This window comes from Paraglaciecola arctica BSs20135, from assembly GCF_000314995.1.
In the GTDB taxonomy this organism is placed as follows: Bacteria; Pseudomonadota; Gammaproteobacteria; order Enterobacterales; family Alteromonadaceae; genus Paraglaciecola; species Paraglaciecola arctica.
This window is the reverse complement of sequence record NZ_BAEO01000015.1, coordinates 57,672-173,014: the sequence shown is the minus strand read 5'-3', so window position 1 is coordinate 173,014 and position 115,343 is coordinate 57,672. Positions and strand designations below refer to the sequence as shown.

General features: G+C 40.5%; 100 protein-coding genes, 5 tRNA genes and 1 pseudogene (1 of these 106 only partly in view). 57 read left to right on the top strand and 49 right to left on the bottom strand.

The annotated features are described in order from the left end of the window. Positions 1–262 precede the first annotated feature (262 nt). Positions 263–469 carry a cold-shock protein gene (locus GARC_RS06650; protein WP_007618104.1) on the top strand — a complete coding sequence of 69 codons (207 nt, stop codon included), beginning with the start codon at positions 263–265 and terminating at the stop codon, positions 467–469. Positions 470–653: 184 nt separating this feature from the next. Here the strand turns inward: GARC_RS06650 and lpxH are convergent, their stop codons facing one another. Then, positions 654–1,397 (bottom strand): UDP-2,3-diacylglucosamine diphosphatase, encoded by a 744-nt coding sequence (lpxH, locus tag GARC_RS06645; RefSeq protein WP_007618099.1) that lies wholly within the window; start codon positions 1,395–1,397, stop codon positions 654–656. Positions 1,398–1,494: 97 nt separating this feature from the next. Beyond that, on the bottom strand, positions 1,495–1,989 hold the full coding sequence (locus GARC_RS06640; RefSeq protein WP_007618096.1) for a peptidylprolyl isomerase: 495 nt from the start codon (positions 1,987–1,989) through the stop codon (positions 1,495–1,497). Between the two features lie 160 nt (positions 1,990–2,149). On the opposite strand from GARC_RS06640, the gene cysS reads away from it, so the two are divergent. Then, positions 2,150–3,529, top strand: a complete 1,380-nt coding sequence (cysS, locus tag GARC_RS06635; RefSeq protein WP_007618095.1) for a cysteine--tRNA ligase — start codon at positions 2,150–2,152, stop codon at positions 3,527–3,529. A gap of 49 nt (positions 3,530–3,578) precedes the next feature. Here cysS and GARC_RS06630 read toward each other — a convergent pair whose 3' ends face one another. Next, positions 3,579–4,166 (bottom strand): hypothetical protein, encoded by a 588-nt coding sequence (locus GARC_RS06630; RefSeq protein WP_153810878.1) that lies wholly within the window; start codon positions 4,164–4,166, stop codon positions 3,579–3,581. A 331-nt stretch (positions 4,167–4,497) separates the two neighbouring features. On the opposite strand from GARC_RS06630, the gene GARC_RS06625 reads away from it, so the two are divergent. Further along, positions 4,498–4,959, top strand: a complete 462-nt coding sequence (locus GARC_RS06625) for a hypothetical protein (RefSeq protein ID WP_007618083.1) — start codon at positions 4,498–4,500, stop codon at positions 4,957–4,959. Positions 4,960–5,047: 88 nt separating this feature from the next. Here the strand turns inward: GARC_RS06625 and GARC_RS06620 are convergent, their stop codons facing one another. The 4 genes from GARC_RS06620 to gloB form a co-directional block, all read right to left on the bottom strand. Next, positions 5,048–5,506 (bottom strand): methyltransferase family protein, encoded by a 459-nt coding sequence (locus GARC_RS06620; protein ID WP_007618079.1) that lies wholly within the window; start codon positions 5,504–5,506, stop codon positions 5,048–5,050. Positions 5,507–5,519: 13 nt separating this feature from the next. Further along, the gene (locus tag GARC_RS06615; protein ID WP_007618078.1) at positions 5,520–6,527 is read right to left on the bottom strand and encodes an ion transporter; all 1,008 of its coding nucleotides are present in this window, start codon (positions 6,525–6,527) and stop codon (positions 5,520–5,522) included. Between the two features lie 24 nt (positions 6,528–6,551). Further along, positions 6,552–8,222, bottom strand: a complete 1,671-nt coding sequence (locus GARC_RS06610) for a LysM peptidoglycan-binding domain-containing protein (RefSeq protein WP_039988929.1) — start codon at positions 8,220–8,222, stop codon at positions 6,552–6,554. 93 nt (positions 8,223–8,315) lie between these two features. After that, positions 8,316–9,086: a hydroxyacylglutathione hydrolase gene (gene gloB, locus GARC_RS06605; RefSeq protein ID WP_007618076.1), complete on the bottom strand. Its 771-nt coding sequence runs from the start codon at positions 9,084–9,086 to the stop codon at positions 8,316–8,318. Between the two features lie 64 nt (positions 9,087–9,150). On the opposite strand from gloB, the gene GARC_RS06600 reads away from it, so the two are divergent. After that, the gene (locus GARC_RS06600; protein ID WP_007618075.1) at positions 9,151–9,918 is read left to right on the top strand and encodes a methyltransferase domain-containing protein; all 768 of its coding nucleotides are present in this window, start codon (positions 9,151–9,153) and stop codon (positions 9,916–9,918) included. 178 nt (positions 9,919–10,096) lie between these two features. Here the strand turns inward: GARC_RS06600 and metG are convergent, their stop codons facing one another. Continuing rightward, positions 10,097–12,127 (bottom strand): methionine--tRNA ligase, encoded by a 2,031-nt coding sequence (gene metG, locus GARC_RS06595; RefSeq protein ID WP_007618074.1) that lies wholly within the window; start codon positions 12,125–12,127, stop codon positions 10,097–10,099. A 343-nt stretch (positions 12,128–12,470) separates the two neighbouring features. On the opposite strand from metG, the gene dcd reads away from it, so the two are divergent. Together dcd and GARC_RS06585 are read left to right on the top strand one after the other, a co-directional pair. Beyond that, positions 12,471–13,061, top strand: a complete 591-nt coding sequence (dcd, locus tag GARC_RS06590) for a dCTP deaminase (protein WP_007618072.1) — start codon at positions 12,471–12,473, stop codon at positions 13,059–13,061. 56 nt (positions 13,062–13,117) lie between these two features. Then, entirely contained in the window at positions 13,118–13,738 is a 621-nt protein-coding gene (locus tag GARC_RS06585) for a flavin reductase family protein (RefSeq protein ID WP_007618070.1), read from the top strand. Between the two features lie 94 nt (positions 13,739–13,832). On the opposite strand, the gene GARC_RS06580 is transcribed toward GARC_RS06585, so the two are convergent. Beyond that, positions 13,833–14,732, bottom strand: coding sequence for an AraC family transcriptional regulator (locus GARC_RS06580; RefSeq protein WP_007618068.1), 900 nt, complete (start codon positions 14,730–14,732; stop codon positions 13,833–13,835). A 109-nt stretch (positions 14,733–14,841) separates the two neighbouring features. On the opposite strand from GARC_RS06580, the gene GARC_RS06575 reads away from it, so the two are divergent. Then, on the top strand, positions 14,842–15,309 hold the full coding sequence (locus GARC_RS06575; RefSeq protein ID WP_007618067.1) for a YHS domain-containing (seleno)protein: 468 nt from the start codon (positions 14,842–14,844) through the stop codon (positions 15,307–15,309). Between the two features lie 174 nt (positions 15,310–15,483). Beyond that, positions 15,484–15,560 (top strand) — tRNA-Pro (locus GARC_RS06570). 357 nt (positions 15,561–15,917) lie between these two features. Here the strand turns inward: GARC_RS06570 and GARC_RS06565 are convergent. Next, positions 15,918–16,886, bottom strand: a complete 969-nt coding sequence (locus tag GARC_RS06565) for a GlxA family transcriptional regulator (RefSeq protein WP_007618066.1) — start codon at positions 16,884–16,886, stop codon at positions 15,918–15,920. Positions 16,887–17,021: 135 nt separating this feature from the next. Between GARC_RS06565 and GARC_RS06560 the strand changes: the two genes are divergently transcribed. The 9 genes from GARC_RS06560 (at position 17,022) to yegD (ending at position 30,108) form a co-directional block, all read left to right on the top strand. Then, the gene (locus GARC_RS06560; protein ID WP_007618065.1) at positions 17,022–18,176 is read left to right on the top strand and encodes an acyl-CoA dehydrogenase family protein; all 1,155 of its coding nucleotides are present in this window, start codon (positions 17,022–17,024) and stop codon (positions 18,174–18,176) included. Between the two features lie 77 nt (positions 18,177–18,253). Beyond that, entirely contained in the window at positions 18,254–19,216 is a 963-nt protein-coding gene (locus GARC_RS06555) for an NAD(P)H-dependent flavin oxidoreductase (protein WP_007618063.1), read from the top strand. Positions 19,217–19,275: 59 nt separating this feature from the next. Beyond that, positions 19,276–20,889, top strand: coding sequence for an acyl-CoA carboxylase subunit beta (locus GARC_RS06550; RefSeq protein ID WP_007618061.1), 1,614 nt, complete (start codon positions 19,276–19,278; stop codon positions 20,887–20,889). Between the two features lie 82 nt (positions 20,890–20,971). Further along, positions 20,972–21,784 carry an enoyl-CoA hydratase/isomerase family protein gene (locus GARC_RS06545; protein WP_007618058.1) on the top strand — a complete coding sequence of 271 codons (813 nt, stop codon included), beginning with the start codon at positions 20,972–20,974 and terminating at the stop codon, positions 21,782–21,784. 74 nt (positions 21,785–21,858) lie between these two features. Beyond that, complete coding sequence (locus tag GARC_RS06540) at positions 21,859–23,838, top strand: acetyl/propionyl/methylcrotonyl-CoA carboxylase subunit alpha (RefSeq protein WP_007618056.1); 1,980 nt, start codon at positions 21,859–21,861, stop codon at positions 23,836–23,838. An 11-nt stretch (positions 23,839–23,849) separates the two neighbouring features. Then, positions 23,850–25,643 carry an acyclic terpene utilization AtuA family protein gene (locus GARC_RS06535; protein ID WP_007618055.1) on the top strand — a complete coding sequence of 598 codons (1,794 nt, stop codon included), beginning with the start codon at positions 23,850–23,852 and terminating at the stop codon, positions 25,641–25,643. Between the two features lie 82 nt (positions 25,644–25,725). Further along, entirely contained in the window at positions 25,726–26,598 is an 873-nt protein-coding gene (locus GARC_RS06530) for an SDR family oxidoreductase (protein ID WP_007618054.1), read from the top strand. A 120-nt stretch (positions 26,599–26,718) separates the two neighbouring features. Next, positions 26,719–28,314, top strand: coding sequence for a class I adenylate-forming enzyme family protein (locus GARC_RS06525; protein WP_007618053.1), 1,596 nt, complete (start codon positions 26,719–26,721; stop codon positions 28,312–28,314). 336 nt (positions 28,315–28,650) lie between these two features. Next, entirely contained in the window at positions 28,651–30,108 is a 1,458-nt protein-coding gene (yegD, locus tag GARC_RS06520; protein WP_007618052.1) for a molecular chaperone, read from the top strand. Between the two features lie 194 nt (positions 30,109–30,302). Here yegD and fadE read toward each other — a convergent pair whose 3' ends face one another. The 4 genes from fadE to purM form a co-directional block, all read right to left on the bottom strand. Beyond that, complete coding sequence (gene fadE, locus GARC_RS06515) at positions 30,303–32,774, bottom strand: acyl-CoA dehydrogenase FadE (protein ID WP_007618051.1); 2,472 nt, start codon at positions 32,772–32,774, stop codon at positions 30,303–30,305. A gap of 177 nt (positions 32,775–32,951) precedes the next feature. Next, positions 32,952–33,689 (bottom strand): DUF3108 domain-containing protein, encoded by a 738-nt coding sequence (locus tag GARC_RS06510; protein WP_007618050.1) that lies wholly within the window; start codon positions 33,687–33,689, stop codon positions 32,952–32,954. Continuing rightward, positions 33,682–34,329, bottom strand: coding sequence for a phosphoribosylglycinamide formyltransferase (gene purN / locus GARC_RS06505; protein WP_007618049.1), 648 nt, complete (start codon positions 34,327–34,329; stop codon positions 33,682–33,684). Before purN ends, GARC_RS06510 begins: the two co-directional genes overlap by 8 nt. Next, positions 34,330–35,367 (bottom strand): phosphoribosylformylglycinamidine cyclo-ligase, encoded by a 1,038-nt coding sequence (purM, locus tag GARC_RS06500; RefSeq protein WP_007618048.1) that lies wholly within the window; start codon positions 35,365–35,367, stop codon positions 34,330–34,332. It abuts the gene before it with no gap. Positions 35,368–35,598: 231 nt separating this feature from the next. Here purM and GARC_RS06495 point away from each other — a divergent pair, with 231 nt between their 5' ends. Both GARC_RS06495 and hda read left to right on the top strand, forming a co-directional pair. Next, entirely contained in the window at positions 35,599–36,714 is a 1,116-nt protein-coding gene (locus GARC_RS06495) for a DUF2066 domain-containing protein (protein ID WP_007618047.1), read from the top strand. Beyond that, positions 36,702–37,421, top strand: a complete 720-nt coding sequence (hda, locus tag GARC_RS06490; protein ID WP_007618046.1) for a DnaA regulatory inactivator Hda — start codon at positions 36,702–36,704, stop codon at positions 37,419–37,421. Before GARC_RS06495 ends, hda begins: the two co-directional genes overlap by 13 nt. Here hda and GARC_RS06485 read toward each other — a convergent pair. The 3 genes from GARC_RS06485 to arsC are packed head-to-tail and all read right to left on the bottom strand — an operon-like array spanning position 37,418 to position 38,814. Continuing rightward, positions 37,418–37,849, bottom strand: a complete 432-nt coding sequence (locus GARC_RS06485) for a DUF2069 domain-containing protein (RefSeq protein WP_007618045.1) — start codon at positions 37,847–37,849, stop codon at positions 37,418–37,420. The genes hda and GARC_RS06485 overlap by 4 nt on opposite strands. Before the next feature lie 21 nt (positions 37,850–37,870). Then, positions 37,871–38,464 (bottom strand): NAD(P)H:quinone oxidoreductase, encoded by a 594-nt coding sequence (wrbA, locus tag GARC_RS06480; protein WP_007618044.1) that lies wholly within the window; start codon positions 38,462–38,464, stop codon positions 37,871–37,873. Next, on the bottom strand, positions 38,461–38,814 hold the full coding sequence (gene arsC, locus GARC_RS06475) for an arsenate reductase (glutaredoxin) (protein WP_007618043.1): 354 nt from the start codon (positions 38,812–38,814) through the stop codon (positions 38,461–38,463). The genes wrbA and arsC overlap by 4 nt, the downstream gene beginning before the upstream one ends. Before the next feature lie 88 nt (positions 38,815–38,902). Here arsC and GARC_RS06470 point away from each other — a divergent pair, with 88 nt between their 5' ends. Further along, positions 38,903–39,370, top strand: a complete 468-nt coding sequence (locus GARC_RS06470; RefSeq protein WP_007618041.1) for a TlpA family protein disulfide reductase — start codon at positions 38,903–38,905, stop codon at positions 39,368–39,370. Here the strand turns inward: GARC_RS06470 and bepA are convergent. Further along, positions 39,356–40,750: a beta-barrel assembly-enhancing protease gene (gene bepA, locus GARC_RS06465; protein WP_456095257.1), complete on the bottom strand. Its 1,395-nt coding sequence runs from the start codon at positions 40,748–40,750 to the stop codon at positions 39,356–39,358. The genes GARC_RS06470 and bepA overlap by 15 nt on opposite strands. Before the next feature lie 170 nt (positions 40,751–40,920). Continuing rightward, positions 40,921–41,496 (bottom strand): hypothetical protein, encoded by a 576-nt coding sequence (locus tag GARC_RS06460; RefSeq protein ID WP_007618038.1) that lies wholly within the window; start codon positions 41,494–41,496, stop codon positions 40,921–40,923. A gap of 149 nt (positions 41,497–41,645) precedes the next feature. Here GARC_RS06460 and GARC_RS06455 point away from each other — a divergent pair, with 149 nt between their 5' ends. Then, positions 41,646–42,713: an AI-2E family transporter gene (locus GARC_RS06455; protein WP_007618035.1), complete on the top strand. Its 1,068-nt coding sequence runs from the start codon at positions 41,646–41,648 to the stop codon at positions 42,711–42,713. A 53-nt stretch (positions 42,714–42,766) separates the two neighbouring features. Here the strand turns inward: GARC_RS06455 and bcp are convergent, their stop codons facing one another. Together bcp and GARC_RS06445 are read right to left on the bottom strand one after the other, a co-directional pair. Continuing rightward, positions 42,767–43,231: a thioredoxin-dependent thiol peroxidase gene (gene bcp, locus GARC_RS06450; RefSeq protein ID WP_007618033.1), complete on the bottom strand. Its 465-nt coding sequence runs from the start codon at positions 43,229–43,231 to the stop codon at positions 42,767–42,769. A 19-nt stretch (positions 43,232–43,250) separates the two neighbouring features. Continuing rightward, a complete protein-coding gene (locus GARC_RS06445; protein WP_007618032.1) occupies positions 43,251–43,829 on the bottom strand; it encodes a glycine cleavage system protein R in 579 nt (192 codons plus the stop codon). Positions 43,830–43,942: 113 nt separating this feature from the next. On the opposite strand from GARC_RS06445, the gene dapA reads away from it, so the two are divergent. The 3 genes from dapA (at position 43,943) to GARC_RS06430 (ending at position 47,159) form a co-directional block, all read left to right on the top strand. Next, complete coding sequence (gene dapA, locus GARC_RS06440; RefSeq protein ID WP_007618030.1) at positions 43,943–44,824, top strand: 4-hydroxy-tetrahydrodipicolinate synthase; 882 nt, start codon at positions 43,943–43,945, stop codon at positions 44,822–44,824. Positions 44,825–44,833: 9 nt separating this feature from the next. Then, complete coding sequence (gene bamC, locus GARC_RS06435) at positions 44,834–45,955, top strand: outer membrane protein assembly factor BamC (RefSeq protein WP_007618027.1); 1,122 nt, start codon at positions 44,834–44,836, stop codon at positions 45,953–45,955. A gap of 100 nt (positions 45,956–46,055) precedes the next feature. Further along, positions 46,056–47,159, top strand: coding sequence for a phosphoribosylaminoimidazolesuccinocarboxamide synthase (locus GARC_RS06430; RefSeq protein WP_007618025.1), 1,104 nt, complete (start codon positions 46,056–46,058; stop codon positions 47,157–47,159). 80 nt (positions 47,160–47,239) lie between these two features. Here the strand turns inward: GARC_RS06430 and yfaE are convergent, their stop codons facing one another. The 3 genes from yfaE to nrdA form a co-directional block, all read right to left on the bottom strand. After that, a complete protein-coding gene (yfaE, locus tag GARC_RS06425) occupies positions 47,240–47,506 on the bottom strand; it encodes a class I ribonucleotide reductase maintenance protein YfaE (RefSeq protein WP_007618023.1) in 267 nt (88 codons plus the stop codon). 19 nt (positions 47,507–47,525) lie between these two features. Beyond that, positions 47,526–48,656: a class Ia ribonucleoside-diphosphate reductase subunit beta gene (gene nrdB / locus GARC_RS06420; RefSeq protein WP_007618021.1), complete on the bottom strand. Its 1,131-nt coding sequence runs from the start codon at positions 48,654–48,656 to the stop codon at positions 47,526–47,528. A gap of 64 nt (positions 48,657–48,720) precedes the next feature. Next, positions 48,721–51,036 carry a class 1a ribonucleoside-diphosphate reductase subunit alpha gene (nrdA, locus tag GARC_RS06415; RefSeq protein ID WP_039988920.1) on the bottom strand — a complete coding sequence of 772 codons (2,316 nt, stop codon included), beginning with the start codon at positions 51,034–51,036 and terminating at the stop codon, positions 48,721–48,723. A gap of 198 nt (positions 51,037–51,234) precedes the next feature. Between nrdA and GARC_RS27555 the strand changes: the two genes are divergently transcribed. Next, complete coding sequence (locus tag GARC_RS27555) at positions 51,235–51,360, top strand: hypothetical protein (RefSeq protein ID WP_007618016.1); 126 nt, start codon at positions 51,235–51,237, stop codon at positions 51,358–51,360. A gap of 247 nt (positions 51,361–51,607) precedes the next feature. Here the strand turns inward: GARC_RS27555 and ubiG are convergent, their stop codons facing one another. Then, positions 51,608–52,324: a bifunctional 2-polyprenyl-6-hydroxyphenol methylase/3-demethylubiquinol 3-O-methyltransferase UbiG gene (gene ubiG, locus GARC_RS06410; RefSeq protein WP_007618014.1), complete on the bottom strand. Its 717-nt coding sequence runs from the start codon at positions 52,322–52,324 to the stop codon at positions 51,608–51,610. Positions 52,325–52,610: 286 nt separating this feature from the next. Here ubiG and gyrA point away from each other — a divergent pair, with 286 nt between their 5' ends. From gyrA to pyrF, 9 genes are all read left to right on the top strand, one after another. Next, positions 52,611–55,310 carry a DNA topoisomerase (ATP-hydrolyzing) subunit A gene (gyrA, locus tag GARC_RS06405; protein ID WP_007618012.1) on the top strand — a complete coding sequence of 900 codons (2,700 nt, stop codon included), beginning with the start codon at positions 52,611–52,613 and terminating at the stop codon, positions 55,308–55,310. 116 nt (positions 55,311–55,426) lie between these two features. After that, positions 55,427–56,512, top strand: coding sequence for a 3-phosphoserine/phosphohydroxythreonine transaminase (gene serC, locus GARC_RS06400; protein ID WP_007618010.1), 1,086 nt, complete (start codon positions 55,427–55,429; stop codon positions 56,510–56,512). Further along, a complete protein-coding gene (gene aroA, locus GARC_RS06395) occupies positions 56,512–57,792 on the top strand; it encodes a 3-phosphoshikimate 1-carboxyvinyltransferase (protein WP_007618009.1) in 1,281 nt (426 codons plus the stop codon). Before serC ends, aroA begins: the two co-directional genes overlap by 1 nt. Before the next feature lie 158 nt (positions 57,793–57,950). After that, the gene (gene cmk, locus GARC_RS06390) at positions 57,951–58,649 is read left to right on the top strand and encodes a (d)CMP kinase (protein WP_007618008.1); all 699 of its coding nucleotides are present in this window, start codon (positions 57,951–57,953) and stop codon (positions 58,647–58,649) included. A gap of 101 nt (positions 58,650–58,750) precedes the next feature. Continuing rightward, positions 58,751–60,421, top strand: a complete 1,671-nt coding sequence (gene rpsA, locus GARC_RS06385) for a 30S ribosomal protein S1 (protein WP_007618007.1) — start codon at positions 58,751–58,753, stop codon at positions 60,419–60,421. Positions 60,422–60,537: 116 nt separating this feature from the next. Further along, a complete protein-coding gene (ihfB, locus tag GARC_RS06380; RefSeq protein WP_007618006.1) occupies positions 60,538–60,828 on the top strand; it encodes an integration host factor subunit beta in 291 nt (96 codons plus the stop codon). A gap of 172 nt (positions 60,829–61,000) precedes the next feature. Further along, a complete protein-coding gene (locus tag GARC_RS06375; RefSeq protein ID WP_007618005.1) occupies positions 61,001–61,273 on the top strand; it encodes a LapA family protein in 273 nt (90 codons plus the stop codon). Next, a complete protein-coding gene (gene lapB / locus GARC_RS06370; protein WP_039988917.1) occupies positions 61,273–62,442 on the top strand; it encodes a lipopolysaccharide assembly protein LapB in 1,170 nt (389 codons plus the stop codon). Before GARC_RS06375 ends, lapB begins: the two co-directional genes overlap by 1 nt. Continuing rightward, positions 62,432–63,169: an orotidine-5'-phosphate decarboxylase gene (gene pyrF / locus GARC_RS06365; RefSeq protein ID WP_007618003.1), complete on the top strand. Its 738-nt coding sequence runs from the start codon at positions 62,432–62,434 to the stop codon at positions 63,167–63,169. Before lapB ends, pyrF begins: the two co-directional genes overlap by 11 nt. Positions 63,170–63,182: 13 nt before the next feature. Here the strand turns inward: pyrF and ald are convergent, their stop codons facing one another. After that, on the bottom strand, positions 63,183–64,316 hold the full coding sequence (gene ald, locus GARC_RS06360; RefSeq protein ID WP_007618001.1) for an alanine dehydrogenase: 1,134 nt from the start codon (positions 64,314–64,316) through the stop codon (positions 63,183–63,185). A 126-nt stretch (positions 64,317–64,442) separates the two neighbouring features. Here ald and lrp point away from each other — a divergent pair, with 126 nt between their 5' ends. The 7 genes and pseudogenes from lrp to GARC_RS26255 form a co-directional block, all read left to right on the top strand. Continuing rightward, complete coding sequence (gene lrp / locus GARC_RS06355; protein WP_007617999.1) at positions 64,443–64,928, top strand: leucine-responsive transcriptional regulator Lrp; 486 nt, start codon at positions 64,443–64,445, stop codon at positions 64,926–64,928. A gap of 112 nt (positions 64,929–65,040) precedes the next feature. Next, positions 65,041–67,452: a DNA translocase FtsK gene (locus GARC_RS27660; protein WP_007617998.1), complete on the top strand. Its 2,412-nt coding sequence runs from the start codon at positions 65,041–65,043 to the stop codon at positions 67,450–67,452. A gap of 21 nt (positions 67,453–67,473) precedes the next feature. Next, complete coding sequence (gene lolA, locus GARC_RS06345) at positions 67,474–68,103, top strand: outer membrane lipoprotein chaperone LolA (protein ID WP_007617996.1); 630 nt, start codon at positions 67,474–67,476, stop codon at positions 68,101–68,103. A 2-nt stretch (positions 68,104–68,105) separates the two neighbouring features. Next, positions 68,106–69,461 carry a replication-associated recombination protein A gene (locus GARC_RS06340; RefSeq protein ID WP_007617994.1) on the top strand — a complete coding sequence of 452 codons (1,356 nt, stop codon included), beginning with the start codon at positions 68,106–68,108 and terminating at the stop codon, positions 69,459–69,461. A gap of 1 nt (position 69,462) precedes the next feature. Then, positions 69,463–69,843, top strand: a complete 381-nt coding sequence (gene crcB / locus GARC_RS06335) for a fluoride efflux transporter CrcB (RefSeq protein WP_007617989.1) — start codon at positions 69,463–69,465, stop codon at positions 69,841–69,843. Between the two features lie 10 nt (positions 69,844–69,853). Further along, positions 69,854–71,143 carry a serine--tRNA ligase gene (gene serS / locus GARC_RS06330; protein ID WP_007617988.1) on the top strand — a complete coding sequence of 430 codons (1,290 nt, stop codon included), beginning with the start codon at positions 69,854–69,856 and terminating at the stop codon, positions 71,141–71,143. 1,061 nt (positions 71,144–72,204) lie between these two features. Then, positions 72,205–72,531, top strand: a pseudogene (locus GARC_RS26255) (group II intron maturase-specific domain-containing protein); the annotation flags it as partial. A 65-nt stretch (positions 72,532–72,596) separates the two neighbouring features. Here the strand turns inward: GARC_RS26255 and GARC_RS06320 are convergent. The 10 genes from GARC_RS06320 to GARC_RS06275 form a co-directional block, all read right to left on the bottom strand. Further along, on the bottom strand, positions 72,597–73,703 hold the full coding sequence (locus GARC_RS06320) for an HNH endonuclease (RefSeq protein ID WP_153810877.1): 1,107 nt from the start codon (positions 73,701–73,703) through the stop codon (positions 72,597–72,599). A 661-nt stretch (positions 73,704–74,364) separates the two neighbouring features. Next, the gene (locus GARC_RS06315) at positions 74,365–74,664 is read right to left on the bottom strand and encodes a helix-turn-helix domain-containing protein (RefSeq protein ID WP_007617970.1); all 300 of its coding nucleotides are present in this window, start codon (positions 74,662–74,664) and stop codon (positions 74,365–74,367) included. Then, positions 74,657–74,971 (bottom strand): hypothetical protein, encoded by a 315-nt coding sequence (locus GARC_RS06310; protein WP_007617969.1) that lies wholly within the window; start codon positions 74,969–74,971, stop codon positions 74,657–74,659. Before GARC_RS06310 ends, GARC_RS06315 begins: the two co-directional genes overlap by 8 nt. 424 nt (positions 74,972–75,395) lie before the next feature. After that, positions 75,396–75,710: a type II toxin-antitoxin system RelE/ParE family toxin gene (locus tag GARC_RS27690; protein WP_039988913.1), complete on the bottom strand. Its 315-nt coding sequence runs from the start codon at positions 75,708–75,710 to the stop codon at positions 75,396–75,398. Between the two features lie 27 nt (positions 75,711–75,737). Further along, positions 75,738–75,971 carry a hypothetical protein gene (locus tag GARC_RS26920; RefSeq protein WP_007617968.1) on the bottom strand — a complete coding sequence of 78 codons (234 nt, stop codon included), beginning with the start codon at positions 75,969–75,971 and terminating at the stop codon, positions 75,738–75,740. 187 nt (positions 75,972–76,158) lie between these two features. Then, positions 76,159–76,497: a TusE/DsrC/DsvC family sulfur relay protein gene (locus tag GARC_RS06295; RefSeq protein ID WP_007617965.1), complete on the bottom strand. Its 339-nt coding sequence runs from the start codon at positions 76,495–76,497 to the stop codon at positions 76,159–76,161. Between the two features lie 6 nt (positions 76,498–76,503). Beyond that, positions 76,504–76,788 (bottom strand): sulfurtransferase complex subunit TusB, encoded by a 285-nt coding sequence (tusB, locus tag GARC_RS06290; RefSeq protein WP_007617963.1) that lies wholly within the window; start codon positions 76,786–76,788, stop codon positions 76,504–76,506. Then, the gene (gene tusC, locus GARC_RS06285) at positions 76,788–77,156 is read right to left on the bottom strand and encodes a sulfurtransferase complex subunit TusC (protein WP_007617961.1); all 369 of its coding nucleotides are present in this window, start codon (positions 77,154–77,156) and stop codon (positions 76,788–76,790) included. The genes tusB and tusC overlap by 1 nt, the downstream gene beginning before the upstream one ends. Continuing rightward, a complete protein-coding gene (tusD, locus tag GARC_RS06280) occupies positions 77,153–77,542 on the bottom strand; it encodes a sulfurtransferase complex subunit TusD (RefSeq protein ID WP_007617959.1) in 390 nt (129 codons plus the stop codon). The genes tusC and tusD overlap by 4 nt, the downstream gene beginning before the upstream one ends. Positions 77,543–77,613: 71 nt before the next feature. Continuing rightward, complete coding sequence (locus GARC_RS06275; RefSeq protein WP_007617958.1) at positions 77,614–78,282, bottom strand: Bax inhibitor-1/YccA family protein; 669 nt, start codon at positions 78,280–78,282, stop codon at positions 77,614–77,616. A gap of 270 nt (positions 78,283–78,552) precedes the next feature. On the opposite strand from GARC_RS06275, the gene GARC_RS06270 reads away from it, so the two are divergent. Continuing rightward, positions 78,553–78,644 (top strand) — tRNA-Ser (locus GARC_RS06270). A gap of 217 nt (positions 78,645–78,861) precedes the next feature. Here the strand turns inward: GARC_RS06270 and GARC_RS26690 are convergent. Further along, positions 78,862–79,113, bottom strand: a complete 252-nt coding sequence (locus GARC_RS26690; protein WP_153810876.1) for a hypothetical protein — start codon at positions 79,111–79,113, stop codon at positions 78,862–78,864. Positions 79,114–79,512: 399 nt separating this feature from the next. On the opposite strand from GARC_RS26690, the gene uvrY reads away from it, so the two are divergent. The 7 genes from uvrY to GARC_RS06230 all read left to right on the top strand — a co-directional run bounded on the left by uvrY (position 79,513) and on the right by GARC_RS06230 (position 88,331). Further along, entirely contained in the window at positions 79,513–80,157 is a 645-nt protein-coding gene (gene uvrY, locus GARC_RS06260; RefSeq protein WP_007617956.1) for a UvrY/SirA/GacA family response regulator transcription factor, read from the top strand. 14 nt (positions 80,158–80,171) lie between these two features. Continuing rightward, a complete protein-coding gene (gene uvrC / locus GARC_RS06255) occupies positions 80,172–82,004 on the top strand; it encodes an excinuclease ABC subunit UvrC (RefSeq protein WP_039988909.1) in 1,833 nt (610 codons plus the stop codon). A 91-nt stretch (positions 82,005–82,095) separates the two neighbouring features. Continuing rightward, complete coding sequence (gene pgsA / locus GARC_RS06250; protein ID WP_007617953.1) at positions 82,096–82,659, top strand: CDP-diacylglycerol--glycerol-3-phosphate 3-phosphatidyltransferase; 564 nt, start codon at positions 82,096–82,098, stop codon at positions 82,657–82,659. Between the two features lie 191 nt (positions 82,660–82,850). Then, positions 82,851–82,925, top strand: a tRNA-Gly gene (locus tag GARC_RS06245). A 66-nt stretch (positions 82,926–82,991) separates the two neighbouring features. Further along, positions 82,992–83,065, top strand: a tRNA-Cys gene (locus GARC_RS06240). 47 nt (positions 83,066–83,112) lie between these two features. Then, positions 83,113–83,199 (top strand) — tRNA-Leu (locus GARC_RS06235). A gap of 1,310 nt (positions 83,200–84,509) precedes the next feature. Then, a complete protein-coding gene (locus GARC_RS06230; protein ID WP_007617951.1) occupies positions 84,510–88,331 on the top strand; it encodes an SIR2 family protein in 3,822 nt (1,273 codons plus the stop codon). Between the two features lie 357 nt (positions 88,332–88,688). Here the strand turns inward: GARC_RS06230 and GARC_RS06225 are convergent, their stop codons facing one another. From GARC_RS06225 to GARC_RS06205, 4 genes are all read right to left on the bottom strand, one after another. Further along, positions 88,689–90,011, bottom strand: coding sequence for a spinster family MFS transporter (locus GARC_RS06225; RefSeq protein WP_007617950.1), 1,323 nt, complete (start codon positions 90,009–90,011; stop codon positions 88,689–88,691). Between the two features lie 853 nt (positions 90,012–90,864). Beyond that, positions 90,865–91,638, bottom strand: a complete 774-nt coding sequence (locus GARC_RS06220) for a hypothetical protein (RefSeq protein ID WP_007617949.1) — start codon at positions 91,636–91,638, stop codon at positions 90,865–90,867. Between the two features lie 427 nt (positions 91,639–92,065). Next, positions 92,066–93,234, bottom strand: a protein-coding gene (locus tag GARC_RS06215; RefSeq protein WP_085948779.1) for an IS3 family transposase whose coding sequence is annotated in 2 segments (ribosomal slippage) — positions 92,066–92,985 and positions 92,985–93,234 — 1,170 coding nt in all. Because the reading frame shifts where the segments join, the coding sequence is not laid out codon by codon here. A 140-nt stretch (positions 93,235–93,374) separates the two neighbouring features. Further along, complete coding sequence (locus GARC_RS06205) at positions 93,375–94,340, bottom strand: AraC family transcriptional regulator (RefSeq protein WP_007617941.1); 966 nt, start codon at positions 94,338–94,340, stop codon at positions 93,375–93,377. Positions 94,341–94,769: 429 nt separating this feature from the next. Here GARC_RS06205 and GARC_RS06200 point away from each other — a divergent pair, with 429 nt between their 5' ends. From GARC_RS06200 to GARC_RS06185, 5 genes are all read left to right on the top strand, one after another. Further along, positions 94,770–96,179, top strand: coding sequence for an FAD-binding oxidoreductase (locus GARC_RS06200; protein ID WP_007617940.1), 1,410 nt, complete (start codon positions 94,770–94,772; stop codon positions 96,177–96,179). A 263-nt stretch (positions 96,180–96,442) separates the two neighbouring features. Beyond that, entirely contained in the window at positions 96,443–97,018 is a 576-nt protein-coding gene (locus GARC_RS06195; protein WP_007617938.1) for a YdeI/OmpD-associated family protein, read from the top strand. A gap of 75 nt (positions 97,019–97,093) precedes the next feature. Then, complete coding sequence (locus GARC_RS06190) at positions 97,094–97,843, top strand: DNA alkylation repair protein (protein WP_007617936.1); 750 nt, start codon at positions 97,094–97,096, stop codon at positions 97,841–97,843. A 35-nt stretch (positions 97,844–97,878) separates the two neighbouring features. Further along, the gene (locus GARC_RS26245; protein ID WP_081587512.1) at positions 97,879–98,007 is read left to right on the top strand and encodes a type II toxin-antitoxin system ParD family antitoxin; all 129 of its coding nucleotides are present in this window, start codon (positions 97,879–97,881) and stop codon (positions 98,005–98,007) included. A 421-nt stretch (positions 98,008–98,428) separates the two neighbouring features. Continuing rightward, entirely contained in the window at positions 98,429–99,841 is a 1,413-nt protein-coding gene (locus GARC_RS06185) for a serine hydrolase (RefSeq protein ID WP_153810875.1), read from the top strand. Positions 99,842–99,988: 147 nt separating this feature from the next. Here GARC_RS06185 and GARC_RS06180 read toward each other — a convergent pair whose 3' ends face one another. Further along, positions 99,989–103,159: a M1 family aminopeptidase gene (locus tag GARC_RS06180; RefSeq protein ID WP_007617932.1), complete on the bottom strand. Its 3,171-nt coding sequence runs from the start codon at positions 103,157–103,159 to the stop codon at positions 99,989–99,991. Then, positions 103,146–104,015 (bottom strand): ABC transporter ATP-binding protein, encoded by an 870-nt coding sequence (locus GARC_RS06175; protein WP_007617930.1) that lies wholly within the window; start codon positions 104,013–104,015, stop codon positions 103,146–103,148. The genes GARC_RS06180 and GARC_RS06175 overlap by 14 nt, the downstream gene beginning before the upstream one ends. Positions 104,016–104,237: 222 nt before the next feature. Between GARC_RS06175 and GARC_RS06170 the strand changes: the two genes are divergently transcribed. Beyond that, positions 104,238–105,749, top strand: a complete 1,512-nt coding sequence (locus GARC_RS06170; RefSeq protein ID WP_007617928.1) for a sensor histidine kinase — start codon at positions 104,238–104,240, stop codon at positions 105,747–105,749. Next, positions 105,734–106,420, top strand: coding sequence for a LytR/AlgR family response regulator transcription factor (locus GARC_RS06165; RefSeq protein ID WP_007617926.1), 687 nt, complete (start codon positions 105,734–105,736; stop codon positions 106,418–106,420). Before GARC_RS06170 ends, GARC_RS06165 begins: the two co-directional genes overlap by 16 nt. 270 nt (positions 106,421–106,690) lie before the next feature. On the opposite strand, the gene GARC_RS06160 is transcribed toward GARC_RS06165, so the two are convergent. After that, complete coding sequence (locus GARC_RS06160; protein ID WP_226989072.1) at positions 106,691–107,449, bottom strand: hypothetical protein; 759 nt, start codon at positions 107,447–107,449, stop codon at positions 106,691–106,693. 523 nt (positions 107,450–107,972) lie between these two features. Then, positions 107,973–109,526, bottom strand: a complete 1,554-nt coding sequence (locus GARC_RS06155) for an esterase-like activity of phytase family protein (protein WP_007617923.1) — start codon at positions 109,524–109,526, stop codon at positions 107,973–107,975. 189 nt (positions 109,527–109,715) lie between these two features. Here GARC_RS06155 and GARC_RS06150 point away from each other — a divergent pair, with 189 nt between their 5' ends. Next, positions 109,716–110,195, top strand: a complete 480-nt coding sequence (locus tag GARC_RS06150) for a hypothetical protein (RefSeq protein WP_007617921.1) — start codon at positions 109,716–109,718, stop codon at positions 110,193–110,195. Positions 110,196–110,363: 168 nt separating this feature from the next. Here GARC_RS06150 and GARC_RS06145 read toward each other — a convergent pair whose 3' ends face one another. The 4 genes from GARC_RS06145 to GARC_RS06130 all read right to left on the bottom strand — a co-directional run. Beyond that, a complete protein-coding gene (locus GARC_RS06145; protein ID WP_007617919.1) occupies positions 110,364–110,822 on the bottom strand; it encodes a CopD family protein in 459 nt (152 codons plus the stop codon). Between the two features lie 189 nt (positions 110,823–111,011). Next, positions 111,012–112,646: a cation:proton antiporter domain-containing protein gene (locus GARC_RS06140; RefSeq protein ID WP_007617917.1), complete on the bottom strand. Its 1,635-nt coding sequence runs from the start codon at positions 112,644–112,646 to the stop codon at positions 111,012–111,014. Positions 112,647–112,801: 155 nt separating this feature from the next. Continuing rightward, positions 112,802–114,928: a methyl-accepting chemotaxis protein gene (locus GARC_RS06135; protein WP_226989071.1), complete on the bottom strand. Its 2,127-nt coding sequence runs from the start codon at positions 114,926–114,928 to the stop codon at positions 112,802–112,804. Positions 114,929–115,239: 311 nt separating this feature from the next. Beyond that, positions 115,240–115,343, bottom strand: the end of a protein-coding gene (locus GARC_RS06130) for a TonB-dependent receptor (protein WP_007617913.1). The gene runs 2,251 nt beyond the window's last position; 104 of the gene's 2,355 nt are visible here — the last part of the coding sequence; its start codon lies off the right edge, out of view; the stop codon is at positions 115,240–115,242.

Here is a 115,343-nt window from a genome sequence, read left to right as displayed (position 1 = left end):
TTTGTAGTCGATAACTTAAGATTACACATGTAATCTTAAGTGGCAAGTTTTTATTTTGAATTTAAAGAAATTTTAAAGCCTCTAAATATAAAGATCAGAGGCTTCATTTTCACTGAATCAGATATTTAGTCGATAAAATAAAAATTATTCCGACATTTTGTAACTAAGCTGTTAGACTATGTCACGTAATTCAATATCTACTTGCGTAATGGTGATAGCGCAAGTGGAATTAAACTATTTCACTACAAGAAGAGAGTTCAAAATGAGTAAAGGTACAGTAAAGTGGTTCAATGCAGATAAAGGTTTCGGTTTTATAGCTCCAGAAGACGGAAGCAAAGACTTATTTGTTCACCATTCAGAAATTCAAGCTGGTGGCGGTTACGCTACTTTGACTGACGGCCAAGCTGTTGAGTTTGAAGTTGGCGAAGGTCAAAAAGGCCCATGCGCAAATAAAGTAGTTCCTTTATAAGAACCACTGATAAACTAGCGATTTAGGCTTGTAGTTTGAGCCGGGTCTTAACAAACAATTTGTTAAGACCCTCGCTATTTGATTTTCAATCCTCGTTCGTTATCTTCGTTACCAATTCAAGCCAAGTAATTACACTTTTTAATAGTCCTGCTATATATTTAAATTATTGCTGTTTTTACAGATCCTAAAACTTCATTGACGTCAGATCGATACTATCTTTCGATACTTTGAGTACGCTACCTTGTTCATACCAATCTCCAAGCACAATACGTTGGGCTGATTGATCATTTATAACGAGTTTATGAATAGCAGGCCTATGTGTGTGTCCATGAATAAGCCTTTTTACTGCAAATTTTTGCATGTAGCTTGTCACTTCTTCTGGTGATACATCCATAATCTCTTGTCTGAGCTTTGATTGTTTTTGTTTGCTGGTCGCGCGACCTTTTATAGCAAGCTTTCGCCGTATTGATAAAGGTAAACTCAACATGATCCTAGGCCACCACCAACTGCGAGCCTTTTTACGAAAAGCTTGGTAGTCAATGTCTTTGGTGCAAAGTTCATCACCATGCATTATTAGGGTTGGTTCGCCGTATAAATCTATTACTACTTGCTCTGGTAATATTTCAAAACCAGCTTGTTTAGCAAAACGTTGGCGGATCAAAAAGTCTCGATTACCATGAATAAAATAGACAGGCACGCCAGATTGTTTTAAAACATTGAATGCCTTAGCAATATTTAAGGTAAAGCTGTTTTTGTCATCGTCGCCAATCCATACCTCAAATAGATCTCCTAATACATATAATGCATCGGCTTGAGGTGCTTGTTCACGTAAAAAAGCATATAAACATTGATTAATATCGTCTCTGTCAGCAGATAAATGGAGATCGGAGATAAAATAAGTAAAAGGGAGTTGTGGGGTCAGAGTCATTGATTAATCAGATTCAAAAAATTAAAACGTTAAAGCAGTAGTGGGGTAAGTACAGTAAGTGGGGTAAAATCAATGACTCTGACCCCACTGAACCGTATTATTCGACTATTTCAGCCTTTTGAATAACAACATCTTCCACTGGCACATCTTGATGATAGCCAGAATTACCTGTCGCTACAGCTCTAATTTTTTCAACCACATCCATACCTTCAGATACTTCAGCAAATACGCAGTAGCCCCAGCCATCACCGCTTTCGCTGCGGAAATTTAAGAAACTATTGTCACCCACATTAATAAAAAATTGGGCTGTTGCTGAATGAGGTTCGTTGGTACGCGCCATAGCTACTGTGCCAAGATTATTGGCTAAACCATTGTTCGCTTCGTTTTGGATTGTCGCTTTGCTTTCTTTTTGTTCCATGCCCGGTTCAAATCCGCCACCTTGGATCATAAAACCATCAATCACTCGGTGAAAAATAGTGTTGTCGTAAAAGCCTTCTTTTACGTAATCCAAAAAATTAGCAACTGTAATTGGGGCTTTGTCGGCAAACAACGTTAGGGTGATAACGCCATAATTTGTATGGATTTTAACCATGAAATAGATCCTTAATTTAGCAAGATAAAAATAATATCCACATTCTAGCCTAAAACCTAAGTTTTTTTAAGGCTTTAACAACGATTGGCAGATGCAGCATAGGTTTCTCAGTGTTAGAATCGCGTTTTTAGATATTCACTCATCAGAGGATTTTGATTCAATGTTACATATATACAACACTTTAACCCGTCAGAAAGAGCAATTTAAACCATTGCAAGCAGGTAAGGTGGGTTTGTATGTGTGCGGCATTACTGTGTATGACGTTTGTCATGTTGGCCATGCGCGCACCTATTTGAGTTTTGATCTGATGGTACGTTACATGCGCTCTCGTGGACTCGAAGTGAAATATGTACGTAATATTACAGATGTAGACGATAAAATTATCTCAAGGGCAAATGAGCAAGGTTTAACGCCAGAGCAGTTTACCGAGAAAACCATAGGGAGAATGCACGAAGATTTTGCTGCTATTGGTTTGTTAGAGCCTGATGTTGAACCTCGGGTTACTACACATATGCCTGAAATTATTAACGTGATCCAACGTCTTATTGATAAAGGCTACGCCTATCAAGCACCAAGTGGTGATGTGTTATTTGAAGTTAATACCTATGCCGAATATGGCAAGTTAGGCCGACAAGACTTAGAACAGCTTAATTCTGGCGCACGGGTTGAAGTGGTTGATGAAAAGCGTGACCCATTAGATTTTGTACTTTGGAAATCAGTTAAGCCAGGCGAACCTTTCTGGGAGTCTCCTTGGGGTAATGGTCGCCCTGGTTGGCACATTGAATGTTCTGCCATGAACCATAAACATTTAGGTGAACATTTTGATATTCATGGTGGTGGTTCAGATTTGATTTTCCCTCATCACGAAAATGAAGTGGCGCAATCCTGCTGTGCATTTGACACCCCTTATGTAAATTATTGGGTGCACACAGGTATGGTACAAGTGAACCAAGAAAAAATGTCTAAGTCCTTAGGCAACTTTTTTACGTTGCGAGATGTTTTAGATGTATACGATGCCGAAACCGTACGTTATTTCTTAATGTCTGCGCAGTACCGCAGCCAGTTAAGTTATTCAGATAGTTTTATTCAGCAAGCTCGTTCAGGGTTGGAACGTTTATACACTTCTTTACGTGATGTTACGCCAAATATGAACGTGGATATTGCCATGGGTGATTATCAAACACGTTTTAATCATGCTATGGATGATGACTTTAATACCCCTGAAGCCTTTGCTGTCTTATTTGATTTAGCCAAAGAAATCAATAAGTCGACCGGCCAACAGGCTGCAGATTTAGCCGGTGTGATGATAAAGCTGGCAGATATTTTAGGTATATTACAACAAGCACCGAATGAGTTTTTACAAAGTGCAGCAGGTGGTGAACAAGATGATGTGGCACAAATAGAAGGACTCATTAAAGCCCGTAACGATGCTCGTGCTAGCAAAGACTGGGCCGCAGCTGATTCTGCACGTGATGCTTTAAATGCTTTAAATATAGTGCTTGAAGACAATGAGAATGGCACAACTTGGAGGCGTGGATAAAAACATCAGCTGTTTGAGTTTTGACTCTATGGCAAAAATTGAATTAGTGCTAATTGTGGAAATTGCTCCCGGTAATTTGTGCATTTAGCACTTTTAGAGTTGATACACTCTGTACTATCGCTATTGTACATATAAAAACGACTGCCAGATTGTGATCCCACCCAAATTGTGACAGTGCCAAAAGTGGTTCGGCCTTACTGCCTCCCCAAAATATCCAATGCCGCAAATCAAAAAATGTAGGCAACAAAGAATAAGTAACTAAATCGTAATAAAGAAAGGCAAAGGGTGTGCAGATAATCAGCATGAATTTGTTATTCTTAAATATCATTAAAAAACACAAAGCTAACACTGATAATAGCCAATTTAAACCGCTGCCCATTAATGATACTAAGCCTATTTCTTTTTCGTTTAACGATACCGAAGAAACTCGGACTACTGGTTTAAACAATATATTTTGAGCTAGGTAGTCACGGCTGTTTTCGATCCGCAAATTGGGACGTGGGGGAACAAACATTGTTTGGGCTATAGCACCTTTAGGCCATTCAGCTTGTTTAGAGCTGTCGAATTTAGGATAAATTTGCCAGCCCGGCCAAACTATTATACGAGCATTCTTTTTTCCTAATAATTGACCTGTCATTGCGTGCCCAAATTCATGGGTAACTACTGATAAGGGCAAAACTATGCATATCAGTAGAGTCGCTACCAATAATTTATATAGAGGGGGCATATTCTAATCTATTCACGTGCGACTAGATTTATAGACTAAGTGGCCGTCATTAGGTTCACTTACACATTTGTTGCGTATTTTATTGCGCATCTTGTCGCACATCTTATTGCACATTTGTTGCACATTTCACTAAATGAATATTTGCTAGACTAGTTAAGCTTAATTGATTGCCTGAGGTTAATGGAGGGGGACGATCATCATTGAGTATTTATTTACTTTTTAAATTTAAAAGGAAAAACTTATGGTTGATTCAATTGGCAGCGCAAGCTTCCGCCCGCCACCACCTCCATCAGGCGTAGGCAGTCAGTCTAGCCTAACGGATGATCAAACTGCTCTTATAGAAGAAACATTATCGGGTTACGATGCCGACAATTTAACTGAAAGCGATGCTGCCAGTATTGTTGAAGCTTTTGCCGATGCCGGTATTGCTCCTAGTTCTGCGTTTGCCGATAAGCTGGCTGAAGTTGGTTTCGATGCGCAAGAAATTGGTGGTTTAGCAGGAGCTGATCGTGCTGGAGCTGGTCAGCCACCACCACCGCCAAGTAGTTCAGGTAGTTTAGATTTGACCGATGCCGTTGATTATCTTGAAACTTTGTTTGAAGAAAAAGAATACAGTGCAACGGATAATTCTACTATTGCAGCTCAGTTAGCCGAGCGTTTTGGGCTATCTGAAGGTGAGTCGTTGATTAATATTACTGTTTAGTCCTGTTTTGTTTGTTATAAAAAGGCAACGAGAGGTGTTCCCTTGTTGCCTTTTTTTTATGCCTATTCTAATAAAATAAACAATTAAGCTATATCCAGCGCCTAACTTGCTTCTTGTACTGCAGATACTCTTCACCAAAAATACCTTCGATAATACGTTCTTCAGGTTTTATTTGAAATTGTGTGATGTAAAAAATAAAACAGGGTAGGGCAATAAAACCATAATAATTACCAAATTTAAAAATAGCTGCGATTATTATAAGCTGCATACCGAGATACATAGGGTTTCTGGTTAGGCGATAAATACCACCGGATACCAAACATCTGGCTTTATGGGGGCTTTTAGGATCAATAGTCGTTTTGGCTTTTCGAAACTCCCAGATCCCCGCTAAAGACACCAATACGCCGGCGACAACAAGATACCAATGTAGCCCAAATAATATGGATGGAAAGGCCAGTAAAGGTAAATAGTGACTGCATCCATAAACCAAAATAATAGTAAGTAACAATATTATGGGTGGGTGGATTTTCAGTTCAAGCGCTTTCATCGGCAGGTGTTTCCTAGGGGGCTTGTTGGCTTGCTAATGAATCTTTCCAACGTTGCTGTGATACATGTTGTTTAATTAGCTCTAAACACTCGTTAACGATCAATAATACTTCTTGATCAAGCATATGGTCTTCACTAGTAAAACGCCCTAAACCATGCTCAACAAAATCATCAATTTTTTCAGGGGTGATGTCTTTTAAAAGGTTAATAATCGATTGTGTGACGATATCGGTGACCGATTGCTCTAAGGTTTTTTCTATAGTGCTACCCAAGATTGGTAATAGTTTTAAGGTGGACACCTGTGAATTACTTCTTACCGCTTTACCTACACTTTTGTGCACATGACTACGTACCGATTCACCATGTTCGTTGTGTTCGATTGATTCTCCAATATGCACCATTACCGACGATATCCATTGAGTTAAGATCGGCAAACGTGTGGCTATGACTTGTTGGCTGATATCTTCTATTAATGGTGAACCAGCAGCGATATCCTTTTGCGCATCAGACAACACTTTAACAACAATACGATCACTGAGTTCTTCAACAAACACATCGTAGTAAAATATGATAAATCGATACACAGCTGTGTTGCGCAAATCGATAATTTGGTATTTTTGGAGTCGATAAAAAATTGAAAAAATCCGCAAAAACCGGAATATTCTTGCTCCGCCTAAAGGAATACAACCGATTAAATCGTACCAATGAATAAAGGGAAAAAAGTACCAGCGAACATAAGTCTTGCGCACTAACGCTGCCACCCAACGGACACAAAACTCAGAAAGAAAAATAACCACAAAAGCTAAATCATAAAGCACAAAATTTTCATGGATAGGCGCATACCCTGTGACTAGGTCTGGAGAGATGGACGCCAATATGGACTTAAAATCTTGGGTCGAAAATAAGCCATCAAATAATAGCCAAATTAAATTGATGATGAGCAAAGCAAGCATCAACAGATCGACTATTATCCATGGCCCTTCGTGGCTCGCTTTAAGTTTGGAATAACTGAAGTTAAGCATTATTAAAACAGCCGTTTGTGTATATTAAGTGCGGGTTACATCAACAAAAATTTTCAATTTCTGCCCGGGCTGCAAGTATTTTTTTAGCTTACTTTGATTCCATTTTTGTAAATCACTGACTTTAACATTAAATTTTCCGGCGATACGGGCAAGTGAATCTCCATTGCGAACAGTGTAGGTTAACGAGCGCATCACCGCATCTTCACGTTGCCCTTTGGTTACGTTCTCCACCCAAATCACTAACGTTTTACCTGGGCGCAGCATATCTGTTGGGGCCATGCCATTCCATTTCGCCAGTTTACGTAAATTGACTTTGTATTCTCGACTTAGATCCCAAAAGGTATCGCCACTTTTCACCAAGTGCTTGAGTTTGTATGAGCCACTTTTCTTGGACTGAGTTTTAGCTAAGCGCTGATCTTGTGACAAGGAATATGAATCTAAAGATTTTAACGCTACCGGAATAACCAGATGTTCACCGGCAATAATAACGTTACTTTTTAGCTCATTAACTTGGCTTATGATATCTGTGGTGGTGTGATATTGCTTGGCTAGTTTTAATAAACTATCACCACTTTTAACTTGATGTCTGACCCAATTTAAGCGATCTGAGCTATCTGTTTTTGCCAGTTCATCAGTAAAGTTTTCAACTCTATCTATGGGTAACAATAAATGATGGGGCCCATTGGGATCAGTGGCCCAGCGATTGTATCCGGGATTAAGTGCATGTAACTCTTTCACCGTAAGTCCGGCCATGTCCGCTGCTAAGGCCAAATCAATTTGTGAACCCACCAAAACTTCTTCAGTCAATGGGATGTTATCAATTACGGGCCAGTCAAAACTATACTTGTCACTGTTAGCTAAAATGTCGGCTAAAGCTAGCAATTTAGGTACGTATGCCCGAGTTTCTTTGGGTAAATCTAAGTTCCAAAAATCAGTGGGTTTACCTGCTTTTTTGTTTTTCCGAATGGATCTCTGTACCCGACCTTCACCACTGTTATAAGCGGCTAAGGCATGTAACCAATTTCCATCAAACATTTCCACTAAATAATTTAAGTAGTCGATCGCACCTTGGGTGGATGCCATCACATCTCGACGGCCGTCGTACCACCACGTTTGTTTCATACCAAAACGTTTACCGGTAGAGGGAATAAACTGCCACATGCCAGCTGCGCGACCATGGGAATAAGCAAAGGGGTCGAAAGCACTTTCAACTATAGGCAATAACACTAGTTCCATTGGCACATCTTGTTGTTCAATTTTTTCGACTATTAAGTGTAAAAAAGGTTTAGCCCTTAAAGCGACACGTTTCATATAGCTGGGATGTTTGAGGTACCAGTTACGCTGCGCTGCAATACGTTTGTTATCTTCAAATGAAAATCTAAGCTGACTACGCACTCGTTGCCAAACATCTTTAATTTCAACCTCAGCAGCTGCCTCGGCTATTTCTTCAGGTACTTCAACGGCCACTTCAACTGGTTCAACTGGGTGAGTAATAGGTATGGTGCCTGATTGAGCCGACTCACAATCAAAGTGGTCTTCTGCTTGTTCTTTAGAATGCTCACAGGAGACTACAATTTGCTCAGCGATTTGGTGTTCTTGTTCAAGTTGACTTGCTTGATCATCACTTTGTGTTGTTGCATTACAAGCAGACAAAGTGCCAATTAAGACTAGAGATAGGAGAGTATATGAACGCAATGTTTTTCCTTTTTATTATTATCTACTTTAATTTGTTTTTTATCTTATTAACAGGTGACATATAAACGTTGCCTTAAATGCCTATTTTACCCACTAAAAATTATCTTTCCAACTTCTTAACGAAGCAAAAGTTTCTTGTTTTGATGTTAACCTTGTTCCTAAATTCTGGCTTACATTGGTTACTAGCTCTGGACTATCACAACGTAAAAAAGGATTCACCGCCAACTCTTTCTGAATACTTGATGGCAGAGTAGGGGTGTTTTTTTTCCGTTGTTGCATGGCCCAATTTTTATATGCCATTAATGCTTGATTATTTGGTTCTACGGCCTCTGCAAATGCAATATTCGCCATTGTGTATTCGTGGGTACAATAGACAGCAGTATCAGCTGGAAGTGCCGTTAACTTGGCTAAAGAATCAAACATTTGCTGGGGTGTGCCTTCAAATAAGCGCCCACAACCCGCTGAAAATAAAGTATCACCACAAAACAAACCTGTATCACCATAATAAGCAATATGATCTAAAGTATGTCCTGGCACTTCTAAAACTGAAAATTTAACGCCTAGACTAGCTAGTTCTACATTATCACCTTGGGATAGGCGAACAGTAATTTGTTTTATTTCTTTATTTTGGGGACCGTACACAGGAATATTGGGAAAGGCTGCTAACAGTGCGTCTATACCACCTGTGTGATCCCAATGATGATGAGTAATGAGAATTGCTGATAATGTTAGCTGATTATTTTGGCAATAAGTTATAACAGGTGCTGCATCGCCAGGATCTACCACAACACAATGAGTTTGGTTATGTAGACACCAAATATAATTATCATTAAATGCCTTGATGGGGAAAACGCTTACAGACATATTGTGTCTCCTTTCATTAATATTAGGATTAACAGTTTCATACTTTTAGAGTACCATAAATTCTATGAGACCAGCGCTAATCAAAAATCATCCAACCAAACCAGAGTTATGGCAAGATCTTCCTTTAGGTGATGAGCTAAAAAGTTTAATTGAAAGGGAAATAGCTGAAGTTAGCCGTAAATTTTTTGGTTATCATTTAGTTCGTTTAGGGCATTTAAGTAGCCAAATTGAACTCAATTCGTGTCCGATAAAGCATCAAATAAATATTACATCCAATAACCAAACTTATACGAGTTTAGTTGCGATGTCTGATGATTTGCCTGTGAGTGAAAACAGTGTTGATGCATTCCTGTTGGCTCACGAACTCGACTTTGCCAAAGATCCTCATCAAATTTTAAGAGAAGTAGACAGAACAATTATGCCCAATGGCTATGTGGTCATTACTGGTTTTAATCCCCTTAGCTTATGTGGGGTATTTAAATATTTACCCTTCAACAAAGGCAGTGTATTACATGACGCACGCTTTTTTAGCTGCGCTAGGGTAAAAGACTGGTTGCAGTTATTAGGTTTCGAAATAGTTGATGTTAAACACTTATTGTTTAATGAATTATTTTTACAAAGAAAACTTAGAGCTTCCTCAAAATGGAACCAATGGTGTCACCAAAACCTATCTATGTTGACTTCTATGTACGTGATTGTTGCCAGAAAGCGAGAAATTCCCTTGTCGTTAATCAAACCCAAATGGAAAGCTAAAACTAAATTTTCAGCGGTAGGCGCCAGTGTTAGAAGTGGCGTGATGCAAGTTGAGGCCCCATGGAAAACAGAGAAATAAAAGATTTTTACCACAGAGAACACAGAGCGCTTCGCTACACAGAGGAATAAATAAATTTTCTTTTCTCTGTGCCCTCCTTTTCCTCTGTGGTTAATCTTCTTTTAGCTTTTAGAGCCCCAGCCTTAAAAGAATTTGCACCACAGTGAAGTGGTGCACAAGCTTTATGTTTTGAGAGATATTATTTAACCTTCATACCCGGTTGTGCGCCTTCGTGAGGCTGCAATATCCAAAGGTCTTCGCCACCTGGTCCTGCGGCCAACACCATGCCTTCTGACATACCAAAACGCATTTTACGGGGCGCTAAGTTAGCCACCATTACCGTAAGTTTGCCTTCAAGATCTTCTGGCGAATAGGCAGATTTGATCCCCGCAAAAACTTGGCGGGTTTCGCCGCCTAAATCCAATTCTAAACGTAATAATTTATCGGCTTTTTCTACATGTTCTGCTTTAGCAATACGCGCAATACGCAAATCAATTTTTGCAAAATCTTCAAAGCTGATCGTTTCAGCTATTGGATCTTTTGCTAATGGACTATTGGGGTCCAAGGTTACAGTAGGTTCTAAGTTTTCTTTTGAATCTTCAACCATAGCGTTCACTTTATCCATATCGACTCTTTGCATTAGGGCTTTAAATTTGTTGATAGGGTGATCAGTTAATACACTTTGTGAACTTTCCCAGCTTAGTTCGTCGTTTAGGAATGCTTCAGACTGACTCGCCAAAATCGGCACCACAGGTTTTAAATACACCACTAAAATACGGAATAAGTTAATACCTAACGAACATACATCATGAGTAAATTGCTGTTTGCTTTCGTCTTTAATTGTCACCCACGGAGCGTTGCTATCAATAAACTGGTTAGCTTTGTCGGCTAAGGCCATGATTTCACGAATTGCTTTGTGGTACTGACGTTTTTCAAAGGCCTCGGCGATGCTCCCTTGCGCTTGATGAAATTCTGCGACTAGCTCTGGTTCAAGCACATTGCTGGATAACTTTCCGTCAAATCGTTTGGTGATAAAGCTCGCACAGCGGCTGGCTATGTTCACCACTTTACCCACTAAATCAGAATTCACTTTTTGTGCAAAGTCTTCAAAGTTAAGATCAATATCCGAAACAGCATCACTGAGCTTAGAGGCAAAGTAATAACGTAAATATTCAGGGTTAAGGTGATCTAAGTAGGTGCGCCCTTTAATAAAGGTGCCTTTTGATTTAGACATTTTGGCACCGTTAACAGTGACAAAACCATGAACATTAACACCTGTAGGTTTTCTAAATCCTGCGCCCTCAAGCATAGCTGGCCAGAATAAACAGTGAAAATAGGTGATGTCTTTACCAATAAAATGGTAAAGCTCAGCATCGGAGTCTTTGTCCCAATACTCGTCAAAGCTTAAACCTTTGGTTTTATCGCAGAGGTTTTTAAAGCTGGCCATATAACCTACAGGCGCATCTACCCATACATAAAAGAATTTGCCCGGCGCATTCGGAATTTCAAAACCAAAATAAGGAGCATCACGGCTGATATCCCATTGATGCATGCCTTCTTCAAACCATTCTTTCAGTTTGTTAGCAATCTCTGGTTGCACAGCGCCGCTTTGTAACCAGTCTTGCAACATATCTTGAAACTGCGGCAAGTCGAAAAAATAATGCTCTGAATCACGTAATACTGGCTCTGCACCTGATACCACAGAGCGTGGTTTTTTTAATTCAGTTGGGTCATAGGTAGCACTACACACATCACAGCTGTCACCATTCTGATCTTCTGCGCCACATTTTGGACAAGTGCCTTGTACAAAACGGTCCGGTAAAAACATTTCTTTTTCAGGATCGTACAACTGACTAATGATACGTTTACTAATATAACCGGCTTCATCTAAACGGTTATACACCAGCTCGCATAGTTCTTTGTTTTCATCTGAGTGGGTGACATGGTAGTTGTCATATTCCACCCCAAAATCTAATAGATCTTGATGATGTTCATCACGAGTTTGTGCCACCATTTGTTCAGGTGTAATACCTAGTTGTTGTGCTTTAAGCATAACAGGCGTGCCATGGGCATCGTCGGCACAAACGCTATAACAGCTATGGCCGCGCATTCGTTGAAATCTTGTCCAGATATCGGTTTGAATATGCTCCAAAAGATGGCCTAAATGAATAGAGCCATTGGCATAGGGAAGGGCACTGGTAACAAGAATTTTGCGAGTTTTTTGCGGCATGATCACTAATGTTTAACTGAATTGAAAAAAAGGCCGCAAATAGTAGCGAAAATACGCCCTAATTGCATTACGAAATTCAGTTTCTGTTAAACAAATTAAGGCAGCGCTATTTGTGGTAACTCAGAAAACTCCCTTTTATATTGATATCCACCTTTATGGCAACAACTAAAAAACCGACAAGAGTGACAACTAAAGCGCCTGTTAGGTCAGAAGTATCGACAATTAGTCAGACAAACGGCAAAATATATTATTTATACATAGTGCAAATAGCGTAAGCTCTGGGCACAAAAGTCATAAGGCCAATCGGCCTTAATCAAAACCAGTAATAAACGAGCTAATTTTTATGCGATTGTGCGACAAAGACATTTACCAACATCTGTTAGATGGCAAAATAAAAATATCCCCACAGCCAGAATACGAAGAAATAAGTGGTGTCACAGTGGATATTAGACTCGGTAATAAATTCCGAGTATTTGAAGACCATCATGCGCCCTATATAGACCTAAGCGGCCCCAAGGCCGAAGTGCAAGCTGCATTAAATACTGTAATGAGCGATGAAATTATTATTGCCGACGACAAGTCCTTTTTCTTACATCCCGGTGAATTAGCTTTAGCCGTGACACTAGAATCTGTAACCTTACCGGCTAACATAGTGGGTTGGTTAGATGGACGTTCTTCGTTAGCAAGGCTGGGTTTAATGGTGCACGTTACTGCTCACAGAATCGATCCCGGCTGGTCAGGTAATATAGTATTAGAATTTTTCAACAGCGGTAAATTACCACTCGCCCTTAAACCTGGCATGAAGATCGGCGCAATTAGTTTTGAGTTGTTATCAGATTTCGCTGAAAAACCTTACAATTCCAGAGTTGATGCAAAATACAAAGATCAGTCAGGTGCCACAGCTAGTCGTATTAGCGCTGATGACAAATCTTAAGTTGCGCAACTGTAAATGGAAAACTTTAGATCTTAATTTTTTAATAGGAACCACTAGTGCCAGATAATTCGCATTTTTATCAACCCAAGGATGGTCATCAATTACCTCATGACCCTTTTAACGCCATTATTGCCCCGCGACCAATAGGTTGGATATCAACCAAAAGTGCAACAGGGCAGGTTAATCTGGCCCCTTACAGTTTTTTTAACGCCTTTAACTACCATCCCCCCATCATTGGTTTTTCTAGTATTGGCTACAAAGACAGTGTGAAAAATGCAGCTGACACTGGTGAGTTTTGCTGGAATCTTGTTACCCGCTCGCTTGTTGATCTAATGAATCAAACTAGTGCAGCTGTAGATCCGAGTATTGACGAATTTGAACTGGCTGGCCTTGCTAAAGGGCAATCAAAAATAATAGATGTACCCTATGTGGCGCTGAGTCCTGTAGTGATGGAATGTAAAACGTCTCAAGTGATCCAATTACAAACCGCTAAAGGGGATACTTGCCAAACGTGGATGGTATTTGGCGAAGTAGTAGGAGTACACATAGCCAAGTCAGCCATAAAAGAAGGCATTTACGATACAGCTGCGATGCACCCCGTTATGCGCGGTGGCGGACCAGGGGATTATTTCTCTGTTGATGAGCTGCAAAAATTTGAATTGCAGCGGCCAAAGTAGGCTAGAAGTCTTATTAATCGTCTGTTGCTATTAAAAGCAGGAAGTAAAAGATGGGGCTGGAGCCAGTCCCATTAGTGCGGCGGATAAAACATGCTTAAGTCAGGACTTTTGCATCTGTTCTAACACTACCCGGGCTCACTCCTAAAATTCGCTTAAACGCCTTAGAAAATGAAGATTCGTTGTCGTAACCCACAGCTAAGGCCGTTTCTAGAGTTGTATTCTTTTCATCAGCCAACATTCTATAAGCGATAGACATGCGCCACTGGGTCACGTAGTCCATGGGTGTTTGTTTTAACACTGATTTAAACAAGTTACTAAAACCCGCTCGGGATAAAAAAACCATTTCTGCCATTGCATCCACTGTCCAATTTTTGGCAGGGCTGCCATGAATTGCTTGCACAACCGGAGCTAGTTTAGGGTTTAACAAGGCTGCTATTATACCTTTATCTGCAGGCAAACTTTGTCTAAGTACAATGGCTAATAACGCTTCTGCAATTTTATTCATGACCAATTCGGCCCCCGGTTTGCCCGAAAGTGACTCCTGCAATAGCGCAGCGATAAGAAAGGGCAAACTACTATTCGAGCTGTTTAGGGATGTTTTTTTAAGTAGCACTATATTTGGTAAAAACTCGGTTATGTTACTAAACAGCGGATGTTTGTGGGCAAAGTAGCCACATATCAGTCCTGTTCCACCTTCGAGTTTGCCTTCACGAAAATCAAGAGATAGACCAGTATTAACATTTTGACTGAAAGTGTTGTCGTTGCTAATACAGTGCTTTATGTCTCTAGGAAATAGCATCATGTCTCCTTCTTCAAGGTTATGTATTTGAGGATCATCACCCACAGTTAAATAACACTCACCGTGGCTAACTATATGAAAATTCATATAATGCAAACCAGAGGTATCTAAGGCCCAACTTCCGCAGTATTGACCGTTATGAAAAATTTCTGAAGAAACCTTAAAGGTAGAAAATAACTGATTTAACACATCCATATACGATTAGACATAAACCTTATTGCTTGAGATATAGGCAGCTTATCAGATATTGCCTAATATTTGCTGTACCTAAGTAAGGCAACATTTATAAACACGGGAATAAATCATGAAAAAATTATTTAACCTCAAAACATTGTTCGCAGTCGCAGCCATTAGTATGTCTTCATTTTCATTCGCTGGATTTGATACAGAAACAGACAAAAACAGTGTTATTTTGGCAGGCCATGATGCGGTCGCTTATTTTTCTGAAAATAAAGCAGTATTGGGAAGTGCGCAATACACTGCAGTTTACAACGATGCCATATACCGTTTTAGCTCAGCAGAAAATAGAGATGTTTTTGCTGCTACACCTACTAAGTATGCACCCGCATATGGTGGATTTTGTGCCTACGGCGCCACCTTTGGTAAAAAATTCGAGATTGATGGTAAAGCCTTTGAAGTTGTGGATGGGGTGTTATACGTAAACAAAAACCTATCTGTTAAAGAAGCTTGGAGTGAAAGTATTCCTAAACACATTAGTCAAGCCAATGACGAATGGCCTGTGATTGAATTTAAAGACGGCAGCACCTTGTAAGTAAGATTAGGTTAATCTGTTTATGCAGTCTCGTGAAAACGGGGCTTTTATTATTTTTGATTAAATAAGGTGCCAGAAAAGGCAGGAATTTGTCTAACAATTAAGCAAACGCCCATTTAGCAACTATTATCCGTTGCAAACAAAAAAAAATTCCGTAAACTGCCCAGCTTCGGTCGGTGTGTAGCGCAGCTTGGTAGCGCACTTCGCTGGGGGTGAAGGGGTCGTAGGTTCGAATCCTATCACACCGACCAATTAATTCTCTTCTCTAGTATTTTCAATTTTTAGTCATTCCTTGTATCAAACGTATCCTCGACATCGCTAGATTAAAGCAATTTGGTAGCGGCCGTCATTGGCTGGGGGTGAAGGGGTCGTAGGTTCGGGTCCTATCACACCGACCAATTAATTTATTACCCTCTATTTCTAGACTCATCATCTTTAGACTACCGTAATTTGGTAGCGGCTGTCATTGGCTGGGGATGAAGGGGCGTAGGTTCGGATCCTATCACACCGACCAATTAATTTTCTTCTCAGTACTGCTCTAATATTTTTACTTTGTGTTCATTTCTTGTATTCATAATATCCTTGGCAATGCTTATTTAATCGCAAACTCAATACAAACGGTGATTTTTCCGCCAGGCAGATGCATTCATTCCATATGTTCGCTTGAACAATCGGTTGAAATGCCCGGCATCTTGGTAGCCTACCGACCATGAAATTTCTTCCACACTCTTATCACTATGCTTAAGGTACTCTTTGCCTTGCTCAATTCTCAACTGCTGTATGTAGGCGAGTGGTGTTTCTGAGGTGGCATCTTTAAAGCGTCGTTTAAAAGTGCGGGTACTCATATTAGCCTTGCTCGCAAGTTCTTCGATGGTTATAGGTTTCATAAAATGAATTTCTAACCATTGTTGTACTGATAAAATCTTATCGTCTTGGTGGTAGGTTTGATGACCCATGGATGTGAATTCACCTAGATCGCTGCGTCGAAAATCAACTAAAAATGCATGTTCTACTGCCTCTCCTACCTCTGGGCTAGATAGCCGCGAGAGTAAATAAACTATAATCTCCAATGCCGCGTTCATGCCTGCCGAGCAGTATATTTCACCTGCCGCAGTAATAAAGCGATCTGGACGTACATCGATTTTCGGATAGGCTTGCGCAAAATGGGCTTGTTTATGCCAATGAGTGGTACTTATTCTGTCATCTAATAACCCGGCCTCCGCTAAAAAGTAGCCGCCAGTAGCTGCGGCCATAATTGGCTTACCTTGTTTATGCCATTCTCTAAGACGAGGGTATAAGGGACGTTGCTGCACAAGTAAATCATTCATATCTCCCCAAACACTGTGCAGGATAACTAAATCAGTATCTTGAATGTCATCTAAGGAACAATCAGGTGTCACCGCCAAACCGCTAAATGTAGACGTAGGTTTACCATCTAAAGTTACTAACGAAATGTTAATGGGCTCGCCCAATAAACGTTCTTGTAAGGTAGACGCAAACGCAAAAACATCGTGGGTGAGGCCAATACTTAGCCCAAGGGTATTTTCACAAGCGTAGATCGTAACGTGCTTCAACATAAGTCACCTTGTTGTATTTTAGAGGGATTATTTACAAAAATGGCCCGAATAGCCAGTTAATTGTCCTAAGTCACGGTGTTAACATTTTCTTTACACTTTAATATATTGATAGTGATACTAATTCTGGAGATAACAATGCAATTAACGCCTGAGCATGATGCGCTGAGAAAGACAGTTAGAGATTTTGTAAATAAGGAAATGGATCCCTTTATTGATGAGTGGGAGGCTGCTGGTAAGGCTCCTTTACATGCGTTATTCAAAAAGATGGGTGACTTAGGGCTATTAGGTATTCATAAACCAGAAGCCTTTGGTGGTGCTGGATTAGATTATAGCTATAACCTGGTGTTTGCAGAGGAACTTGGGCGGGCTTATGGTGGTTCGTTACCCATGGCAATTGGTGTGCAAACTGATATGGCCACACCAGCCTTGGCGCGCTTCGGTAGCGACGAATTGAAACGTGAGTTTCTAACACCTGCTATTGCTGGAGACATGGTTGCCTGTATTGGTGTTAGTGAGCCGGGCGCAGGCTCTGATGTGGCAGGTTTAAAAACCACGGCAAAAAGTGACGGCGATGATTATCTTATAAACGGCACTAAAATGTGGATCACCAATGCTACCCAAGGTGATTGGGTTTGTTTGTTGGCCAATACCAGTGAGGGTAATGTGCATGCTAATAAGTCACTCATTATTGTGCCATTAGATACGCCTGGTATTGAGGTATCTAAACCGTTGAACAAACTGGGCATGCGAGCCAGTGATACAGGTCAAATTTTCTTCGATAATGTGCGTGTGCCCAAACGATATCGCGTTGGCGAAGAAAATCGTGGTTTTACCATGCAGATGATGCAATTCCAAGAAGAGCGGATGTATGCAGCCGCTTGTGCTCTGCAGGGTATGGAGAGGGTCATTCAAGACACCATCGCTTGGTGTCGCGAACGTCACACTTTTGGTCAGCCAGTGTTAGATAACCAAGTAGTACATTTTCGCCTTGCTGAGTTACAAACCGAAGTAGAGGCCCTTCGCGCGCTAACATGGAAGGCATGTCATCAACATGTGAGTGGCGAAGATGCAACTTATCTAGCGTCTATGGCTAAACTCAAATCCGGGCGACTTTGGCGGGAAGTCACTGACGCGTGTATGCAGTACTGGGGTGGTATGGGATTCATGTGGGATAACTCTGTTTCCAGAGCCTATCGTGATACCAGGATTTTATCGATTGCCGGTGGCAGTGACGAAATGATGTTGGGCATTATAGCCAAGCATATGGACATATTTCCAAAGCGTAGATAACTACAACTGATCTGGGTAACTTGACGTGTCATGTTTATCCAATGTGAACCTAAATAGCAGTGTAAAGGGCAATCTAAATGGCTATTCCAGCATTATTTAAAAACAAGTTAAGTTTACCGGTCATTTGCGCCCCTATGTTTTTAGTGTCGACTCCAACTTTGGTGATCAGTGCTTGTAAAAATGGCATTGTGGGTTCGTTTCCCACCTTTAATGCTCGCACTCAAGACGTACTCGACAGCTGGATCACGGAAATTTCCACAGAATTAGAGACATTTGCGAAGTTAAACCCCGATAAGCCAACGGCACCCTTTGCGGTTAATCTTGTTGTTCATCCGTCTAATACTCGTTTGCACAATGACCGCGCTGTTGTGAAGAAACATCAAGTACTCTTTGTGATCACCAGTCAAGGTAATCCAGCCGAAGTGGTTGAAGAAGTTCACCAGTGGGGCGGCATTGTGTTTCATGACGTCATTCGGGCCGAACATGCAAAAAAAGCCATCGAGGCAGGTGTTGACGGCATCATTATTGTTACCGCAGGTGCCGGCGGACATGCCGGTGAGATTAATCCCTTTGCCTTGGTCAGGGAGATACGCGAGTTTTGGGATGGGCCGTTAGCTTTAGCCGGTGCTATTAACGATGGCTACGGCGTGCGCGCTGCTGAAATTTTAGGGGCTGATTTTAGCTATATGGGTACAAGATTTATTGCTACCGAAGAAGCAGAAGTGGAAGCTGATTATAAATCAATGTTGGTGACCTCTGAAATCAAAGATCTAGTCTATACCGACACATTTACAGGTGTGAAATGTAATTTTCTCAAACCGTCAATCGCCCGTGCTGGGGTTGATTTAAAAAGCTATCAAGCCAAAACACTTGTTGATCTTGACCTAGGAGAAAGCAATGCATGGAAAGATTTTTGGAGTGCAGGGCATGGTGTGTCCGGTATCAAAGATGTATTGCCTATGACTGAGTTGGTTCAACAACTAAAAAACCAATATCAAGAGGCTGTCCACAAGCCAGCCTTTAGCAATAACGGTTCATGAATTGCGTAAAAACGGTAGCAATTAAGCTCCTTCATTAACAACAAATACGGGTTGAAAACATGGCAATCATCCATTCCAAGCTTGATACACAATCAACACAATACAAGCAAAATGCCACCGTAATGCTCGACGCGGTAGAAGAGGTGCGTGGCATCGAAAAGCGTGTCATTCACATGGCACAAGAAAAAGCACCGCGATACATCAAGCGTGGTTTAATTCCGCCTAGAGAGCGCTTGAACCTTTTATTAGATCCCGGCGCGCCATTTCTTGAGTTGTCGACATTGTGTGGCTACATGCAAGAAGGCGATACCGACGGCTCAGCCGCTGGTGGTGGTGTCATTGTTGGTATTGGTTATGTTTCCGGTACCTGCTGCATGATATTGGTAGATGACTATCTTACCAAAGGCGGCAGTATCACCCAGCTTGGCAGTTTTAAACGTCAGCGAATGTACAATATTGCATTGCAAAATAAGTTACCCGTTTTAGCCCTCGCGCAAAGTGGTGGCGGCGATTTAACCTCCTTGGGTGATTGGTTTGGTTTTTCTGGTGCAGGTTTTGCCTTGCAGGCAAAGTTGTCTGCTGCCGGTATTCCACAAATTACCGTGGTGCATGGAAGTGCAACAGCCGGAGGGGCCTATCAACCAGGTCTGTCAGATTATGTAGTGATGATCCGAAAGCAATCAACTGTGTATCTAGCGGGTCCGCCCTTGCTGAAAGCTGCTACCGGTGAAATTGCCACAGACGAAGATATTGGCGGTGCAGAAATGCACAGTTCAGTGTCAGGTGTGGCAGATTATCAAGCTGAAAATGACGCCGATGGTATTCGGGTTGCCCGCGAAATTGTGCGTAGTTTAGGTTGGAATAAAAACATCATCTCGCCTGCTAAAAAAGCATATAAGGCACCTATGTATGATCCTGACGAAATGCTCGGCATCGTACCTAAAGATGCAAAAACACCCTACGATGTGCGCGAAGTTATAGCCAGAATTGCCGACGATTCTAATTTCCTAGATTTTAAAGCCGACTATGACATAGGTACGGTTTGTGGCCATCTAGAAGTGTGCGGTATGCCTTGTGGTGTGATTGGAAATAATGGACCTATTACCGCTCAAGGGGCTGCTAAAGCCGCTCAATTTATACAATTGTGTCAACAATCTGGTTCTCCTATCGTATTTCTGCACAACACAACAGGCTTTCTGGTGGGAACCGAATCTGAGCGTGCGGGTATCATTAAACATGGCGCAAAACTTATTCAAGCGGTCACCAATACCAGCGTCCCAAAAATAAGTATTGTTTTAGGGGGCTCTTTTGGTGCCGGCAATTATGCCATGGCGGGGCGGGGCATCGATCCCCGCTTTATGTTTGCCTGGCCACGTTCGGTTGTGTCAGTTATGGGGCCAGCTCAAGCGGGCAGTGTGTTAAGAACCGTGGCTAAAGCCAAAATGGCCAGAAGTGGCAATATTGATGAAGACAGGCTCGATGCATTAGAAAAAGGCACAGTCGATGTTATTGAAGCTAAATCTCGTGCTTTAGCTAATTCTGCCCGTTTGTGGGATGACGGGATGATAGACCCCCGCGATACCCGAAAAATTTTGGCGTATACCTTGGGGATTTGCCGAGAGGGTGATAAGCGTACGGTAAATTCCAGCACTTTCGGGGTGGCTCGCTTCTAATAATTGATTTTACTCTAAGCCTCTACGCTTGAGTATTTTCTACGAGATTTGCTTTAGATGTAACTTAAAGAGATAAAGAAATATGTTGATTTCAAAACAGCAAGAGTACCAAGAGATAGTGGTGACCTCTGATAAGGGCGTGTTAACTATCACCTTAAACCGTCCCCATAAAAAGAATGCCATGAATTTAGCCTTGGTGAACGAAGTGACAAGTGTTTTTACAAGCATTGCCGATGACAACCAAATTCGAGCAGTAATTATTCGCGGCAGTGACGGAAATTTTTGCGCTGGAGGCGATATTTCTGACATGCATAAAGATGCGGCAAATGAAGAACAACGGCACAAAACAGTGTGGGAATTCAATCGAAGTTTTGGACGTATGATTACCCTAGTGAACCATGCACCGCAAGTAGTTGTTACTGTACTTGAAGGTGCGGTACTTGGAGGCGGATTTGGTTTGGCGTGCATTTCTGATGTGGCTATTGCGGATAAAAATGCTCTTTTTTCAATGCCTGAAACTGGTTTGGGTGTTATTCCCGCACAAATCGCCCCTTTTGTTGTTGCTCGCATAGGGTTAACCCATGCCCGTCGTTTGGCGCTTTTAGGTGAACGAATTAATGGTGAAGAAGCAAAGGCATTAGGTATTGTTCATTTTGTCAGTCTTACACCAGAAGCAATGCAAGCACAGCTAGATAAGGTCATTAAACATATTAGACGCTGTGCGCCTAAAGCTAATGCCGCTACAAAAGCGTTGATGTTGAAGGTAGGTCAGATTGATCTCGAATCACTGTTAGATGAGGCCGCAGATACCTTTACCCAATCATTGACCAACGAAGAAGGTAAAGAAGGTACACAAGCCTTTTTGCAAAAAAGAAAACCCAATTGGTGTGAGTGATTGATGTCATATATTACTTTCAACAGCCCAGTGATTTTGAGTGGGTCAATAACGAGTGAATCAATAACGAGTCGATGATGAAAACACTGAATAAAATACTGATTGCGAACCGTGGTGAAATTGCCGTAAGGGTGATCCAAACAGCTAGACGATTGGGTTATCGAACAGTAGCGATATATAGCCAAGCCGATAGTCAGGCTCGCCATGTGCTTGAAGCAGACCAAGCGGTGTGTGTTGGGGCGGCTAGTGTCGGGGATTCCTACCTAGTTGCAGAAAAAATTATTGCTGCGGCAATAAAAACTGGCGCCGATGCGATCCATCCAGGCTATGGCTTTTTGTCAGAAAATGCCTCATTTTCCCGTGCTTGCGAAGAAGCCTGTATTACCTTTATTGGCCCAAATGCTGATGCCATTGAGCTTATGGGGAGTAAGAGGCTATCCAAAGTGGCCATGTTAGCCGCGGGTGTTCCCTGTATTCCAGGTTACCAGGGAGAGGACCAAAGTGATCAGGTACTTATCGAACAAGCACAGCAGATTGGCTTTCCCCTTATGGTCAAAGCATCGGCCGGTGGCGGTGGACGAGGTATGCGGCTGGTTTGGAATGAATCAGAGCTGGCCGGTCATATTAAAACCGCGCGCTCTGAAGCACAAAACGCCTTTGGAAGTGGTGAGTTAATTTTAGAACGGGCAGTAATAGAACCCCGTCATATCGAGATCCAAGTGTTTGCTGACGCCTTTGGAAACACCGTACACCTAGGCGAACGAGATTGCTCTATACAACGCCGACATCAAAAGGTGGTGGAAGAGGCGCCATCGCCTTTTGTGGATGATGAATTGCGGCAACGTATGGGCAATGCTGCGGTTGAAGCCGCGAAGGCCTGTCATTACAAAGGTGCAGGTACGGTCGAGTTTTTAGTTGATAAAGATAAGAACTTTTATTTCCTAGAAATGAATACACGTTTACAAGTTGAACACCCTGTGACCGAATTGGTGATTGGGCAAGACCTTGTGGCATGGCAATTATTAGTGGCAGCAGGTGAACCTCTGCCATTAAAGCAAGAAGAGGTTGTCATAACTGGACATGCGATAGAAGTACGTCTTTATGCCGAAGATCCGCGTAATGCCTTTATGCCCCAGACCGGTGAAGTTTTATTGTGGCAAACAACCGAGCACCGCCAAGGTATTCGAATTGATCACGGGATCAACACCGGAGACGTGGTGAGCCCTCATTATGACCCAATGTTAGCAAAAATTATTGCATACGCAGACAACCGTTTGAACGCAGCGCGGTGCCTTGCCAGCGCTACTCAAGACACCCAACTGTTAGGTGTTAATACCAATAAACTATTTCTACAAAATGTGTTGAGGCACCCAGTTTTTTTAGCGGGTGAGGCAACTACCGCTTTTATCGAACAACATTTCGGTGATGACGACAGTGTGTGCCGTGATACTGCCACAGTAAGCACATTAGCCCGTGCCGCCGTACTTTATTATCAGCACGAACTGGCAGGGGGATCTACGTGGCGTAGTGCTGCGGGAGAGGCCTATAACTTTAAGCTAGATTTTAATAGCCAGACTTACGACATACATCTTACAAAGCAAGAAAACCACTATTGGGTGTCTACAGATAGCGGCGCAACCGAATTAGACGTCATTTCCCATCTTGAAAATCAATGTGTGGTTATTGAACAGGGCATACGTGAACCTTGTCACTATGTATTACAACAAAATGTACTGTTTCTAGATGATGGTACTGGACACTATAGATTTGAGAATATCACCCACAAACCCGCTGTGGTAAATGGCACCGAAGGTAGCGGTGACGTTAAGGCTGTTATGGACGGCGTGATTGTCGATGTGTTGGTGCAGGATAATGACGAAGTTGAGGTGGGGCAAATTTTAGTGGTAATGGAAGCCATGAAGATGGAGCACCAAATGAAAGCGGCGGTAAAGGGACGAGTGGAATTTGTTGGCGTGGCAATAGGCCAGCAAGTTAAATCCAAACAACTACTGGTCACTATCGCATCTGATCAAGTGGAAGATTTAAAAAAATAACGAAGGTTTTTATGACAGATAAAACAGTAAGAATTGGCGGAGCCTCGGCATTTTACGGCGACAGTCAACTATCAGCTCGACAATTAGTTGATGGCGGTGAGATTGATTACCTTATTTTTGATTATTTAGCTGAAGTGACCATGGCAATATTGTCACAGGCTCGAGCAAGAAACGATAACTATGGCTACGCTGTTGATTTTGTCACTGTCGCTATGAAGGATGTTTTACAAGACTGCGCTAAAAAAGGTATCAAAGTGATTGCCAATGCTGGTGGCATGAATGTGCCTAGTTGTATTGCGGCACTTAAACAACTTTGTAGTGAATTAGATATAAACCTAAATATTGCGGGTGTTTATGGCGACGATTTATCTGCTAGGCGCAGTGAGTTATCCGATTGCGATTTATCAGAAACTCAGACCAAACAGCCCTTGCCTAAACGCCTTGCCAGTATCAATGCCTATTTAGGTGCACAGCCCATTGCTGACGCCTTAGCCGCTGGTGCGGATATAGTTGTTACAGGTCGCATCGTGGATAGTGCGCTGACTATCGCGCCATTAATACATGAGTTTTCTTGGAGCCAAAATGACTATGACAAGTTAGCCCAAGGTGCGCTGGCGGGTCATGTACTGGAATGTGGTGCACAGTGCACAGGAGGCAACTTTACAGATTGGCATTTAGTCCCAGATTTTTCAAATATGAGTTACCCCATTGCAGAAGTAAGCAGTAACGGTGATTTTGATATTTGTATTCCACCAAATACTGGCGGCATGGTAAGTACCGCGACTGTAGGCGAGCAAGTTTTATATGAAATTGGTGATCCGGCTAATTATCTATTGCCCGACGTTGCCTGCGACTTTAGTAATATTGAGCTCAAACAAGTGGCGAAAAATCGCGTACGTGTTTCTGGAGCCAAAGGGCGAGCCCCGGGCAATCAATATAAAGTCTGTGCCACTTATGTGGATGGCTACAAACTAATGAGCTCTTTCTTTATGGGGGGAGAGCGTTGTGTTGAAAAAGGCCAAGCTAACGTCGATGCACTCATAAAACGCACTGAACGAGCGTTTGCCGAAAAAGGCTGGCCTAGTTATCGCGATACTAATTTAGAAATCATTGGTTCAGAGGCGACTTACGGGCCACATGCAAAAGCCCAAAATACTCGCGAAGTGATGGTTAAATTTGGCTTGCATCACGACTCTAAAGAAGCATTACAATTTACTTCCCAAGAAATTGCTTACCTTGCCACATCTGCCGCTCCCGGCATGTGCGGTTTTGGTGCTGGTCGCCCCAAACCACAACCATTAATACGTGTTCATTCGGCATTGATAGACAAGTCCTTAGTGCCTGTAATTGTGCAGCTAAACAATGATCCAATTATTGAAAAGTGTTATTTGAGCCCTGAACACTCAGAACGAGCTTTGGCAAGTTCGTACTCCGCGCAGCGTACAAAAAATGACAGGTTAACGGAAGATGAAATGGCAACCGTGCCCTTATCAAAACTGGTGTACGCACGTAGTGGTGACAAAGGTAATAATGTGAACATTGGCATTATTTCACGTGAGGCCAAATTTTTACCGGTTCTTTACCATCAGGTAACAGCAAAAGCGGTGCAAGACTATTTCTCTCATCAGGTTGAAGGTGAGGTAGAGCGTTTTAATGTGCCTGGAATTGATGGTTTTAACTTCCTGATGACCGAAGCGTTAGGCGGAGGCGGAACGGCATCTCTCAGAATAGATTCTCAAGGAAAAGCAGCGGCGCAGATGTTGTTATCGATGCAAGTTAACGTACCCAAAAGTTGGGGTGTATGACGCCATTTCCCTATGATCCGAGCTGTATTATGTTGGTCAGTTTAGACAAAAAATCACGTTCATTTTGAAAGGAGGTACAACTATGGGTTATCAATCTAGCCTTGCGGCGAAAAGCTTCAGTGGCAAAACTATCGTCATTACTGGTGGAGGCAGCGGCATTGGGCGCTGCACCGCTCACGAATTAGCATCTCTTGGTGCCACAGTGTTGTTGTTAGGACGGACAGTTGAAAAACTTCGTAAAACGGCACAAGAAATAACCGATGATGGTGGTGAAGCACAATACTACGGGATAGACATCCGCGACGAAGAAAAAGTGACTGAAACCATTGGACAAATTCTTGAAAAAAACACTCGTATTCACGGTCTTGTTAATGTGGCAGGAGGTCAGTTTCGTGCACCTCTAGAAGCCATTAGTAAGAAAGGTTTTGAAACGGTTGTGCAAACCAATTTAGTTGGCGGCTTTTTAATGGCCAGAGAAATGTTTAAACAACATTTCAAAACCCATGGCGGCAGTATTGTCAACATTACCGCTGACAACAAAAATGGCATGCCCGGTATGGGGCACTCTGGTGCTGCTCGAGCGGGTGTCGAAAACCTGACCAAAACGGCTGCATGGGAATGGGGGCGGCATGGTGTGCGGGTTAATACCGTTGCTCCAGGTTGGGTGGCATCTTCAGGGCTTGATACCTATCCAGATGAAATGAAAGTGGCTTTGCGCAATCTGAAATATGCTGTGCCATTAGGCCGTATTGCCTGTGAGGCAGAAATATCCTCTGTTATATGTTTTTTAATGAGCGATGGTGCAAATTTTATTAGCGGACAATCTATTTGGGTAGATGGTGGCTCAAACATGGGCTCGGCCCCTGCGCTATTCCCTTTAACCAATCAGAAGCCAAGTAATAGTGACACATGGGACGGTTTCCACCGTTCTGAATTACCCGAGGTATTGCGTTAAAAAAACAACATTAAAGTTGCCAGTAGACATTCTATGAGTGATGTTGTTGAGTTCGACTTAGCACGGCAATTACCTATAAAAACTATATAAAACGGTATGTTATCGCCTAAGGATCTGAAGATGAGAGATAAAGCGCTGGAAAAAAATCTGATTGAACGTGTCGCAATGGGAGACTTATTGAGGCGACGCAGCCGAGACAGTGCTGGTAAAACCGCACTAGTCGACTTTCCTAAAGGAGGGCGCCGCGAGACAACCTATGGCGAGTTAAATAACCGCGTTAACCAGCTCGCGTACGGTCTTACCTCAAAGGGCCTAAAACAAGGCGATAAACTTTCTTTAATTTCGACTAACCAACGAGATATGGTGGTGGTTTATTTTGCATGCTACAAGCTTGGCGTGATCGTAGTTCCCATTAATTTTATGCAAAATATCGATGACATTCGTTATAACTTTGAGCACAGCGAGTCTGTGGCCATCGTATATGAAGATATATTTAACGACATTGTTTTATCGCTTTGTAGCAATAGCGATAACATCATGCTCACTGCGCAAATAGGCAAAGAAAAAGGCCAAGCCAACTATGCACTAGATGAATTAATTGTGCATCAAAACACAACTGAGGTTGAAGATCGTATTATTGTCGATCGTGATACCGCTCATATGATTTATACGTCGGGTACAACCTCAAGGCCGAAGGCTGTGGAATCTTCCCACTTAACCTTGATGATGTCCGCACTGGCTGGTGTTATCGAATTGGATATCAATAAACAAAGTCGCATGATGGTAGTGTTACCGCTGTTTCACTGTGCAGCCTTATCTATTTTACACCCAACCCTATTACGAGGTGGCTGTGCTGTATTACATGCCGCATTCGAACCTAGCTTAATTATTAACAGTATTGAACAAGAACAAATTGAAACCGCGGTATTACTTCCTATGATGTGGAATGCTTTATTGGCTACCCCTGATATCGAAAAACGTGATTTCAGAAAGTTTAAAACGGGCGTTTACGCCATGGCTGCGATGAATCGCCAAAGTTTAGATAAAGTACGCCAGGCCTTTGGCTGTGTTATGCATTTAGGCAGTGGGCAAACAGAATTTGCCCCATTGGCCTGCATGTATCGCGATAATACCCTGACTGAATTTGCTGAAGGTAATTACTGGGGAGTCCCTGTTTGTACTGCGGAACAAGCTATTCTGGACGAATTTGGCAATGAACTTCCGAATGGAGAAGTCGGTGAAATAGTTTGGCGAGGGCCGCAAGTGATGAGTGGCTATTATAAAAATCCTGAGGCTTCCGATGAAGCCGTTCGATTTGGTTGGCACCATACTGGTGATCTAGGTTTAATTGATAACCAAGGGCAATTACTGTTTATTGATCGCATAAAAGATACCATTAAGTCCGGTGGCGAAAATGTATCATCCCAGAAAGTTGAGCAGATCTTAGAATCCCTCGAGGGCGTAGAGCGAGCAGCGGCATTTGGTATAAGCCATCCTCACTGGGGCGAAGCTGTTTGTGTATGTATGATAATCCAATCGGGGGCTGAAATGGATAAGGCAGAAATAGAATTGCACTGCAAAGCTCACCTAGGCAAGTTCGAAGTGCCTAAGGCTATTTTTTTCTGTGATTCACTGCCGGTGACGGGAACGGGGAAAGTACGCAAAGTAGAATTACGGGATCAATATCGCGATATATTTGCAAAAGAGGAAAGTTAGATATATCCCGAAGAAGCCGGTTGGGCACAATCCAATAAAACAACCGGCTTCTGATACAAATTTGGTAGATGCTAGCTTTAACTGCGCTATCGTTACTTGTTAGGTTAAGTAAATATTAGGGTATGTAGGGACCTGTTTTATAAGAGCTTTTATATTTTCACTCTTAGAAAATAACACTTCTGTAGAGCTACATATCTGTGGTGATACCAATACATTTAATTTAGATAACTCTCTTTGAGTTTGAAATTGTTGAATTCATTTCAAATGTCTCGTTGACGCCATCTGTTAAATGGGCTAAAACGCTCAACTTTTTAATTGCCACAAGGGTGAGTTCTTATGTTTGCAGGATTAGATTTCGGTACATCCAATTGTTCGATCGGCATAATAGATAATAATGAAACTGTACTCATTCCATTGGAAGACGGTGAAACTAGGCTGTCTTCTTGTATCTTTTTAGAGCACGGCGTGATCCAAGCTGAAGAGGTTTCAGAGTTAGAGTTATCTAAGCGAGTTCGTGCACAAAAGACTGCTCAATCACAACGCATTAATAATGGTGATAAGTCAAAAGATGTACGTATTTTAAGTGATGAGGAACTGGTTAGTGTGTTTCGTAAACAAATACGCAAAGAAAATCGTGAAGACGCTAAAACCAGCCAAAAATCACAAAGTGTAATGCAAGCCTTGCAATCCAACCGCGAGGTTATCTTCGGTAAAGAAGCCGAATTAGCTCATATTGCTGATCCTGAAAACGGTTTTTTCATTAAGTCACCCAAATCCTTTCTTGGGGCTAATATTTCTGCCGCCCAGCAACTAGTGTTTTCAACTGTAGTTGAAAAAATGTTGTCTTTTATTAAACAAGAAAGTGAATATGTAAAGGGAATTGAGTTAGACCAAGTTGTCATTGGCCGACCTGTTAATTTTCATGGCCTACAAGGAAATGATGGCAACAAACAAGCCTTACAAATCATCGACAAAGCCGCCAAAAAAGTGGGGTTTAAAGATGTTGAGTTTTTAATGGAGCCTGTAGCCGCAGCCTACCATTATGAAACACAACTGACGAAAGATAGAGTGGTGCTTATTCTCGATTTGGGAGGAGGTACCACCGATTGTTCCATGCTAAAACTAGGGCCTAGTTATATTCATTCTGACACTAGAGAAACTGGCATATTAAGTTATTCGGGTAAAAGGGTAGGGGGTATTGATCTTGATAACAAATTGGCCCTAATGACAATAATGCCTCACTTTGGTAAAAACGCCATGTTAAACAACGGCCTACCTGTGCCGATTACTTTATTTAGCCAAGCGGTCAATATTAATGATGTTAGGGCACAGCAGGACTTTAGTGCTAATAGAACAGGCATTGAACTAGCAAGGTTCTGCAGCATGTGCGAAGACAAACGACTCGAAAGATTAAGAACACTAAGAGATCGCAAACTAGGACTCAGACTCAACCAAAGTGCTGAAATGGCGAAAATCCAACTATCAGGTAACGAAAATATCAGTTTACCACTTCATTATATTGAAAATGATCTGTTGGTACCTATCAGCCGAGTAGCATTGAGCGATGCCATCAAGGATGAATTAAGGCAATTTGAAGTACTTATTAACGAATGTGTACAACTAGCGGGCACCCAACCCGACAGCATATTTGTTACCGGAGGCACCGCGGTTTCACCGGTCATTCAAACTTGGATAAACTCAATATTTCCAGATGTTGAAGTAGTGATAGGTAATCATTTTGGTAGTGTGACATCAGGGTTAGTAACACATGCGCAGCGGGTGTTTAGGGGGTAACTATTCTTCGATTGCCCCTGTAATAAAATGTGATTATCCGCGCTCTGTGCTGCAAAACCAGTTTTTTATGAGCTTGTTTTTTTAATTTAAGAATGTTTATTATGACCAAATTGCTAATTTGGTTGTTTAATTATCCTGGTATTTCATCTTACTTCTAAAAAAAAGCCCTGATTAACAGGGCTTTAAGATAGGGCTTAAACAGTTTTGGTGGCTCGTGGTTTTCTTTTGGGTTTTGGTTTTTCTATTTCAACCGTTTGTACCAATTCACTATGTTTGAAGTCATCAACATTGATAGTGCGTAATCGCCCTTTCTCTGTTTCTCTAAGCAAACTAGCTTGTTCTTCGGTAATCACTTGCAATTCCAGACCTCTATCCGCCACCTTATCTAACTCGGTAAAAGGTAGATATTCTTTAGCTGCCTTACATACCTTATTATAAATAGGTTCTGCGGCTACTACGTTTTCAAGGGTTTGCTCTAAATCACCCATCAAGTTACCTGGCACGCGAGATAAATATTGTCCCGCACCTAAGCGATTACGGGCTTCATTCGGAGTCTGTAACAGTGTGGCAATGTCATGCTCTAATTGATCAGAGGGACGCTTATATTTTTTCCCAAAAGGCATGATAATTAATTTAAGTGCTTTACCCATTATCTTAGAAGGGAAGTTGTCGAATAACTCCTCCAATGCAATTTCTAGTTTGTGTAAACTGTCTTGCATAGCCCAGTGCACTAAAGGTAAATCGTCAGCTTTGCGTCCTTCATCATCAAAACGTTTCAATACACATGAGGTGAGGTATAGATAGCTCAATATGTCACCTAAACGCGCCGAAATACGTTCACGGCGTTTTAATTCACCACCTAAGACTGCCATGGCAACATCAGATAAAAAGGCCATATTAGAACTATAACGCTGCATTGAACGATAATAACCTGAGGTTTCGTCATCAAAAGGTGCTTTAGTCAATTGAGCTCCCGTTAGAGAAAACCATAAACTGCGGAATAAGTTACTGATTGCAAAACCAATATGTCCAAATACTGCTTCATCAAATTGCTCTAAACTTTCGTCTGCATCAGGATTGTTGGCTGCTAGTAATTCTTTTAATACATAAGGATGGCAGCGCATGGCGCCTTGCCCGTATATCATCATATTACGGGTTAGAATGTTGGCGCCTTCAACTGTAATTGCAATAGGTGCACCTTGATAGGCACGGCCTAAATAGTTATTGGCTCCAAGCATAATGCCTTTGCCACCATGTACATCCATGGAGTCATTAATTACCTGACGCATTTTTTCTGTTAAATGATATTTACAGATAGCGGATATAACCGAAGGTTTCTCACCTAAATCTATGCCTTTAGTTGAAAAGGAAGTGACTGCGTCCATCAAGTAAGCATTTCCACCTATACGGCCTAACATCTCTTCAATGCCTTCCATTTTACCTATAGGCATTTTAAATTGACGACGAATACGCGCGTAAGCGCCAGTCGCAAGAGCAATACTCTTGGCTCCACCTGCTGAGTTTGATGGTAAGGTAATAACTCGACCCACAGATAAACATTCAACTAACATACGCCAGCCTTGGCCGATCATTTTGGTACCACCAATAATGTAATCTAAAGGTACAAAAATATCCTGACCTCTGATTGGTCCATTTTGGAAGGGTACATTTAGTGGGAAATGGCGGTTGCCTATTTCCATTCCTGCAGTGTCTCTCGGTAATAATGCACAGGTAATGCCTAATTCTTGCTCATCACCTAATAATCCGTCTGGATCATACATTTTAAAAGCCAAGCCAATAACAGTCGCAACCGGGGCTAAGGTGATATAACGCTTATCAAAGGTTAGGCGCATACCAAGTATCTCTTCGCCGTTCCATTGTCCTTTGCACACTATACCGCTGTCAGGTAAGGAGCCTGCATCCGAACCCGCTTCAGGACCTGTTAGTGCGAAACAGGGAATTTCATCACCCACGGCTAATCTTGGTAAATAATGATTTTGTTGTTCTTCAGTTCCGTAGTGTTGTAATAACTCACCAGGCCCTAATGAATTAGGCACACCTACAGTAGTGGATAGCACAGCACTGACACTAGATAACTTTTGTAGCACACGAGATTGGCAATATGCAGAAAAGTCCAAACCACCAAATTCTTTTTTGATGATCATGGCAAAGAATTTATGATCTTTTAGGTACTGCCACACTTCTGCAGAAAGGTCGGCATTTTTGTGGGTGATTTCCCAGTCATCACACATTTTACAGACTTCTTCTACCGGACCGTCTAAAAATGCTTGTTCTTCAGCCGTTAGACGAGCTTGAGGAATGTTATGGAGCATTTGCCAATTTGGGTTACCACTAAATATTTCGCCATCCCACCAAACCGTACCAGCATCGATGGCATCTTTTTCTGTGCTCGACATTTCAGGCATGATTTTTTTGTAGATTTTAAAAATAGGCTCACTGATATATTGCTTACGAACCGATTCAATATTGAGGGGTAGGGCCACAATTAAAAATGCTAACCAGGTAAACTCACCTATTAGACCTATAATATTTCCAACTACAAATAGGCAAAATATTGCGATAGTTGCATTAAACAATTTCATTCGAAAATAGCTTGTTACGCCTAGCGCTGCTATTACATATAAAAACCACATTAGGATTTGCATAGATGCTCCAATTTTTAGAGGTCAGACCAGATTTTCAACAGTATATTTATACTATGTGAAAATCAAGTTTAAGGATCAGTTTATAACTATGATTGAGATGAATATTTCAAATAAAACTGTATCAATTAAAATGATAACAGAGCAACCCCAGTATAGGGTAGTTGTTGTTTGAGGGGATCAGTTTTTAGTTTCTGGTTGGATGCTTTCAGATTTGAAATATTTCAAACGAATTTCACCTTGTTCGTCACCATCTTTAAACTGTTGTAGCTTAACTAATTGATAGTTAAGTTGCGGAGAAAACCAGGCTATTGTTTCTCTTGATGAATTATTTCTAATAATTTTAACCTTGATCCCTTCAATCATACCAAAAGGTAAGTCGAGTTGTTCTTTGCCAACAACTTTTAACTCATAATGGCGTAACTCTCCTCTGTTATTAACGATATTATATTCAAATTCACGTTTGCCCGACGCTAATTTTAATTGCACATCTAAGCGATAAAGCTGGTTATCTAGCTGCCCAGTCCATTCTATCGGTTGCGCTTGATTGACTGTGACTGTTGACTTTTCAGCATCAAAGTGGATTTTGGTGCTTTTATTCGAACCTGTTCCACTGCGGCTATAAGCATAGGTAAGGGGGTGTAATTGCTGATCACTAAAAGTAAAGAAACTGGTTTCAGAACGAACGTCTGATAAAAAGAAAGCTGAGACTTTAGAGTAATAATCTAACCTGTACAGATCGTTTTTATCAGCTTTCAGGCTTAGTTTAGCTTTACCTAAACTTCTATCAAATCGATAGACGATGTATTCAGCTTCAAAACCTTGTAGTTGTTCGGAGTCGGCATAAGCAGGGCTATTTGCACCGAAAGTCAGCCCTAAAACTAAGGTTATTGATAAAAGAATAATCGATTTACCCAATAGCGTAACCCTCTTCAGCTAATATTTGGTTGTCTAGTACTGCTCTATTATTGATCATTTTTAGCCTATCTTCACAAAACCATTTAATTACTAGAGGATACATTTGACGTTCTTGTTGTTGTACTCGATCCGCTAACTCTTGCTCATCTTGTTGTTCAAACACTGGCACTTTAGACTGTAATACTACCGGCCCGCCATCTAACTCTGGTGTGACAAAGTGCACCGATGCCCCATGTTCTTTATCACCAGCATCAATTGCCCTTTGGTGTGTATGCAATCCTTTGTACTTGGGCAACAAAGATGGATGAATGTTCAACATCCTACCTTGAAAGTGCTCAACAAAGGAAGGTGTAAGAATACGCATAAAACCAGCTAATACAATGAGATTCGGTTTGAACTCGTCTATACAACTAGCCATTTTGGCATCATATTCTTCGCGACTAGCAAAACTTTTATGATCGATATACAAAGCGGGAATACCCGCGTTTTCAGCACGAGTCAACGCATAGGCGCTTTCTTGATTAGCGATAACCGCTGAAATCTTGGCATTAATTTTATGCTGAGAAATGTCATCGATGATCGCTTGCAAGTTAGAACCATTGCCTGAAACCAATACCACTATGGACTTTTGCTCAGTCACTTAATTGATCTCAACCTGTTGTTCGGAATCACTATTTTCTATATGACCTATTTGCCATGCATTTTCGCCAAGCTTGTTCAATATCTCTATCGCTTGGGCAGCTTTATCACTAGGCAAGGCTATGATTAGACCAACACCACAGTTGAAGGTACGGTACATTTCATGGGTTGTTACATTACCTTTTTGTTGTAACCAATTAAATATTGCTGGCCATTGCCAACTCGACCCATCAATCACAGCTTTGGTGCCTTGGGGTAAAACTCGCGGAATATTTTCCCAAAAGCCACCGCCAGTAATATGGGATATGGCGTTAACTTGAATTTGTTCCAATAAAGACAATACGTTCTTTACATAAATACGGGTAGGTTCAAGCAAATGTTCTGATAAGGCTTTGCCTTCCAAAGCTTCACTTGTATCACTTGAGGATACTTCTATGATTTTGCGTATTAGAGAATAACCATTAGAGTGAGGACCAGATGAGCCTAGAGCAATAAGCGCATCGCCGTGAGCAACCCGAGAACCATCAATAACATCTTCTGCTTCGACTACACCTACACAAAACCCTGCCACATCATAATCTTCACCATGATACATGCCTGGCATTTCAGCTGTTTCTCCGCCAATAAGTGCGCAGCCGGCTAATTCACAGCCTTTGCCAATGCCAGTGACAACCTCTGCTGCAGTATCAATATTTAATTTTCCGGTGGCATAGTAGTCAAGGAAAAACAAAGGCTCTGCGCCTTGCACTATTAAGTCATTAACACACATTGCGACTAAATCTATGCCAATGCCATTGTGCTGCTTTAAGTCCATAGCCAATCTTAGTTTAGTGCCAACACCGTCGGTGCCTGATACTAGAAGAGGTTTCTTATATTTTTCTGGTAATGAACAAAGAGCACCAAAACCACCCAAGCCACCTCTAACTTCAGGTCTGTGAGTTTTTTTTGCGACCGATTTAATTCTTTCTACTAGCTGGTTGCCTGCATCAATATCAACCCCAGCGTCTTTGTAACTTAGTGATGAGTTTTTATCGCTCACGTATTTTCCTCAATTCAATTATGGCCGCAAAAAAGAGCGCAGATTTTAGCAGCTTGCACAAATAATACCAACGACAGATATTGACATATATATGCAAATATCGCTTAAATTTTCATTTTTAGGAGGATTGGGAATATAGATTGATAAACAATTGATGAATTTTGTTCACAAATAAAAGACAATAGCCTTAAGAAAATTTCTAAAAAACTGTTTTGAGGAGAGTTGGCCCTGATGCCAATAAAAATAAACCCTGTGCTATTAGTGTTTTTGCTTGTGTGGCTAGTAAGCTGGCAGAGCGTAAAAGCAGCGGTTATTGATGATCTGTACGATGCTAAGATTGCCGTAGATGATCAGTCCCAGCGGGAACAAAATAATGCTTTTAGTCTCGCCCTTAAACAAGTGCTGATTAAAGTTCGAGGTAATAACGATTTACTGACTAACCAAAAAATTAGAAATGCCATGACTAAGGTGACTCCTTATGTCAGGTCTTACAGTTATGAAAAGCTAGAATCACAACTTTATTTGGTGATAAATTTTGATCCCCAGCGAGTGGAGAACCTTATTCGCAAAGCTGGCTTTCCGGTTTGGGACAAAAGGCGTCCAGATTCGTTAATTTGGTTAGCTATCAAGTCATCTGATGGTTCAGACAGACAAATTGCGACAGTAAACGAATATTCAGAAATTTATCAACAATTAAGTATACGGGCAGCGCAAAGAGGTATTTTATTAATGTTTCCCCTATGGGATCTTGATGATATACAAACTTTGAGTGTGTATGATATTTGGGGTGGTTTTAGCACTCAAATTTTCAAAGCCAGCGAACGTTATGCTGTGCCGTCTGTACTTTCTGCGAGAATTTATCTGACAGGTAATCAATCATCTGATGTCACGCAAAACAGTGTCATGGAGAATGAAAAGTCGATGACAAAATGGTCGTCTGACTGGACCATGATAGAAGGGGGGGGGCTATTGGCTGGTCAAGTCCAAGGTGATAGTCCGTTGAGTATTGCTGAGGGGTTGATCGATGCATTGGCAGATCAGTTATCTCTTAAATATGCGATCGATTTGACTCAGATTGACCAGGCAGATTCTAAAGTTCAAATAGTGGTTAATAATATAGATTCCCTTACTTATTACAGCCAAGCCTTAAAGTCATTAGAAAATATGAGTGTTGTTAATGAAGCCACACTCATTAAGCAGCAAGGCACTAGGGCAACCTTTGAATTAGATTTGTTAGGTGACGTTGAAGATTTAACCAACGCCCTGAATTTAGATAGTAAAATAAGACCTGTTGTTGATGATTTTGGTCAGCCTATACTTGGTTTGGAATTCTTTTGGGTCAAGTAAATAGTCAACTATCATTGCCTATTGGCTTAAAAGACACAGAATCATTTGCCAGTTTTATTCCGGGGCAAAATCTGCAAGCTTGTAATCACTTACGAGAGCTATTTAGTCAGTTTGAAAATAAAAAGGTCAATAATTGGCTGACATATTTATTTTCTGACTCTGGTTTGGGTAAAAGTCATTTGTTGTATGCAACTTGCCAACAGGCAGAAATAGCAGGTGAGAGTTGTATTTATTTAAGCTTTAACGAAAAACAACATATGTCACCAGATGTGCTCATAGGGCTGGAACATTATCGTTTAATTTGTCTTGACGATATTGAAAAATTGCAAGGTGAAAGTGCTTGGCAAATAGCCGTATTTGACTTGATCAACAGAGTCAATGAATTGAATAGTAGTTGCTTAGTGATTACAGGTAATCAACCTCCAAAACAGTTAACCCTAGAGCTTCCCGACCTTATATCTCGGCTGTCCTGGGGCACTAATTTTCAACTTTATTCATTAAACGACGAGCAGCGAAAACAGGCGTTGATAGTTAAAGCCCAGCATAGAGGCTTAAATATGTCGAAAGATGTGGCTAACTATCTGGTGACTCATTGGCAAAGAGATATGCCCGCCTTAATAGCTTCTTTGGATATTCTTGATGAGCAATCCCTGCAACAGCAGCGAAAACTCAGCATTCCTTTTGTTAAGTCTATTTTGGAGCTTTAACTTTTACTCTTACTTTGGCCTTCGAAGGCTTGTTTTTCTTCTAATAGTTCTTCTTTTAATTTACGAATACCCAATCCGAGTTCACGTCCTCTAATTCGCGCATAATAGCTACATCCGGTAAATAGTGCACAACACAATATTATTTCGACTAGGGCATACAACCTTTCCCCTTCGACGGCATACACAGCGGTTAAACCGTGTAACAAATAATACATTACAATAAAATTGGTCCATGCATATGTATAGGGTTTACCTTCTATCAGTCCTTTAATGGGTAATAGGATTGGCATTATCCAAAATAACAAAGTGAACAAAGTTGAAGTTGGTTTATCTATGGTTAAAACAAAATGCCAAACCACTAGCCAAACAATCAGTAATAGGTAACTTGTTAAGGTTAATCTTCGAAAAAATGTGCTGTTAAATGTCATATTACTTGTCCCGAATTCAGGTTAATTACCTAGTTTTGTGGCGAGTACAGCTAATCTTCTGCCTTGTTCGATACACAATCTTTGTTCTTCATCAGTGAGTTTGTTTTTATTGTCGCCTTGGGCTAAATGAGTCACTCCGTAAGGGCTACCTCCTGATAAGGTGGTATGTAATTCTGGGTTAGAGTAGGGCAGTCCACATAATACCATGCCGTGGTGAAACAGTGGGATCATCATAGTAAGCAAGGTTGACTCTTGCCCGCCATGCATACTCGATGTAGAGGTGAAAACACAAGCGGGTTTATTTTCTAATGTGCCCGCTAACCACTGAGCGCTGGTGTCGTCTAAAAAATATTTTAAAGGTGCTGCCATATTACCGAAACGGGTTGGACTGCCAAGTGCCAAGGCACAACAATCATCTAAATCTTGTTTGACTACATAAGGATCGCCCGAATTAGGCACTGAATTTTGAATCTTAGTAAAATTGTTACTCACTTCAGGCACACAGCGTAACCTAGCCTCAAGTCCTGATTTTTCAACACCTAATGCAATGCTGTTAGCCATAGCTTGAGTAGCACCATGGCGACTGTAATACAAAATCAGTACCACTTGACTCATAAAATATCCAATACTGATTCAGGGGGGCGACCGATAGCGGCTTTACCCTTGTTTAGCACTATAGGTCGTTCGATGAGTTTAGGATTGTCTAACATTGCCCCAATGAGTGAATCTTCAGATAAATTTGGATCAGCTAAATTGTGTTCTTTATAAACGTCTTCACCTTTTCTCATTAATTGTCTGGCTGAAGAAAAGCCTAATTGAGATATTATATCTGTCAGTTCGTCTGCACTGACTGAGGTTTTCAAATATTCAATAATTTGTGGCTCAAAGCCTTTTTCTTGAAGTAATTGCAGGGTTTGGCGACTTTTTGAACATCTAGGATTGTGTAATATTTTTAGGTCAGACATAAATTTTTTCACTTTGAATGAGATATCGTATTTATAAAGTGTATTCTACATTTTATTGAGAGTAACTCACATTTAGGACACTGTTATTTTGAAAAAGATTGTTATTTTTTTGGCTGCGTCGTTAGCTTTGTTATTAGGTTTGTGGACTCAACAAGCGTTAAAAGTCGATTTTGCTACCCTTGATGGACAAGGGAATAGTTGGAGTAATTCACAAGGGAAATGGAAAGTAGTTAATTATTTTGCAGAATGGTGTGCGCCGTGTTTACGAGAAATACCTGAGTTAAATCAGTTCTACCAACTACATAATGATGAAATAGATATCTTTGCCGTGAGTTTTGATCCATTGAGCAATGAGCAACTCAGTGCTCTACAACAAAAATATAATATTCAATTTCCGGTTATAGAGCGACTGAATACTCTGCCATGGGAGCGTCCACCTAACAGTTTACCGACCACTTATATTCTTGATGCTGATGGTAAAGTGCAAAAACAATTGAAAGGTGAACAAAGTGCCGAAAAACTCATACAAACTATCAATACATTAAAGGGTTTGTAAACGTTCTTGCGCCGTTCTAAATTGTTCTATTCTGGCTCGTATCCGTTGTTGTTCAATTTTACGGTTATTGGCGTAATTGTAGGCAGTATGTAATTCATCAATTGCTCTTGGGTAGGCAGCCACTAAGGCATACACTTCGGCTTTTACTTGGTGCATTTCCAACTTTTGTCCGCTACTTAGATAAGCGTCTGAAAGTAATTCATTGGCCAACATATTGTCTGGATTAATTAGTAGATAATCTTTTAAAAGTGAAGTTGCTCTTTCAAAATCTCTGGTTTTGATCAACACATTCGCTAAGTTTAAGGTCAACACTCGGTTGAAAGGTGCATTGACAATTTGTGCGGATAATTTATCTATCGCTTTTTGATGTTGATTTGTCTCAATCGCAATGTCGGTATAGGTGTCTAAATAAAATAAATTATCCGGATTATTTTGCAATAGCCCTTCTATTAACTTTAGTGCGGGTTCAAATTGTTCGTCGGCTAAGTAAGATAACGCTAAACCGTATTCAGCTGCTTGTTTAAAAACATAACTTTGTTTTTGTACTATCTCAGCAAAGTATTCGATATTGCGCTTCGGATTGGCGTAATAACGCGCCAAAATTCTTGTCTTGGCTAAGTGAAAATTGATGCTTTCAGGTACATTTCGTGGTCGAAATGAAGCGACTCGGGTGCGAGCGTCGGCAATTCGCGATTCGGGTAAAGGGTGAGTAAGTAAAAATGCTAAAGGGGTCGATTTAAGACGACTTTTTTCAGCCAAAATACCAAAAAAACTGCTTGCACCATTAGGATCAAAGCCAGCTTCAGCTAATATGCCAATGCCCACTCTGTCGGCTTCTTGTTCGTTTTGTCTGGTGTAATTGATTGAAGATTGTGCCGATGCAGCATTTCCTACTGAGATTGCTGCCATTCCTGCTTCAGGATTAGCCATTGCTAACAGTATTCCACCCAGAAGGCTGGCAATTTGCAAAGGAGATGATTTTTGTCTGGCTTCAATACTTCTGGCAATATGTCTTTGGGTAACGTGACTGACTTCATGGGCTAACACAGAGGCTAATTCAGACTCGTTTCGAGCATTAAAAATAAGTCCGGTATGTATACCGATATGTCCGCCAAAAAACGCAAAAGCATTGATGTCCGGACTATTAAGAATAAAAAATTTATAAGGAAATTTTACATTGTCTGCTTGAGCAACTAAACGATTACCAAGATCTTGAATATATTCATCCAACAATGGATCGTTAATAATAGGGGCTTGACCACGGAGTTGACGCATAAGCGCATCGCCAATCAATACCTCTTTATCAAGGCTGATAGCGCTAGACGCCACCACTCCTATTTCGGGTAAGTCATTTTTCTTATTTACTGCGCTAACAGACATAGTGCCTAATAAGAATATACTTAAGGCAGAAACCACAATGTTAGCAATAGGTTTTATCATAGATTACGTCTAATTTTAGTGTGTATATATTATCTGGCAGTATTGGTTCACAAATACTAGCCCGTGTTATGGGTCAACAACCTGCCCATTAGTTCAATTTTTCCTAAGCATTATACCGTTTTAATGGTTTTTAATTGTTGCTCAATGGACAAAAATACTTCTTGGATCGATTGTCCGCTATTCTCAACAACTTGTAATGATGCGCTCAACAAATCAATTAATTGTTCTAGTAACATATGGGCATATTTAAGTAATTCCATGTCCGCCTCGTCACCACAACGGATAGTTACACTCATAAAGTCGCTTAGTTGTGGAATACTAAGTAGTGGACCTAAACTCGAGGGATTAAATTCCTTGAATGGTGAATTTGTATCATAAGGTTTAATTAAAGCTTGGGGTTCGTCGTTAACTATAGGAAAACAATGTAAATCAAAGGCGTATTGGTTACAGTGCTTTTTCAGGGATATCGGTGGCTTACCTTGCTTACAATTGACTAAATGCCAGTTTTTTTTATTCAGTAAATATTTAATATTATTATCAAAACCGTCGCTAAAAGTGCCTTCTAATTCCAGTAGTTTATTCGCTACTATTTGAAAGTGATCGGGGATTTCACCTAAATTAAGTGATTTTTTTAATTGTAATATAGCTTTTACGTTGCCAAAACGACATGTCCAGTCTAATTGCAAAAACAGCCTCTCTTTATTTCTGTAATCTATTATAACCTCTATTTTATCAGGTAAGGGTTATGCAATAATGTCTCTATCATACAGACGATTTTTATCTATCATCAATATACTAAAGGTTGGTGATAGCAATTTATATACAAGGATACTAGATGTTAAGCGTTTTTGAACGTTGGTATAAGCGAAAATTTTCAGATCCTGATTCTTTGATGCTGTTATTGCTGTTACTTGTCAGTTCGTTGCTTCTGGCCGTTTGGGGCGGAATTTTAATGCCTGTTATAGTGGCCGCCGTTATTGCATATTTGTTAGATTGGCCGGTTGTGCAATTATGTAAGTTAGGTTTGTCTCGTGGCTATACCACTGTATTAGTATTATTTGCTTTTATAAGCGTCTCAATTTTAACCTTTGTGGGTCTTGTACCTATTGTTGCCCAGCAGAGTATTAACTTGATTAAAGAAATGCCGCAGATTTGGGAGCAAGGGCAAGTCTGGTTATTAAAGTTGCCTGAAACCTATCCAGATCTTGTGCAACTGACACAAATTCAAGATGTGTTGGACGGTATAAATGAAAGGGTAGTGGTGTTTGCAGAGCAACTGTTATCCGCCTCGTTCAGTTCTTTAGGCGGGTTGGGGGCTTTACTTATTTATATGATTTTAGTGCCGCTGATGGTGTTTTTTATGGTTAAAGATAAAGATACTTTGGTGTCTAATATCTCTACTATATTACCTACTGAACGCCGCCTGATCAAACAAGTGGGTAGTGAAATGAACTTGCAAATTGCGAATTATATTCGCGGTAAAGTTATTGAAATTGTCATTGTTGGTACTGTATCAGCAGTGATGTTTGCGTTTATGGACTTACGTTATTCACTGTTACTGGGGGTGTTGGTGGGATTTTCAGTGCTTATTCCTTATATAGGCGCCGCTGTTGTGACTATTCCTGTCGCTATAGTTGCTTTGTTTCAATGGGGTATAACACCTGAATTTTGGTATTTAATGGTCGCCTACGGCATTATTCAAGCTTTAGACGGTAATGTATTAGTCCCTATATTATTTTCTGAAGCGGTGAGTTTACATCCTGTGTATATCATTATCGCAGTGTTGTTCTTTGGTGGTTTGTGGGGATTTTGGGGGGTGTTCTTTGCTATTCCTTTAGCTACCTTAGTTAAGGCAGTTGTCAATGCATGGTCAAGTCCAAAGGAGTTAGCGACTGAAATCTAAGTAAAGTGGAGCCGAATTCATATGTGAATAAACGGCTCCGACTTTAATACTGATTACTTTTGTAGATAGGCCAATACCACTTCATGGTGATCTTTAGTTTTGAATTTATCAAACACATGTTCAATTTCGCCGTTTTCATTGATCAAAAACGTAATACGATGAATGCCATCGTATTCTTTACCCATAAATTTCTTTAGACCCCAAACACCAAATGCATCGGCTAAAGCATGATCCTCATCGGATAATAGGGTGAAGTTGAGGTTTTCTTTTTCTATAAATTTTGGCAGCCTTTTAACTGCATCAGGGCTCACACCTAATACTTCAACATTCAACTCAGCCAATGACGTTTGGCTGTCACGTAAACCTTGAGCTTGTATGGTGCAGCCCGGTGTCATAGCTTTGGGGTAAAAATAAACCAATACTTTTTTACCCTTAAAGTCGCTTAGTGAAACTGTTTGGTTATCTTGATTGGGTAGAGAAAATTGTGGCGCAACATCGCCCGCTTTAAGCATGTTCATAATAAATTGCCTTTCATTATCAATGATTTGGTTTAATCGAACCTTGTAGGTTGAGTGGTTGTAACAGGTTTTGAAGTGCCTGTTCAATTTTTTCAACTTCAAGTTCATGAGGGATAGAAATTACCATTTTACACTTCATGTGTTTGTCGTTGGCAGAATCATTTTCTTCTTTATCTAAAAACTTTAATCTAAATGCACTGACCGAGATATGATGTTGTTTGAAAAAATCAGTGACCTGGTCAATCAATCCTGGAGTACTCTCGCCATGAATGATGACGTCCGCTAGATGTTCTAGGTTTTGCTTGCAATGCTTTTTGGTGCGTTTCATCATTGACAATAAATTGTGCTTCTGACAAGTGTGTGGCAATAAACATTCGGCTTGGGTAATCGCACTTTGACTGCCTTCGATAATCATAGTTAACGAAAAATCCTCTCCATAAATGGCTTGGCGACTATCCAAAATATTGCATCCCACTCCTGATACTGTGTCTGCCAAAGTGCTTAACACGCCAAATTGGTCTGAACCTAGTATGGTAATGATAAGTTGCTGCTGCATTTTTAACCAATTAGTTGCTTTCAAATTGGCTATAACATACATGATTGTGGGTGGGTTGATCCAGTTTCAATTCTAATCTAGCAATTGAGCTATTCAATGCTTGTTTTTAGGGGGCCAGATCTTTACCATTAGGCGCTAATTTTAGGGGAGAGCACATGTTTACTGGCAGTTTTGTGGCGCTAATTACGCCAATGCATGATAACGGGCAAATAGATTATCCGTCATTGCAGACGCTCGTTGATTTTCATATTCAAAATGGGTCTCATGGCATAGTGTCTGTTGGTACCACTGGGGAGTCTGCGACTTTACCGTTTTCAGAACATATTGAAGTGGTCAAACGCACAGTTGAATATGCTCAGGGGAGAATACCTGTTATTGCAGGAAGTGGCGCGAACTCTACCTCAGAGGCCATTTTCTTGAGCGAACAAATGTCAGGTACTGGCATTGAAGGATTTTTAAGTGTTGTACCTTATTACAATAAGCCACAACAAAAAGGCATGGTGGCGCACTTTACTGCCATTGCTGATGCGACCGACTTACCGGTATTGTTGTACAACGTACCCAGCCGCACTGTAGCTGATATGTTGCCTGAAACAGTGGCAGAGTTAGCCACGCATCCTAAGATTGTTGGTTTAAAAGATGCTACAGGTGACATAACACGCTTAAAGGCTATGCAGAAACTTGTCTCAGACGATTTTGTATTATTAAGCGGTGATGACCTAACTAGTTGTGAGTTTCTGGCAAATGGTGGTCATGGGGTGATTTCTGTGACTGCTAATATTGTGCCTAAACAAATTGCTGATATGTGTAATGCTGCTTTGGCCAAGGATTTCCAGTTGGCGCAAAAAATAGATAAACAAATTGCCGAGTTACATAGCGCTTTGTTTATCGAGCCGAATCCAGTGTTACCTAAGTGGGCTTTGCATAAAATGGGGCTGACTAATTCAGCTTTTTTACGATTACCTTTAGTTGAATCGGAACTAGCTAGCCAAAAACATATCGAACAAGTCATGCGCAGTTCTGGCGTATTATCTTAAGGAGATAGCATGACCTATAAATTTCAATCAATCGGTTTGATGGCAGCCACTGTGATAACTGCCACTCTGTTAACCGCTTGTAGTTCATTAGAAGAAAGAGAAATCGCCAGTGGTTCATTTGATTATGTCAAAGAACAACCTGGGCAAAAATTAAAAATTCCAGAGGATATGGACAAACCTAATTTTAATGATGCCTATAAACTCCCCGACTTAGGTGAAAACGCACCATTAACTGCCATGGGCAAAAAAATGAGTGTGCTGTCGCCTTCATTGGTCTTGCCGGTTGTGGCGGGCTCGCATATAGAAGACGGCTCAAAAAATGCCACTGTTTGGTTTGACCAAGTGGATGATAGCTTACCTTTAGATACTACAGTCTGGAATTCATTGATCCGCTTTTTAGAGACTGAAGGCATTGGCGTCAAGATGTTTGACAAAGAGCAGCAACGTTTGATCACTGACTGGATGGTGATGGACGAAAGCAAAGATAATAAATGGTATAGCTGGTCTAAATCAGAACGTACTGTTGGTCAACGTTTTGAATTCACATTAGTTAAAAAGCCTCATGGACGATCGGCGGCACTCAGTGCTGAGTTGGTTGAATATAAGGAAAAAATAGATGCTCAAAGTACTGAAATAGTAAAAGCTAAGGATAAAAGACGTAATGAAGTCGACGTTCTCAATAGAGTAGTGAAGAACTATGAATTTGAAACACAAGTCGCAAACGTTAAACGTTATCGTCAGATCCGTGAAGGTTTACCTATGGAATTAGGCTTTGATAGTGACGGCGAGCCTGCTTTTGTTGTTAGTGCCGATTACGAGATCACTTGGCCTAGATTGTTACTTGTATTGAGAAAGTTAGGTTTTGATGTCAAAGATTTTGATAAGTCTAACGGTCTATTGTTTGTTAAATACAATGGCTCAGAAGACGGTTGGTGGAGCAATATTTGGTCGGACGATAAAAATAAGTTTGAGTTAGATACCGAAGAATATCGAATCAAAGTGGCGGCTGCGGGTGAAAAAACGTCTGTCACATTATTAGATAGTGAGAGCAAGCCCTTCCCAGTTAAAAAGATAACCGATTTGTATCCCACATTTTCAAAAACAATGTCGGCTGACGACTTAGATATATAAGCTATTTTCCTCTGGCTACTAAGGCGGCCAGAGGAGATATTATTCAAAATAAACAGCATCCAAGCTTGGTAGATTCTTCACATTAAGGAGTTGGCATTGTATGTCGATTGCGGATTCAATTTTATCGGTCAACAATGACCTGCCTATTCGTACTGATCTTCCCGTGCATAGCGGTAAAGTACGCTCTGTTTATTGGTTAACTGCGCAAGATAGTCGTCGTCTAATTGAAGAAAAATCCTATCCGGTGCCCAGTGACACACCATTGGCCATAATGGTCATCAGTGACCGTATCTCAGCCTTTGATTGCATATGGCACGGTGAAGGTGGCATGTTAGGCGTGCCAGGCAAAGGTGCTGCTTTAAATGCCATTTCTAATCACTGGTTTAAGTTGTTTAAACAACAAGGTTTAGCTGACAGTCATATACTCGATATTCCACATCCTTTTGTGTGGATAGTTCAAAAAGCTAAACCTGTATTGATTGAAGCTATTTGTCGTCAATATATTACTGGCTCAATGTGGCGCGCTTATGAAAAAGGCGAAAGGGATTTTTGTGGTATTCAGCTTGAAGAGGGCCTAAGCCAAGATAGTAAATTAACTAACTTACTTATGACACCTTCCACTAAAGGTATATTAAAGGGTATCCCGAATGTGCCTGAAGCCGACGATGTGAATATTACGCGACAAAATATTCTCGACAATTACTTAGCATTTAACTTTGAAAATCAAAGTGATGTGTCACTATATGAAAACCTCTTAACCGAAGGTTTTGCGCTGATAAGTCAGAATTTGGCTGAGCTTGGGCAAGTATTTGTGGATACCAAATTTGAATTTGGTTATGTCAAAGACTTAGATGGCAATAACAAGTTGATCTACATGGACGAAGTGGGCACGCCAGATTCGTCACGAATTTGGGATGCGCAGCAATATGCTCAAGGCCGTGTGGTCGAAAACTCTAAGGAAGGATTTCGTCAATTATTGCTTAGTCATTTCCCAGATCCTGATATTTTGCTAAACAAAAACCGCATGCCTGAGCGCCAAAAATTAGCTACTGACAACGCGTTACCCCCAGAAGTATTAATGCAGGTTGCTAAGACTTATGTCGATATTGCAGAAAAAATCACCGGTCAAACACTCACAATGAGTAAAAATCCTAAAGCAGAAATTATCCAAATATTAAAGAAAAATTACCAGTTAATTGATTGATAGTGTTGCTTGATTGGTTGGCAGGGCAATTTTATGTTAGTTCTGTTGGGCAAATATAGCTTACTTATCCCGTAAAAAGGTTAACTAATCTCAATATTTATGGGACTAATTGGGAAGCAGCAACAGGGTAGGATTTCATCGTCTTCGATAAAGGCTAATGGATCCGTTTGATACTCCACTTCACCTTTTAACAGCTTAGTTCTGCATGCACCACAATATCCTTCGCGGCAATGGTATTGAATTTCAACATGCTGCTCAATACTTTCTAGTAGGGTCTTGTTTGGCTGATGCTGAACAGTTTTATGGTGTTTAATTTCCACCATAAAACTGGAAGTGTTTTTACTCATTTTATTTATAGATCAAAGTTTATAAGTCAAAATCACCAAAATCATCGGAATTCACTTCGGAATCAATTTGCCCCACTAAATATGAGCTGATCTCAGACTCTTGAGGTGCAACTTGGACGTTGTCGGAGCTCAGGTAGTTATTCATCCATGGAAGAGGATTGTTCTTAATGTCAAATGGTTGGCCTAAGCCTATAGCCGACATACGATGATTAGCAATAAATTCAACGTACTGACATAAAATTTCTTTGTTGAGTCCAATCATGGAACCGTGTTGAAACAAAAATCCGGCCCATTCTTTTTCTTGCTCTACGGCATTAAGAAATATTTGTGTGGCTTGTTCTTTACATTCCTCAGCGATTTCAGCCATTTCTGGATCATCTTTGCCTTTAGCCCATAGGTTCAAAACATGCTGAGTAGAGGTGAGATGTAAGTTTTCATCACGGGCAATTAGACGAATTATTTTTGAATTTCCTTCCATCAATTCACGCTCTGCAAACGCAAAGGTACAAGCAAAAGATACATAGAAACGAATGGCTTCTAAGGCATTAACTGAGTTCATGCATAGATAAAGTTTTTTCTTAAGCTCACGCATAGTGATGACATGCGTTTCACCTTTAATGGTGTGTGTACCTTCACCTAAGGTTTGCCACAACTGGGTCGCAAAAATGAGATCATCGTAATATTTCGAGATATCAGCAGCACGTTTCTTAATTTCTTCATTTTCAACTATATCGTCAAAAATGCTACTAGGATCACCAAATAGATTACGTAAAATATGTGTGTATGAGCGCGAGTGAATAGTTTCAAAAAACGACCAAGTTTCAACCCAAGTTTCTAACTCTGGAATAGAAATAATCGGCAAAAAAGCGATATTCGGACTTCTTCCTTGAATTGAATCAAGCAATGTCTGATATTTCAAATTAGAGATAAAAATGTGCTTTTCTGAGTCACTTAATTTTTGAAAATCGACCCTGTCTTTACTGACATCAACTTCTTCGGGACGCCAAAAAAAACTAATTTGTTTTTCGATCAACTTTTCAAAAATATGGTGCTTTTGTTGATCATAACGCGCCACATTGACTGGGTTGCCGAAAAACATCGGTTCTAACAGTGGATTATTATTTACTTGATTAAAAGTTGTATATTTCATTAATTATGGTTGCCATTAAGAATTCAAACTGCTCAAAAAAAGCTGCCTAAGCAGCCTTCTAAATTTATATTTTACAAGCGCCGCCGGCACAATCATCATCTTCTTCAATTACCACTTCTTTTGGCACAAATTTTTGGCTAGTCAGTTCTTGTTGGGTCGCGTCGTCCGCTCCATCACGAGTATTATGGTAATACAAGGTTTTCACCCCGAGTTTGTAGCTGGTCAGCAAGTCTTGAAGTAGTAACTTCATGGGTACTTTGCCGCCTTCATACTTATTTGGGTCGTAACTTGTGTTGGCTGAAATGGTTTGATCAACAAATTTTTGCATGATCCCCGCCAATTGCAGGTAACCCTCGTTTGAAGGTAAATCCCATAACAACTCGTATTTATCTTTGAGTCTTTCGTATTCAGGCACTACTTGTTTTAGCACGCCATCTTTACTGGATTTAATACTAATATGTCCACGTGGTGGCTCAATGCCGTTGGTGGCATTGGATATTTGCGACGATGTTTCTGAGGGCATCAAAGCCGACAGCGTACTATTACGTAAGCCGTATTGTTTAATGTCAGCTCTGAGTGAATCCCAGTCACAATGTAGCGGCTCGTCACAAACTTTATCTAGATCCTTTTTATAGGTATCAATTGGCATTAGGCCTTGGAAATAAGTGGTTTCATTAAATTTAGGACAAGCGCCTTTTTCTTTGGCTAAATTACAAGATGCCTTCATTAAGTGATATTGCATGGCTTCGAAGGTTCTATGTACTAAGCCATTAGCGCTACCGTCTGAATATTTCACACCATTTTTCGCCAGATAATAAGCAAAGTTAATCACACCTATACCTAAGGTACGACGACCCATAGTGGCGTTTAGTGCTGCTGGAACAGGATAGTCTTGATAATCTAATAAGTTATCCAATGCGCGCACGGCTAAGTCAGACAATTCAGCAAACTCATCAACACTTTTAATCGCACCTAAGTTAAATGCTGACAAAGTGCATAAGGCTATTTCGCCGTTCTCGTCATTAACATGTTGTAGAGGTTTAGTGGGTAGGGCTATTTCTAAACACAAATTGCTTTGACGAACCGGAGCTAATTTAGGATTAAATGGGCTGTGAGTATTACAGTGATCCACATTTTGCAAATAAATACGCCCAGTACTGGCGCGCTCTTGCATAAATAGGCTAAATAATTCAATGGCTTTTATTTGTTTTTTACGAATGCTTTCATCTTGTTCGTATTGCACATATAAACGCTCAAACTCATCTTGGTCAGCAAAAAACGCGTCGTAAAGGCCAGGAGTGTCCGATGGACTAAATAAGGTAATATGCTGATCTTTGATCAAACGGGTATACATCAACTTATTGAATTGCACACCGTAGTCTAAGTGACGTACCCGGTTTTCTTCCACACCACGGTTATTTTTCAAAACCAACAGTGATTCAACTTCTAAATGCCATAAAGGGTAAAACAAAGTGGCTGCACCACCGCGCACACCACCTTGTGAACAGCTTTTAACAGCTGTTTGAAAGTGCTTGTAAAAAGGGATACAACCAGTATGGAAAGCTTCACCGCCACGAATAGGGCTACCTAATGCACGAATACGTCCAGCATTAACACCAATGCCTGCACGTTGGCTAACATATTTTACTATGGCGCTGGCTGTGGCATTAATGGAGTCTAGGCTGTCACCGGCTTCAATTAATACACAAGAGCTAAATTGACGAGTAGGGGTTCTAACACCTGCCATTATAGGCGTGGGCAAGGAAATTTTAAATTTAGACGTAGCATCATAAAAACGTTTAATGTAGTCCATACGTGTGTCTTTTTCATAATTAGCAAACAAACAAGCTGCTACTAATATATATAAGAACTGTGCACTTTCGTAGATTTCACCCGTTACACGGTTTTGAACTAAGTATTTACCTTCGAGTTGCTTCACTGCTGCATAACTGAAGTCCATATCTCGCCAATGATCGAGGTATTCGTTCATTTCATCGAATTCTGCATCGCTATAATCTTTCAATAAATGCTGATCGTACTTACCTTTATCTACCATGCTTTTAACATGGTCTTTTAATAATGGTGGCTCAAATTGACCATAAGCTTTCTTACGTAAATGAAATATGGCTAATCGCGCGGCTAAATATTGATAGTCAGGACAATCTGTTGATATAAGATCGGCGGCAGAGCGTATAAGTGTTTCGTGGATATCAGCAGTTTTAATACCATCGTAAAATTGAATATGTGCTTTTATTTCAACTTGTGAAACTGAAACGTTATTTAATCCTTTGGCTGCCCATTCGATTACTTTATGGATTTTTTCCAAGTCAATAATCTCACGTTCGCCAGTACGTTTGGTGACGTATAAATTGTTCATCATATTTTTAGCCGTTACTTTATTATATTAAGTCGTATAAGTGACTTTAATTTAGCGCGAAAATGCATCGTTAGAGTTGCTTACCCCTAAGCCCTTTATGTTTGTTGATCCGAAGATTTTATGCAAACACATATCTTATTTTACTTTTTGGTTTTGATTGTGTTTTCGTAATCAACAGAACACAAGATAGTGAGGTTTTTGATGCAATGCAACCCAACATGTGGTGGTTTTATGTTCGAACTTGGTGCAATTAAAAAAAGGTTAGTAGTGACTCACCTAAAAGCGCCTTTTGAGTTTCGTTTATTAGAAATGCAAGACAATATTTAGGATATTTTTTTATTAAACTTTTTTAATGTAAAAAAATACGGTTTATCATTTATCGATATATAGGGGTAAAATTGAGCTAAAAACACTAGATGTCGTGTTTTCCACTAAACTTCCTTCGATTTGTTGGTTTAAAAGTAAGTCAACAAATCGCTAGGGCTATGAATGTTAAGGTCTAGATCCGATTTTTCAGTTTGTTGCATATCTGAGATATAAGCATATTGGGCAATTACACTAATTGGTATGGCATCTATTTGTCGCTGTTCTGGCAATGGATAATATAATTAACGTCAACGTTTTGATCCGATAAATAATACTCTTGGCTAATAGGGTTCATATGCAATCCAATCATTCTTTGTACTAACAGCTGGGTGTCATCTATCCAAGAGATTAATTCTGAGGGTTTAATAAACTTATCATGTTGGTGGGTGCCTTTAGGGACTAAACCTAATATATATTCAGCTCCTACTATGGCCATCAGGTAGGATTTGATATTTCTATTTAAGGTAGAAAAAAACACATGTCCGCCGGGTTTAACTAATCTATAACAAGCATTCACCACAGAACTAGGGTCAGGTACGTGCTCCAACATCTCCATACAAGTGACTACATCAAACTGAGCTTGATATTTATCGGCAAAATCCTCAGCTGTTGTTTGTTGGTAATCTACCGTTAAACCAGACTCTAAACCATGTAAACGGGCTATTTCTAAAGGTGCTTCACCCATGTCTATACCCGTTACTTGTGCGCCATGACGCGCCATGCTCTCAGCCAAAATGCCACCACCACAGCCTACATCTAATACTTTTTTGTCCGACAAGCCATCACAATGCTGCTGGATATAATCTGTTCTTAAAGGATTGATTTGATGTAACGGTTTGAACTCACCCGCAAGATCCCACCATCTTGAGGCTAACTCAGAAAATTTTTGGATTTCGTTATGGTCGACATTTTGCGTGTTTTGCATGTTGATTATTTGGCCTAGTTATCATTCTTACTTAAAACAGTGGCTATCTTAATCTACAAATTGAACAAATAAAATCGCAGATGTGGGTATATACAGTTTGATTGCGCACTATATGAGCGACTTCCGGCTATTTATTTTAATTCGTTGGTGATAGAATCGAGCGGTTGAAAAGAAAGATAAATTTAGGTAAAAACGTAAATTTAATTTTAATTTCTAGCTTAAAATTGACCAAACAAATTTTGCTTAATTAATATTCTAATAATAACGATTAGGGACAAGGCTGTATATGACTGAACACGCCCATGAAATTCTTCCGATTAATATAGAAGAAGAACTTAAAAACTCTTATCTCGACTATGCGATGAGCGTTATTGTTGGCAGGGCGCTGCCTGATGTTCGAGATGGTTTAAAGCCGGTTCATCGCCGGATTTTATTCGCCATGAACGAATTGAAAAACGATTTTAACAAACCTTATAAAAAGTCTGCCCGTGTGGTTGGTGACGTAATAGGTAAGTATCACCCTCATGGTGATTCAGCTGTTTATGAAGCTATTGTACGTATGGCTCAGCCTTTCTCGCTTAGGTATATGTTGGTCGATGGCCAAGGTAACTTTGGTTCGGTCGACGGTGATTCAGCCGCGGCTATGCGTTATACCGAAATTCGCATGTCAAAAATCGCCCACGAGTTATTGGCTGATTTAGAAAAAGAAACCGTTGATTTTGTACCTAACTACGACGAATCAGAATTTATTCCTAACGTTTTGCCAACCAGAGTTCCTAATTTATTGATCAATGGTTCTTCAGGTATTGCGGTAGGTATGGCGACTAATATACCGCCACACAACCTAACCGAAGTGGTTAATGGTTGTATCGCCATGGTTGATAACCCTGACATCACTATCGAAGAATTAATTGAACATATTCCAGGGCCAGATTTCCCGACTGCTGCATTTATAAGTGGCAGAAAGGGCATCGAAGAGGCCTATCGCACTGGTCGCGGCAAAATTTATATGCGTGCCCGTGCAGAAATTGAAACTGAAGATAACGGTAAAGAAACCATTATTGTTCATGAGATCCCTTACCAGGTGAACAAGGCGCGATTAATTGAAAAAATCGCCGATTTGGTTAAAGAGAAAAAAATTGAAGGTATTTCTGCGCTGCGTGATGAGTCTGATAAAGACGGAATGCGTATTGTTGTTGAAGTGAAACGCAACGAATCTGCAGAAGTATTGTTAAACCACCTATATTCACAAACTCAATTACAAACCGTATTTGGGATCAATATGGTGGCGCTAGATAAGACTCAGCCGAAGATATTTAACTTGATGGATATCTTAAAGGCCTTTATATTGCATCGCCGTGAAGTCGTCACCAGACGTACTGTGTTCGAACTCAAAAAGGCTCGTGAGCGTGCTCATATCCTAGAAGGTTTGGCCATTGCACTGGTTAATATCGACCCTATCATTGCGATGATCAAAGCTTCAAAAAGCCCAGCGGATGCCAAAGTATCTTTGACAGCTCAAGGTTGGTCTTTAGGTGATGTAGCTGAGATGCTGGAACGTGCTGGTAACGATGCAGCACGTCCTGATTGGTTAGAGCCAGAGTACGGTATACGTGATGGACTGTATTATTTAACGGAACAACAAGCACAAGCCATACTTGACCTACGTTTGAACAAACTAACTGGTTTGGAACACGACAAAATATTGTCTGAATACAAAGAGTTACTTGAAATTATCGCTGAGTTATTACACATCCTAAATAGCCCACAACGTTTGATGGAAATCATTCGTGAAGAGCTTGAAAAAGTACGTGATGAATACGGCGACCCTCGTCGTACTGTTATTACCGCAGCTTCCCACGATATTGATATCGAAGATTTAATTGAACGAGAAGAAGTAGTAGTGACCTTATCTCGTGAAGGTTATGTTAAGTATCAAAAATTGAATGATTATGAATCACAACGCCGTGGTGGCCGTGGTAAATCTGCTACCAAGATGAAAGATGAAGATTTCATTGAGAAGTTATTAGTCGCTAACACCCATGATCACATTCTGTGCTTCTCTACACGTGGCCGTTTGTATTGGTTAAAAGTGTATCAATTACCTCTTGCCAGCAGAAACGCTCGTGGTCGTCCAATAGTGAATATTCTTCCTCTTGAAGAAAACGAACGTATCACCGCTATTTTGCCTATTCAAGAATTTGAAGAAGGTAAGTACGTATTGATGGCTACGGCTAACGGTACAGTGAAGAAAACAGCATTAACCTCATACTCTCGTCCAAGAGCTAACGGCATTATCGCCGTTAATTTGAATGATGGGGATGAATTGATTGGTGTTGATATCACTCATGGTGATGACGACATTATGTTGTTCTCTGATGCGGGTAAAGTCGTACGTTTTAACGAAAAACAACGTGAAGCAGAAACTGGTAATGTCAAACTTGATCCTGAAACTGGTGAAGAGTTGCTGGCGTTACGTCCTATGGGTAGAACCGCTACAGGTGTACGTGGTATTCGCTTAAAAGACGGACAAAAAGTTATATCCTTGATTGTACCTAAAGGTGATGGTGCTATTTTGACGGCCACTGAAAATGGCTTTGGTAAACGTACTCCAGTTGCCGATTACCCTGCTAAGAGTCGTGCGACTCAAGGTGTGGTATCTATTAAAGTATCTGAGCGTAACGGTAAAGTTGTTGGTGCAGTACAGGTTAACGAAAGCGATGAAATCATGCTTATCAGTGACCAAGGTACGTTGGTTAGAACTCATGTTGAAGAAGTCTCAACTGTTGGCCGTAACACTCAAGGTGTGCGTTTAATACGTACCATTGAAGGTGAACATGTTGTTGGTTTACAGCGTATTGATGAAATCGAAGTGCCTGAAGGCGAGTTAATCGAAGGCGAAGAAGCTGAAGTGATTGAAGCTAGTGCGGTTGAAAGCACAGACGACATCTCTGATGACAACGCTGAAGAAAACAAAGACGAATAAGTGAGTCCAATTTTTTATATTGAAAAATATGGAAACTTACTAATTTATGAGTGCTAATACTCATAAATAAAAACAATAACGAGTGGCTGATGCCGCTCGTTTTTTTTGGTAGAAAAATGACAAAAATTTATAACTTCTGTGCCGGTCCCGCCATGTTACCCGCAGCTGTGATGCAACAAGCGCAAGCAGAGTTTTTGGATTGGCAATCTATGGGCCGTTCTGTGATGGAAATTAGTCATCGCAGCAAAGAATATATCGCCTTAGCTGAAACTGCAGAGCAGGACTTACGTGATCTACTTTGTGTGCCTGACAATTACAAAGTATTGTTTGCTCAAGGCGGCGGGCGAGGGCAGTTTTCTTCTGTTCCTATGAATTTACGAGAAAGAGGCGATTCAGCCGATTTTTTGCTAACAGGCTCTTGGTCTGAAGGTGCAATAACAGAAGCCAGCAAGTTTTTGAAAACCAATGTGGTGGGTAAAGTGGTGATGCAGGACGGGTTATGCACTGTCCCTAGTATTACAGCAGCACAAATTGATCAAAATAGTGCCTATTTTCATTATTGTTCAAATGAAACAGTAGATGGCATAGAAATTAATGAGATCCCAGATTGTGGCGATGTGCCTTTGGTGGCGGATATGTCTTCTAATATTTTATCTAAGCCAATAGATGTCAGCAAATTCGGGATCATTTATGCTGGTGCACAGAAAAATATCGGGCCATCTGGTTTATCTGTGGTGATTGTTAGAGATGATTTATTAAATTTTGCTATGCCAGAAACCCCAACGTTTTTGCATTATCAAACCATGGCTAATTATGGATCTATGTACAATACACCGCCTACATATTCATGGTATCTAGCTGGTTTGGTCTTTAAATGGCTTAAGGAGCAAGGTGGGGTTGCAAGTATTGCTCAAAAAAATGCTGAAAAAGCGGTACTTTTATATGAATGTATTGATGAAAGTGGCTTTTATGTCAATAAAGTCCACCCAGATTTCCGTTCAAAAATGAATGTAACTTTCCATCTTCCTAATCCGGATTTGGACGCTATTTTTATCACAGAATCTGAACAAGCTGGATTAACCGCCCTTAAAGGCCACCGTAATGTAGGTGGTATGCGCGCCAGTATTTATAATGCTATGCCCATCGAAGGTGTTGTAGCGCTAACTGAATTTATGCGAGATTTCGCAAGGAGACACAAATAATGGATCAATTACATCTTTCACCTATTAGTAAGGTCGACGGAACGGTAAATGTACCAGGTTCAAAAAGTTTGTCTAACCGTGCGTTGCTGCTCGCTGCACTGTCCAATGGTGAAACTCATCTTACTAATTTATTAGACAGTGAAGACATTCACCATATGCTCAATGCTCTGACTAAATTGAATGTCAGTTATCGTTTATCTGAATGTAAAACTCAGTGTTGGGTAACAGGTAATGCTGGTGTGTTTAATGTGCCTGAACCTGTGACTCTATTCCTAGGTAATGCAGGTACGGCTATGCGACCACTTTGTGCAGCTCTTGCATGCAGCCAAGGTGAGTTTGAGTTGACAGGTGAACCACGCATGGAAGAGCGTCCTATTGGTGCTTTAGTCGACTCTTTGCTGCAAGCTGGGGCAGACATAGATTATTTAAAAAATGCGGGGTATCCCCCTTTATCGATTAAAGGTCATGCTCTGAAAGGCGGCAGTGTCACAGTAGATGGCAGCGTATCTAGTCAGTTTTTAACGGCTTTGTTGATGAGCGCTCCTTTGTTCGAGAACGATACCACTATTGTGATCAGTGGTGACTTGGTATCTAAACCCTATATTGATATTACGCTACACACTATGGCGCAGTTTGGTATTAATGTTGAAAATCAAAATTACCAACAGTTTGTGGTAAAAGGGCAGCAACAATACCAATCACCTGGACATTTTATGGTGGAAGGTGACGCCTCTTCAGCCTCCTATTTTCTAGCGGCTGGAGCAATTAAAGGCGGTACTGTCAGAGTCACAGGCATTGGCAAAAACAGTATTCAAGGTGATATTCGTTTTGCTGAAGTATTGGAACAAATGGGTGCAAAAGTGAATTGGCAAGATGACTTTATTGAAGTCACCAGTGCACCATTAACAGCGGTTGATTTAGATATGAATCATATTCCAGATGCTGCTATGACTATTGCTACCACTGCGCTTTTTGCTACTGGTACTACGTCAATTAGAAATATCTACAACTGGCGAGTAAAAGAAACTGATCGTTTAGCTGCTATGAGCTGTGAACTTAGAAAAGTAGGTGCGACAGTTGAGGAAGGTGAAGACTTTATTACTATTACACCGCCGCAGCAGTTGTTACATGCTGAGATTGATACATATAATGATCACCGTGTTGCTATGTGTTTCTCATTAGTTGCCTTAAGTGACACTGCAGTCACAATCAATGATCCCGGTTGCACGGCTAAAACATTTCCAGACTATTTTGATAGGTTTGCCACTATTTGTAAGTAAATATTTAGTTGAATTGATATATGGGGCGTTTGCCCCTTGATTCATATAGATTTTAACGGCCACATATCTCAGGTTAAAAATTTGTAACCTAAGTGTCATTGCTTATCTAGCATCTATCCGTATAATTGCGCCCGATTTTCTTAAGCTCAGGAGAGCGCATGTACACAGAACCTGTCATCACCATAGACGGACCAAGCGGCGCAGGTAAGGGAACGGCCAGCACTCTATTGGCTAAAAAATTGGGTTGGCACTTTTTAGATAGTGGAGCCATTTACCGTGTTTTGGCTGTTGCTTCACTGCATCATCAAATTCCAGCCGATGATGAAATAGGCTTGTTGCCATTAGCGTCAGGGTTAGATGTAAACTTCGAAACCACAGATAATGGTGTCAGAGTGATCTTAGAGGGTGAAGATGTTAGCGATACTATTCGAACTGAAGAAGTCGGTGCGACTGCTTCAAAAATAGCTTCGTTACCTGCCATTCGAGAAGCCTTACTCAGACGCCAAAGAGGTTTTAAAGAAGCGCCAGGTTTAGTGGCAGATGGACGAGATATGGGCACAGTCGTTTTTCCAGAAGCTCAGGTAAAAATATTTTTAACTGCTAGTGCCGAAGAGCGTGCCGATAGACGTTTTAAGCAGTTGAAAGATAAGGGACATGATGTTAGCATACTGCGCCTTTTGGATGACATAAAAGCCCGTGACGAGCGAGATGCAAATCGAACTGTTGCCCCTTTAGTGCCAGCAAAAGATGCATTAATTCTTGATTCAACTAAATTGAATATAGAACAAGTGCTTGAAAAGATTGAAATGTTTATTGAAGAGAAACTAACTAATAACTCTACTTCAGTAAATAGTTAAGTAGTAAAAGCCTGCCAAGTTAGGATGATTTGGTTATGAATAACAACCCCGCGCTCACTGGATTGTAACGTGGATGTCAAAAAGAAACTTATTAAAACACTATGATTGAAAATTTTGCTGATCTATTCGAAGAAAGTTTAAAAGTAATTGAAACCCGCCCTGGCTCTATCGTTAAAGGTACTATCGTATCAATTGATAAAGATATCGTACTTGTTGATGCTGGTCTTAAGTCTGAAAGTGCTATCCCTGTTGAACAGTTTAGAAACGCCGAAGGCGAGCTAGATGTTGTTGTCGGTGATGTAATTGATGTTGCTTTGGACGCCATTGAAGATGGTTTCGGTGAAACAATTTTATCTCGCGAAAAAGCGAAACGCCACGAAGCTTGGGTAGAATTAGAAAAAGCTTACACTGAAAAAGAAACCATCATAGGTATTATTAACGGTAAAGTTAAAGGTGGCTTTACGGTTGAAGTGAACACTGTTCGCGCTTTCTTACCTGGTTCATTAGTAGATGTACGCCCTGTTCGCGATACGACTCATCTTGAAGGTAAAGAATTAGAATTTAAAGTTATCAAACTAGATGCTAAACGTAACAACGTTGTTGTTTCTCGTCGTGCTGTTATCGAAGCAGAAAGCAGTGCTGAGCGTGATACGCTTCTTGCTAACCTTGAGGAAGGTCATGAAGTTAAAGGTATCGTTAAGAACCTTACGGATTACGGTGCGTTTGTTGACTTAGGTGGCGTAGATGGTCTTCTACACATCACAGATATGGCTTGGAAACGTGTTAAGCACCCAAGTGAAATCGTTAATGTTGGTGACGAAATCAACGTTAAAGTATTAAAATTCGATAAAGAAAAATCTCGTGTTTCTCTTGGTATGAAACAAATGGGCAACGATCCTTGGCAAGAAATTGCAAACCGTTACCCTGAAGGCGCTAAATTAAGCGGTGCAGTAACTAACCTTACTGATTACGGTTGTTTCGTAGAAATCGAAGACGGTGTTGAAGGTTTGGTTCACGTTTCAGAAATGGATTGGACTAACAAAAACATTCACCCATCTAAAGTTGTTAACCTTGGTGATGTTTGCGAAGTTATGGTGCTTGAAATTGACGAAGAACGTCGTCGTATTTCTCTTGGCCTTAAACAATGTATTCCTAACCCTTGGGAAGAATTCGCTAAAGCACAAAGCAAAGGCGATAAAGTTAGCGGTAAGATCAAATCTATCACTGATTTCGGTATCTTCATCGGTCTTGATGGCGGCATAGATGGTCTAGTTCACTTGTCTGATATCTCTTGGAATAAGACTGGCGAAGAAGCGGTTCGTGACTATAAGAAAGGCGACGAAATATCTGCTGTTGTTCTTCAAGTTGATCCAGAGCGTGAACGTATCTCTCTTGGTGTTAAACAAATTGAAGAAGACCCGTTCAACCAATACATCGCTGATACTAAGAAAGGTACTATAGTAACTGGAATGGTTACTGCAGTTGACGCTAAAGGCGTTACCGTTAAACTTGGTGAAGAAGTTGAAGGTTATATCCGCGTTGGTGATTTAGCACGTGACCGTGTTGAAGATGCATCAACAGTAGTTAGCGTTGATACTGAAATTGAAGCCAAATTTATGGGCGTTGATCGTAAGAATCGTATCGTTAACTTATCTGTTAAAGCAAAAGACCATGCAGATGAAAAAGACGCGTTAGATAAAGTGAATCAACAAGAAGAAGTTAGTTTCACTAACGCTTTTGCTGATGCATTTAAAGCGGCTAAAAGCGACTAATTGACGTCACAAGCAAGCGTGTTAGTTATTTTTGAAACTTGAATAGTTTTGACAAATAATTTAACGCGCTTATTATCGGTACTAACAGCTTTTTTGATTGACGGAGAGTTTACCTAATGACCAAGTCAGAACTTATAGAAAGACTGGCCGATAAAATGCGTCAGGTTCCTGCCAAAGATGTGGAGCTGTCGATAAAAGAAATGCTAGAACAGATGGCGCAAACTTTACAAAAAGGTGAGCGTATTGAAATCAGAGGTTTTGGTAGTTTTTCTTTACATTATCGTGCACCACGTGTTGGTCGTAATCCTAAAACCGGTGAAACTGTGAAACTTGATGGTAAGTACGTTCCACATTTTAAACCAGGCAAGGAATTGCGAGAAAGAGTCAACGAAAGTCTAGTTAGTTGATCTTTTAGTAATATTTTTAAAAACGGCACTCCAATTAGGGTGCCGTTTTTGTTAGAGTTAACACAATGTTATTTCACTTCAATTTGTAGACCACATTGAGCAATCAAAGCTGTATTCGAAACCAAGCTAACAATCAAAGTCATTTTAGATTAGACATCCCAAAGGGGGCTAAATGAAAATTAAAGGATTATTGTTATTACTCTTTATGTTGTTAATGCTTGTTGTTGCTGGGTTTATTGGTTCGCAGAATAGTCACCTCATATCGATAAACTATATATTGGCCGAAACAGAAATGCGTATGTCTGTGTTATTGGCCGTGACATTCTCTTTAGGCGTTATATTCTCGGTAATACTGATTATCGGCTACATATTGCGATTAAAGTGGCGTATTAGCAGTCTAGAGCGCAAAAACAAAAAACTTTCACAGCCTACTAACGTTACATAATGTTAGAACTTCTCTTTCTATTATTACCAGTTGCCGCCGGATATGGTTGGGTCATGGGGCGTAACAGTGCCCGTCAAGCGCAACAGAGACATTCGAGTATATTGGCCAAACATTATTATAGAGGCCTTAACTTTCTGCTTTCTGATGAGCCCGATAAAGCGGTTGATACCCTGATTAAAATGATTGATTTGGACAGTGATACGGTTGAAACACATATCGCAATGGGCAAGTTTTTCAGGCACCGAGGCGAGCTTGATCGGGCTATTAGAGTCCATCAAAACTTGGTCAGTAAAGAGCAAATTTCAGCCCTACAACGCGAGTCTGCCTTATATGAATTGGGCCGAGACTACATTCTAGCTGGTTTTTTAGAGCGTGCAGAAAATGCATTTTTACAGTTATTAAATAGCCAAAAACATTTTCTTAATGCTCAAGTGCAATTGTTCAATATTTATCAAACAACCAAAGAATGGCCAAGAGCCATTGAGTTAGCTGAACAAATGATTGGTGCCGGTGGTGACAGTGATGAGTTATGCACCCGAGTGGCACACTTTTATTGCGAACAGGCCAGCATTGAGATAAAAAACAATAGCTTAATTGAAGCCCAAGGAAATCTCAAAAAAGCGGTCATTGCTGATGAAAAGGCTGTTCGTCCATGGCTTTTGTTAGGTGAGATTGCCATGCAACAACAAAAGTACGATGAGGCTATTGATTGTTTGAGCGAAATTCCTAGTCGTGATGTGAGTTGGTTAAGTGAGGCGGTGCCTTTAATCGAGGAATGTGCCGAGCAATTGAATGACCGCGTAAAACTAAATAAAGTATTAGATGAATACTGGCAGCAATGTGCTACTGCCTATTTGGCTAAGGTCAAACTTATGGCCAAAGACGGTGACGTGGTAAATGCAGCAGAAGTGTTGTTAGAGCAGTTGAAAAAACACCCCACCATGAAAGGCTTCAGAACCTTAATGGGTTTGTACATTGATTTGCAAGATCATGAGCAATCGACCAATAGTTTGGTTTTGATTAAAGAGTTAGTAGAAGAGCAAATAAATCAGCGCCCTAAATATAAATGCCATAGTTGTGGGTTTGCCGGTAGCAAAATTCACTGGTTATGTCCGTCATGTAAAAAATGGGGAGTGGTTAAACCAATTAAAGGCTTAGATGGAGAGTAGTTTGATAAATAGTGGCGTGAGCAATATTAAAATAGATCCAAAAATTGTAGTGGCACTTGATTTTGACCAATTAAACCAAGCTGAAGCCTTTGTTGAGAAGCTTGACCCACAATTGTGTCGATTAAAAGTGGGTAAAGAAATGTTCACTCACTTTGGGCCTAGTTTTGTAAAAGGTCTTGTAGATAAAAATTACGATGTTTTCCTAGACTTAAAATTTCACGATATCCCTAATACTGTGGCTAAGGCTTGCCAAGCTGCTGCAGACTTAGGAGTGTGGATGCTTAATGTACATGCATCAGGCGGCCCTAAAATGATGGAATATGCCAGAGAAAGCTTAGAAAAGTATGCTGCTAACAAGCCTCTTTTGATTGCTGTCACAGTGTTAACCAGCATGGATCAACAACAATTAAAGGCTATTGGTATTGACTCCACGCCCGAGCAACAAGTGTTGAAGCTAGCTAAATTGACATCTAACTGCGGTTTAGACGGAGTAGTGTGTTCAGCGCAAGAATCTAGCTTACTTAAATCTAGTATTTCTGAAAGTTTTAAATTAGTTACACCAGGAATTCGTCCTGAAGGCTCAGCTAAAGGTGATCAAATACGGGTGATGACACCTAAACAAGCCATTCTAGCGGGCTCTGACTATTTAGTAATAGGTCGACCGATTACCCAATCAGCCGACCCACTCAATACATTAATTGAGATCAATAACTCTATAATCCTATAGAGTCATCAACTTATTATAAAGTTTCTAACGCCGTTTTTGCATCCATATACTCAAGGTTAAGCTCTTGGCCTAAAGCGTCTACAACCGCTTTATAAGTCACTTTACCTTGATGTACATTCAAACCATTTAATAAATGAGCATCATCTAACATGGCCTGTTTAGGGCCTTTATTCGCTAACGCTAGTCCAAAAGGAAGCGTTGCATTATTGAGTGCCATAGTGGCTGTTCGTGCTACACCACCTGGCATATTGGCTACACAATAATGTACAACCTCATCAATTATATAAACCGGATCTTGGTGAGTGGTGGCCTTAGATGTTGCGAAACATCCACCTTGATCTATGGCAACATCCACAACTACTGAGCCAGGTTTCATATTTTTGATATGTTCTCTATTAAGTAACTTAGGAGCCGCCGCACCTGGTACTAATACCGCCCCAATGACTAGGTCTGCTCTAGAGGTATAATAATCAATGGCTTCTGCAGTAGAGAATACTGTGGCTAACCTGCCTTCAAAAATATCATCTAGTTCACGTAAACGATTCAATGACTTATCTAATATAGTGACATCAGCACCTAGGCCCATTGCCATTTTTGCTGCGTTTAAACCTACCACGCCACCACCTATAACCACTACTTTACCTGGCGCAACGCCTGGTACACCACCTAACAAAGTACCGCTACCACCTTGGGCTTTTTCTAAATAGTGTGCGCCAGCTTGAACCGACATTCTACCCGCTACTTCACTCATAGGAGCCAAAAGTGGTAGTGTATTTCTGTTATCTGTCACTGTCTCGTAGGCGATACAGGTTGCACCTGACGCTACTAATAATTGAGTTTGCACAGGATCGGGAGCCAAATGTAGGTAGGTATATAAAGTCTGTCCTGGACGCAACATTTTACATTCGTTAGGTTGTGGTTCTTTGACCTTCACTATCATATCGGCTTTGGCGAAAATAGCTTCTGGGGTAGCAATTATCTCAGCACCGGCTGCAATGTATTGCTCGTCGGTAAAACCAATGGAATGTCCTGCTTGGGTTTCTACCCATACTTGGTGTGAGTGATGCACAAATTCTTTGACTGCTGCAGGGGTTAAACCCACTCTGTATTCATGGTTCTTAATTTCTTTTGGTACGCCGATTAACATAACTGACTTCACTTATAAGGATATTTTGAAGAAAAAAGTATATGTGAAAAATTAAAGTAAGTTGTTGGGTATTCAGCGGTTCAAAAGTATAATATTTTTCTAAATTGTCATTTTGCAAAATATTCTATGTTAATAAAAACGCCAAAACATCTTGACCGGATCGATAGAAATATCCTTATTGAGTTGCAAAAAAATGGAAAAATTACTAATTCTGAATTAGCCAGTAAAATAGGATTGAGCGCAAGCCCTTGTTTAGAAAGAGTTAAAAGGCTTGAAACTCAAGGTTATATCACTGGTTATCATGCCCGAGTTGATCCTTCTTTGTTGGGTGCTGCCATGTTAGTTTTTGTGGAAATTACTTTAACAAAAACATCGGTAGATATGTTCGAAGAATTTTCTGCTGTGGTACGTAAGCTTGAAGATATTCAAGAATGTCATCTAGTTTCAGGAAATTTTGACTTTTTACTTAAGGCTCGGGTTGCCGATATGTCAAGTTACCGGAAGTTGCTTGGTGATACATTATTGCGGTTACCAGGAGTTGGTGAGTCCAGAACTTATGTGGTGATGGAAGAGATAAAAGAGTCCACTCGGGTTAAGATTAGTCTTAAATAACCAGTATTGATTAATTTGCGAGCGGTAGGTATCAGCAAACTAGGATTTTTAGGACTGCACTGGTATCTTATGCTCCTACTTGAATAAAAATTAAGAAAAGACAACTATTTATATGGCGCGACTCACAGGCATTCAAAGAATTATGGAAGTAGGCATGATTATTAGTTGTGTCTTCGCGTTTTTTATATTGCTCGCTATGGCGTCTTTTCATCCTGCTGATCCCGGTTGGAGTCAAGCCGGATTGCAAAGTGATGTGCATAACTGGGTAGGGCCTATTGGTGCTTGGTTTGCTGATATCTTGTTTTTTACCTTAGGTAGTTTCGCTTATAGTTTGCCATTTTGTTGCGCATTTTTAGGCTGGTTTTTATTTCAGCAAACCAAAACCTTACTAGAGATAGATTACCTCACCATAGGCTTAAGGCTGATAGGCGTTATCCTATTAGTATTAGGTGCGACTGGGTTGTTAAGCCTGAATGTGGAAGATATTCATAATTATACTGCTGGCGGCATGGTGGGTGATGTGCTGAGTTCATCGCTGATACCTTATTTTAGTATGGTAGGTACAACCCTCTTATTGCTGTGTTTTTTCTGTACCGGCTTTACCTTATTAAGTGGAGTTTCCTGGGTTGTTATTGTGGATAAAATTGGTGAATTGGCTATAGGTATCAGCCGCTTTATTTATCACACACCCGCTAAAATCAAAGGGTCATCAATTCCACTGTTAAACTTTAAAAAAGCAGAGCCGGACGCTTTAGCTTCTGCCGATAATAATGTTTGGGGTAGGGACTCCGAAAACATTAGTTTTGAGCAACAAAACAACCAAGGATATTCAGCAGAGCCTGTTGTGCCGCAAAGTATTTTAGATGAACCAGAAGCTACGAAGAAAAGCCCGGTTTCCATCAGCGAGTTAAAGAGAAAAATTAGCCTTTCGAGGAAATCACCCAAAATTGAGCCTGTTATTACAGATCCGCATTCTGAATCAGTTTCGGTATCAGTATCTGAATCGGAAGTCATTGATGATGTAGAGCAGGGAGCTATGCCGTCATTTGACCTTCTGGAACGAGCCGATAAAATTAAGAATCCCATCACCCCAGAAGAATTAGAAATTGTCTCTCGTTTACTCGAGTCCAAACTAGCCGACTTTAATATCGAAGCAAGAGTGGTTGGTGTGTATCCAGGCCCTGTTATTACACGTTTTGAAATGGACTTAGCACCCGGTGTCAAAGTCAGCAAAATTACTACTTTATCTAAAGATTTAGCGCGCTCTATGTCAGCTATTTCGGTACGTGTGGTTGAAGTTATTCCCGGTAAATCTGTTATTGGTCTGGAATTACCAAATAAAAAACGCGATATGGTGCGTCTAAGTGAAGTGATCGGCGCGGATGTATTCCAATCTTCTGAATCACCATTAACTATGGTGTTAGGTGTGGATATTTCTGGCAAACCTGTTGTAGTGGATCTGGCGAAAATGCCTCATCTGTTAGTAGCTGGTACTACTGGGTCGGGTAAGTCTGTTGGTGTCAACGTGATGATCTTAAGCCTGTTGTACAAATCAACGCCTGAAGATGTACGTATGATCATGATTGACCCAAAAATGTTGGAGTTGTCAGTTTATGAAGGCATTCCTCATTTATTAGCAGAAGTAGTAACAGACATGAAAGAAGCGGCTAACGCATTACGTTGGTGCGTGGGTGAAATGGAGCGCCGCTATAAATTGATGTCTGCTCTTGGGGTTAGGAATCTAAAAGGTTATAACACCAAAGTGCTAAATGCGATTGAAGCCGGTGAACCGATCCGCGATCCATTGTGGAAGTTTGAAGAAAGTATGGAAACTGTGGCGCCTATCTTAGAGAAACTACCAGCCATAGTAGTAGTGGTAGATGAATTCGCCGACATGATGATGATTGTAGGCAAAAAGGTCGAAGAGTTAATTGCACGTATTGCCCAAAAAGCCCGTGCTGCTGGTATTCACTTGATTTTGGCAACACAAAGGCCTTCTGTAGATGTAATTACCGGTTTAATTAAAGCCAATATTCCAACCCGTATTGCGTTTCAGGTGTCTTCTAAAATTGATTCTAGAACTATCCTCGACCAAGGTGGCGCAGAGGCTCTTTTAGGAGCTGGGGATATGTTGTATTTGCCACCTGGAACCGGCGTGCCAACGCGTATTCATGGAGCCTTTGTGGATGATCACGAAGTGCATGCAGTTGTTGCTGATTGGAAAAAACGTGGTGCACCTCAATACATTGACGAAATTTTGAACGGCGATGCTAGTGCCGAAATCCTGTTACCGGGCGAGCAGTCAGAAGACTCAGATCAAGAATATGATGTGTTCTATGATGAAGCCGTCGCTTTTGTAACTGAGAGTAGAAGGGCGTCGGTATCAGGCGTACAACGAAAATTCAGAATTGGTTACAATCGTGCAGCGCGACTAGTGGAACAAATGGAACAAAGTGGCGTCGTAACTTCACCTGGGCATAATGGCAACCGCGAAGTTTTAGCCGCTGCAGCCCCTAGAGATTAACCCAACAAGAAGTAATCATAAATGAACAAGCTTACCCAGCTCAAACAACTGTGGTTATTAACCGCAGTGTTAATAACCAGTACATACACATTTGCAGCAGATATGGATGCTAAACAACAGTTGAAAGTTAAGTTGTCTTTGCTTGCAACCTATCAGGCTAATTTTACTCAAACAGTAGTCGATATTGAAAATACATTACTACAACAAGCCTCTGGGCGAATAGTGTTACAACAACCCAACAAGTTATATTGGGAGCTGTTTGAACCTAACGAAAGTGTGTTATTGGCTGATGGCGATAATATTTGGAATGTTGATCCTTTTTTAGAGCAAGTGGTGGTTAACAGTGCAGATGTGGCACTAGATAACAATCCACTCATATTGTTAACCAATCCAGATAGCAGTAAATGGCAAGAATTTACTGTCAGTCAATCAGATAACCAATTTATCATTACGCCACTTGAACTAAATGGTGGAATAGAGTCATTACGTTTAGTCTTTAATGGTGACCTCTTAGTAGAGCTTGAAAGCCAAGATGGGCAACAACAAAAAAGTGTCTTGTCTTTCAGCGATATAAAACAAAATAAACCATTACCAGCTAATACCTTTATTTTTGTGATGCCCGAAGGGTATGAACTGGACGATCAGCGATAACTATGACCGCAGAATTTGACTTTGCTGATACACCAAACTCGGTTGCACAGTTCGCACCTTTAGCAGCTCGTATGCGTCCTCAAGTGATAGAACAGTATTTTGGTCAGCAACATATCATTGGTCCAGATAAACCTTTAAGAGCTGCTCTGTTGCGTGGTCAATGCCATTCAATGATCTTGTGGGGGCCGCCAGGAACAGGCAAAACAACCTTAGCAGAGTTAGTGGCCAATCATTGCCAAGCTCATATCGAACGATTATCGGCTGTTAGTAGTGGTGTTAAGGACATTCGCAACGCAATAGACAACGCTAAACATTACGCCAGTCAGCACCAACAACGCACTATTTTGTTTGTAGACGAAGTACACCGTTTTAATAAAAGCCAACAAGATGCATTTTTGCCTTATATCGAAGATGGCACAGTGACATTTATTGGTGCGACTACCGAAAACCCTTCTTTTGAACTCAATAATGCCTTGTTATCCAGAGCAAGAGTCTATGTCCTTAAGGGCTTAAGTAAAGAAGATCTCAGTGATGTAATAACCCAAGCCTTAACCGATAAAGAACGTGGTTTAGGGTTGACTGATATCACCTTAGACGACCACGCCAAGTCTATGCTGATTGATATGGCAGCAGGTGATGCAAGACGTTTATTAAATTATTTAGAGCTCAGCGCTGACTTCTTGCCAACAGACTCTGTAAACAAAACCCTAACGGTAGAAATGGTAAAACTCGCAGTAGGCGAAAAGGTCGCACAATATGATAAAAATGGTGACCAGTTTTACGATTTGATTTCAGCTTTTCATAAATCAGTACGTGGTTCAGCGCCCGATGCTGCACTGTACTGGTATGCACGTATGTTAGTGGCCGGATGCGACCCACTTTATGTGGCTAGGCGTTTATTGGCCATTTCCACAGAAGACATTGGTAACGCTGATCCTCGGGCTATGCAAATATGCCTTAATGCCTGGGATATATTTCAACGGGTTGGACCCGCTGAAGGTGAAAGGGCGATTGCCCAAGCAATTTTGTATTGTGCTAGTGCCGCAAAAAGTAATGCCGTTTATGTGGCATTTAAAGCAGCTGTTGCACACGCAAAAGACACGCCTGACAGCGCTGTACCAGAACATCTAAGAAATGCACCTACTAGCCTGATGAAAGACTTAGGTTATGGTAAAGAATACCGTTATGCCCATGATGAGAGCCACGCCTACGCTGCGGGAGAAAACTATTTTCCTGAGGAACTCCGTGATACCCAATATTATCAACCCAGCAATCGTGGGCTAGAAAAAAAGCTCCAAGAAAAATTGAAATTTTTAAAAGAGCTAGATTTGCACAGCACAGAGCAAAGGTACAGATAGTATGCATCCTGCCACAATATATATTTTTATTGCTCTTGGTGGAGCATCGGGCGCATGTTTACGGTATTTTCTTTCGCAACTGATGTTTCAATGGTTTGGCAAAGGCTTTCCTTTTGGTACACTTCTGGTCAATGTTGTGGGGTCATTTTTTCTAGGCTTCTTATATTCGTTATTGGAACATGGTCATTTAGAAACGGCACTGTGGCGAACAACAATCGGAATTGGGTTTCTTGGTGCTCTCACCACATTTTCCACATTCTCAGTAGACACGTTAATGCTCTTTCAACAGGGCTTGTGGTTTAAAGCTGCACTTAACGTAACATTAAATATATTGTGCTGCCTATTTGCAGCATGGTTAGGCACACAATTAGTCAAAGGTTAGATAAAACAAGATGTTAGATCCAAAATATTTACGTAGCGACATTCAACAGACTGCAGAAAAACTTAAAAGAAGAGGTTTTGAATTAGACGTAAATTCCTTTATCGAATTAGAAGAAAAACGTAAATCACTACAAATTAAAACCCAAGAATTACAAAACGAACGTAATGTGCGTTCTAAATCTATTGGTAAAGCTAAAGCGTCGGGTGAAGATATCCAGCCTCTTTTGGCAGAAGTAGGAAAGCTTGGCGACGAATTAGATGCTGCTAAGGCAGAATTAGCCGTCTTATTAGAAGAAATTACGACTAAATCACAAATTATTCCAAATTTACCCGACGACTCAGTGCCTCAAGGTAAAGATGAAAATGACAACCTTGAAATCAGCCGCTGGGGCACACCACGTGAATTTGATTTTGAAGTGAAAGATCATGTAGACCTTGGTGAAAACCTAAATAAAGGTGTGGATTTTGATGCGGGTGTCAAATTGGCAGGTTCACGTTTTGTCGTAATGCGAGGACAAGTGGCTCGTCTTAATCGTGCTATTGCTCAGTTTATGCTCGACTTACATACCCAAGAACATGGCTACGAAGAAACCAACATACCATTATTAGTTAACCAAGAAAGCATGACAGGTACAGGTCAATTCCCTAAGTTTATGGGCGATGCCTTTCACACTAAACCTGCTACCGAAGAAGGGCAGGGCTTGTCACTTATTCCTACTTCAGAAGTGCCGTTAGCTAATATTGCCCGTGATGAAATATATGCAGCCAATGATTTACCTATAAAAATGACTGCTTTTAGCCCTTGTTTTCGAAGTGAGGCAGGATCTTATGGCCGTGATACTCGAGGGCTTATTCGTCTACATCAATTTGAAAAAGTAGAGCTAGTACAACTGGTGACTCCAGATACTTCTTTTGATGTTTTAGAAGAGCTAACAGGGCATGCTGAAAAGGTACTACAACTACTTGAGTTACCTTATCGTAAGATGTTGTTATGTACTGGTGATATGGGCTTTGGTGCTTGTAAGACTTACGACCTTGAAGTGTGGTTACCTGCTCAAGATACCTACCGTGAAATTTCTTCATGTTCTAACATGTTGGACTTCCAAGCCCGTAGAATGCAAGCCCGTTTTCGTGGTGAACATGGCAGTAAACCTGAGTTATTGCATACCTTGAATGGCTCTGGTTTAGCTGTGGGGCGTACTTTGGTGGCTATTCTAGAGAATTATCAGCAAGCTGATGGCTCTGTGGCAGTGCCTACTGTATTACAGTCTTATATGGGCGGCTTGCAGAAGATTGGCTAAAGGGTTTTATTTGAGTTGGAGAAGGTGAGCTTTGGCTCCCCTTTTTTTGTATTCAAAAAAGGGCTGGGGGCTAGGTTGATCCCATAAGTTAATGCTGATTTGAAGCTATGTGCTTCGCTTATAAAGCATTCACTACGTTCACCTGCATCCATGCAGTTTTTCAAACGAATCCCTTCGTTCAACTTACTTTTTGCCTACAGCAGCAAAAAGTAAGCAAAAAATGCCGCTCGAAGGCAATGCTCTTCTTCCAATTATTAGGCAAATTTAGCAGGTCGTTCGCACTTGCTCCCGGCAATGGCGAACTCAATTTGCATCCTTGCAAATTGCCCTACTAAATTCACCTAATAATTGGCGAGCCTTGAGTCGAGGGTAAATCAAGAGCATCGGCTTCGCCGACTAGGCGTTTTTGAGGGGCGGTCGTCAATAGTTAGCAAGGGTGTCTTGTTAATTATTTTTTTTGTTGTTGATTCAAAATAGTGGTGTTAACGAAGCTGAACTCGCAGGTTTATACAATTTTCAAGCTTTAATGCATGCGCTGCGCTTACCGTCATCCATGACGTTTTTCACACAGAATCCCTTCTATGCGACTTACTTTTTGCCAACAGCAGCAAAAAGTAAGCAAAAAATGCCGCCCTCCAAACAATGCTCTTCTTCCACTAATTTACTCATTTTTGCAGGTCGAAATAATTCGTTCCAGACGAGCTATTTCTCAATCGCCTATCCATGCGATTGACCTACAAAAATGAGTAAATTAGTGGCGAGCATTCAGTCGGGGGGAAGGTCAAAAGACTAAAAGCTTCGGCGATGCCGACAAAGAGTTTTATGGCTTTGCCATCGTTTAATTTTGAATTCATGACCTTGTGAGAAATTGCGATGGGTGTATCTATAACTACTGCCCAGAGTGCTGGTGATAATGAAACAAAAGCCTTATCAAATGATAGAGCTTTTGTGGGATTCACTTAAATTTACTACGACCCCTTTTACTCATAAGGTAAATTATCATGGCTGTCCTGTTAGTGGGTCCGGTCCTGTTAGTGGGTCGATCCTGTTAGTGGGTCGTTAAACTCAGCCAATATTTACGTGGCTGGATAAACTACTTTGGTATCGCTAACTGCTATCAACGATGTGTTGATTTAGATCATTGGATCAGGCGCAGAGTGAGAATGGCATAATGGCGCCAGTGGCGAAAACCACGTACCAAAGTCAGAAGTTTAATGAAATTAGGTGTGCATGTTCAAGCCGCAGTTGCCTGTGGTATCACCACCAAGGGGCCATGGCGTAGCGCTAAAACACCGGAGATCAACCAAGCGTTATCGCTTGATTCTTTAAAATCAGAAGGGCTTTACTCACTGCGAGATGGATGGATTGCGCTTCAACTTCCTAAGTGAAACGCCCTGTGCGGAGCCGCACAGGGTGTTGTGGGGCTGGAGGTTAGAGACCTCAGGCTACCCGATTATGTTTGCAATACGAATACTTTAACATTACCTTTCCACTCGGTTTCATCTCCAAGTATCAGCTTTAATTCCATAGATAGTCGAGACTCATCTAAAACAACTGATGGAATTCTTATTGACACAATTTCTTTTATGAAATTAAGGGGGGGATCTATCTTTTTCTTGTCAGATGAAACCCGAGGTACAAGTGACAATCTAATTAGTTCAAGCTTTGTCACCATCTCTAGCAATGGAATATTGTCTTTATATTCATGGAATAAGTCTGTTATGAATGACCCAACTGTTCTATCGTCAAACCATTCTCCGTACAAGGTTCCAGCAGAAGTCGCTATCGATTGAATAGCAGCATCAATACCAGATATTCGCTTAAGCCCGCCGCCAGATATCGCTAGGTCACCATCATCACCTAGCTTTATAGTACTTCCAACTTTGGAAGGTTTCTTTGCAATAACTTTATTTTCAATTTTAACTCTGAATAATTCTGAACCATCACCAGAATAATCAATTTCGATAGGTGATGTGATGACTCTTGCATCGCCTTGAGACTCAACTGATATAAATCTCTGATTTAACTCTACAGAACTAAAATTATCCGAGTAGTTCTTTAAATTCTTGCTAGAACCTTTTAGATAACTTCCAATCAAAAACTCCCACTCATTACTCTTAACGGATGACCATGTACCATATAGAAGCATGTCAAACCCAATGGCGATAAGTGTGCTTCGATCTTCAAACTTGTAATTGTCTTGGATTTTTAGGTTTTTGTATGCACTCTCCTCAGCTTGAACTTTCCACAACTTCAAAGTATCAACAGAATACTCTTTATGATCAGTATCAATAAATCTCGCATGGTCTCTGCACATCCAAATCCCATTATCAATGGAGCGTCTAAAATCTCGTGTTGTGTTTTTATCAAATCGAGGTCCATCTTCAGCAGCCGCAACAATGTGGGCCGCCTCACCTAAGTTTAAAGATTTGTTCTCTTCACCTTGTCCCATTCTTAGGCCAATTGTTATTTTTCCACAACCAGGTAAACCACATCGCCAGGCGACTCGCTCAGCCATAATTCTTTTGGTAGTTCCTGTAAAATCGTCTCGCTTACTCATAGATACTCGATAATACATAGCAGTATTAATAAAACGCAAACACCCGAGCTTAAACACTGGGCGTTGTGCCTGATTTATTTACCTATATTAAACATCACTCGTAACTGATTACAAACGCTAAGTTTTTTACACATCTTATTTTTTCTGAGAAAATATGGTGATTGCACAAAATCTTGCATATGTACGGGGGCGACGCCTTGAATTATTAAAAAGTGGTTCTACTACATTCAGTTCGATTTTAGGTGGCTCTGCCACTGCTTTCCCCGCATTTAAAGTTTCAGCACAAAAAGGCTTATTTTAGGGGTCGAAATGGCAAGGATGCCATTTGAGTGGAAGTTGGAGGGACACATTTGGAACGACCCTAAAATAAGCCTTTTTGTGCGGTTAAGAACTTTAGGAGCGAGCGGCATTTTCTGGTTACTCTTTTTTGCTGTTGAAAAAGAGTAACTGGCTAGAAGGGATTCAAGTCAAAACCATCATGGATGATGGCGCGCAGCGTGCTTTTCGTTTTTAGGTAAGCCTATATCGCAATATCGGGGTCAGAACAACGTTAAATAAAACGACTTGAAAATATCGGGGCAAAAATAGGAATAAAAGTGACCTTATTGGGATAGCCATCGTAAGGTATTTAATGTAACTCTAACCCCGGTAGTTACGATAGTTAGCCATTCGCCCGTAGTTCTTCATGGATAACTTCGGGGTGCCTAAATGCAATTTGAATCAAAGCTTTTGCCGCCCCTGAAGGCTGTCGTCTACCTTGCTCCCACTCTTGCAGTGTTCTCGGAGAAATCTGTAATGCAGATGCAAATTGATTTTGAGTAAGACCAGTTTTTAAACGGGCAGACGCTACTTCATTAGGTTCTACTTGTGTATTGCGAGCAGCGTTACCCGCTTTCATTTCTTTTACGGACTGAAGTAACTTATTTCCAAGCTCCTCACCGGTCATCTGTGTTTTAGCCATTATCTATTACCTCTTTAATGGATTTAAGGATATGAGATGGAATATTTTCTGTTACAGACTTACTGTAAATAACTAACAGCCATATTTCACCATTTTTAAGTTTTGTGTAGTAGATTACTCGAACACCACCTCGTTTCCCTACACCGCGTTTGGACCACCTAATTTTTCTGCATCCGCCACTACCGGGTATGACATCACCTAAATCGTGGTTGTCAGCAATCCAAGTACAAAAATCACCTCTTTCATCTTCTGTCCAGATCGAGTCGGCATCATTCTTAAATGTTGGGGTTTCTATAATCGTATACATGATTTTATTGTACGTCTTTGACGTATGTCGTCAATAGTTAGATCGTTAATAAAGGGGTCGTAGTTTAATTAAAGTAATAAAGGGGTCGTAGTTTAATTAAAGTGAAAATATTGATTAACGCTCATATTTAATTAATACAATTCTCCACCAACGCTCTTGTTTTAAGACAGTTAACAGAAGACAGTTAACAGGACACGCATGATAAGACAGTTAACAGGACACGCATGATAATAATGAACTATTTTTGTTCATTAATTCCAACCTCTCACGGCTGTGCCTCGGTTTTGCGGCATTAAAGTTTCAGCACAAAATGCTTGTTTGGGGTGGGGATTAACGTGGCTGTCTAGATTGCGTTATGACAGGGGGAAAGTCGAAGGTAATGGGTGAAGAAAGTAAAACTGCTACATTTTCAAAAATAGATTTATCACGATAAATTCATATACCGAGTGTATTGTTTTGTATCGGTAATAATATGAATTATCACTTCTTTGGTTTCATCAAATATTTCAAAGTATGCTACATAATTTGTATTTTGCGGGTATACAAATTTGCGGATTTTATTTTTATATATGGGGTGTTTTGTTGGAGAGAATGATAACGATTTTACAAGTGCTTTATTAAGTTTTAGTACAAAGTTACTTGCGATACTGAAATTTTTACTATTGTTGAATATATAATCAAATATGTCTTCTAAATCTTGTTTCGCACTCTCAGAAATATTAACTGTAAAATATGCCACTATAACGAACTAGCACTAAACGCTAAGTCAAACACTATGTCGAGTTTTTGCTTGAGCAAGTAAGTTCGTCATAAATTCATCATTAAATTCTGAATATTGTCCATTACGCACTTGCTCTTGGGATTCTGCTATTTTTCTATCAATAACACGTTCAGCCAAAACTGAGATAATCATTTGTTCTGCTTCAATTTCAGAATGTGCTGATCCATCATTAACTTGCTCTTCAATAAGATGATCTATTGTTTGTGCTAATGCGACCATAATTTTACCTCTAAAAACTATAACTAATATTTTAATATAATTGTTAAAACTTAACCAGTTTACTATTTATCAGATGCTGGTATTGGTGTTGTAGTCAAATTAAGTGAAAATATTGATTAACGCTCATATTTAATTAAGACAATTCTTCCCCAACGCCCTTTTTTTAGCTGCTGTTTTTACGCATTGATTACAAACATTTAGCAGGTTTAGGCAGTCCTGCTATTTTTGTAGCTTGTTTGGCGGGTCCTTTGGGGAAAAGCTTAAACAAATAGCGGCTATTGCCTTTCTCAGGGCCAAACTCATTGGCCATGGCTTTAACTAAGGCTCGCATCGCTGGGCTAGTATTAAATTCTAGGTAAAACTTGCGCACAAAGTTAACTACTTCCCAGTGGTTAGCGGTTAACTCGATGTTTTCTGTTTTGGCTAAAGTAGGGGCTAAGTCTTCTTGCCAATCTTCGATATCTAATAGGTAGCCTGCTTTATCGGTAGCAATAGTTTTACCCGCGACTTCAAAATAATATTCCATCTGTCCTTACCAACTCATTACTTTTTCATATTCTAAACTGAGCTCAACAAATTCTGCATAATCGACCAGTTGTATCTTGTCATTTTCAACTGCTACGCCGCGAGCGTGTGCATCTTCTTTAAGCACATACACGCAGCGCAGCTCTGAGAGCTTAGAATACAAGCTTTGGTGCCTCAAACCATATACAGCATCTTGAGTCAGTAGCAGTCCATCTGAGCTATGTAGTCGCAGCAAACAATGTTCTAAGGCTAGATGAGTAAATGGGCTAGTGGATATTTTGTGTAAAATCATTAAAAGCTCATCAGGTGTTGCTGCTTAGCGAGCAGCTTAGACAAATCATCAAACTCCATTAGTGTCACTGGAATACATAACTGAGATGTTTGAATACTTCTTTGTATCAGACTTTGTTTGCAGACATAAATATTTTCAATGTCATAAAATTCTAAAGCAGGAAAGGTTTTGTAATAAGCCTTAGCATCTATGGTTGTTGGATCTTGGGGTAACAATAATTGAAACACGCCATCATCCATAAAAAACACACTCACGTCTTGAGCAAAGTTACTCATGGCTAACGCCATATCTAAGCTTTCTTGGCCATTTGATGAGCCATAGGGCGCTGATTTATTGATAATGGCGATGCTGGTTGTGGACTGGCTCAAAATTGTAGCAACCTATCGCTGTTACTAATCAATGTAGCTAATTCGCCTAAACCAACAGATTCAAAAGGTGCAGCCAAACTAAAATGGGGATTGTCAGAGTCTTGCGCATCTTCTGCTGTGGTAATCCCTCTTTTACTCGCGGCGCTAACACATACCATAAGAGGCACTTGATATTGCTGCGACAGCTTTTTCCATGCTGAATATAAATCAAATTCATTAGATGGGGTTATTTGTAAACTAGAACCATTTAAGGTGCCACTTTGATAAAAAAAGATGCCATTGATACTGTGTTTTGCTTGGGCAGCAGCAAGGGCAAAACGGTATGCGCTATAAGCGCTTTGTTCTGAAAAGGGGGCGGATGTAACTAATAAGGTAAAAGATGCCATAGGATTGCAAATGTAACATAAAAAAACGCCCCAGCAAGCTGAGGCGTTTTAAAAGTTAATTCATTTAGGAATTAATCATCGCCACCGAAAACACCAAGAAGATGCAAGATAGAGGTGAATAAGTTATAGATGTTTAAGTACATAGAAACAGTAGCGCGAATATAGTTAGTTTCGCCACCGTTTATGATGCGGCTAGTATCATATAAAATGAAACCAGACATGATGAACACTATCGCTGCACTTATCGCTAAGCTTAATGCTGGAATAGCGAAGAAAATGTTAGCAAGTGACGCAACAACGGCCACAATCAAACCTACTAGTAAAAACCCACCCATAAAAGAGAAGTCTTTTTTAGTCGTTAGTACATAGCCTGATAATCCGAAGAATACCAAAGCAGTAGTACCAAAGGCCTGCATAATTAAACTTGTGCCACCTGGAAAACCAGCATAGTGATTTAGCATTGGCCCTAAAGAAGCGCCCAATAAACCAGTAAACACAAAAACAAACACAATGCCCATTGAGCTTTGTGCTGCTTTATTAAGGAAGAAAATCATCACTAACGCACCAAGACTCATCATCATAGCAGCGCCTTGCCCTAGACCTATAGACATGGCAACCCCAGCACAAACTGCGCTGAACGTTAATGTCATCGCCAACAACATATAAGTATTGCGAAGTACTTTGTTGGTTTGTAATGCAGAAGCTTCACCTGCACTACTAAAGGAAGTTCTTTGATCCATTATATTCTCCAAACGTAAGTTAAAAAAAGATTCTATATTTAATAGTGTCTTTGTATGGGGTTTGGTTCACTTTTTCAAGTAATACCGTATTTAAATATTTATCTTATTAGTAACTTGATGTAAATGCGTACAATCCGTTCAAACAATAATCAATCAGCACTTTTTGTGCAATTAAGGCTTTACAAGCCCTAGAAACGTCACTAATATTCGCATCCTCAATTCGGGGAGGCAAAAAAGCTTAGCTTAGCCACTCAGGAATGAGAACAATTCGGATAGCTGGCAGAGCTCGGTTTAATGCACCTGACTTGAAATCAGACGTAGGGTCAAACCTACCGGGGGTTCGAATCCCTCGCTATCCGCCACATTTTAAGAAACCCGCACTTGTTGCGGGTTTTTTATTGCTTAAAATTTATTATTGAATTCAATTAGAGGGATGAGGACCCCCGCGGTTCGACTAATCGTCGGGAACGATTAGTACCGCGTCAGCGCCTGAAGGGGCAAATACATGGATGTATTTGAGTATATCCCTCGCTATCCGCCATATACAAGAAACCCGCTCCTGCTGCGGGTGTTTATTGCTTAAAATTTATCACCCAATTCAATCAGAGGGATGAGAACCCCCGCGGTTCGACAAAAACTTCTGGAAAGTTTTTGAACAAGCTTTGCTTGGCCCGCAACGCGGGTGAGGGCATGGATAGCCCGAATACAAAAACTTCTGGAAAGTTTTTGAACAAGCTTTGCTTGGCCTGCAACGCGGGTGAGGGCATGGATAGCCCGAGTACAAAATACATTGAGGTATTCCGCAATCCTATCCTTACCAATCTCAGCCAACTAATCCTAAAAATCAATATTGCTGGTATGGATGGGTATTTATGCTCAAAAGTTAAGCTACAATTGCAGTAATTTCGACTTTCAGTATGGTTTTGTTAAGTAATACTTTATGCTCTTGCCTATCGATAGTCTTTCTCATTGATAATTATGACCGCCGTTAATCAAAAATATAAGCATTCAGAGAAAAATAAAACTGTTATCGATATGCCGCTTAATTGTCGTTGCGGTGGAAAGCCTAGTAAACCCAAGGCAATCGCAGGTTGTGAAAATAGATGGGTTATTCGATGTCAGGTTGAACAATGTTATGCGTATAATATTGGACAAGGAATAGCAGATACTATCCAAGGTTGGAACAGACTCAGTACACACTTTTACCGTTAGAATTAAAGAGATCTTACCTTGATTAAACTGTTGTTAGTAGACGACCACGAATTAGTTAGAACGGGTATCCGTCGTATTTTAGAAGACGTATCCGATTTTTCAGTAGTAGGTGAAGCCACCAATGGCGAAGATGCGGTTAAATTTTGTCGCAAGCATGCTCCTGATCTGGTATTGATGGATATGAGCATGCCGGGAATTGGTGGCTTAGAAGCCACCAAACAAATTTTACGTTTTTCTGAAAACACCCGAGTCATAGTGTTATCTGTACACAAAGAAAATCCTATCCCCGCTAAAGTCATGCAAATGGGCGCCTTTGGTTATTTAACTAAGGATTCGGATCCAAAAGAAATGATCAAAGCGATATATAAAGTGGCTGCTGGCCAAAAATATGTGTCGCCCGACATCGCCCAGCAGATTGCACTTGGGCAACTTAACTTAAACGACAGCAACCCCTTTGACCAGTTATCAGAACGGGAACTTGAAATTACCCTAATGTTAACCAAAGGCGCTAAAGTACCAGATATAGCGGTATCTCTTAATATCAGCGCTAAAACAGTGAATACTTATCGCTATCGAATGTTTGAGAAACTTAAGGTAAGTACTGATGTTGAACTTACTCACCTTGCTTTGCGAAATAAATTAATATCTTCTGATCATTTTTAAATCAACCGACTTTAATGAGCACTAGTACTAACGAACCATTCGATCACCAAGGCTTTCTCAAAAACCTGACTAACCAACCGGGCGTTTACCGGATGTACAATCAGAAAGAGGAAGTGATTTATGTAGGTAAAGCTAAAAACCTTAAAAAACGTGTATCGAGTTATTTTCGCACTAATGTTGATAGTATTAAGACCAAGTCGCTGGTTAAACAAATCTGTGAAATGGATGTCACTGTGGTGCACAGTGAAGCCGAAGCCTTTATTCTTGAAAACAACTACATAAAAAAATACAAACCTAGATATAACGTATTGTTAAGAGACGATAAGTCTTATCCTTTTATCTTTTTATCTGAACATTCCCACCCTAGGCTAAGTAATCATCGTGGCCCCAAAAAGCTCAAGGGCGAATATTTTGGTCCTTATCCCAGTGCATGGGCAGTGCGCGAAAGTTTACGTACTATGCAGCGCTTGTTTCCCATTCGCCAGTGTGAAGACAGTTATTACCGCGCCCGAACCCGGCCTTGTTTGCAGTATCAATTACAACGCTGCGCGGGTCCTTGTGTCGAAGGTTTAGTGACAGATGAAGAGTATTCACAACAAGTTCAATACGCGCGGTTATTCCTAATAGGTAAAAACAAACAAGTTATCGACTCCTTGGTGGGTAAAATGGAGCAGGCCAGCATTGACCTTAGATTTGAAGCTGCTGCTCGTTACCGCGATCAGATTGGCGCCTTAAACAAGGTGCAAGAACAACAATGGGTCAGTGGCAATCAACAAGAGATGGATGTATTTGGTTTTGCCTACCGTAATGGTATTGCCAGTATCCAAGGTTTGTTTATTCGCGACAATAAATTACTTGGCAGCAAAAGTTTTTATCCAAAAGTGCCGGCTCAGTCGAGTGACGCAGAGGTGTTTCAATCTTTTATTTTACAATTTTATCTTGCAGGCAATAAAATTATTCCCCAGCAAATTGTGATCCCTTGCGAGTTAGAAGAACAAGCCGCCATAGAGGCCTTATTAACTAAAGAAGCCGGGCGTAAAATTCAGTTCTACAAAGGTGTTCGAGACGAAAAACGGCGTTACCTTGACCTAGCCAATACTAATGCCGAAACGGCGCTAGAATCACGGCAAAGCCATCAAAAGTCGGTTTTTGCCCGTTATGTCGAACTAGAACAAATTTTAGAGCTTGAACAACCTATACAACGTATGGAATGTTTCGACATTAGCCATACATCGGGTCAACAAACCGTAGCATCTTGTGTGGTGTTTAATAGGGAAGGGCCCTACAAAACCGATTACCGCCGTTACAATATTGAAGGCATAACCCCTGGAGATGATTACGCCGCTATGGCGCAAGCACTAGCAAGGCGCTATCGCGACGTTAAAGATCTCAACAAAATTCCAGATATTCTATTTATCGACGGCGGCAAAGGGCAACTTGCCCAAGCAGAGGCCTACTTCGAGGATTGGAAACAAGATAAAAAACCTATGTTAATTGGTGTCGCCAAAGGCAGTAGTCGCAAGGCAGGGTTAGAAACGCTGATCATGGCCGGTAATCACGCCACTATCCCCATGGCGGGAGATTGTGCTGCGTTACATTTAATTCAACACATACGTGACGAAGCACACAGGTTTGCCATAGCAGGGCATAGGCAGAGGCGTCAAAAAGAAAAAAACACCTCTAAATTACAATCTATTCCCGGTGTGGGAGCAAAAAGAAGACAAAGCTTACTCAAATATATGGGCGGTTTACACGGTGTATTACAGGCTAGCAAAGGCGAAATTGCTAATGTGCCGGGTATCAGTGAAGAGCTAGCCGATATTATTTATGAACATATTCATAATTGAACTTTGAAATAATCCACTGCATGTGGGTTAATAGCTGGGTTTTAGAGCCTAAACCATTCATTTTACGATTACAGGAAATACAGAGATTTAGATGTGGACTATCCCTAATATCATTACCATAGTCAGGGTGTTGCTTATACCTGTGTTTGTTGCTGTTTATTTTTTAGATTGGAAATGGGCGCACCAAGCGGGTGCGTTTATATTCTGGTTTGCCGCCATCACAGATTGGTTTGACGGCTACCTAGCAAGAAAGTTAAACCAGACTACTGCATTTGGTGCATTTTTAGATCCCGTGGCCGACAAGCTCATTGTGGCAGCCGCTTTGTTATTAATTACCGAAAGTTACGATACTGTGTGGATAACCGTTCCGGCTATTTTGTTAATGTCTCGTGAAATCTATATCTCTGCCTTAAGAGAATGGATGGGGCAACAAGGCAAACAAGACCTAGTTAAAGTTTCCTTTTCTGGCAAAGCTAAAACTATGGCACAAATGTTAGCCTTAATTGGTTTGTTGTCAGAGATGGAATATTTTATGGGTATTCGAATTTATTGGGTGTCATTGGGATATATTTTATTATATTTTGCAGCTGTGCTGTCTTTTTGGTCAATGCTGGTTTACACAAAATCCGCATGGGACGATCAAAAAAATGGGTAGTTCGACATTAATTAATGTGGATTTGATTAAATTTAGCGCGTTTAAGTCAAAATTCAGTCAGTCAGTTCAAAAACCTAATTTTTATTGTTGACACATAATACTTTGAATGTAGAATGCAGCCTCAGTTTTAGGGAGCCAAGCGAAACACTAGCAAGGCAAACAACAGACTGAACAGAATGTAGAGTAAGTATGCGGGAATAGCTCAGTGGTAGAGCACAACCTTGCCAAGGTTGGGGTCGCGAGTTCGAATCTCGTTTCCCGCTCCAAACTCTTACATTTTGGAGATTTAATGTAAGATAGAGTTTTATTTTACAAAGTGTATATAGCGGAATGGCGGAATGGCAGAATGGCTATGCAGCGGATTGCAAATCCGTGTATCTCGGTTCGACTCCGGGCTCCGCCTCCATGTACACTTAACATTACCAGCTTGTATTTATACAAGTACCCCTCGATGCCCGGGTGGTGAAATTGGTAGACACAAGGGATTTAAAATCCCTCGTTCGTAAGGACGTGCCGGTTCAAGTCCGGCCCTGGGCACCATTTCTTGATTTAATTAAATCAAGAAATACAAAATGTAAATCGTTCTGGTTTTACATCATTTATTTAAAATATTATTAAAGCTTGTCTCACTAACTTTGTTAGTTTCAAAGATATGCGCTTCGCTTATTATCATTCATGATTTTTTTTCTCACAGCATCCTTGCTGTACTAATTACTTTTGTTTGCAACAGCTAAAAGCATGCGCTAACGCTTACTGCCATCCGTGGCTTTCTTCAAACGAAATCCTTTTCGTCTGACCTACTTTTTTGCTGCAGCTAAAAAAAAGTAGGCAAAAAAAGCCGCTCGCCAAACAATGTTCTTCATCCAAATATTTCTGATATTTAGCAGGTCGTCGTAATGTGCTCCCAGCACTCTACGACTCAATTTACATCCTTGTAAATTGACCTACTAAATATCAGAAATAATTGGCGAACATACATGCGAGGGGGAGGGCAAGAGCATCGGCTATCGCCGATAATTGCTTTGGTGGCTCCGCCCCTTTGTTTTATCGTAATTCAATGATTTTATTGTTGTTTACTGTTTTTGTTACAGTGGGTGTCTCAATAAGCGGTGGGTGTCTCAATAAGCGTGACCTTTCTCATAGAATCCTTTTTGCGCAACTTATTTTTATTGCCATTCCTATTGCCTTTGAATCATTGGTTCTAAATTCATGCGCTGACGCTTACCGCCATCTCGATAACTGCTCCTGCGTTATTCTACCTTCCGACATCCATGTCGGTCGCAGGCTTTTTTCACACAGCATCCATGCTGAATGACTTACTTTTTGCCTACAGCAGCATAAAGTAAGCACAAAATGTAAGGGATACATTTTGAACATCTGAAGGATGGCCCGTTGGGTGAAATACAAGGATGTATTTCATAAAAAGAAAAGGGGTCAAAAAAGAAAAGGGGTCAAGTCACTTGTCTAATGATACTTTTAGTTCTTCACTCTCTTTTGCATTCTCCAAGTCCGTGAATACGCGAGAGAAGATAGCGAGTTAAGGGATTGATTAAGAGTATTGTGAAGCAAGCAACTTGACCCCTTTTCTTTCTCTTGTCTAATGATACTTTTAGTTCTTCACTCTCTTTTGCATTCTCCAAGTCCGTGAATACGCGAGAGAAGATAGCGAGTTAAGGGATTGATTAAGAGTATTGTGAAGCAAGCAACTTGACCCCTTTTCTTTCTTGACCCCTTTTCTTTCTTACAATGGGTGTCTCATTAAGTGACTCCTTAATTCAATGATTTCATAGTTGTTTACTGTTTTGTTACAGTGAGTGTCTCAATAGCTTTAATAATTCACGGCAGATTAAATGAGATTTATAGATAACGGACCATCAATACCAGAAGAATTACTCTTAGCAAGAGACCAAGGACGTGTTGTCTTCTTCTGTGGTGCAGGTGTGTCTCTAGCAAAAGCGGGATTACCTGATTTCTTTGGTTTAGCTGAAAAAGTTATCAAATCGCTAGGTGTTACTTCAGACAGTCCCGTGCACAAGGTTTTGGAACAGGCTTGGGAGGTTCAAGAGAAAACAAATGTCCCCGGCTTGATTTCAGCTGACCGGCTATTTGGATTGTTAGAAAGAGAATTCTATCGTACGGATATTGAGAATGCAGTGGCTGCAGCCCTTAAATCTGATAACCCAGATTTGTCGGCACATCAAATAATGATTGATTTGGCGACAACGCCCACGGGGTTAGTTCGTTTGGTTACAACAAACTTTGATCGTTTATTTAACGATTGTGATGCAAATTTGGTTAGTTGGCAGCCTCCAACCCTACCTAGTTTGTTACGGCCAAAAGATTTGAACGGGATTGTATATTTACACGGTCGAGTATCGGAAGACTATTCTTCCGCAGAAGAAGATGGTTTTATTTTATCCAGTGCTGAGTTTGGTAGAGCATATCTAGCCGAAGCTTGGGCGACGGACTTTTTTAAAGAGATTCTAGGTAAATACATCGTTGTTTTTGTGGGTTATGGTGCTGACGACCCGCCAGTTCATTATTTGTTAGAAGCGCTCAGTAAAGGTCGAGAAAACTTAGAGCGTATATATGCATTTCAGTTTGGTTCCCATGAAGAAGCAAGGGCAAAGTGGCAACACAAAGGTGTTGAGGCTGTTGCTTATGATCCTGCTGATGATCATGAAGCTCTATGGAGTTCCTTAGAGAAGTGGGCGGAGAGAGCCAAGAATACTGAGAAGTGGTACAACCATATTATGGAAATGGCTGCAAAAGGGCCTCGTGAACTCACTGCTATTGAGAGAGGTTTAGTAGCTCATGTCATTTCATCTACTGAAGGAGCAAAACGGTTTGCAGAGACAAAGAAGCCTCCTCCGGCTGAATGGCTATTAGCTTTTGACAAGTATTGTCGGTATGAAAAGCCTAGTCGAACCGTACCTAAGTGGGATTCAGGCCAGGTTGTTGATCCATTTGAACTTTATGGGCTTGATTCAGACCCTGTGCCAGAGAAAACAGCCTCAGATGATTATTATTCTAAGCGAGAACTACCATCTGATGTGTGGGATGCGTTTGATCTTACTCACGTAGATAAAACGGATAGACAGGATAGTCAACTTTCATATCTACGAGGCCATAACTCTTCTAATGTTCCAGAGCTTTGTTCACGCTTACGCAATATTGGTATATGGATTAGCAAGGTGGCTGCTGATCCTGTCACTTTATGGTGGATTCATCGTCAGGTTGATTTACATCCCTTTATCACCGGTCAGATTGAGTGGTATTTGGATAATCAGGACTTAGCTAATAGTCCTGAAGTAGCTAAAGCTTGGCGTTATTGGTTAGAAGCTAGTAAAGAAAGAATAGAACCTAACGATTCAGACTGGTATCAGTTGCAGAGCAGAGTTGCTAAAGAAGAGTGGGGCTGGGGGGCGGTCAGAGATTATTTGGAATGTTTACGTCCACGTTTGGCAATAGATCGCTCCTATGGATTTGCGCCGATCTTGAGTAATTCACATGATTTAAATATCAAATCAATCATTCGCCCAATCGTTCATTATCCTAACCCAACAGATAAGATTGACTTGCCAGAAGAATGGTTACCTGATGTTCTTCAAGGATTTCGTCATCACCTCCAAACAGTTGTTCAATTCGAATCGGATATAGAACCATTCTCTATATCCGATTGCACTTCACTAACTCCTGAAGAGGATGAAGACGACTACTTAGGTAATAACAGTGTATCTATCCTATTGTTGCGAATCGCTAGAACATTTGAAGCTTTAGTTCAAAATGATATTGCCTTAGCTAGAAAAGAATATGACTCTTGGCGGAATAATTATTCAAAGCATTTTTTACTTCTGCAAGTTTGGGCATCTCGTAATCCGGAAATTGCACCGTTTGAACTAGTGGAGGTTTTATTCGGTCAAGAGTTAAATCAGGATCTTTTTTGGTCTAGCAGTTTCACCCGAGATAGTTTGCTAACTCTTCAGACTAGATGGTCAGAGATGACTGTTGCAGGACAGTCGAAGATTGAGGAGCGAATTGTCCAAGGCCCATATAAATGGGACCAAGAAGATGACGAGAAATTTCAAAGCCGTCGAGCTTGGTCGGTATTAGATAGGCTTCATTGGCTAAGCAATAATGGTTGTGTTCTTAACTGTAATTTAGATGCAATAACAAAAGAACTTAAGAAGCTGGTTCCGCAATGGAATGTTAAAAGTGCTGATAGTGAAGCAAATGCTGTAAGTAGAAGAGGCGGATTCGTAAGAACCGAGACAAATTACTCTGCATTAGAAAACTTGCCTTTAAGGGAAATTTTGGCAAAAGCTGGGACTTTGAGAGGGAGAACGGAAGATTTCTTGGTTGAGGCTGAGCCATTTCAGGGGTTTGTAGACGCATTCCCAGTAAAAGCATTTTCGAGTCTAAATTTAGCAGCCCAGAATCAAGAGTATCCTGATTGGGCTTGGCGTCTATTCCTAAATGCAAAGAAGCGAGAGGAAGATAAACCGCTGTTTATGATGTTAATCGCAGAACGTCTATGCAGGTATCCGGATGAAGCATTTGATTTGTTAATTAGTGAAGCTACTTCGTGGTTAAATTCTACAGGTAAAAAGCTCATAAACCACAATCAAACTTCATTTTACAATTTATTTGATAAGTTGTTGGATATAGGGAAGAAAAATCCACAACTCTTTCAGTCAGGTATTCGTTCTAGCAAGAAGAAAATTGATTGGGTTTCGGTAGCTATCAACTCACCAGTTTCACCTTTATTACAGTCGTTGTTCCATGATCTAAGGTTGGATACTAATAAGAGAGAAGCGCCTGTTGATTGGTTAACTAGGGTAAGCAATACATTGCAGTTGGGCGACGATATTTCTAGATATGCACTAGTTATATGTAACCACAACCTAGGATGGTTTTACGAGCGAGATGCAAAATGGACCAGAGCTAACCTACTTTCTGTCCGAGAAAGTGCAGACTCAGAAATTCGTCGAGCTTTTTGGTCTGGTTTTTTTTGGGGTGCAAAAGTCCCAAGCCCAGAACTATATCGTGAGCTTAGAGAGTCATTGTTAGAATACGTTCAAGGTATCGAATTCTCCAATGAAGGATATTCTAAGGTCCTTGCTGGGATTCTTTTATCAGGTTGGGGAAGTATCGATGAAACTACCGAACAACCATACATTTCAAACGATGAGTTTCGAGAGTTTCTAGTTAAATGTGATGACGATTATAGATCCCATGTGCTTTGGCAAATTAGGATCTGGATTACCCAAAGTGGCGGTAATAAAGGATGGAAAGATCAATTGATAAAACTATTGACTGATGTATGGCCAAAACAAATTACCGTTAAGTCGCCAGCAACGACTATGCGTTTATGTGAATTAGCTTTTAGTAGCAAGGACATGTTTGAAAAGACAGCTCGTTCAGTCCTACCGCATCTGATTAAGTTAAATTCTAGAAGCATGACAATGCCAATCATGAGGACAGAAAAAGATCAGATAATAAAAAGTAACCCTGAATTGGTTTTAACAATTATTTTCAAAATTTTGTCAGATGATATTAATGGCTGGCCTTATCAAATAGGCGAGGTTTTGGATTCCATCGAGGAAGTTGATCCGGATCTTAAGTATGATGAACGAATGATTGAAATTAGAAGGAAATGGAATTCAAGATAGCCAGATTTTGAAAAAAGATTATAGACCTGCCGGTTCGTAAAGGGGTCAAGTCACTTGTCTAATGATACTTTTGGGTTCAGTAAAGGGGTCAAGTCACTTGTCTAATGATACTTTTGAATTTTCACTCTTTTTTGGATCTGCGGGGGCAAAGCCGATGAAATATCGTCTTTGGACCTGAAGTTGTTTTATTCTCAGAACATTCCACTTAGTGGCATTGTGACAGCACATCCAAGCCCAGAATGAAGGCTACAACTTAAAATTAAATGAGTTCTTTGTTTATTTGTAGTATTCCAGTGGCTTTTACCTTTAACTTGGGGCTGTAAGCCTATTGTTATAATGGGTGTCTCAATAAGTTGATCAGTCTTTAGTCGCCCTAACAATGCGCTCCTCTGCTAAGCGCCAATCCTTACTAATATATTTTGAGACCAACATGAAACTCAAGATAGAAAGACCGAAAGCAATACTGATGGTCGTCAACGCATAACGTGTGGCCTCAAGTTCATTATTACTGCTAGCAAACCAATCGATCAGCCAACCGGTGGTTGAAGGTCCGCCACCGAGAGCGACCATATTTAAGATAAAGAAGAACAATGCGGTAGACATGGCGCGCATATTAATTGGCGCCAATGTTTGAGCAACCGCAAAGCAAGGGCCCAGATAAGCACCTAGAAAAAGCAGTAGGAAGGTAGAGCAAACCAAGTGTAACCAGACTGTAGGTACCCAGAATCCTGCAATGGCAAATGGAGTTGCACAGGCTATCGCGATCGCGGGGAGCCAACCATAAGCACGAATATCTTTCTTGCCCCACTTGTCCGCAATTTTAGCCCCCATATATGTACCGCCAGCGTATGCCACACCATTGATGATACCGAGAACAATCACCAGAGTTCTAAAGTTAAATTCAGGATCAAATGCGCCGATATATTTTGTTTGGAATGCGCTGAATGAATAGGAAACAAAAGATCCCATGGCGATGCCAATACACATAAACCACCATGAAGGGATAGTCAGCAGTGTTTTTAATGATTCTAAAAATGGGGGTTGTTCAATTTTCTGATCTTTAGCAACCTCCATCGCACCACGTTTGGGTTCTCTCAATACCAATCGTAAGATCACCGCAAGAGCGATACCCGCCAAGCCCAGAATAATAAATATACGCCGCCAATTAACGTCCTGATTAGTCTCACCCATCAGCATTGCCGTTGCAAAGTAGGCAAACATAATGCCAAAGGGAATGCCCATAGAGTAGACACCCAGCGCACCCGCGCGCTCTTCCTTGGCGTATAGGTCAGAAATAATGGAATGGGAGGGAGGGCTGCCACCGGCTTCGCCTATGCCAACACCGGCGCGAGCCAGTGCTATTTGTGTGAAATTTGTAGCCATGCCTGTCAACGCTGTGAAACCGCTCCACACCGCTAGGGATATAGACAATATATTTACACGGCTATAACGGTCAGCCAACCAGGCAATGGGAATGGCGACAAGAGTGTAGAGGATAGCAAATGCTAAGCCGATGAGCAGACCAAGTTGGGTGTTGGTGATGTCCAAATCAGCTTGTATGTAGGGCGCCAGAATGCCGACAATCTGTCGATCGACAAAATTAAATCCGTAGACTAGGGTCAACAGCATTAGAACCAAAGTTCGCTTTTTATTGCTCTTCTGAGAATTCACTTCACTCATGCATCGTCACTCCATTATTTATTTTTCTTTTTCTAGGCAAATTGGAAGCCGCAACTCAGTGTAGCGACTATTCCAATCCAAGTCGCTGACTAATAGGACAGCTTCAACCATAAAACGGATCTTCATTAGAACGAAAAATTAGAGCGAATTAGAGAGAAGAATTATAGAGACACCCAGTGCGCCGAGATAAATCGGTAGAAGATCGGAGGTGCAAGTCCTCAACTTGGTAAGGTAAGCTGGAAATGTTAGGGAAGGTAGGGAAGAGCACGTCAGCGTATTTATTCAACACTTTCACCTTTGAATCAATGTAGGAGCCGTATGCGTTAGTAGCGCCCATACGGATCTGTGCCGGAGGCCTGTTTTAGGTTGAATAAAACCAATCTAAATCAGGGCTTTACGGCGAGTCTTTAAAAAGTAGCAAAATTGTGATTGGGTACTTAATTACTTTGGGTGTCTAGGTAAGCTCTCCCTTTAAAGGTGGTTCGTGGGGAGTCATTAAGTCTATAAGGTACATTAATTTTGAGTGTGATTGATATTTGGTCGCCTTTAAATTAGATTTGTTTTAATAAGGGGAGTTAATCATGACAAATGTAAAATTTATTTATGTATATTTCTTATCTGGTGTTTTCTTTTTAATAACAGCCGGAGCGTTCTACTCAACCGAAAATAGTAACTTTACCTCAGTATTTGCAAGTATTGGGTTTGCCATTATTTCAATCAGCTTCGTTTTGTATAATCGTCATAAGAACTGTAAAGATAAACAGAAGTGAATAACCCTATAACAAGCTGTTAAATAGACCTGCGGGATCAGGTCCGATAAAATGTCGTCTTTGGATCTGAAACTGAAATATTCTCAGAACATTCCACTTATTGACATTGTGACAGCGCATCCAAGCCCAGAATGAACACTACAACTTTGTTCTGCACTAATGGTACTTTTGTTCAAAATAGAAAAGTCTGCTCGCAAACCAAATCTATCGTAATAATTTGAAGCTGATGGTGTGACTAGTTCAATCCCTTTTGGTACTTTAAGTTTGTCTTTCCATAGTAGTTCTATAAGTGTATGACGAATTAATTCTGGATTGAGTACTACATCTCCATTAAACCCGCCAATGACAAACCCTGTCTCGTCTATATGAATGCCACAATGTTCACCACTATAATCAATTGCACAATGAAGTGAGTGGCTATTCATACTGATTATGGTGTCACCAAATTGGGCTCCAAATGAGTGATCAAGCTTGGCTATGTTTAGCGTTTTGCCATTATTCATGGCTTTCGCTGTTAAATCATTATCACTCAAAAACGGATATTGAATTTCCCGAAAACCTAGACCATTGGTTGCCGCTAACGACATCATGAATGGCCAATGTTCATCATTCAATTTTTTAGATCTAAATGCTGGATTTCTATATTTTCTTGCCAGAGTAAGTGACTTTTCAAAATCCATGACATTTGACTTGGGGCTTTTGAGTTTGAATGTAATTCCATCTAGTGTACTTTCATAAACATTTAAGTCACTTCCAATATAATCATCGAGTTTGATACTACAATTGTGTAAACGTTGAGATATTCTTTTGTATGTCGGGTGAGATTTTAGAGCAGAGGTTACGAGAAGAGAGTACATAGTATTTCCTTATTTCGAATAGTAAATTAATTCAAGAGATGCACTTGTGGTTGCGGCTGTGCTCAGCAGCTTATTGAGCAGATAATTTTTGTGTTTTACAAAAATAGAATACTAATTTTTATAAAAACTCTTTTGAATTATTCCTTAATTGTAGGTCAAACTATAGACAACAATTTTTGATTTGCATCATTGGATTACAAAAACCTCATTTACGATATCACCAGTGAATTAATGAATTACAAAAGTAATTACAAATACGCCTTAGTAATGAAATGCTAAATGGGAGGGACATTTACTTAAAAATTTAAATAAGATCTGTGTTTAATTGCAGTATTTCAGTGGCTTTCACTGTGAACTTGGGACTTTATTACTTTGGTTGTCTAGGTTGGCTTATTATGACGTGGTCAACCTAAAACGACCACCCCAGTTAAGCTACTTTTTGTAATTCATTGTTTTGTCTTTCAAAGTCATTAGGGCTTTGGTAATCCAAATACGAATGAAGTCTATGGCTGTTGTACCACATGGTTATGTAATTCAAGATATCTTGTTGGGCGCTAAATCGTGTCGGGTAATTGCGCCAATGTACTCGCTCTTGCTTTAGGCTCCCGAAGAAACTTTCTGCTACAGCATTATCCCAACAACACCCTTTTTTACTCATGCTGCCTACAAAACCATGTGTCTTGATAAGGCGACGATCAGCGTTACTGGCGTACTGTACGCCTTGGTCTGAGTGCACAATCAATCCTGTTTTTGGTTGTCGTTGCCATATCGCCATTGTTAATGCATCACACACTAAGCTGGCCTTCATTCTTGAACTCATACTCCAACCCACCACTTTGCGTGAATATAAATCAATCACCACCGCTAAATACAACCAACCTTCTGATGTCCAAACGTAGGTGATATCCTGCACATAAGCTTGGTCAGGCTTTTGTACGACAAAGTCTTGTTTAAGCTCATTGGCGTAAATAGGCTTTTTATGGTCGCTGTTGGTGGTGGCTTTATATTTCTTTTTGTACCGTACCCACACGCCAGCTTCTTTCATCAATTGCGCTGTTTTCCTGCGACTCACTGGAAAACTCAGCGTATTCAATACCTTTTGAATACGTCGTTCGCCATAGGTGTTGTCGCTGAACTTGGCGATATCCTTTACCCACTCCAACATCTCTTGATGCGTTAGGTCATCAGGTTTATCCGTTTGACGCTTCTGGTAACTATAATAATTGTGGCTTTGTACACCCAGTAATCTGCACATTAGTCGCACAGGCCAGGTCTTCTTATATCGGGTAATAAACGAATATTTCACTTCCTTTCTTTGGCAAAGAAGACCGTCGCTTTTTTTAATATCTCACGCTCCATTTCAAGACGCTTAACTTGCTCCTTCAAACGGCGGATTTCGGCTTGCTCGGGTGTTAGCGTGCCATTACCACGAAAAGCATGACCATCATCATCTTCGGCCTCTTTGAGCCAACGACCGAGTATCTGAGGACTGAGGCCTAAATTCCTAGCTGCCTCGGCTTTACTGTATTTTTGCTCTACCACTAAGGCAATAGCATCCAGTTTGAATTCTTTTGAATATGTCTTACGTGTTGTCATTATAAATCTCCAGTTAAGGCTATTATGTCTTAACTGGGGTGGTCGTATCTATTCAACCACGTCATTATTTTACAATCGCAGGTAGAACGTTTTAACCTGTAAAATAATTTAGATGGCCGGTTCGGTAACTTTGTGTGATTTTATGTTGCGCGCCATTCGCCAGCTGTTTGTCCGACATAACGTTTAAAAGCCTTTTGAAAAGCTGACTCAGAGCTGTAACCAATATGTTCAGCAACACGCACAATGCTCATTCCATCAGATAATAACTTCGACGCTAATTGCATCTTCCAGCAATTAATATATTTCATAGGGGGTTGTCCAACATAATGGTTAAATCGCTCAGCTAACGAAGAACGTGACATGCCACATTCATTTGCCAACAATGCTAGGCTCCATTTTGTAAAAGGATCTTGATGGATCAACTTCAAGGCTTTGCCTATGTGTTCATCTTGTACTGCGGTAAGCCAACTGTGATCATCAACATTTGTATGGTTTTCTATATGTTGTCTTAAGGCTTGTGTGAAAATCAACTCGGTTAATTTTGTTACTATATTTCTAGCTCCTTCATTGGATTTGCCCATTTCATTCAAAGTAGACAGCAACAACTGCTTCATTAATCCCTCATTACTTACATGCTCTTTAACCACCAATATTTTTGGCAGAGTCCTTAACATTGGATTCAAGGGCTTGGCATTAAAGCCAATATATCCACAAACAAGTTTTGCACGCTCACCATCTTGACCTAGCTTTACCGCAGTGAAAGGTTGTCTTTTTGCTGCTGTTTGTTGATAGAAACTGGCATCGGCTGCTGTGCCTTGCCAATTGTTGATGTCTGATGTTAATGAATGACTGGAGCCCATAGGGAACATCACCACATCGCCAGATTCAAGTTTTAACGGCGCTAACAGGTTATCATCAGATTTAGCCCAACCTTGACCTTCTAACATGATATGAAAAGGAATAACGTGCTCAAGTTCGGGCAACATAAACGAACCAATTAAATTCATTGGGGGATTGACCAATACCCATGGTTGAGCTGCCTCGACCTCAAAATACAGCGCACCTTTTATATGTATGGTGTCGAGTACTTCTGACAATATATCCATATCATGTCTCCTTTTTATTACTGAAATAAAAGACAAGTTACGCTGATTCGAACCCGCGTTAGTTTATTTTTTAGGTCTTTGTGAAAGATAAAACTAACATAACTTAATTATTATGCCTAAAAAATAGACGATTGGACATCAAATATAGACGCTTGGCTCTAAACAAAACAGTGTTTGTAACACACAATAACTCATACATTTTGTCGATTGCTCTGCCATTTACTGAGTACTTACAGTCAAAATGTTGGTTAGCCAAAGTCATAGAGTATGTTGCTTCAATAATTGTTGTATATCTGATTGCAAAAAAACGATTCGCGTTATTGGGGGGCGGAAACCATAGACGTGGTTCTATAATTTCTGTGGCTGGTTTATTTTTCTTATTCAGTAAAAACAATGAAGTTAAGTACTTATCAATAGGAGCAAGAATTCATGAATACAATACGTTTTCAAAAAATGGATGGTACAGCTGTAGAAATAAAGAAAAGCGAGATTACCACCTCACTTTCTGGGGAAATCATTGAACCTGACACAGATAATTACAATGAAGCCCGTAGCCTATGGAATGGCATGATAAATAAATATCCCAGTTTGATTATTAGAGTTAAAGATGATCAAGACGTTATTAAGGCCGTTAACTTTGCGCGCTTTCATGGGATCTTATTAGCTGTTAAATCCGGCGGTCATAACATTGCAGGCAAGGCTTTAGTCGATGGGGGATTGGTTATCGATTTTCATTTCATGAAAACAGTTAAGGTTAATGAGCAACAGAAAACAGTTAAAGTCGGACCAGGTGCCACCTTAGCAGACGTAGATAAGGCCACTCAAGAACATGGTTTGGTTGTGCCAACGGGGATTAATTCAACCACAGGTATTGCAGGCCTAACGTTGGGCGGTGGTTTTGGCTGGACAACCCGTAAATTTGGTTTAACTATTGATAGTCTACGCTCAGCTAAGCTTATTATCGCAACAGGCGAATTACTGGAGGTTAACGCCATACAACATCCAGATTTATTCTGGGCAATATGTGGAGGAGGTGGTAATTTTGGCGTAGTTACCGAGTTTGAATTTACTTTACATCAAGCAGGGCCCGAAGTATTAGCTGGCATGGTAGTGCATCCCTTTAATGATATGAAAAACGTCATGGAAAAATATCAAGTCGCAATAGATAACGCACCCGAAGAACTTAGTTGTTGGGTGGTAATGCGCAAAGCGCCACCCCTGCCATTTTTACCTGAACAATGGCACGGTCAAGAAGTGCTGGTACTGGCCATGTGTTATGTCGGTAACATTGACGAAGGTCAAAAGGTAACACAAGAGCTTAGACAGATAGGACAACCAATAGTCGACGTAGTGGGGCCAATGCCCTTTGTTGATTGGCAGTCTGCATTTGATCCTTTATTAACCGAAGGTGCTAGGAATTATTGGAAAAGTCTTGATTTGACGCAAATTAGTGCTGAAACCACCACAGAAATCGAAAAAGCTATACAAACTCTACCCAGCGACGAGTGTGAAATTTTTGTTGCCCATGTGGGCGGTGTAATGACAAAAGTAGCCACTCATGAAACGCCTTGGTTAAATCGTGATGCTCACTTTACTATGAATGTGCACACCCGCTGGCAATCTCCAGATGACGACGAAATCTGTCGAAATTGGGCTCGAAAACTACATACTAATTTAACCCCGCACTCAATGGGCAGTATTTACGTGAATTTTATCCCAGAAGGTGATGAAAATAGTATAGGAGAAGCTTATGGCTCTAACTATGCTCGACTCAAAAGCATCAAACAACAATTCGATCCTAATAACCTATTCAGAACCAACCAAAATATAGCGCCTTAAGCGCAAAACTATCACTGCCGGTTAGCGAAGCCTAAGCTATTGATTAAAAGGCTTCGCCTTTGTATTTGTATAGGTTCTTTTGAGCAATAGATACGGCACGGTTTTATTTATAAGTTTTAAGGCGTGCTTTGTTTGCAGTATTTCAGTACCTTTTACTTTGAACGTTTGGATGTCGTTTTGCAAATTGTTACTATGATGGGAGTCGATTAGCCAACCAGCATTTTCAGCTTACTAATGCCTTATGTCGAAGAGAACCTAGTTACATGCCTGAACCCGATCCAGCTAAAATCATGACCTTTACAACACCGAAAAATCTCGGGCGGTGGCTCAAGGTGAATCACGTTACAGAAAGTGAGCTGTGGGTAAAGTTGTTCAAGAAAAAAACCGGTATTCCAAGTGTGACTTGGGACGATATCGTAATTGAGGCTTTGTGCTGGGGATGGATCGACGGCATCAAAAAATCAGTCGACGACCAAGCTTATATCCAGAGAATTACACCTAGGAAAACGCGAAGTAACTGGTCAAAAAGGAATAGAGAACATGCTGAGCGTTTAATAAGCGAGAACCGTATGATGGAGCCTGGGTTAGCGCATATCCGCAGCGCCAAAGCGGACGGCCGATGGGAGAATGCCTATGCGGCAAGTGAAATGAAGGTGCCTGCAGATTTCTTATTGGCACTTGATATCAACCCAAAGGCGAAACAGTTTTTTGAAGCACTCAATAAATCGAATCGTTATGTAATTGCGAATGGATTGATGAGTGCAAAGAAGCCCAAAACCAGACAGCGACGATTCGATAAGTTCATGGATATGCTTGTCCACGAAGTAAAGCCTATTTAGGTTTTAATAAGACAAAAAATGCCTAATACAAAGATGTTAACTGCTTTCAATCCACATCGATGACCAAATTACCTTATGAATACATGTAAAACCCATTGGGAACGAATTAAAGCTGATTTAGAACGCGTGAGTACTACGCAAAAGACAGAGTCGAGTCGTCGTTACTTTCCCCATGGGATCCATTGTATTGGTGCGACAGCTGCTGATATTAAGTTGATCATCAGTCGTTTTCAGGCTGAGAATGCTGATATTACCGCAATAGAGATGCTGGCTATTACTGAATACATTCTTCTAAATGCTGAATATAGCGAGGAGGTGTTAGTTGCTTTTGGTTTGATTAATAAATTTGTAAAGTCACATTATGATGACAATTTATTATTACGTTTTGAGTATTGGTTAGAGCATTACGCCACTAATTGGTCTCATGTTGATGATTTATGTATAAAAACCATTTATCAGTTTTTACTTGCTCGGCCTCATTTAATTGAAAAGACTCATCATTGGGCATATTCGACAGTGCCATGGTGTCGGCGGGCGAGTAATGTAGTTTGGGTGAAATTTGTTAAACGAAAAATAGGTAAATCTATCTATTACCTGAATAAGCAATTGGTCTTTAAGCAATGTGACTTACTCATCAACGACCAAGATGAATTTGTTCAAAAAAGTATTGGCTGGTTATTGAAAGCAACCTCTGTGCAGCATCAGGATGATGTGATTAGGTATATAGAATTAAATTTGCAAAAAATGACTCGCTCAACCATTAGGTATGCGATTGAAAAAATGGATGCAAACACTAGGAAAGACATATTATCTTTAGGTAAGTGAACGGCTTCCATTATTGATTAGGGAAGAACCGTTTAATAGAAATTACACTTATTTTTTGGAAGGAGAGCAGTACGGCTAGAAACACAAGCGTAACTATCGGCAAACATTTTAATGGTTTTATCGAGAGTAAAATGAATGACGGTTGCTATGGCTCTACAAACTAAGCTGTGCGTGCTGATCTTCGATTGTGGAGGTGTTTATATAAGGGGACTAATTAGATTGTCTTAATCGTTCGACTTTAATCCCTTACAGGGCTCCATTAGCCTGCTTTATTTCCCAGATATTTAAAATCGTTATTCCATTTTTATTGCTTCATAATAGTCACTGGGTAGAAAGGATCCTAATCAAAAAAGCATTAAAATAATGCTACAGCAATTTATTAAATTAAATTCGATCGCGAATTTAAACCTTTATTCAAATTTGTGCGTCTTATTTTATTCCATCCAGTTTATTTACCTGAATTCAAGTAATCGCTTAACTGATACTAATTACCTAATCAAGGATCTTCTTTTGAACATTATCCCTATTTCTAAAAATATGAATCGAACGCTTTATATATGTTTATTAGCATTAACGACGAGCTTTATGAGCGGTCTAGTGCAATCAGATGAAATAGATGAATATATTAAGCAACAGATGGATGACAGAAGGATCCCCGGCTTACAGTTAGCTATCGTTAAAAACAATAAAATTGTAAAAAATACAAACTATGGTTTAGCTAATCTTCAAGACGCTATCCCTGTTAGTAACAAAACTGTATTTACGATCAACTCAATGACTAAAGGGTTTACCGGTGTTGCAATCATGCAACTGGTAGAGCAGGGAAAGTTAAGCCTTGATGTAGGCATATCTGAATACCTTACAGAATTACCAGAAGCGTGGCGTAATTTAACCATCAGGCAACTAATGGGGCATACATCCGGTTTGCCATCTATTCTAGGCAACTGGGCTGGGTTAATAGGTAGTCAGGATTTTGATACTGCATGGGAATTGGCCAAGCAAAAACCAATGGAATTTAAAGCAGATACGGATTTCAAATATAATCAAACTGGTTACGTTTTACTGGGTAAAATTATTGATAAAGTTAGCGGTATGTCTTTCGACAAATTTATCACTAAACATCAATTAAATAAGGTTGGAATGATAAAAACAGGCGACGCTGGTTTTGCTCATTTCGAAACAGTCATTCCTAATCAAGCGCTTGCTTACACTTATGTGAAAACCGGAAATTTGACCAATTTAAGCGCTGAATTTGCACCACCTTTGCGCACCGCGGCTGGAATGACAAGTAGTGCGAAAGAGTTAGCCCAATGGGCTATTGCACTTCAAACGAATAAACTCTTTGATAAAACCGATAGCCTCAAACAATTATGGCAACCCAATATATTAGCTGATGGAAAAACTGCTGGGTTTAATAGGCTAGTCAATGGTTATGCTTTAGGTTGGCCTGTAATAAGTCGTGCAGAACATCCTGCTGTGGCATCACTTGGTGCTAATCGTGCGGCTTTAGTTATATACCCTCAAGATAATTTATCGATTGTGGTGCTAACTAATTTATCTGGTTCCTTGCCATCAACTTTTATTGATGAAATTGCTGGGTTTTATATCGCCGACATGAAAGCTGAAAATGGTTTTGGTTTACCTGTATCTATTAAACCATTGTGGACGCATATACAAAAACAAGGTTATGGGAGTATTTCCAAAATCGCACATAAAATGCAAAACCAAGGTGATATTACCTTGGTTGAGGCCGATTTGAATACTTGGGGATATCAATTGCTCGGACAAAAAAAAATTGCCTCAGCAGTGCAAGTTTTTACTCTCAATACTCAGTTCTTTCCTGCCAGTGCCAATACTTATGACAGTCTGGCCGAAGCCTATTGGTTACTCGGTGATGGCACAAAAGCAATCGAGCTGTATAACAAGGTACTGTCGTTGCAACCAGATAATAACAATGCCAAAAATCAACTGCAAAAAATCAAAGCGCAATCTGAATAATGCGGTTGTTTTCTGTCTATTGTTTCGATGGGTTCCTTAATAAGCTGTTTTATATACGTCTTTATAACAAAACACTCAGTTTGGCTTCACAACGTTAAAGATATTTTTGTTATGAGTGATCTTTGCCCCAATTTGTAACCACTTAGCCTATTGAGCTAACAGCGCTTTGTTGTCTGTTCCTAACAACAAAGAATCAACTAAAACTTGCTGCTCTGCATTAAGCTGTGCCTTTAATGCACGTACAAAATCCATTGAGGTGGCGGGTGTGAGAGGGTAGGCGTGTTGTTGCCATAAACGCTGTAATGCTTGGGTTATTAGCTCATCACCTAGTTCCCGGCGAAAAATGGCAAAAACTAAGGTTGCACGGGAATACAAATCATAGTTTTCAGTGGCATCAACTAGGCTTTGGGTTTTCTCAGGGCTGCGCATAACAGCAACCTTGTAACGTTGGCGTTCGTATTCAACCAAGGCGTGCATGGCATCGATACCGTAACGTTGTTCAATCATCACTAATTCAACATATTTAGCCAAGGATTCAATTAAAAATGCGCTGTCTTCTAATACGCCATTACCGAGATCATGGCCAAACCATTGATGGGCTGTTTCATGTACGGCGCGGCGATAACGCTGATCAAAACCAGCATCAGGTGCAGGCTCTGCTCGAAAGCCAACGTTTTGATTGATCATGATCATTTGTGGTAGGGCATAACCTGTAGGACCAATATCAGGCATAGCGATTAAACTCAACCTGCTGCCACGATAAGGTGCAATATGGGTTGCCATCCAGTTGAGTGTATCTTCCATGGCTTGCATATTGAGTTCTGCGGCCTGTGAGTTTTCAGGGCTAAACACTTCTAACAAGGTCGAACCCGACTGACCTTTAATTGAATTATTCGGCACTGAGAACCACACCGAGGCATTTCGGATCGGTCCTTTGCTTTGATACTCTGCATAGTTGCGCCCGTTTTGCTGCCATTGTTTAACAAGCTCGCCTTGGGCTAAGGGCACTTGTTGTGCATTAGTGGAAACCACAGAGTGAATGCTTGCCCAATCGTATTTTGCTTGTGATGTTTGAGGCTTAGCAAACAAGGTTGAGGGTTTCGCTAGATTGAGCGGAGCTAAGCCATATTCTTGGCGAAGTTGTTCGTTGCGCAAACGATACTGTGGCTGAAAGCCTATTGTGGGTAACATCGGTATGCCACGTAAATAACTAAAAGAAGGTTTCACCAACTGATGCATCACTGCTGGCCAATGTTGTGGTTGTTTGAAGGTGAACCGAGTCGATAATTGTAAATTGTCACCAGGTTTGATGGCATCCATCAATGTCACTTTGTATTGGCCTAACTGTTGATCATAGTCGCGAGTATGAGTAACCGATAAACTTAGTTCATCAAGGGGAGTTGCTGAGTGATGCCCAATAAGCAAACTATCTATGGCTTGTTCAGTATGGTTTTCTAAAGTGTAAATGAGAGTAAATTCAGCATTGCCCAGAAGTGGAAATATATCCACTTTTGCATCAATATGGCTGATTACCGGTTGCGCTACTGCTGCCCAACTGGAATATTGTTGTTCGTAATCATAGCGCCACTGTTCTCGCATATCTGAGCTCATTAAGGGTCTTTCAGCAATAATGTTTGAATGTAAATTCCAACCTGTCCCAAGGGTGATAATTAATAATAAGCTTGAACTGATATTCAATTTCCAGCGACGATGATTCATAAAGCTAGCAGTGCGATGGGACCACTGGATTGCCATGTAAATCAAAGTGCTAGTACACACCAGCCAAAATGTCATAAATGGCCAATATACCGATAGGCTTTGTTCTGATCCCCAAAAAGCATCTGCAGGTTGCAGAGGCGAAGCCGCGATATTCCATAAAGTGTGTGTGAGCCCAAGTGAACCGCTTATTGGAGTAAACTTCATCACTAAAATGGCCACACAACAGGCAACTGCCACTAAAGGCGAACGGAAAATGTTGTGAAAAGCAGTGAAAATAGCGCCGAGTAATAACAAGGACAACGCCGCTTTGCCAAGTTGCGACAGATACTGCAGCAGTTGTATTTCACTGTTAGCTAAGGTTTCGGCAACAAAACCCGCTAAAGAGGTAAGCAGGATTAATAGTAATATCATTGTACCCAAGGCAATGACTTGGCTGCATAGAATAACGCTAGAGCGTACTGGCGCGGCAGCAATTAATTCGGCCATAGCTGTTTGCCGATTACGCCAACAAAGCTGCCACGACCAAAATAGCACTAAAAAACTGCCCAATAGTGGCAATACATCATCAGAAATCCGATTGAGAGCATCAAGGCTAGTGGGTTTTAAAACTGACAACGGCTCAGAGTAGTTTATGCCAGATAATAACTCACTCAACATCAGTAGGCTCCAGCCTACTAGTATCAATTGGCTCAAACGCTGTTTAAGTAAGCTTGTTACGGCTAACTTTGTTAAATGAACTAGCTGATTGCTAGCGCTAGGTGTGGCGCCAACAAACTGATAAGCCTTGCTGGATTGTGAATTTAGATCTGAGTCAGCCAGAGCTGGAACATGTTTTGCGGTATAAGGCTTAAGCTTCAGGCTAGTATAAAATAGCCCTGCAGCCAGTAAGCAATAAGCTAGGCGGTTTAGATAAAAAATCCAGTCGCCATAAAGGCTTGCTTCTGAGTTTTGATATACGGCTAACAGCGCTGTATTGCCAAAGGGATCAAGCAGGCGCATGCTCTCAAATAACCAAGGGCTAGTTATGGTGCTACCGGCTAACATAGGTGAGCCGGTCATACTGGCAAGCATGATATAAACAAGCCAAACACTACAAAAAGTCGCGTATATCACCACTGAAGACGTAAAACGTTGCGCTAGGCAACAAGCTAAGGCGCTAAAAAAGGCACAGGTAGGTAAAGCCATTAGGGCAAAATCCCACAGGGCTAATGTCAGTAAAGACAACTGAAAACCATAGGTTTGGCTTAGTAGTAACCAGATAATGAAAAAACTGAGTAGAACCAGTCCTGCACACACTAAAAACAAAATTAGTAGACGGTTAAATATACGGTAAAAGGTACTTTGCGGGGTCACTAATATTAGCTCGGCCATATCGTTGGTTTGATCACGCAAAAATACCAGTGGCGCCAATGCTCCGCTGAGCAGCGGCAGGCACATCATCATCAAGGTCATATGCAATGCCTGTAAATGTTTATCTGCCAAGGTGTCGATGCTGCCAATTCCCACGGCAAATAAATAGGCGATACAAGGTAAAATAATACTGGCTAACCACAATAGTGGTTGGCGCATTAAGTAACGCCATTCATTAATGAGTAACATCAGCAATACCTTGTTGTGATAATTCATAAAAGTAGCGGTCTTGCAGCGTTGCTTCTACTGGCACCGCTTCTGCACAAGGTTGTTGCTGAGCCAAAATACGATATACGGGTAAACCAAAACGATAGCTTTCAGTCAAAATGTGCTGGGTATCAGTTGGACGAATTGAACTCTGCCAAACATTAGCTTGCAGGGGAGTGAGCAGACTTTGCACTGTGCCACTTTCGACAATTTCCCCATCATTGATGAGCGCAACAAAAGGGCAGAGGTTTTCGATATCTTCAACAATGTGGGTTGATAATAAAATCAATTTGTCTTTGCTGATATTTACCAATAAGGCGTGCAATCGTTCCCGCTCTGCGGGATCAAGCCCAGCTGTGGGTTCGTCCATAATCAGCAGGTTTGGATCTCCTAGCAGTGCTTGGGCAATGCCAAAACGCTGGCGCATACCACCAGAAAATGTGGCCACACTCTTATTGGCAAAAGCGCTGAGGTTGGTGAGTTCAAGCAAAGCTTCAATTTGTGATTTTTGTTGGGCCTTTTCGTTAATGCCTTTTAAAATGGCCATATGCTGCAACAAGGCATAACAACTCATATGAGGGTAAACACCAAAGTATTGTGGCAAATAACCCAATTGCTGACGTAACGCCATGGGGTTGCTGAGCACATCAATATTGTTAAAGTGAATGTCGCCGTTATTAGGTGTTTGCAGGCAGGCTAATGTTCGCATTAAACTAGATTTCCCCGCACCATTGGGACCTAATAAACCCACCATGCCTTGGGGTAATTGCAGGTTAATTTCACGCAGAGCTTGGGTACCATCGGCGTAAGTCAGGGATAAATGAGAAATAGACAGCATGCTTTGTTTCCTATAAAAACGTGCAGCTAGACTAATAACAAGGCACTAAGGCAACAAGCTTAGAATGATGAAGTGCTTGCTTATGATGATGAAAGTAAAGATCGTCATTAATGGCGGGTATTTTTGTCGTTTGTCAGTAAAAGTAAAGCTTTGGTCATGGATTAGCTGACTTGCTACGCTGCTTAGGTCAGGCTATGACAAAAGATTAATCAGGACATTATTATGCAAAAGCGCCTATCCACAGGGCTTAAAAATAAACTAAGGGCCATTGCTGAGAATCAGTTGGCGGTGATCGCTGCGTTGTTATTGGAAGCGTCGATCCAACACTTTTCCTCTTCAAGCCAAAGTGTCGCACAGTTTATGTGGATCTCGGGGCAACTCATGTTGGAGAGTCTGCCGTTATTATTGGCCCACTATTTTGCATTTAAATCTAGAGCTTGGCGGTCGTTGCTTATTTGGAGCAGTGGCTTTGTCTTCTATCCTTTGCTGAGTATTGCTTTAGCCGATTTTGAGTCATGGTATGCAAATTGGAGTCTTTTGTCGGTACAAGGCTGGTTGCTTATACTGTTGGCTAGCCTAGGTTTTGGTGTGAGCCATCTACTGGCTAAGCGGGACAATACAAAGGCAATGATGTTTATGTCCCGGTTGTTTTCATTAAATTCAGTGCTGCTGATGTTGTTAATTGCCTGGGCTATATTGTGGGCAGGTATTTTTGCTTCTACCGACGACCCGGTGCGTAATCAACCCATTAAAGCCGTAATTAGCAGCGATACACTAATAGTCAATTTTGGGTCTTTTGTTGATTATCTATGGCAATTTTTGGTGATGGGGTTGTTAGTTTTACTGCTGTATTGGATCAATCGTTATGTGTTGATCCGCCGTATTTTGGCTCGCAGTGGGGTATTTGCTTATGTAGCCGCCTGCTTTATTTGTATTATTGTATTGACGCCCTTTTTAGCTTCATTGGTATTGGTTTTACCTATGAACATTCCCGAATGGACTTTTTTACCCTCTGAAGATTACAATATATTTTCACCGGTTAATTTTCGTTTTTGTTTTTTTATATTGGCAGTGAGTGCCCCCATAATTTTGGCATTTGAACGTCAACAACAAGATAAAGCGTTAGCAGAAATTGCCCAGCGCCAAAGCCAAACAGAACTGCAGTTATTACAACAACAAGTCAATCCGCACTTTTTATTTAATACTTTAAATAATCTGTATGCGCTCACTCTAACTGGCTCTAAAGATGCACCTACACTAGTGATGCAACTGGCTAATTTACTTCGGTATACCGTATACGAGGGGCAAAATAATCGTGTTAACCTCGATCAAGAAATTCAGTATATTCAAGACTTCTTAGCTTTGCAGGCTATTCGCAGTGGTGATAAAACTCAGCTCACTGTGCACTATCCAGAGCAGGCGCAGAGCTGGCAAATAGCCCCGTTGTTACTCATTATTATTATCGAAAATATATTTAAACATGGTGTTGAACCCAGCCAGTTCAGCTGTAGTGTCAGCATCGATATTAAAGTTAGCAACGGGCATTTGATTATGGGTTGCAAAAACAGCTTGCCAGAAAAAAACACCAAAGGTAAACCTGGTATTGGTTTAGAAAATCTTAAACGCCGCCTAGCTTTATTGTATGCTGGTAAACACAGTTTAATTGGCAAGGTGCAAAACGAAGAGTGGCATAGTGAGTTACGTTTGGAGTTAGAGCCTTGTTCACTACCTTAATTGTCGACGACGAACCTCTAGCTCATGAAGTTATAAAACACCATCTGCAAGCCCAGACAGACTTTAAAATTGTTGGCAACTGCTACAATGCTACTCAAGCCTTGAGCTACTTAGCCAATGATTCTGTTGATTTATTAGTGCTGGATATTAATATGCCAGCCTTGAGCGGTATTGAACTTCTTAAAGTGCTCAACAAAACCCCACAAGTGATCATCATCAGCGCCTATCAAGAGTATGCCATTGAAGGATTTGAACTGGATGTGGCTGATTACTTGTTAAAACCAGTGAGTGCCTCACGGCTGGCGCAAGCATTAGACAAAGTACGACGACGTTTAGAACCACCGCCTCCCAGTAATGCAAACCACCCAAATTATATCGTTCTTAAAGTTGGCCGTGAAAAACGCAAGTTTGTTGTAGACGAGATTAGCTTGCTCGAAGCCTATGGCAACTACGTTAGGGTGTGGCAAGGTGAGCAAGCTATTTTGGTTAGCAGTACTCTAAAGCAGTGTTTACAACAACTACCGCAGACACAATTTGTGCAAGTTCATAAGTCGTTTGTTGTGAATAAACAGCAGGTAGTTGCAAGAGATAATCAACATATTCGTCTAACAGGGGATAGGCAAATAAAGGTAGGGAAATCCTTTAAGGATAGATTGTTGGGCTTATTGTAAAACTAGGTTCAATGGCTGGGGTATCCTCACAAATAAGGGGGATAAATTATGGCTCTATTTGAATTTTGGAACTATTGATTTAATTGTTGTTTTATTGGTTTGTAATGACGAAGGTTAGTTAATGTCTAACAAACCGTTAAATGGACACGCAACTGTTTGCTGCGTGTCACTTCGATTCACATTGTCGCCAACTACCATTTTCAGCTTATGTAAACTCTGTGTTCAGTGTTACTCACCATTAGAAAACTTAATGGGTAAATGCAAGCGTCACTATTTTGATCGGCACTTACCGTGAATCAAGGTCTGACGCACATTATTTGAAAATATCACCCATATTTCGCTATTGTTGATGGCCTCAACTGTAGCTTTATAGTACTGGCTCTTGGCTGATTTTCCCTTTCCAGTACATTCCACTGGGCTTCCTTGTCTCCAAACGACAGGACTTAGGTGTGATTCGACATAATTCATTTCTAGACCTCCGCTGAATTTAATAGCGTAGTCTTGGATCTGAACCGCCATAATTTTAGCCGGATACCAATACCCCGTATGATATGCAAGCACGGCTTCTCCGGGGCCAAATTTACGACTAGAGCTCCCTGGTGGTGGTGGACTATATTGGTCCACTCGATTCGTTTTGGGTGCAGGTATAAATGGCGTTCCGTCGTAAATGCAAGAAGATGACCAAGTAGGTTCGATATTTCCACGGTCGAAGTGAACATCAAACTGGTTATATTGATTAGCACTTATAAGTTTACCTCTATAATAGTCATTACCGCCACCTTGTATCTTGCACCGAATACTTGATCCTACTTTCCAAGTGTAGGGGGCAATTTTTTTGGCATTTACAATAGTTTTTCCATTAACATCGTACTTAACCTTATAACCTTTTGAATGGATTTGTGTTATGTAGCCAGAGTACCAGTTGCCATCGCCGGCTTGCCCGAAAATTCTATCACCTACACTCCATGAGTTCTGTGCGAGTAGTGGGAAGGCCAAAATTAAGGCGCAAATAGTTACAGTTATTCTCAAAAAATGGCTAAATGTAATCAATTTTTGTTTCATGTATTTATGATCCCGTCCTAGTAAATATTCTTAAAAAGCCCTAGTTTTTGCCGGGACAAAGTAAATGATTACATTAAATTCGAGTGGAAAATTTCACTCGCAGAAAACTATCTGAATATTGGATGTTTATCTCTAAATCGTTAAATCACTTTGTTAGAAGTGTTACCAATGTAAAACACTATAGGGTTAATAGCCACAGCATTTTGGCATTTATAAAGAAAACATTTTTAATTATCCTGTTTATTTTCAGTGTGTTAACTCAGTTGTGAAAGATGAGTGGCAAGGATGCTCTCATTGGCCATCGCAGCGGCAGTGTGTTTGAGAAATGTCTCTATATTCTGGAATACTTATTCATTAGGTGAAGTGGTTGCAGTTTTCTAAATTTTTAAATTCTGGAAAATCTCTAAATGTTTTGTCCTAGTCAACATTAAAACGATACATAACTGGGGAACCAGATATGTATCGCGGTAGTTTGTTGTAGAGCTTTGTATTAAAGATCTAGGTCTTCAATGATGTATAGGGTATTCGCATCAATAACGGTTTGGCCCGTATCTAGATACTTCTGTTCTAACACACCACCAGAAGCCCAAGTTGAAAAATCATCGTCGTTTATGACACCAATGGTTGATCCGTTAATCAGCCACATACCTTCAAGCTTGTCATGGGGATATTGTACTTCCGCCACTAAATCAGCCACTAAGGTCTTGGTTACTGGTGTTATGTTAGTTAAACCAGTCCAACCTTCGTTAAGTACCACTTGTTCTAATGTTTGACCGTCTTTCGTCAAACCAAGGGTTGCATCTTGGATCCACTCGCCAGAATCTGCGATGGTCTCAAGATCGGTGGCAGCGCTAATATCAATCTTATACAAATGTTTCATCGCATTAGCATTAGACGCTAAGAAAGCGCCATCACGTTCAATAACCACAAACTCAGTGGCGCTTAGTGCAAAAATACCAGACTGAGAGTTCTGTGCTATTTCTTGCTTATATAGGTATTGGGAAACAGTACCGCTTTCTGTGTCTACAGTGACAATACGTACTATATCTAACGCCTTTACAGCGCTACTTGGGTTGTACATAGTAGATTGCATAATACCAACAAGGGTTTTTTCATCCGGCGTCACTGCTAAGCCTTCCATGCCCCGATTAGCCCGACGATTGGCAAATTCAGCGGGAAGATTAAAGGTAACCCGAGTATCATCAGCAAAGGCGTTAATACGACCAATTTCAGTTCCATCTATGTCAAAGTGAACCATGTGTGGACCATATTCATCACTGACCCAGAAGGTACCGTCAGAAAGGGCTACTAAGCCTTCGCCGTCTAACCCATAGTCGTCAAGCAATATAGGGTTGCTAGTTGCATCGTATGGGAGGCTCATGTCTTCACGAAGCACTTCAACTGTGCCATCGCCTAATACCGAATAAGGCGTTTCACCTGTGCCACCTAAAGCTGTGCTATTAGGTAAACCAGTAATAAAGGTACCGTCAGGGCGTTTTAGTAAAATTTCTTCAATTACCATCACATCGCCGTTGTCTTGTATTTCAAATAAGCCGATACGAGGCGTGTAGTCTGCAACTGGGAATACCTTACCTGTGCCTAGATCTCCGGTATAAGTTGCGTTAGGCCCACGGTCAGTTAACGCATAAAATTGATTGGCATTAGTTGGGTGTTTAACCATGTCTGAGCCGTAACCACCGTTACGCACTTCAAAGTAAGAGCCAGGCTTGGCGCCATCTGCTATATCACTACGTAAAACAGTATAGGGTAAGCGTGAACCTGCTACTTTCACCGTATTTGCCTCACAATCATAGGTTGTGTGAGTAACTTCGCTGTCTGATAAAGAGTCATCTTCGTTAGTATCTAAACCTGATATGATTTTAATACCGCCAAAAGAACAATCACTGTCACCAAACGTAAGTGTATCATGGTTGATTAGACTGTTTAAACCGTTGTTGCCGTCTACGCCATTTGTGCCATCATCGCCAGAGCAAGCCGTTAGTAAGGCGAGTACGCTTAACGAAATCATTCTTGTTTTATACATGTTTTATTTCTTGTGTGCGTTAAAGCTACAAGATGTTAGTGGCGGTTTGTAACAATTCTATTAAGTATTTGTGACGGTTTTAATTTGTAATAAGCTAGGGTGTATTGGATTTTTTTATTGTGCGAATAGGGCGTCCCAGATTATTGACTAGGATTTATTTTGAAATTATTAGTGGTTTAAAGCTATCTAATGGTTATCGAAATTAATCAAGTTAAACATTTAATGAAAAATACTTTTATCACAGCCTGTATCGTTGGCCTTATTGCCAGCATTGCCTTTATTCTTGTTCAACCGCTTTTTGGTTTGGCAACTTTAACCTCAAGACATGCCGCTGCTTACGTTAATCTTGGAGGTTACAGTGAAATAGCTGCACTTTTTCTATCTTGGTTTGTACATATTAGTGTTTCAATCTTTTATGCTCTGCTTGCAACTGTCATTTTTAATTTCAATCACTCGGTTGTCGTTAGTGTTGCACAAACAATTATCTTAGGCTGGTTTACAACACTTATTGCCACTCCTGCTAATGAATGGGTTGTAAAACTAGTGACCACACAACAATTTCCAGATCTAGGCTCTTTGGCTGCATTAAATACACAAGTTGGACCTAAACTATGGCTGCATATTTTGTTTTTTGCCTTTGTGCTTGGGGGCTTTGGTTTACAAAAATGAGAAACGAATCATAATAAACTGCTAATTAAAGTGCCGTGAATATACTCAACGGCACTCTAAATAATAAATTGAATTACTTTTGGGGTGGGTAATTTTCTGACTACAAAAACAACCATTTTAATTTAAGGCCACAATGGTCTTAGTTCATAACGTTGCCTCTAACGTCCCTTATAGCATTATGTAGCGCCCCGCAGATGCCACAAACACTGTTAATAAGCCAAGCGCTAAGTTCAGCAATATCATTTTCCTAATAACATTTAAGTTGCTCGCTGCTTTTGACCAGTCTTCTAGGCCGACGGCGGCTTTTAAGCGTTTAAAAGGGGCGAAATAAACATGCATAAATATTGCCGTCATGATGTAACCCAAGAGCATCATAATGTGAATGTGTTTACCCACGTTGGCTAGTCCTCCTAATTGAGCAATCATAAAATGTCCACTGACAATCAATAGGATAATAGCGAGCCAGACCCAGTTAAAAAACTTTTTGAACACTTTAACCCAGAGGGTTAATCTTTGTGGGGGCTCTAATATATCGGCAGCGGCTGGTCTTAAAAAGGAATAGGCAAAAAACATTCCTCCAACCCAAATTGTGGCGGCTAATATATGGAGGCTAATGGCGATAAACATAGGAAACCTTAAATTTATTAAAAATACTCATCGAATCTAACATTCCTAATCAGTTGAGCCAATCTATCTTCTCGTTCTAGTCGAAGTACCCTGAACTATTTATAGCCGACACTCCATTGAAGGGGGGGATTTTTATCTTTTCCTCTGTGCCATTGGTGAGCTATGTGGTTAATCATCTTTTGCATTTATTTATTCACTTTTAGGTAACGGGCTTGTGGCCTTGCGGTGAGCCAAACTACTTTTAACTAACAATCTAGCGGTTTCTTGGTAGGCATGTACAAAATCAGTGATACCAATACCCTGTAGAGATTTTTTCTCGGCTAGACTGGAAATTTTAACTATCACCTGAGCCGAAGGGTCGTAATTCAATACTGCTTGGCAAATTATTTTTTTACTCAATAAAGTGTTAACTGTAATAATGACACTGGCGGCTTGCTCTACTTTTAAAGACTCTAATACCGGCCGCTTGTCTAGGTGTCCAAAATACGCCTGAAACCCTCGTTCTCTTGCTAATAAAACATGTTTGAGGTTGTCAGAAATAATCACAAAATTGATATCTTTTTCAGCTAATTTTTTAGCGACAATTCGACCTGCAATAGCAAAACCACAAATCACTGTATGCTGACTGACATTAATTGGCGCAATCCTATCTGACTCATAAAATTCTTTGCCAAAATAAGATGCAAGGGTATAAATATTATTCACCATGAAGGGGGTGACTATCATGGATAACACTGTGACCAATATCAAAAAACTGCCTAATTCTGGCGACACCAAACCTTGGTTTAATGCTAATGAGAATATAGCAAAGGAGAATTCCCCTACTTGGCACAAGGCAATGGCCGATTTAACTGAATCATTTTTATTGGATTTTCTGCGAATTAACACAAAAATAATGAGTGCTTTTATCAGCATTATGAGTGCTAATACTGCGACTACCCAAAAGAACTGCTGGTAAAAATAAACAATATCTATTTTAGTGCCGATGGAAAAAAAGAATGCGCCAAGTAGTAAATCTTTATATGAGGCGATGTCTGACTCAACTTTTACATGGTAGTTGGTTTCGGCAATGATCATACCAGCAATAAATGCGCCTAATGAATAGGTGAACCCCATTTCGTGGGCTAGCATAGATGCCCCAATGACTATGCTTAATACTGAGCCTAAAAATAATTCTTCTAATTTGGCATTGGTAGAAAAATGCAACAGCCACTCGATAAGTTTTTTACCTAGAGTGAACATAAACACAATCACCAAAGTGGCTGATACTAGAGTGTTCAGCAACACATCGCCTAAAGACAGTTGGTCATTGGCCAAAAAGCTGATCAGTAACAAAATAGGTATCACAGCCAAATCTTGAAAGATTAATATCGCCACAGACTTCTCACCATAAGGGGTGAGTACATCTTTCGATTTTTTTAAGTAACTTAAAACAATGGCGGTAGACGATAAACTGAAGGCTAGGGCAATAATCGCAGAGGCTGTCATGCCTTGTGAAAATACATAATGGGTCACCAAAAAGATAACTAATGCACTCCCTAGGACTTGCACCAAACCGTTAAAAAATACGATTTCTTTCATCTTTTTAAGTTTACTAAATGACAATTCTAGTCCAATTGTAAACATCAAAAAGACAATGCCGAATTCACCAATTAAATCTAACGAATGTAAATTTTTACTACCATTAAAATCAAACAAGTTGCTAATGATAGTACCGGTAATGATGTATCCGATAATGTGCGACACTGAAAGCTTTTTCAGCACAATGTTCAACACAGTGGCAATGCCCAGTGAGATAAAAATGATCAGTAAAATAGAATCCATTTAACGGTCCAAATAGAGTAAATATAGAAAGTGAGTAAAAATAAAAAGTGTTAGAGTCACTTTATGTGGATTGCTAGCTATGTAAGGCTTCTACATCATAAAAAAATAACCTATAAATAAAAACTACTTATCCCGAATTAGGGGTATTTTCTGAATTAGTGATAACTCACGGTAAATTCACTGACCAATTGTTGTAATTTATTCGCTGTGGTATCAACTTGGGTTGAGCTATTGGCTAATCCTTGAATAACAATAGCCATTCTTTCAGTAACGTCAGTTACTTCATTAACTGTATGGCCATTTTTAGCACTGTTTTGTTCAATTATACTGATGGTTTCAAATAGTTTCTGCACCACTAAATGTAACTCGGTATTCTCATTTGAGTTTGCTTCGGTTAGTTTTAAACTTTGATCTACGTCTTCGACGCCCGATCCCATATATGCAACGGCTTGTTGGGTTTCATTTTGTAAACCTTGGATCATGTTTTGGATATCTGTGGCAGCGTTGGCGGTTCTTGCCGCTAAGTTTCTTACTTCGTCAGCTACAACCGAAAAGCCTCTACCATGCTCACCTGCGCGAGCAGCTTCTATAGCGGCATTTAAAGCTAGTAAATTAGTTTGGTTAGTTATGTCGGTAATGACCTTAATAATATTGCCAATATCGTTCATCCGAGAATCAAGCGATTGCACACTTTTTGCGGTGTTATCAACAATGTCACGTATTGCCTGTGTACCTGAACGTGCATCACTATAACTAACTTCTGCTTTGGCGACTACGTCTGCCATAGTGACTTTCATTGTTTCAGCGGTTTTAGCTGCGTTTAATATCTCTTTACGTTGTATTTCAATCAAGTTTTGCATGTGCAGCATCGATTGGTGGACCTGATTAGAGCAAACTAAGGCATCTTGATTATGGATTAACATATTTTCGTTGGTTCGTTTTACATTGTGAGATGCATAAATCACTTGGCCGACTATTCCGTCTAAATTGTCGATAAAACTGTTGATCCAGCGACTCATATCTCCGGTTTCATCATGCTTAATCTGTTTAGCCTCAAGTCGCTGAGTTAAATTTCCGCCTCCTTCTGCAATAGTACGAATAACTGCTGCCATTTTATTTAGTTGGGTGGTTACCTTTTTGGTACCAATGCTTGAAAACATAAAGTAGCTTATCAAACCTACAGTTGCTGTAATGGCGCTGACCGTTATGGTGGAAAGGTCTGTGAAATGAAATAGGCTTGAATTTATTGCGACTATACTGCCCATTAAAAACAGATAAATTTTCATCAAACTAAGGTTAATAGAACGGCGCCGATAGACTTCCTCTAAATCTCCCTCACACATCATGCCCCATTTATCTAACGAGCCGGGTAAGCTAAAAGTGACGCCTTTACCAATAACCGGGATATGCCGATAATCAGAATAACCTGGGTATGTCACAAAGAGATTTTCACCATTTTTAATTGTTTCTCTGACTCCTGGGTGTAATTCACCTGTGGCCGGATCGGTAAAACGAATTTCAAACTCAGTGTGTTTGTTTATTTTGACCACACCAAAGTCGGTATTTACACCAGACTTTAGGTTTTCACCATGACTAAAAGTATCATCTTCAAATCGTGAACGAGATAGGGCGGTACCTGCAGAAATTGTTCTATCAAATTGTGACTCAACCATAAACAAATAATTATCACCGGACTCAGAGTAGATATGTCCCGCTTCTCGCTGAATAATATCCCCTATGACATCGTTAGGGACTCTGCCACATAAAAAACGATTGACGTTATTTTGCTGTTGTATCGGTAAATAAAACATTAGCGTCACTTCATCATGGAACTTTGAGCTAGAGGCACCTATTTCAATTGTTTCTTTATCAACATAAGGGCCATGTAAAAAATGCTCTAATTTTGCAGCTTGGCTGATTGCATTTTGTTGTTCATGTTTGCGACCAATTCTTGATTTATAGCTAGATGAGAGAACTTGGCCCATTTCATCAATAATGAACAATTCAGAAAAATCTGCGATTTCTTCACATTTACTATGTAAGCCAATCTGTATCAAATCTTCATGGCTATGCGTTAGCATCGAAGCAACTGCACCAAGATGATCCCAATGGTTATTTGTCCATAATTTCAACAACTGAACTCTTGTTGCTGCGATACCCTCAAATGTCTGCTCGATTATCGGATAAATACTTTTATTGGCATAACAAGAGCGACTAAGGGCTAACTTGCCATTTTGGCCAAACCACGGCAACCAAGAACGCTCTTTTGAACTAAGTTGCATAGAAGTGCTTTTTAAATACATGAAAGTGATACCTCATTAATTCACTATAACAGGTCTCACTAAAGGCAATAATTGCACCATATTGAAAAATATTTGAGACTTTTTTGATTGTATTAATTGAGTGCAATATTTAATAAGGTGGTAAATGATATTACTAGAAGTAATGTGAATTATTACAATCGAAAGAGCGTTCTTTAATTTATTTAAATTTTTTGATAAAAGAACAAAAAAGGCGATATGCAGAAACATATCGCCTATAAATTGAAATATTGATTAAGCTTAAGCTACTTAAACCTATTCGTTATCTATAGTTAGAAATGCTTTAAGAAATTCACACCAAAAGTACGAGGCGCTCCTTTCAAAAAGGTGTCAGGGGTTAATCCTGTTGTTGGAAAGAAGCCTACATTATAATCTT

Bases quoted from the DNA above. Each gene is read 5' to 3' on its own strand.
- nrdA (WP_039988920.1), bottom strand. From the start codon at position 51,036: ATGATGAACAATTTATACGTCACCAAACGTACTGGCGAACGTGAGATT.
- GARC_RS06600 (WP_007618075.1), top strand. From the start codon at position 9,151: ATGAGACCAGCGCTAATCAAAAATCATCCAACCAAACCAGAGTTATGG.
- GARC_RS06190 (WP_007617936.1), top strand. From the start codon at position 97,094: ATGAATACATGTAAAACCCATTGGGAACGAATTAAAGCTGATTTAGAA.
- metG (WP_007618074.1), bottom strand. From the start codon at position 12,127: ATGCCGCAAAAAACTCGCAAAATTCTTGTTACCAGTGCCCTTCCCTAT.
- ihfB (WP_007618006.1), top strand. From the start codon at position 60,538: ATGACCAAGTCAGAACTTATAGAAAGACTGGCCGATAAAATGCGTCAG.
- cmk (WP_007618008.1), top strand. From the start codon at position 57,951: ATGTACACAGAACCTGTCATCACCATAGACGGACCAAGCGGCGCAGGT.
- GARC_RS06195 (WP_007617938.1), top strand. From the start codon at position 96,443: ATGCCTGAACCCGATCCAGCTAAAATCATGACCTTTACAACACCGAAA.
- aroA (WP_007618009.1), top strand. From the start codon at position 56,512: ATGGATCAATTACATCTTTCACCTATTAGTAAGGTCGACGGAACGGTA.
- GARC_RS06540 (WP_007618056.1), top strand. From the start codon at position 21,859: ATGATGAAAACACTGAATAAAATACTGATTGCGAACCGTGGTGAAATT.
- pgsA (WP_007617953.1), top strand. From the start codon at position 82,096: ATGTGGACTATCCCTAATATCATTACCATAGTCAGGGTGTTGCTTATA.
- GARC_RS06455 (WP_007618035.1), top strand. From the start codon at position 41,646: ATGTTAAGCGTTTTTGAACGTTGGTATAAGCGAAAATTTTCAGATCCT.
- bcp (WP_007618033.1), bottom strand. From the start codon at position 43,231: ATGAACATGCTTAAAGCGGGCGATGTTGCGCCACAATTTTCTCTACCC.
- GARC_RS06220 (WP_007617949.1), bottom strand. From the start codon at position 91,638: ATGTACTCTCTTCTCGTAACCTCTGCTCTAAAATCTCACCCGACATAC.
- GARC_RS06555 (WP_007618063.1), top strand. From the start codon at position 18,254: ATGGCTATTCCAGCATTATTTAAAAACAAGTTAAGTTTACCGGTCATT.
- GARC_RS06430 (WP_007618025.1), top strand. From the start codon at position 46,056: ATGTCGATTGCGGATTCAATTTTATCGGTCAACAATGACCTGCCTATT.
- GARC_RS06275 (WP_007617958.1), bottom strand. From the start codon at position 78,282: ATGGATCAAAGAACTTCCTTTAGTAGTGCAGGTGAAGCTTCTGCATTA.
- GARC_RS06140 (WP_007617917.1), bottom strand. From the start codon at position 112,646: ATGGATTCTATTTTACTGATCATTTTTATCTCACTGGGCATTGCCACT.
- tusD (WP_007617959.1), bottom strand. From the start codon at position 77,542: ATGGCATCTTTTACCTTATTAGTTACATCCGCCCCCTTTTCAGAACAA.
- GARC_RS06575 (WP_007618067.1), top strand. From the start codon at position 14,842: ATGAAAAAATTATTTAACCTCAAAACATTGTTCGCAGTCGCAGCCATT.
- gloB (WP_007618076.1), bottom strand. From the start codon at position 9,086: ATGTCTGTAAGCGTTTTCCCCATCAAGGCATTTAATGATAATTATATT.
- gyrA (WP_007618012.1), top strand. From the start codon at position 52,611: ATGACTGAACACGCCCATGAAATTCTTCCGATTAATATAGAAGAAGAA.
- lapB (WP_039988917.1), top strand. From the start codon at position 61,273: ATGTTAGAACTTCTCTTTCTATTATTACCAGTTGCCGCCGGATATGGT.
- GARC_RS06525 (WP_007618053.1), top strand. From the start codon at position 26,719: ATGAGAGATAAAGCGCTGGAAAAAAATCTGATTGAACGTGTCGCAATG.
- arsC (WP_007618043.1), bottom strand. From the start codon at position 38,814: ATGTCTGACCTAAAAATATTACACAATCCTAGATGTTCAAAAAGTCGC.
- GARC_RS06310 (WP_007617969.1), bottom strand. From the start codon at position 74,971: ATGTATACGATTATAGAAACCCCAACATTTAAGAATGATGCCGACTCG.
- rpsA (WP_007618007.1), top strand. From the start codon at position 58,751: ATGATTGAAAATTTTGCTGATCTATTCGAAGAAAGTTTAAAAGTAATT.
- GARC_RS06320 (WP_153810877.1), bottom strand. From the start codon at position 73,703: ATGAGTAAGCGAGACGATTTTACAGGAACTACCAAAAGAATTATGGCT.
- wrbA (WP_007618044.1), bottom strand. From the start codon at position 38,464: ATGAGTCAAGTGGTACTGATTTTGTATTACAGTCGCCATGGTGCTACT.
- GARC_RS06560 (WP_007618065.1), top strand. From the start codon at position 17,022: ATGCAATTAACGCCTGAGCATGATGCGCTGAGAAAGACAGTTAGAGAT.
- GARC_RS06625 (WP_007618083.1), top strand. From the start codon at position 4,498: ATGGTTGATTCAATTGGCAGCGCAAGCTTCCGCCCGCCACCACCTCCA.
- GARC_RS06185 (WP_153810875.1), top strand. From the start codon at position 98,429: ATGAGCGGTCTAGTGCAATCAGATGAAATAGATGAATATATTAAGCAA.
- GARC_RS06640 (WP_007618096.1), bottom strand. From the start codon at position 1,989: ATGGTTAAAATCCATACAAATTATGGCGTTATCACCCTAACGTTGTTT.
- GARC_RS06315 (WP_007617970.1), bottom strand. From the start codon at position 74,664: ATGGCTAAAACACAGATGACCGGTGAGGAGCTTGGAAATAAGTTACTT.
- fadE (WP_007618051.1), bottom strand. From the start codon at position 32,774: ATGCAAATCCTAATGTGGTTTTTATATGTAATAGCAGCGCTAGGCGTA.
- GARC_RS06535 (WP_007618055.1), top strand. From the start codon at position 23,850: ATGACAGATAAAACAGTAAGAATTGGCGGAGCCTCGGCATTTTACGGC.
- GARC_RS06205 (WP_007617941.1), bottom strand. From the start codon at position 94,340: ATGGATATATTGTCAGAAGTACTCGACACCATACATATAAAAGGTGCG.
- ald (WP_007618001.1), bottom strand. From the start codon at position 64,316: ATGTTAATCGGCGTACCAAAAGAAATTAAGAACCATGAATACAGAGTG.
- GARC_RS06340 (WP_007617994.1), top strand. From the start codon at position 68,106: ATGACCGCAGAATTTGACTTTGCTGATACACCAAACTCGGTTGCACAG.
- uvrC (WP_039988909.1), top strand. From the start codon at position 80,172: ATGAGCACTAGTACTAACGAACCATTCGATCACCAAGGCTTTCTCAAA.
- crcB (WP_007617989.1), top strand. From the start codon at position 69,463: ATGCATCCTGCCACAATATATATTTTTATTGCTCTTGGTGGAGCATCG.
- GARC_RS06135 (WP_226989071.1), bottom strand. From the start codon at position 114,928: ATGCAACTTAGTTCAAAAGAGCGTTCTTGGTTGCCGTGGTTTGGCCAA.
- yegD (WP_007618052.1), top strand. From the start codon at position 28,651: ATGTTTGCAGGATTAGATTTCGGTACATCCAATTGTTCGATCGGCATA.
- GARC_RS06650 (WP_007618104.1), top strand. From the start codon at position 263: ATGAGTAAAGGTACAGTAAAGTGGTTCAATGCAGATAAAGGTTTCGGT.
- bamC (WP_007618027.1), top strand. From the start codon at position 44,834: ATGACCTATAAATTTCAATCAATCGGTTTGATGGCAGCCACTGTGATA.
- lrp (WP_007617999.1), top strand. From the start codon at position 64,443: ATGTTAATAAAAACGCCAAAACATCTTGACCGGATCGATAGAAATATC.
- GARC_RS06580 (WP_007618068.1), bottom strand. From the start codon at position 14,732: ATGGATGTGTTAAATCAGTTATTTTCTACCTTTAAGGTTTCTTCAGAA.
- GARC_RS06145 (WP_007617919.1), bottom strand. From the start codon at position 110,822: ATGTTTATCGCCATTAGCCTCCATATATTAGCCGCCACAATTTGGGTT.
- GARC_RS06495 (WP_007618047.1), top strand. From the start codon at position 35,599: ATGCCAATAAAAATAAACCCTGTGCTATTAGTGTTTTTGCTTGTGTGG.
- dapA (WP_007618030.1), top strand. From the start codon at position 43,943: ATGTTTACTGGCAGTTTTGTGGCGCTAATTACGCCAATGCATGATAAC.
- GARC_RS06230 (WP_007617951.1), top strand. From the start codon at position 84,510: ATGAGATTTATAGATAACGGACCATCAATACCAGAAGAATTACTCTTA.
- GARC_RS06175 (WP_007617930.1), bottom strand. From the start codon at position 104,015: ATGCTGTCTATTTCTCATTTATCCCTGACTTACGCCGATGGTACCCAA.
- tusB (WP_007617963.1), bottom strand. From the start codon at position 76,788: ATGATTTTACACAAAATATCCACTAGCCCATTTACTCATCTAGCCTTA.
- GARC_RS06550 (WP_007618061.1), top strand. From the start codon at position 19,276: ATGGCAATCATCCATTCCAAGCTTGATACACAATCAACACAATACAAG.
- GARC_RS27555 (WP_007618016.1), top strand. From the start codon at position 51,235: ATGCAATGCAACCCAACATGTGGTGGTTTTATGTTCGAACTTGGTGCA.
- serC (WP_007618010.1), top strand. From the start codon at position 55,427: ATGACAAAAATTTATAACTTCTGTGCCGGTCCCGCCATGTTACCCGCA.
- GARC_RS06150 (WP_007617921.1), top strand. From the start codon at position 109,716: ATGGTTATCGAAATTAATCAAGTTAAACATTTAATGAAAAATACTTTT.
- lpxH (WP_007618099.1), bottom strand. From the start codon at position 1,397: ATGACTCTGACCCCACAACTCCCTTTTACTTATTTTATCTCCGATCTC.
- GARC_RS06155 (WP_007617923.1), bottom strand. From the start codon at position 109,526: ATGTATAAAACAAGAATGATTTCGTTAAGCGTACTCGCCTTACTAACG.
- lolA (WP_007617996.1), top strand. From the start codon at position 67,474: ATGAACAAGCTTACCCAGCTCAAACAACTGTGGTTATTAACCGCAGTG.
- GARC_RS06530 (WP_007618054.1), top strand. From the start codon at position 25,726: ATGGGTTATCAATCTAGCCTTGCGGCGAAAAGCTTCAGTGGCAAAACT.
- nrdB (WP_007618021.1), bottom strand. From the start codon at position 48,656: ATGAAATATACAACTTTTAATCAAGTAAATAATAATCCACTGTTAGAA.
- yfaE (WP_007618023.1), bottom strand. From the start codon at position 47,506: ATGAGTAAAAACACTTCCAGTTTTATGGTGGAAATTAAACACCATAAA.
- GARC_RS06630 (WP_153810878.1), bottom strand. From the start codon at position 4,166: ATGACAGGTCAATTATTAGGAAAAAAGAATGCTCGTATAATAGTTTGG.
- GARC_RS06545 (WP_007618058.1), top strand. From the start codon at position 20,972: ATGTTGATTTCAAAACAGCAAGAGTACCAAGAGATAGTGGTGACCTCT.
- GARC_RS06375 (WP_007618005.1), top strand. From the start codon at position 61,001: ATGAAAATTAAAGGATTATTGTTATTACTCTTTATGTTGTTAATGCTT.
- GARC_RS06295 (WP_007617965.1), bottom strand. From the start codon at position 76,497: ATGGAATATTATTTTGAAGTCGCGGGTAAAACTATTGCTACCGATAAA.
- ubiG (WP_007618014.1), bottom strand. From the start codon at position 52,324: ATGCAAAACACGCAAAATGTCGACCATAACGAAATCCAAAAATTTTCT.
- dcd (WP_007618072.1), top strand. From the start codon at position 12,471: ATGCGATTGTGCGACAAAGACATTTACCAACATCTGTTAGATGGCAAA.
- bepA (WP_456095257.1), bottom strand. From the start codon at position 40,750: ATGTCTGTTAGCGCAGTAAATAAGAAAAATGACTTACCCGAAATAGGA.
- GARC_RS06615 (WP_007618078.1), bottom strand. From the start codon at position 6,527: ATGCTTAACTTCAGTTATTCCAAACTTAAAGCGAGCCACGAAGGGCCA.
- GARC_RS06180 (WP_007617932.1), bottom strand. From the start codon at position 103,159: ATGTTACTCATTAATGAATGGCGTTACTTAATGCGCCAACCACTATTG.
- GARC_RS06445 (WP_007618032.1), bottom strand. From the start codon at position 43,829: ATGTATGTTATAGCCAATTTGAAAGCAACTAATTGGTTAAAAATGCAG.
- serS (WP_007617988.1), top strand. From the start codon at position 69,854: ATGTTAGATCCAAAATATTTACGTAGCGACATTCAACAGACTGCAGAA.
- GARC_RS06170 (WP_007617928.1), top strand. From the start codon at position 104,238: ATGCAAAAGCGCCTATCCACAGGGCTTAAAAATAAACTAAGGGCCATT.
- GARC_RS06485 (WP_007618045.1), bottom strand. From the start codon at position 37,849: ATGACATTTAACAGCACATTTTTTCGAAGATTAACCTTAACAAGTTAC.
- cysS (WP_007618095.1), top strand. From the start codon at position 2,150: ATGTTACATATATACAACACTTTAACCCGTCAGAAAGAGCAATTTAAA.
- GARC_RS27660 (WP_007617998.1), top strand. From the start codon at position 65,041: ATGGCGCGACTCACAGGCATTCAAAGAATTATGGAAGTAGGCATGATT.
- GARC_RS06200 (WP_007617940.1), top strand. From the start codon at position 94,770: ATGAATACAATACGTTTTCAAAAAATGGATGGTACAGCTGTAGAAATA.
- GARC_RS06620 (WP_007618079.1), bottom strand. From the start codon at position 5,506: ATGAAAGCGCTTGAACTGAAAATCCACCCACCCATAATATTGTTACTT.
- GARC_RS26920 (WP_007617968.1), bottom strand. From the start codon at position 75,971: ATGGTCGCATTAGCACAAACAATAGATCATCTTATTGAAGAGCAAGTT.
- GARC_RS06225 (WP_007617950.1), bottom strand. From the start codon at position 90,011: ATGAGTGAAGTGAATTCTCAGAAGAGCAATAAAAAGCGAACTTTGGTT.
- GARC_RS06565 (WP_007618066.1), bottom strand. From the start codon at position 16,886: ATGTTGAAGCACGTTACGATCTACGCTTGTGAAAATACCCTTGGGCTA.
- pyrF (WP_007618003.1), top strand. From the start codon at position 62,432: ATGGAGAGTAGTTTGATAAATAGTGGCGTGAGCAATATTAAAATAGAT.